Raw genomic sequence first — 105,559 nt, 5'->3', positions numbered from 1 at the left:
CGACAGCGCCTGACAGTGGTACGTCGGCCCCGACAGCGCCTGACAGTGGTACGTCGGCCCCGACAGCGCCTGACAGTGGTACGTCGGCCCCGACAGCGCCTGACAGTAGCACATCGACCCCGTCTCTGATGGTCTTCGATGATTTCGTTTTGGATATTGCCGGATTGCCGCACAATGATCAGGCAGAACTGAGAGACGATGCCCAAATCGTCGATACGGTAGATGGTCCTGTCGTTCACCTCGACGGTCATAAGGATCAGGTAAAGATCGGGCGGCTGCAGGAGTTCGAGAATTCCGACCAGCTTGCCTTTACCGTTGAGTTCGCCCGCGATGAAGCTGATGGTGACGCACAGCGACTGGTCTGGAACAAGGGGCATGTGGGGCTGACTTTGCATAAAGATGGCTTGAAGGCGCATGTCAAGAACAACGATGGCAAGTTTCATGAAGGCTTCTACGTCCCTGATCTGGGACTGAATGACACTGAGACACACGAAATTACTTTAATGGTGGATCAGGTCGCGGACCGCTTGCAGGTTCTTGTTGACGGTCAGGTTGTGCTCGACAAAACGGATGTCGATTTCGATTTCACCGGTGGCCGGGAATGGGGTTGGGACATTGGTTTCAGCCACGGCCGTTATGCTGATGGCAACCTCAGTGCTTTTGCGATCGATGACGAAGTGCAGTTCGTCGATGATACAGCGGTGGTTGACGATACTGTCTGGCTCGGATGACCTGATCATGGCTTCTTGTCAAAACACATAGGAAAAGAAAGGATGGATTGAGATTTCTCGATCCGTCCTTTCGGTTTTAGTTGTATTGGTAATCTCGTACGACGTCCTGCATAAGAGTTTCGTTGAAATAAGAGCTTTTTGTAATGATTGTCTCAGACCAGTACAGATTTGTATTTATTCACGTCCCTAAATGTGCCGGAACGTCGGTCAGATCTGCGATCCTGCCATTCCACGACGCAGACAAGCGATTCTTAAGAACAGTCGAAGTGCACCCTGAACTGGGTCCAATCGACTTCAGGCATCTTCCTTTGCCGCTGTTACGTGATCTGGATCCTGAGGTTTTTGAGAAACTAAAAACCTATGACAGCTATGCCTTGCTGCGTGATCCGTTTCAGCGGTTTCGGTCTGCGATGTCACAACGGGCAAAGATGTATCTGGGCAAGGAATTCGCGCAGCTTGACACAACAGAACTGCGGGACGAGATCGGCCGTGTACAGGATTATCTGCTGTCTGCGCCTTTGGTGATTAAGCCGGAATTCATTCATTTCACGCGCCAGTCGGATTTTGTGGAGATTGAAGGCGAACGCATGGTGCGGAACATATTTTCGGTCGAACATCTTGATCGGTTTGCCCGAGCGATCGCTCGTCGGATTGGGGTCGACGAACTACCGATGGGACACGCCAACAAAACAACAGTGTTTCGCTACCCGCAGCTAAAACATGTGGCACAAACCGGGAGCGCTGTCGCCCGTCGGGTTCTTCCTGGAACACTACATGAAACGCTGCGACGGTCAGCGAGGAAGATGCTAATGAAATCAGGGCCTAACACCGAACAGCCGGTTTTTGCTGAGGCACAGGTTCGTAACTTTATTGCCAACTACTACGAAGCTGATATTGCGCTTTACAAAGAGGTTGTATCGGATGTGGCCGTTCACTTGAGAAGCCGCTCAAGTCCCGTCTTCTCTGATCCCCAGTAGCGCTCTGGCGGTGGCAATCTGATCCTTGTCCCAGTTCCAGCGCAGCTTCTGCACAGGAGCTGAGTCGGATTTCAGCAATTCAGCGATCTCACCATTATGTTTTCCATTTGTTACTGCATCATGCACCAGATGTGGTCCAAAACAACCGATCTGTGGGATTTCATGGTAAGCATGGCGAAAGGACCGGCTGGTCAGAAACAGATAGTCGAGCATGATATGTGGCCAGAAATAATTATGCGGTTTGACTCTGTCTTCCCAGTAGGCAAAGCTGGCTTCTTCCCAGAGTGAGATGAATTGGCCCGCCGGTTCGGAGGCAAGAAACCAGTTTGTCATTGTGCGGCGAATACCTGGCCAGATGAACCACGCGTCGTTTTTGGTCCAGGTGAAGGCAAAAAAACCCCGCTGCGCCACAACAGGAAGCCAGTTATCCAGAGGAGCAAGGCAATATGTAGTTGCATCCACCCAGACCCCCCCATACTGCCTTAGAAGCCTCAGGCGCAGCAGATCGGCATAGGACTGGACCGGCAGTTTTGATGGGTCGTGGGGCAAATCGACGATCTGAGATGCGCTTTGGGCATCCAGAACACGGATGTCCCAACCTTGGTTGCGTGCGCGCCATGAGGAGATACAGTCCTTGACGAGTTCGGGGGCGTTTTTTTCACCGCGATCCCAATATATCCAGATAGTTTTTGGGATTGAGCGGGGAGCGGAGCGTGTAAAGTGATTGGGTTTTCCGTTCAGCTTTCTGCGGGCGCGCCGCCCGATCGACGGCAGCGTCCGGGCACCTACAATCAAAATGAACAACCATGTCCAGGGCTTAACAGTGCGCATGCATACTCCACTACACCTTCAAACTTATCTTCTAATCACCACCCGATTATTGCACCAGTCATGCTTGGCATATCATCGGATTTCCAGCGCGGGCGTCACCTCATCGTGATGGGGTGGCAACAATAAGGGGTAAAATAGATCATTGTCGGATGGTATGCCTCAAGATAGCGTCACATCTGTGGCTCTATTGTAAACGGCTGTTAGAAAAGTATGATTCTGCGGAGTTGGGGTTTGAGCCCGAAGGGTAGATATTATGGCGGTCGTTTCGCAAATTTTAAAAGCCGTTTATTTTGATATTACAAAGGTTGGTAGCAGCAGTCTGAAAGAGATGCTGTGGGAGTTGGACCATGGCGAGCCCTTTAAAGGGCGCGGAGTCAAACGCGCCGTTAACAACCTGCATTGGCGGCTCGCGCGCACCAAGTTAATTCAGCCGCGCAATATTCATGAGCAGGGCGGCTATCGCACACAGATATTTTCCCAGGCCATTGTCCCCGAAGGCTATGTGACATTCACTCTGGTCCGCGACCCTGTAGCCAGAATCAAATCGGCTTGGCGGGACAAGGTGCATCGCAATCAGTTCCGGTGGCGCAACGAAGAGATGGATATCGAAAACGAAGGTCTACCGTTGGATCCGTCGTTTGGCGAGTTCATTGATCATTTCTATGAGTACCGCGCGGTCAGCCGCCCGGTGCGTATACATACGACGCCCTATGCGTGGCACCTGGGGGACGACATTCATCTGTTCGATCATGTGTTCCGGTTGGAAGCGGTGGAAGAGATGAACGCGTTTCTGAGCGAGCGCTTGGGAAAACCGCTTCCGATTCATCATGTAAACAAATCCGAGCCAGGCCAGCGAGATGGTAAGCTGACACACCGACAGATTGATGCTTTGTTGAACATCACTCAGGCGGATTATGATCTCCTTGGGGGCATGTATGACATCAAGGCTGCAGAGGAGCGCCTCGCCGCCTGACAATTCAGGGATAAACGAGGAACAGTGATACAATGACGCTTGCAGTGCGATCCAATACCAAAGCCGTGGGGGCCGCGAGCGCAGCATCGCCCAATCAGTTTTTGATTATTCTTCTGATTTTCTCACTTGTGATGCCATTTTTCTTTTTCCTGGGTGGCCTGCGGTTGAGCATGTACCGGCTCTATCTGATGGCAATGGCGATTCCCATGGTGGTCCGCTGGCTTAACGGATCTGCGGGGAACGTACGTCTCCCGGATATTCTAGTGATTATGGCTAGTCTTTGGATGACGGGTTCGCTGGTGAAAAATCACGGGCTGGCGGCCCAGTGGCAATTCGCCGGCATCCTGATGTTGGAAACATTGATTCCTTATCTTACGGCGCGCGTGCTGGTTAGGGATTTCGCGTCTTTCCGGGTCTTTGTGCGGTGGTACTTCGCGATCATACTGTTGATGCTACCCTTTGCGCTTATTGAAAACCAGACTGGAGATCCTGTCCTGATGGAGCTTTTTCGTGGGGTGCTAAACGTCTATCGCAATGTCGCGCAGGAGCCCCGACTGGGGTTGGAGCGCGCTCAGGTGACCATGCAGCACCCGATCCTGTTTGGAGTGTTCTGCGCCCCTGCCTTTGCCCTGTCTTGGTATGTCATCACCCCGCAGGGATCTCTCTTCAAAAAAGCAAGACGCCCGTTTGTTGTCGGCGTTGCGGTTTTCAGTTCACTCTCTTCAGGTGCGTTCCTAAGCATTCTGCTTCAATCTTTCCTGATTGCCTGGGACGAGGCATTGAAAACCGTCAAAAACCGCTGGAAAATCTTTGCGCTTGTCTTTGGCTCACTTTATCTCGTGCTGGAACTCGCGTCGAACCGGAATGCCTTTCAAATCATTGCTAGTGAGTTGACCTTTTCCGCTGGATCTGCCTGGAACCGAATTAATATTTTCAGAAATGCCATTGATGATATTTTCAGGAACCCTGTATTTGGCCTTGGTCTTAAAGATTGGACGCGCCCCGGTTGGCTGAGATCAAGCGTTGACAATTTCTGGCTGCTCATTGCATTGCGCTATGGCATCCCAACCTGGGTTTTATTGACATTGTCCACACTGATTGTTTGCTGGAAAGCAGTGACTGCTCCTTTGACGAACGAAGTTGCATTGGCTCGGCGCGGATATCTAATTGCTTTCATCGGTATGAGCATCTCGGCGTTTACCGTCCATCTATGGGACGCTACATATTGTATATTTATGTTTCTTTTGGGGGCTGGGGTATGGTTTTCAGATTCGGCCTGTACACAGAACGATGCTGAGGAAAACGGCCCGCATCAGACGAAAAAGAGGGTAGTCAGGTATACAAGATTTGCCGACTGCCCTGCTGGAACACAATCCTGAAACCGTGGGTTGATTTAACCGGTCACCATCCATCGTCGCCTAGTCATTCCAATCATGCGGCGCAACTTCTGTGGTCGGGACATCCGCCCGTCCAGAATCGCCTGCATGTCGTTCTGGGTCATATCGCCACGAAGGGATGTGCGTGGCCTAAGGAAAGCCTGATGCCGGAACAATCCCCTGTCGCTGGACCATGCTGCAGTATATCCGGCTGCCCGCAAGGCTCGCAGAACCCGCGCGTCGTACCTGCCAAAGGGTATGCTGGCCTCGGTGACCTGATATCCGCAGATATCTTCGAGTCGGGCGCGCGAATCCCTTAGTTCCTTTTCAAGATCGGTATCGCTGAGGCCGGGCCAGGCGACATGGCTGATCCCATGACTGCCGATCTTCATGCCGACATCCAACAGGGCGCGTAAATGCGGTGCGTCCAATGAGCCCGCCTGCCCGATTCGCCCGGTCAATACAAAAAAACGCGCCTGCAGTCCAAGTGCCGCCAGCGCGGGCAGGGCGATATCATGATCCGACAGATTGCTGTCGTCGAAAGTGATTGTAAATCCTTCCGGATGAGGCATCGCTGCGATCTGGTCGACGACGTACCGGAACTGGTCGGCTGACAGCCAATAGGGCGCCTCACCGGGTTCTAGATCGCGTTCAGGTGCCCCGATGCCGTGAAAGTTGATGCTGATCAAGCCTGTCATTCACGTACTTTCTTTAACTGCGCATAAGCTGCTTCGGCGGCGCTAATCAGGGCAGACTTCACGCCGGGTGGGCGGAATTCATATGGGCCTGCGGCCATAAGATCACTTCCGCCGGTACGCAGCTTGAATTGTGCGACGGTGGGATTGCTGTTCGGATCCACTCCGTTCAGATCGTACCACTTCAGGCCTAGTTCACGGCAGCGTAGTATAGTCTGCCACATCAGGAAATGACCTGCATTGGGACGCCGACCCGCCTGCGAGGTGGCGCCAAAGATATAGACGGCACGGCGTCCCGTACGTCCAATAGTCATCGCGGCGACGTCAGTACCGTCCTTCTGTGCAAACAGAACCTCATGGGGAAAATCGGACCCTTTAAGTGTATAATAGAATTCAGGGGGAATATCCGTCTGAAAGCCCTTGATCGATTGAACTTCTTGATAGAGCGCCTGAAACCGGTCAGCGGCTTTGGCAATTGGCACAATATCGAGCGTAAGACCGGCTTTTAAGGATTTTCGCAGGCTGTTTCGCCACTTGCCATGCAAACCGCGCATCAGGGTGTCTTCGTCCTGAGCACAGTCGATAATAACGGTTCGGTGGGCGGCAGAGCGATCTGTTGGCTGAAAACCCGCCTTCTGCGCCACATCGTCTAGTTTTGCAGGGTCATGGGCCGCTGTGGCAGGCAGGCGCAAACGTAGAACATGACCAGTTTCCTGCGCGTAATTGCTCAGCGTGGTAAAGACCGCGCGTTGCAATTCCGGTGCGGGAGCCACGCCGTCTATAGGTACCATCATCGGCCCGGCGGCAATCCACGCGATCCCCCGATTCAGCAACGGCAGCCGTTTGATCCTCAGGCATGCTGCGGCAACCGGGGTGTTCTGTGTGTCAAGCACGCTGATAAATTCGGCAGCGGCGCTGATCCGCTTGGCCGCAGCTTGTGCATAGGCGAGGGACTGTTCATAGGTCAAATCATCGAACGCGGTGCAGAGTTCGGTCCAGTCTTCGGGCGCAACTCTGCGTAGGGAGAGTATGCAATCCGTCATCAGGATTTGGCCGCTTGTGAACGAGGTTGCAGCATCTGTTCTAGAAGGGTCTCTTCCTTGTCGGCGAGGGGCCTTGATGCCCGAAGGGTAAAGTGTTCGGGGACGGGGGGGCGAGGGTATGCCGACACCGGAACACTATGCGAATTCAGGAATAGGGCCACGTCGGAAAGAACCTGTGCCGGGTTGGCGCATAGGGCCTCGTAACCGACTTGGAAATGCCGCTCACTCCCGATACGGGCGCAATCGCGTTGGATGTCCCGGGCTACGCCGGTCACTTGCCTGCAGGCGCGTTCGATATCGGTATCGCCACCGGCATTTGACGGGCGGACCGACCACCAATCCTTGTGATCCCGCGTAGGCCCTTTGTTGCGCCGCTGCGCTCGTATGATAGACCGAGCGGTGTCACTTGCGTCACGGCGTACTTCAAGAAACAAACAGCCGGGGAACAGCGCATCAAGCAGTCGCACGCGATTGGAATGCATCACGTTCTTGTTGATGAAGGGCGCATGCGCCAGCGCTGCCATTCCGGCCAGCGTGGCCCGGATCTCTTCGGCGGGCAGCGTGGGCAGCATATGCTCATCCGTCCAAGGGCCATCTTCAAGCCACCGCTGCCAGATCCATCCGCCTTCATTCGGCGCGGCCCAGCCCGAAATATGGCCGTAATCGCTTTGATAGGCGGGTTTGTGTGGGGCAATCAATCGCCCGCCCAAGCGGGTCGCGGCCAAGGGCGTCTTATAGAACCGGTGTGCCAAATTCGAAAAATAAGCAAAATCGAACCGGGTTACCATAAGTTCATAAAACAGTGAGGTTCCTGAGCGTGGCGCCCCCAGTATGAATACGTGGGGCCATTGGGCCTTTTGTTGTTGGGCAAGCATTCTGGTCTCTAATGGGGCGAGGGCCGTATGGACTGTTCCGCGCAGGACCGCTTTGGCAAGGGTTTTCATAGCGCCATATCCGGGTTGGGTTGCGGGGGCGTCTGTCCACGCGGCGGCCTGAACACGGCACCGAGCAGAAAGGAAGAACGCGCCCGCCAGGCCTTGGCGTTTTTGTGCCCGGGTCTTATCAGACCAATCGGTAGAAACCAGACGGCTCGTAGCAAATCACCAAAAGCCATCAGCACGGTTGCGATCCAGGCAACTAGGGGCCCGCGTGTGAAGCGCAGAAAGAGAATGTGGCCTTTGGCGATTTCGACGGCCTTCCACGGAGCCACCTTTCCGGTGGATACGGCTCCGTAATGCATGAGCCTGATTTCAGGGTTATAGCGAATTTTCAGGCCGACCTGCCTGATCCGCCAGCACCATTCCGATTCCTCGCTGTACATGAAAAACCGGTCATCCATCATACCTACCTCGTCGATGACATGTCTGGGAACCATCATGAAACACCCTGCAACGGTATCGACATCCTTTACGGCATTGCGCGCGAGCGAAGCATAGCGTTGATCTCCGAAAAGCCGGGTTTTACGGATGATGCGATTGGGGATCAGTGCGTTCCAGAAAACGTTGCTGAGGGAGACCTGGCGAAACAGCGTGGGTTGTTGCTTGCCATTTTCCAGCAAGACATGCCCGGATAGAACGCCAACTTCGGGATGGGCATCCATATAGGCGACGGCGCGTTCCAATGTTCCGTCGTAAACCTGCGCATCGGGGTTGAAAACCAGAACATAGCGGCCCTGTGACCGCCGGATGCCAACATTGTTACCCCAAGCATACCCACCATTCTGACCGGTTGCCAGAACGCTTACTTGCGGAAATGTCGCGCGCAGCGCCGCTACGCTGTCGTCACTTGAAGCGTTGTCGACCACGATGATTTCTAGCCGCAGGTCTCCATGATGGTCCAGCAGCGATTGTATCGCCTCGGAGGTCACATCGCGGGTGTTGTAGTTCACGATGATGACGCTCAGATCAAGTGGATACCCCGCCTCCGAGTCGTCCCGCTTGATTTCAGGCATATCTTCAACGGTGTAATCCACAGGTGTAAACTTCAACGATTCATGGTCGTGCATTGAATTATGTCTGCTCATATGTGTTGGCGGCGCAGTTTTCTAATTAAAGAGAACATCAGGGTTTCAAAACCATCCGGTCGGCCAGCCACGACCCATAGAGCGATATGGCTCGTCGTGTAGACAATGACTCCAACAAGGACTTTTGTTGAGACAATGATCAGAAGGCGGGGAACATGTACGCCAGATCGTAATGCGAAATCAGTGGCTAGAACTGCTGCCGCCATGATAGCGCAGGCCAGAAAGCTGCGCCAGCCTACAGTCAGTGGTTCGAAGAAACCGCCGTTGCCAAAGCGTTGGGCTATGATCAGAGTCGCAATCAATGCCGCTAGGTTGGCTAATCCGGTCGAGACCAACGCGCCGGTGAAGCCGTATTGCACACCGATCCACATCAAGATGCAGACGACGACCAGCAAGATCGAGTTTCTTATAAACAGGATGGAGGTTGAACCTTCAATGTAGACTGCAGAGCGGACATTAGCTTGCAGCCCGTTTAGTGCGTATAGGGGGGCTAATATCCAGACTACCTGAGCAGAGGCGATCCATTTGTACCCCAACGCGAACAAGATCACATCTTCGGCGACCAGTGCAAATCCGACGCTGACCGGTAGCAAAATGGCCAGAAAACCGGCATTGATCTTACGGAACCCTTCTCTGCTTTGGCCGGTGTTTCGGGACAAATCGGCAAGCCCCGGATACATGACCCGCAAAAGCGGCGTGAACATTTGATGCGTGACGACATTGACTACCCGGGTTCCCACCCGAAACAGACCAGCATCAGCCAGGCCCAGTGTGCCGCCGATGATAAGCTGCGGTGCATTGGTGGACAGAAACTGAGCAAATTGGGCTCCGCTTGACCAAGATGAAAACGAAAGACTGTCGCGCCATCGTGAAAGCGAAAACCTGGGCACCATGGGCGCAATAAAATACGTGCAAACTCCACGCGCAACCTGACCTGCAAAGCTTGCGACGACAACTGCCCAGTAATCTCGCCACAGCCAGGCTAAAATGATGGCTGAAACTGCATAGACAATGCGGCTCACAGTTTCTTCAATAGCAACGTAACCGAACCGCAGACCGCGTTCGAACAGCAAAAAACGGGGGCTTCTGATTGCAATGACCAGTGAAAGTGCTGAAAGGACCGGCATTAATTCTGTTAGGGTCGGAATATCAAAAAATGCGACAAGAGGCTGAAGCGCCCAGAACAGTGCTGCGGCGACAAGTCCAAAGATGATCTGGAACGAGAACACCGTATCCAGGTGTTCAGAAGTCACATTTTCAAGCCGAATGAGAACCATTCCAATCTGGCGCTGAAACATTTCCAACAAGGCTGTGGCGATTAGAAAATATGCTATGACACCAAAATCTTCGGGCGTCAGAAGGCGTGCTGTGACAGCAAGCGTAACGACTCCCAATCCTTGGCGAAACAGCCCGGACGCAAGTAATGTCGCGGCCCCAACTGCTAGTGCAGAGCGGCGGGAGAGAGCACTGGGGGTTGGGTCAGAACGAGGGACTTGTTGCACGTACACAAAATTTCCGTTTGTTGGATAAAAACCTAGTTTTCACATCAATGTTTCCCTCACAGCCTCTGCCAAGCTTGTCTCATGAACTGCAAAATCCCAAATCTGGCCATCTGTCGAACTGACTGATAGTCAAATCAAGAAAGGGTTCTGTATATCGAGTTCTCATATTTTCTTATTCAGAGTTAGAAGGTTGCGTAATGTTTTTACGAACGTCCTTGATGCGTGTCAGAAATTTGCATCACATTTCAAGGTGAATTTTCATCAGTTTCTCAGATTGGACTCTGACTATGCAAGGGTGCCAGATATATGGTGCCAGATATTTCTTTTTGGCGGCAATAAAAACGGCAGCCGCCAGTCATTAAGCGGTAAGACAGTATGAAGATTGCAATTTTCGGGTTGGGATATGTGGGGTTTACGGCGACGTGTTGCCTGACCCGCGAGGGGCACGAGGTGATCGGCATCGATGTGAATGCCGACAAGGTCTCCGAAATCAACGCCGGGCAGCCTCCGATCAAGGAACCGAAGGTGGCCGAGCTGCTGACCGAAGCGTTGGCAAAGAGCCTGATTCGTGCCTCGGTTGAAATGCCGGACCTGTCGGATGTGGATCTGGCCATTGTCTGTGTCGGTACGCCCAGTTCCACCGACGGCTCGCATAACATGAGTTTTGTGGCCGAGGTGACGCGCCAGATTGCTGAAACCGTATCACCGGACCGGGCGCGGCCTCTGACAGTGGCCTATCGCTCGACCTTTCGGCCTGGCACTGTACGGCAACTGATCGAACCGATCTTCCAAAGCTATCTGGGGGACCGGACGGCGCAGGCGGTTGAGATCGTCTATAACCCGGAATTCCTGCGTGAGGCTTCGGCGGTAGACGATTTCTTCAACCCGCCCAAGATCGTTGTGGGCACGGTCGATGGCAACCGATCGGCGGTGATGGACAAGATGCACGAGGGGCTGGATGCGCCGGTGTTCTATACCGCTTTTGAAGAGGCCGAGATCACCAAATTCGTCGACAACACCTGGCACGCGACCAAGGTGGCCTTCGCCAATGAGATCGGCCGCATCTGTCACAGCATGGGCGTATCCGCCAAAACCATGCACGAGATTTTCGTCTCGGATACCAAGCTGAACATCTCACCCTATTACACGCGTCCGGGGGGCGCGTTCGGGGGATCCTGCCTGCCCAAGGATGTGCGCGCATTGCAGCATATCGCCGGCGAGGTGGGGGCCCATACCCATCTGATCGACAGCCTGTTGCAGACCAATCAGGCGCACAAGACCTATCAGGCGCAGGACATCATGGCGCGGTTGCCTGATGGCGGCCGGGTACTGATGGCGGGGCTGGCCTTCAAGGCGGGAACCGACGATCTGCGCGAAAGCCCCAATGTCGATATCGCCCGGCGCTTGCTGCAGGCAGGGTATCAGCTGTCGGTCTATGATCCGGCGATCCGCCCGGCTGATCTGCGGGGTCAAAACCTGGGCTATACCTTTACCCATCTGCCTACAGTGGGCAGCCTGCTGGTGGATCGCGCCACGGCCGAGGCCGGGCCCTGGGACCTGGTGATCGGATCGAATCGGATCGTGAACGAGCTGAACCTGGGCGATGCTGAGGTGGTAAGAACCTATGAATATGACTAGCCCCGCCCCCGCCGTTCAGCCGATCTCGTTCGAGGAACTGCGCCAGAGCCAGCCCCTGAAAGGGCTGAAGGTTCTAATCGTGGTGGAAAACCTGCCTGTGCCTTTCGATCGCCGTGTGTGGATGGAGGCGCGTACGCTGGCCGCCGCAGGCGCGCTGGTTTCAGTTATCTGTCCCACCGGCAAGGGGCACGAGGAGCGTGTCTGGGAAGATGAAGGCATCAAGGTCTATCGCCACCCGCTGCCATTGGATGCCAGCGGTGCGCTGGGGTATCTGCTGGAATATGGCGCGGCGCTGTTCTGGGAAAGCTGGCTGGCGCTGAAGATCAAGTTCACCCGCGGTTTTCATGTCATCCATGGCTGCAACCCGCCCGATCTGATCTTTCTGGTGGCGCTGCCGTTCAAGCTGTTTGGCGTGCGCTATCTGTTTGATCACCACGATATCAACCCCGAGCTTTACGAGGCCAAGTTCGACAAGCGCGGCTTTTTCTGGAAGCTGATGAAGACGTTTGAGCGGCTGACTTTCGCCTCGGCGCGGGTGTCGATTGCCACCAATGAAAGCTATCGCAAGATCGCCATCGAACGCGGCGGTATGGCGCCCGAAGATGTGTTTATCGTCCGGTCCGGCCCTGATCTGAGCCGGTTGCAGCACCTGCCCCCGAACCCGGCATGGCGCAACGGGCGGAAATACATGGTGGGCTATGTCGGCGTCATGGGTGATCAGGAAGGCATCGACCTGCTGCTGGAATCCGTGGCGCATCTGGTGCAGGTTCAAGGGCGCGAAGACATCCAGTTCTGCCTTGTGGGCGGGGGCCCCAGCCTTGAGAAGCTGCAACAGCAATCCGCCGATATGGGCCTGTCGGACTATGTCACCTTCACTGGCCGCGCGCCGGATCAGGATCTGTTCGAGATTCTGTCGACCGCGGATGTCTGCGTGAACCCGGATCGGGTGAACGAGATGAACGACAAATCCACCATGAACAAGATCCTCGAATACATGGCATTTGAGAAGCCCATCGTTCAGTTCAACGTGACCGAAGGGCGGTTCTCGGCGCAGGAGGCCTCGCTTTACGCCAAGGCCAATGATCCGGTGGACATGGCTGACAAGATCACCGAACTGCTGGCCGATGATGAACGCCGCGCCGTCATGGGCCGTTATGGCCGAGCCCGGGTCGAGGCGGAAATGGCTTGGCCCCATCAGGTGCCTGCGCTGATTGCGGCTTATAAGCGGATATGGAAGGGCTAAGACTCTAAAAGTCGCTTGCTGGCGGCCCCTTCGTTTAGGTGCTGTTACCTAAGCTCAGACTTTCAGCAACTCGGCTTTTCCAATCGAGCTTGATGACTATGACTTGATGATTATGACAGGATAAGGTGGTTGTGTTACAAAGCAATTCAGCCATGGATTGATTGCGGGGGCTTTCTGGTGTCGTTTTGTTCGTCTGTCCTGGGGCGCACCGCAGCCCTTATCGATTGAAATCAAGGTAAACCTAAAGCCTGATTTTACCTGAGGTCAAAACGGCACGAAGCGAGGCAAGCGATTCAGGCTTGGCTCCATGAACCGCTGCAGCCTTGCATCCGCATCCGCTTCGGTTTCACCGGGCAGGATCGGGGTCACAAAGCGGACCAAGGCGCCATCGGTGCGGCCCTTGGTGAAACCGTCCTGGATAACGCTCAACTTGGCACGGAAGTCATTGACCATACGCTTTCCGCGCTGTTCGAACCAGTAATAGACCAGCTGCTTTGAAAGCTCCCTCTGGATCACCGCACGGTTGACGGTGAAGTTGCCGTAGGGGGTGTTGCCGGGGTTGATCTCATAAGGTTCTAGGCTGAAGATTTCCCAGCCGCCGACCGGCAGGCAAACCTCGGGTGAATGGATGCCGTCGCCATCGGTCTGCTTGTTGTAGAAGGCCACGAACATGTTCACGAAATCGCCCGACTCGCTATCGATATAAGTGGCGTTGAGATAGTCGCTGGCACCCAGCGTCCGTTCGACATTAGGATCAAGGCTGGTGGTCGAACCTGACCAGTCGCCCAACTGGCGCGGATAGAGAACAAAGGGATCCCGCTCGATTGGCTTTACCTCCGAGGCGGGCCGCAGGGTCCACGCGGTAGAAACAGCCAATGTCAAAAGTGCTGCGATGGCCAGCGCGACTGATGCGCGGATACCAAAGATACGCAGTGCGACGGTGCCCAGCCCCTGTGTGTCCAGATCGATTGTCTCGGCAAAAGGCTGCGGGTTTGGGGCCAGACGCTGCAACCCGATTGCCATCAGGAACAGAATGGCCACGCAAAGCAGGAAGATGATCCAGCCTTCGAAGAAATGCATGAAGCCTTCGGCATGTTCGATGCCGTGGTGGTTGACCAGAACTCCGATCACACCGATGCGGATCGAGTTCATCAGCACGGTTAGCGGAGCTGCTGAAACCAGCAGAACCACCTTGTGCCAGATCGGGCCACGGTAAAGTAGGGCAAAGAGGTACGAGAAGCTGAGGATCGGGAACAGATAACGCAGCCCCGAGCAGGCCTCGGCCACCTGCAGTTTGTAGACCCCCAGATCGATGACATTGCCTTCGATAAAGACCGAGACACCGGCCAGTTGCACGAACCACACGCCCAGTTCGGAGGAAATCCATTGCAGGAAGATCGTGAGCTTCCAATAGACGAACTGCGGCAGGGGCAGCATGAACACCAGATGCAGTACGGGCAGCTGATGATATTTGCCCCGCTGCCAGCCGAATACGGTTAGCATGACGCCACCGGTCCAGATGATCATGGCATAGGTGACGATATCAGGGATGCGCGCCAGATTTCCCAGAATGGCGATGATCAGGGCCGCGGCGATCACCGCTACACCCGGCCAGCGATCACGCACAACCGGATTGGGCGGCGGCATGTCCCTGAGTTCACGCAGGAACAGATACAGTGAAATGATGGGGATCAGCGGACCATGGCTGTATTCCGGTGTGCTCCAGGCAGCTCCCAGCGACACGATCCCGATCCAGAAGACGGGCACCGACCCAAGCAACAACAGGGCAAACCAGAACAGCCCTGCGGTGTTTATGACCGGCAGGCCGCCTCGGGCCGCTTCAATGATATTGTCGCGGCCGTTTTTCGAATCGAAACGATGCATCACTTCCCATCATGCATAATAAAACACGTCCCGAAATCATGGTGACCCAAGCTCCCGTGATTTTGATCCGAGGGCGATACAATACGTAGTGGTTGGAGTGTTTGTTGACGGTGTGAACCCGGCCAAAGAAAATCAGGGTTTGAGGGTGAACCTCCGCCCAAGCGTCAGGAAGACCGCGTCTGAGGTCGCCTTAAAGCCGTTCTGATCATCCATCTCGTACTGATAGCCTACGTTGAGCGCCCAATCCTTTGTGATCGCGCGCGTATAAGAGGCGTTGAATGTGCCGCGCTGTCTTGGATTTGATGAACCCGTCCCTTCGTCTTCCTGGTCGATGAAATTGACGCTAAAAGACAGGCCGGATACCGGGTTGATGAAATAATCATACGTCAGGAAAGCTAGGGTTTGACGGGTTTCCCTACTTTGTGTACTGGTTCCGACCCGCCGTTGAATCGTCGCGCCGATCCGAGAACTGGCCAACTGATAGCTGTAGTCGATCTGACCAATCGGCGTCACCTCGTCAAAAGGTCCCCGAGTGAAGCCGACATTGAAGCCGAACAACCCGCTGGAGCGTTGGAAAGTTCGACCGACCGTGGCGTTAATTCTGGCGCCGTTCACACCGAATATCTGGTCAAACAGAATATCGGCGGTTCCGTCCGGCAGCGTCTTGCTCCATGCAAAACTCCAAACGTAGTCTTCTGTTACATTATTTGTATTGTTCGCACGCTGTGTGTCGTCAACCTGGCTGTAACCGATGTTCGCACTGAGGGTGGTGATGGGGGAAATGTTATACGTCACACCCGTTGATACGACAGTTGTTTGCCGATCAGTCTGGACGTTGTCATCAGCCACGAAATCCCGGTAATTGACACTCAGGTTGCCCAGCAGAACCGGAGAAAACCGAAATAGAACCGCAGCGGTATAATTGTCGGACCGATTGTCGAACAGGTTCGGATCGATTGTGTTCGTATAGCTGCGTTCACGGTGATTATAAGTGAAGCGGAATCCCAAAGGACCGGTCAGGCCGGTTTCCCAGTCTAGATTACCGCGCGTATTGACCTGATCACCTATGGTGCCAATCACGTCCGAGGCGTCGATGACGCCATCCAGGTTCGTGTCCGTCAGCGAACGATTGAAGGCAAGATCTCTCTCTCGGTATTCAGCTAGCAAACCAAGCCGGCTGTTTGCGCGTATACGCTGATAGTCCAGCCGTGCGAGCGGATCCGAGAAGCTGGATTCCGTTCCGATAATCGGTTCATTAGCGATTCGGTATAGCCCTGACAGGTCGAATCTCAGCGTCGAATCCGTTGTCTGCTTCAGAATCCCGAGGGCAAGTGTGTTTTCCCACCAGGTGGTCGCCCCCAGCGACGGGTCGGTCAGACGCAGGTTGTCGTCATGTCTGAGCGAGGTCAGGTAGTCCAGTGTCACAGTCAGGCCGGTTCCGGTTCCGGTCGGTTGACCTGTCAATGGTTGGCCGACCTGCCGCGCCGGGTTTCTCAGCGCCTGCTGCGAAATAAGCTGCTGGCTGGGCGATTGCTGTACAAGCGTTGATGAGACCGGTGCCTGTTGCACGGTCGTTTGCTGGGTCTGCTGTGTTGTCGTTTGCGTTGTTGAGGTTTGCTGCCCAACAACTGGCATAACTGAAATTATTAAAGCAGCCCCACCCCCCAGAACGGTGGACAGCCTGAATTTCGATTTCCCCACCTGTATCAGCCCCTATTCGAACAAGCGGCGTGATGGCACGACCACAACATCTCCGGTTCTGAGCACTGTATTGCCTTGGATGCCACCGCCCGATCCATTGTAGTTATAGATATATTTGTTCACCACGCCTGTTTTACTGTCAGCTCTGCGCAATTCGATGCGCTTGCGAGCCGCGAAATTGGTCAGGCCTCCAGCCTGAGCCAAAACCTGAAGAATGGTCGTACCTTCGGTCGCCAGAAACTTTCCGGGTATGTTGACTTCACCCATGATGAAAACATCAATGGTTGGGCCGGTTGCGCCCACCCCACCCAGAAGAGGAGGGGGTGCCAGCGATGCGACCGAGATAAAGACGGTTGGCGGCGTGTTGAAATTCGAGGACAACGCCGATGCGAGAGAAGAGCTGAGCCCATTGGTCGATCGACCAGCGGCCCGAAGCGAGCCAGCAAGCGGGAAATTTATGGAACCATCCGGTAGCACCAGAACTGTCCGGTTCAAGGTGGGGTCTTCAAGCACTTCAACCTGAAGCGCATCGCCTGGCTTAATCTGGTACGAGCTTTGCGCCCATGCCCCGGTCGCCACAATCATGGCGATAATGAAAGCGATCAATGGTCCTATAACTGTCCGCATATACAAATCTCTCACTTTTTTCTGTTTATGCCTCTTCCCGCAGCCTCAAACAATCCGCAGTGAGTCCAGCGGTTGTGAGATGCGGCAGAAATGCAGCGCTCTTTCCCGGGGTGTTATTGCCCCGGATTGTCGGCAACGCTCGCACGTTCAATTTCCTCCTCCAGTGAGGGTGAAACATCCAGCGGGATGCCTGTCGCCTGAGCGGCCCGGTATGCCCGCACGGCGTCTTCTCTCCGGCCAACGGCATCATACGCTTTGCCCAGATGGTAAAGCACCAAGGGATGGTCAGGTATCGCGCGGGCGGCAGGTTCGAGATAGGCCACCGCTTCTTCATAATTTCCCAGCCGGTATGCCAGCCAACCGTAGGTGTCCTGGAACGCAGGTTCGCGAGTGCCGCGGAGGCGCTGCGCCAAAACCTGAGCGCGCTGCAGGCTTTCCTGATCGTCGCGATGTGTCGTCAGCAGGCTTGCCAGATTGTTGGCGACAATCAGAGACTGATTGCTGAGCGGGTAAAGGATTTCATAAACCGAAATGGCCCGATCCAGATCGCCAGCGCCTTCATGAACCGCCGCCTGCAGCATCAGAAGATTGGGATTTTCGGGTTGTGCGGCCAGCGCTTCGATCAGGATATTCTGGGCTGCTTCGGGGGTGCCGTGTTCGGTTTCAAGCGCATGCAGCGCAATCCACGCTCTGGTGATATCCGGACGTTCTATGAGAACGGCGCGATAAAGCTGCGCGGCCTCGTCATATTCTCTATTTCCGGTCAGGGCATAGGCCTTGATCAGACGGATCGGTAACGACTTGGGATCTTCTTCAAGCAATTGATCAAGGCGGGCAAACGCTTCGGTTGTTTTTCCCTGCACCAGCATCAGGCGGATCAGGGCGATATCGGCGGGCAGTCCGAATTCGGGATCTTCGGCCAACTCCTTCAAGAACACCGCCAGGTCGTCCGTCTGTTGCTGAGCCGCTAGCCTCTGGGCCTTGAGCTCATTTGCCAGGCGCCGTGCTTCGGGGGTGCCGAGCTCGCTGATCGAGCGCTGTACCGTCTCCAGACGATCCCAATCCTGTGTTACCAAGTAAATCTCACCCAGCAGGAAAAGCAGCTCTGGCTGATCCATGTCCTGACGCAGGGCATCGACCAGAACGCGTTCGGCGATTTCCAGATCGCCATCCGCGATCAGAAACTGTACATAGCGAAGCGTCTCTTCCGGCGCATTCCGGGAGACCTCGGTCGCCAGTGCCAACATTTCACCCATCAGCTCTCGGTTCCCGTTGCGTTCATGAGCCTGCGCCAGCAGTGTCATCAGTTGCGGGTCACGAGGAGCCTGACCAAGAGCTTCGCGCAAAAGCACAATGGCGTCGCCAATATTGTCTTCATCGATCAGCCAGGACGACTTGAACTTGAGCGCATCCACCTGGGTGGGGTCCTCGGAAAGGACCTTTTCGATCAGGGTCCGGGCTTCCTCGGGCTGGCCGACCTGGAACAGAATCCGAGCAAACTCTATCTCGTTCTCACGGGTCTGTTCGGTCCGTTCTGTACCCTTGAGCAGATCCCGCATGTCAGCAATGGCGGCCTCTTCATCGCCCGAGCGGAATTTCAACGTTGCGCGCAAGGTCTTGAACCGCGAGGCATTGGGGCCATCCTGCGCGATGATCCCGTCCAGTTCGGCAATCGCGGATTCGGTGTCGCGGTGTTCATTCAGAAAAGCGATCAGCCTCTGGGCTGGCATGTGATTTTCAGCTTGCGCCTCTACCTCGGCGCGCAGCATCCGTTCCGCGGCGTCCAGGTTGTTCTGATCGATATAATGCTGAATCAGCACCTGCTCGATTCCCTGATCATCGGGGAAGACCTGCGCCATCTGCTTGAGCAATACTTCGATTTCAGCGGGCTGATCCAGTTCCTGAAACGCCTGCAGCCGGGTCGAGTAGAGATTTGGCTGTTCCGGTGCAAATTTCAGGGCCGCGCCTGTCTCTTCCAGCACTCCATGCCAGTCACGTTCCCGGATAAGGTAGTCGATCAGGACCTGGCGCGCCGTAAGGAGATCAGGGTGGGCGCCCAGCATCTCACGGGCTGTGTGTACGGCAAACTCCAGTTGGATGGCGTCGCCGTTCCTGACCGCGTCCGTATAGGCCAGCGTATTGTTGATGGATTTGATCTCGACATCATCTGGTGCCAGTGCGGCAGCCGCAGCACCGTGACGCCGCACACCATCCCAGTTGCTTGTCTCTAGCGCGATTTCGGCCAGACTGCGTTGCCCTTCGAGGTTGTCGGGATATTGTTCTATCAGTCGCAGATATTGACCATAGGCGAGAGACAGATTGCCCCGCTCTCGTTCCAGCTGCGCAAAGGTCAGGCGCGCTTCCTTGTGCTGACCGTTGAGCTTGAATACATTTTTGAATTCGACAAGCGCACGTTCGACATCACCTTGTTCCAGATGTGCCAACCCCGCCCGGAAATGAGCTTCTGCCCGCTCCTCAGCGGTATCGCAGGCGCTCAGAAGCAGAGATAGGCTTAGAAAGACAATCGCCAGACGATTGCCGATCGGAAAGCGGGATTTGCTTAATACGGTCATGACTCAGATTTCCGAAGACGAAAGATACTGGGTTCTGCTCGACTACATTCGGGGACAGCCCCCGGTGTCAACAGCCTGTGCCGCGCAGAACGACTGAAACCGTTCGCATCAGGATCGAAAGATCGGAGGAAAAAGACATGTCTTTCCAATATTCGGCGTCGTGTTGGGCCCGTTCGGCAAACGAGGAATTGTTGCGCTTGGAAACCTGCCATTGCCCCGTGATGCCGGGAAGCATCGAGTAATACAGTTCACCGGGATACAAGTCCTGCTGGTTCACCATCATCGGGCGGGGGCCGATCATGGACATCTCACCCACAAGAACGTTCCAGAACTGCGGCAACTCATCCATCGAGGTTTTGCGCAGGAAAGTACCGAATTTGATGATGCGTGGGTCATTGCGCAGTTTCTGGTTTCGGTTCCACTCTTCACGCGCTTCGGGATTGGCATCCAGATATTTCTGGAGCACCGCATCAGCGTCATGCACCATTGTGCGGATTTTCAGCATTTTGAAAATCTTGCCGTTCTTGCCAACTCGCTCCTGTCGGTAAAACGGCGTCACGCCCTGAAAGGTCAGAAATACGGCCAAAAGCGCAACCACCGGAACGACGAAAGGTGCTGCAAGCAATGTAAACGCAATATCAACAATGCGCTTTCCGACACCCCTGTAGAACCCAGAATATTGCACTGAGGTTGGCATAACAGAGATGCTAGAGTAGCCCGCGCCAGCGTCGGCCACGTCTTTTGAATGACTTGTCACTATTTAAACCCCCAACACACACAAATACTCACGAACCACTTACCAAACTCAGGAACAGAACACGCTCGACCTCAACTACATATAGTAAAATTCTTGTATTATTATATCACTTCGACCCTGCGCTTACTCACTCGCGAGGCCACTTTCCCGTAACCAAGTGTTAACAAATTCAGTCTGGCTTGCAAAACATTAATACTGACACGCACATCTCAGAACCACTGAATACGAGCGTTTTCTGACGGTATCGCGAAACTTTGCCCGACTGATCTGTTGAAAGTTCATGAATTATCGTTTCCCACCCGATGACAATGGATGAAGTTTTGTGCTTTTGAATCTGAATCTGGTCTCTCCGAGGCCTTTTTGCTCTGTGCTCAGGCCAGATTGCTGCGCCCCTTCGCTGGGCCTTTTTCTAAAGGTGTAGATGGAAACAATTTCTGGAAATACTTCTGATTGAGGGGGAGGGCAGGTCAATTCACCGCGTGCGCAGTTTAGTGGTGCCTGCTATCTTGATTTTGTGGCAAAGTCGTACCCAAGTACTTTTTGTTTATGTGATGTGTTCTTTAATGTGAAGGATTTCTGGTGGTTCAGAGTATGAGTTCGGATAATCTCCAGGGGGCCGGTGCAAGGTTTGACAAGGCGGAAGGTAACCGAGGTGCAATGGCGTCCAGTGACGGGTTTTATCTAGATTATTTCGGGCTCAACCGGCGGCCCTTCACACTGCTGCCAGATCCTGGATTTATGTACTGGTCACCGCTGCACAAGCGCGGCTATTCGGTGTTGCAATTCGGCATAATGAGCTGCGCACCAATCACAGTGCTGACGGGTGAGATCGGGGCTGGGAAAACAACCCTGGTACAGCACCTTCTCAGTGAAATGGAAGATTCGATCACCGTTGGGCTGATCTCGAATGCGCAAGGCGGCCGGGGAGAGCTGTTACAATGGGTCCTGCATGCTTTAGGCCTGCCAATCGACAACGACGCCCCCTATGTACAGCTGTTCCGGGAACTACAGGATTTCCTGGTCGCGGAATATGCAGAAGGGCGGCGCGTGGTTCTGATCTTCGACGAAGCGCAGAACCTGACTGTCGAAGGTTTGGAAGAAATCCGCATGCTGACCAATATCAATGCAAACACGGATGAGCTGATCCAGCTTGTTCTGGTTGGCCAGCCTGAATTGCGCGACATGGTTCTGGATCCTAAAATGCGCCAGCTAACGCAGCGTGTGGCCGCAAGTTTTCACCTGGAGCGGATGGATGAGGAGTCGGTTGAAGCCTATATTGGGCACAGGATGAAAACGGCTGGCGGTTCGGGCGGCGAGTTTTCAAAAGAAGCCTGCGAGCTGATCTTTCAGCAGACCCGCGGTGTTCCTCGCCTGGTAAATCAGTTTTGCGATTTCGCCCTGCTTTACGCTTGGACCAATGAGGCGGAAAGGGTCGATGAGGGAGTTGTAAATCAAGTGGTCGATGACGGCGTGTTCTTTGGAGGAAATTCACTCGAGAAGGAGCTGATAGTCTGACATGAGCCCTGTTCGTTATTACTTCTCCATTTTTCTGAGACGGTTTCAGTATTTCCTTGTTGTGGCGACGATTGTCTCCGCGCTGTCGATTACTGTCGCGATGATCCTGCCACCATCCTATGTTTCGCAGATGCGACTGATCGTTGAATCTCCACAGATTCCGGGCAGTCTGGCCGCCAGTACCGTTACGACACCGGCATTTGAACAACTGCAGATCGTCGAGCAACGGCTGCTGACGCGCCCTGTTCTTCTGGACATTTCTCGAAAGTTCGCAGTGCTGCCAAATCAGGAAGAAGCCAGCCCTGACGAGATCATCAATGAGTTGCGTGCCAAAACAAATGTGCGCATCTCAGCCGGTCGCAATCAGGCGAACCTGATGACCATCACATTTGAAGGCAGAACCGGGCAAATAGCAGCCGGGGTGCTGAATGAATACCTGACGGAAATTCAGAAGCTTGATGTTACCTATCGCAAGGAACGAGCTTCAGACACGCTGGAATTCTTTGAACAGGAGGTTGAGCGTCTGAGCGATGAGCTTGACAAGCGCAGCGCGCGGATTCTTGAGTTCCAGCAGGAGAATTCCGGCGCTTTGCCTTCCAGTCTACAGTTCCGGATGGCACAGCAGGGGTCGTTGCAGGCCAACCTTCAGCAAACGGATCAACAGATTTTCTCGCTCCGCGATCAGCGTGAAAAACTTCTAGATATCTATAGTACGACCGGCCAGATCACCACCGCCGTACAACAGCCTCAGACACAGGCGCAGCAGCAGCTCAGTCAATTGCGCAACCAGTTGGACAATCAGCTGGGAATCTATTCTGAAACCAGCCCGCAGATTAAGATACTGCGGGCCCGGATAAGCCGTCTGGAAGAAGTTGTCGCAAATGAACAGGCCACCAATGCTGCGCCATCTGGCCAACAGACGGGTAATTCGACACTCGATCTTCAACTGGCCCAGCTTGATTCACAAATAGCTGCACTTGAATCCCAACGGACTATAACTGAGGAAAGCCTTGAAAAAGTAACCCTGACAATTGATCAGACACCGGCAAACGCAATCACGCTGGCGGAACTGCAGCGTGATCACAGCAACATCCAGGCTCAGTATAACACTGCAGTCAGCCGCTTGGCATCGGCCTCTACCGGCGAGCGCATTGAAGTCACCTCGCAGGGGCAGCGTATTTCGGTGATCGAACATCCCTCCGTGCCAAGTTCGCCAACCAGACCCGACCGCCTGATGATTGCAGGCGGCGGGACGTTTTTTGGCATTGCGTTGGGGTTGGGGCTGGTTGTCTTGCTGGAGTTGTTGAACAAAGCTGCGCGCCGGCCGGAAGACTTGATTAATAAGCTGGACGTTTGGCCAATCGCCACCATCCCTTATGCGCGCTCCAAGGGCGAAGTGATGATGCAGCGGGTGACTTGGGTGAGCATCGTTATCGCGATTCTAGTAGGCGTGTCCGCAGGGGTTTGGGCAGTGCATACTTATTATCTGCCGTTGGATTTGATTACTGAGAGAGTAATCGACAAACTGGAGGTATATTGGTGATTTCTGTCCTCGTTAAGTTAGGGAAACTGTAATGGAACGTCTTCAGCAGGCGATTCAGAAAGCCCGTGAGGCGCGCGACAGTCGCCAACCACAACCTCTGCCGTTGACTGACGAGCAGCGCCATGTTCCTGAGGCGAATGCTGATGAGGATATCTGGCTGTCGGTGCCAGAGATCAAAATCGAGGCGCGCCTCATATCCCACAACCGCCTGATGTCATATCGTGGCGGACCAAATGCAACGCCCTATGACATGCTGCGGACCAAGATGTTACAGCAGATCCAGTCCAACGGCTGGCGCCGTGTCGCCATCACGTCACCTTACAGCGGTTGCGGCAAGAGTACGACGGCAGCAAATCTGGCCTTTAGCCTGGGACGGCAGGAAGATCTGCGGACGATAGTGATAGATTTCGACATGCGACGCCGGGGGCTGGCCGAGATTCTGAAACAATCCGGCAATTACAGCATGGCGGACGTCATTCAGGGGAACGTGCCTTTTCACGAGCACGCTCTGCGCCATGGGGAAAATGTGATTTTCGGCCTGAACTACACGCCGACACGCAACCCAGCGGAAATTTTGCAAAGCAAACGGATGATCGAGGCGCTGGAGCAGATCGAGGCCGAATACAAACCTGATATCATGCTGTTCGATACACCGCCGCTGATGGCGAGCGATGACAGTCACGGGTTCCTGAGAAATGTCGATTGTGCCCTGCTTCTGGCAGCCGCAGAAGAGACCAGCATCGATCACATCGATGTTGCCGAGCAGCAGTTGGCAGAGCTGACAAAGGTCATGGGTATCGTGCTGAACAAATGCCGTTATATCAGTGGGGCATTCGGCAATGAGTACGGCAGCTACTGACGCGGTCATTATTCCCCACTACAACGATCTGCCCCGGCTGGAGAGATGCCTTCAGGCCCTCAGAGAGAATGATCTGACAGGGACGGAAGTTGTTGTTGTCGATAATGCATCCCCCGTTTCACTGGACGGTATACAGCAGGCCTTTCCCAAGGTGCGTTTTGTGGTGGAACCGCAAAAAGGGGCGGCGCATGCCCGCAATCGCGGGGTGGCGGAAACCACCGCATCGCGGCTGTTCTTCATCGATGCGGATTGTGTTCCCGCGCCGGACTGGCTGACAGTCGGGCGCCGGATTGCCGACCGGGCCGATCTGATTGGCGGGCGGGTCGATGTCTTTGACGAAACCCCTCCCCCACGCAATGGCGCCGAGGCGTTCGAGGCGGTGTTTGCCTTCAACTTTCGCCGCTATATCGAGGTGCAGGGGTTTTCCGGCGCGGGCAACCTGCTGACCCGGCGTGATGTGTTCGATGCAATCGGCGGGTTCATCAATGGTGTGTCGGAAGACCGGGAATGGACCATGCGCGCCGTCGCCCGCGGCTATAGCCTGATTTACGAAGACACGTTTCAGGTCAGCCATCCATCGCGGCAGGATTGGCCTGCCCTCAGAGCGAAATGGCGACGCACGACACAAGAGGCCTATCAGTTGAACGGAACGGGGGCCGCCGCACGCCTGCGATGGGCGATCCGTGGGCTGGCCATGCCCGCCAGCGCGATCGTGCATATCCCGAAAGTCCTGTCCAGCGACAAGCTGGCCTCAGCCGGTGAGGTTTTGCGGGCGGTATCCACACTGTTCCGACTCAGATGTCAGCGGATGCTCTGGATGCTGCGTCAGGCCGTTGGCGGCAATATCTGAACAGACCAAAGGAAAAGGGACCGCAGAGCGGTCCCTTCCCATATCCGTCAGATTTATACGCTTTGCTCAGGCTGTCTTGCGACGGCGTGTCAGCGCCAGACCACCCAGCGCGGTCAGCAGCAGCAGGCCACCAGCCGGCAGCGGAACTGCAGCCACGTCAAAGTCAAACGTAATCGGACCACCATTTGCCGACTGTGAATCAGCCCAGCTGAACACCAAGTTCTGGCTCAAAGAATTCGGTGCTACGCTGCTGAAGAGCGTGCTAAGCGTTGTCTGAACACCGCCAAGAATTGATGTTGACGCCAGAACGTTGGCAGGATTGGCCGCGTCGATCCAGCTCATCGTCAGACCAGTGAACGTGCCCAGCACGTTGACTGTAACAGATGCGTTCGCGATCGCTTTAAGCGGATCAATCGGTGATGTGAAGTTCACCGAATACATGCCGGGGCCACCATTGGTGCCGACAGTGCCGATAAAGAGGTTATCGGACGTAATGTCATAGCTGTTGCCAGGCGAAACCACGGTCAGCGCGCTGGCTGATCCTGTCATCACTACGGCAGCGAAAAGCCCCGCAGCCATCATTTTCAAAGATTTAAGCATCAAATTCCCACCCTCGACCTTTACACAGACAATCACACGCATCTATTGCGTGGAACCTAACTCCTGAAATATTTACCTTATCTTCATCTGATTGCGAAGGCTTTTTTGAAAAAATGCGGCATTTCTGGGGCATTAGGGCGCTGCACGTAACATAATGCGACCATAACCTCATGTTTGTTTCCCCTATGTGAACGAATCCGAAGCGAAACTGGCATTTGCGAGGCGTGGCCCATGCGCGCATCCGCTGTTTTCCAAGGCCATTTTAGGCACCGAACACCTGTATGCTTCTGGAATCAGGGGAAACAATTCCCGCTTGATGTGCGGATTGTCCGCCGTCAAAACTCCCGCAGACCTCCACAATTTGCACCCGGCGGGAAAAAAACACCGAAGCAGGGGGGCGGCTATATTTCTCCTTCGACGCTTGGGAAGATTCGTGTAGCGTTGAACTGATATTGTACCAAGTTCAGGCATGCATTCTCGATCGGAATTTTCGCTGAGCCGTTTGTTTATTCAGTGCCTGCCTATTAGCGAGGAGATGATGCGAATGGGTGTTGAGCCAGAGATGGTGAAAGTGACCGGGGACGCTGATGAACGCGCCTGATTTTGATCCCAATGACATGCATCTCGACGCCAAACGGATTTTGGTGACCGGAGGGGCCGGGTTTCTGGGCTCGCATCTTTGCGCGACCCTGCTGGAGCGCGGGTACGAGGTTTTATGTGTCGACAACTTCTTTACCGGGCGGCGCGGGAACCTGCGTCATCTTCTGAGCAACCCCCGGTTCGAAGTCATGCGCCATGACGTGACCTTTCCGCTCTATGTCGAGGTGGACGAGATTTACAATCTGGCCTGTCCCGCCTCGCCCTTCCACTACCAGCACGATCCGGTGCAGACGACCAAGACAGCCGTTCATGGTGCGATCAACATGCTGGGGCTGGCCAAGCGAGTGGGTGCGCGCATCCTGCAGGCGTCGACCTCTGAGGTGTATGGCGACCCGCAAATCCATCCGCAGACCGAGGATTACGTGGGCCATGTCAATCCGATCGGGCCGCGCTCATGTTATGATGAAGGCAAGCGCTGCGCCGAGACGCTGTTCTTTGATTATCACCGGCAGCACAGCCTGCCGATCAAGGTGGCGCGGATTTTCAACACATACGGACCGAACATGCATCCCGATGACGGGCGCGTGGTGTCCAACTTCATCATGCAGGCCCTGGCCGGTGAGCCGATCACCATCTACGGCGATGGCAGCCAGACGCGGTCGTTCTGTTTCGTCTCGGATCTGATCGACGGATTGATCCATCTGATGGAGTCGCCAAACGATGTGACCGGGCCGATCAATCTGGGCAACCCGGTCGAACTGAGCATCAGGGAACTGGCTGAATCCGTGATCCGCCTGACCGGTTCGAAATCGGAACTGGTGTTCCGCCCGCTGCCGCAGGACGATCCGATCCAGCGTCAGCCGGACATCACCCGGGCCCGCGAGCAGTTGGGCTGGACCCCCAGGGTGCCGCTGGAAGAGGGGCTGAAGGCGACCATCACCTATTTTGAGCGAACCGCCATGGCGGTGAAGAACGTATAGGGCGGTAATGACTGCACAGGATGTCTCAGACAGATCGTCCCGACGGCTTTGGGCTTTTGTCCTGTTGGCCGCGACGGTGATCGGCTGTCTGGCAGTTCTGGCGATCAACCGGGGGCCGCTCTATTACTTTGATACCGGGAGCTATTTTCAGCAGGGCGATGCGGCGCTGTCCTTGATTTTGCCCGAGCGGGAACAGGATGGTGAGGAGGTCGGAGCAGGCAATGCGGGGGCCGAAGGGTCCGGCAAAAAAGACCAAACAACCGGTGGGTCCCGCTCGATGGTCTATGCGCTGCTGGTTGCCGCATTCTGGCGCGCCGATGCATTGGGCGGGGTTGCGGGCGTCCATCTGGCGATGCTGCTGCTTGCGGTCTGGTTGGCCATGCGGGTGCTGCAACGTACCGCGCAGACAGGGCGCAGCACGCTTCAACTGGTGAGCATTCCACTGTTGGCCGCCTCGACGACCGCGCTGCCTTTCTATGTCGCCTATGTCATGCCGGACATTTTCACATCGGTGATGCTGATCCTGATTGCGGCGGTTGTTGTCGCGGGCCGTTACATGCATCCGCTGGAATGGCTGGGGGCGCTGGCGCTGGCCGGCTTTGCCATTGTGCTGCACCCTTCACATCTGGGGATTGCCGTGCTGATGGTGCCCTTTGCCGTACTGGCGGCCCTGCTACGCCTTGGGCAGGGGCGCTGGCTTGCGGCAGCGTTTGTCACGGGGCTGGTCGTTCTGGCCATTGCCGAGCGCAAGGCGTTCGAATTCGCGGCCGAAACCGTCACCAAAAAAGAGGTGCTTTACACCCCTCATATCACTGCGCGTCTGATTGTGGATGGTCCCGGACTGGCCTATCTCAACGATGTGTGCCCCCGGGACGATCTGGCGACCTGCGCCCTGCACGAGGCGCTGTCCTGGTCCGATGACCCTTACCGCCTTACCGCCACCCATATCATTTTCGAACGCTCTGAAAACCTTGGATCCTTCCGGTTGATGCCGATCGAGGATCAGCAGGCCGTGGCCGCCGAACAGCGTGCTTTCTTTCTGCAGGTTCTGGCGGCGCGTCCCTTTGGTACGATCCTGGCCCTTGGCGGCAATGCGGCAGAGCAGTTGGGTATGAACAGCATCAAGATGACCATTCCGAACGAGGCTGTCATCAATAATGCAAAATCGCTTTCGGGGCTGCCCGAGGCGCAGCTGGCGGTTCTCGACAATGTCGTTCTGACCCGTGATCAGCCCTGGCTGGGACCGGTCAATTCCATCCACGCAGTGATCTATCTGATTTCAGCGATTGTCGTGCTCGTATTGCTGCTGTGGCCCGGAAGGGTGGCGCCGTCGCTGAGATTGTTTGCGCTGTTCCTTCTGATCGGAATAGCGGTCAACGCGCTGGTCTGTGGCGGTGTTTCCCAACCCGCAGACCGCTATGGTGCGCGTGTGATGTGGCTGCTTCCTTTTACAGCCGCCTTTCTTTTTCTAGTTCAGCGGTCAGGACCGCCGCGCGCCACTGCCGGAGAAACCCCGTGACTTCAGATAAATCCCTTTCCATCAGCGTGGTCATGCCCGCCTATAATGCCGAGCACCTGCTGCCCCGCGTCCTGCCCCCCCTGATCGAGATGCTGAACACCGGTCAGGTGCAGGAGGTTCTGGTGGTGGATGACCAGTCCCCCGACGGCACCGCCGCACTGGCGCGCGAAATGGGGGCAAGCGTTCTGACCACGCCGGTCAATGGCGGGCCGGGGGCGGCGCGCAATCTGGCTGCCGAACATGCCACGGGTGACATTCTGTGGTTCGTCGATTCCGATGTCATCGCCTGGCCGGACGGGGCCGAACATATCCGCAGCGCGATGTCCGAAGACAATGTCGGGGCGGTGTTTGGCTCGTATGACGATGCGCCGGACGGGCAGGCCTGGTTTTCGCGCTACAAGAACCTGCTGCACCGCTATCACCATCAGCGCGCGCAGCGCGAGGCCCGCACCTTTTGGGCCGGCTGCGGCGCAATCCGCCGCGATGTGTTCAACGAGGTCGGCGGATTTGATGTGAAAACCTACGAGGTCCCCTCGATCGAGGATATCGAACTGGGCTACCGGATCGCGGGAACCGGGCGGCGCATTCTTGTCGAGCCCCGGCTGCAGGGCAAGCACCTGAAAGTCTGGACCATGCGCAACAGCCTGAGCACCGATATCTTCTGCCGCGCCCTACCCTGGTCGCGGCTGATGATTTCACGCGAGGGGCTGACCGATGATCTGAACACCTCGATGGCTGAACGCATCCGGGCCGCGCTGGCCGGGCTGTTGCTGCTGTCGCTTCTGGCCCTGCCGTTCTGGCCGGGGACCTGGCCCCTGCCCCTGCTGGTGCTGGCGGCGGCTTTTGTCGCCAACCTGGATCTGGTTCGTGCCATGGCCGGGCATGGCGGGCCGTGGTTTGCGTTCAAATGCCTGCTCTACCATCAGGTCTATTACGTCTATTCCGCCACCGTCTATGTCTGGTGCCTGTTCGAATATCACGTCTTGGGGCAAAAGCAGAAACTGCGCGTCACGCGAAACTGACAGATCGCGTGACATGGCTGATTAAACGGGCCGGGATCAGAACTGCTTGGCGGGCAGCTGCTCGAACGGCAGTTTTTCGATCTGGTCGAAACGCGGGTTGCTTTCGTGCACATAGAACGTGTCGTAAAGCGAATTGCGCACGAAATGATACCCGTTGGCAAACAGCAACTCGTTAAGCTCGGGCGTCGGGCGTTCGATTGTCATCGCTAGGAAGCGGTACTTATCGAACGGGAAATCGCGCAAAATCCGCGTCTCCGACCCTTCGACATCCAGGCTGAAATAGTCGATATCCTTTGGCGCGTCATAGCGGTCGAACACCTCATCCAGAGGCACAGCTTCTACAGTGACAACCTTGCCCTTCTCGCGGAACTTGGCCAGTTTCGCGGCGCGGCGCTCGGTCATGTTGTCGGCCTCATCCACCAGCAGGCTGCTGCGCTGACCGTCGATCATGAATTCCAGCTGGCCGGGTTCGGGGTCGACGGCCAGCGGGACTGGCGTGGCCGAACGATGATGCCAGTTGATGATCTTGTTGTAATTGACCGGATTGGGCTCGATCAGCAACCCGGTCCAGCCATAATGCTTTTCCAGGGCAAAGGTGTTGGAATCGGAAAACCCGTCCGCAGCACCCAGTTCGACAAAAAATCCGTTGCGCTTGCCGTTATAGACTTCGTTGATCACCCACATGTCCTGCCCACGGTCCGAGACCTGCTTGGGCGTGTAACCAAGATTGTTCATGGCAAATCGGCGGCTGAAATTCCGGGTGCTGACCACACCGATATATGCGAAATAGGCTGGCTTCTGGAGGAGTGGATAGGTTTCAACCAGCTTGGTGAGATTCTGCTTCATAAAGTTCTCCACTTAACCGCCCGCTTTTGGCTTTTCGGGCAAAAACATTGTTGCACAGACATCGGCTACCTTAACCCCGCAATTTTCGCGATATCCCACACCGGGTACAGCGTTTCGCGCGTTCCATGTCCGAAAATTGTGTCAAATGGCACGTGATAGACACGCGCAATGCTGATCGGAACGTCGGTGTTCCCAAGGTCGCTTTCGTAAGCGGCCCGATCACGCACCACCAGGATCCGATCTTCGACCACTTCGCCGATCATGACCTCTCCGTTTTGTAGAGGTTCGGATGCGGCACGGATGAAATAGTCCGCGACGGTGTTGTCCGGTGCAGGCATTCCGGCATGCACATAAACCGAAAGCCCACCGGCCATATAGCGGCTTTCAAGCTCGGCCTGTGTCCAGATCGGCGGGAAGGCTTCACCGAGCAGCGCCTGCACGACGCGTATCTCGTCCAGATCAGGGAACGGGGCGGTCTCGGTTTCAATGGCAATGCGATACCCCAAGTCCCGCGTCAGGGTAAACGGGCGCAGCGTTTCCGGCCAGCTGATCCAGGCGCTGACCGCCACCCCGGCCAGAGCACAGACCAGCGCCGGTGCAGGCGCAGCCTGAACCGGGCGCAGCCGCCAGAAAATGATCAGCGGAATGACTGCGGCGGGTGCGAAATGATGCGGAAGGATGCGATAGGCTTGAACATAGAAAAACAGAACATAGGCGATAACGGTCAGGGTCAGGGTTTTGGACAGCTTGTCCTGCCAGCGCCACGCCAGCAATGCGAGACCGGGCAATATTCCGCAGGGCAGCAGCCAGAACAGGAACCGTCCGGTGTCAAAGATCGTGACAAACCGTAGGCGGCGCAGGATGCTGCCCGTGTTGAACTCACTGGACACACTTGTCAGCCCCCACGACCGCAGCACCATTTCAAGCAGCGATGCCAGGATCACGACGCCAACGGCGATCACTCCTCCGGCGATCACCTGCCGGAACGGCAAGGGCCGAGTCAGCAGGAAATAGGAAATCAGGAAGAAACCAATCAGCAGAATACCGTTCGGCGCGGTCATCAACGCCAACGTGGACACACCCGCCATCCAGCCAAATCTCCGCTCGGTAAAGAACAGGATATAGCCCAGCACCCCCAGCAGAATCATCGGCTCGCGGGTCATGGGCAGGGCGATATCAGCAAAATACGGATTGTAGGACGGGTTGAACGCCATCACGAAGGAAAACAGCAACAGCGCAGCCCCAAGCCCGAGAACAGAGCGTGCATCTGTACGCCCGTCCGGAGTGCGTACAAAACCCAGCATGACCCCAAACAGGATCGAAAGACCGGGCAGATAGGCCAGGCGAATGGAAACTTCGTAAGGCCCGAAGAACCGCATAAACCCGGTTTGCAGGAAGGTCTCCGTCACCATCTTCGGGGTCGGATAGCCACCGATCGCCCCGGACTCCGGTGGCCAGAACGGCAGGCCACGGGTTATGAACAGCATCGCGTTCAGGAAACTGTGTGCGCCGTCATCATTCAGCGCCTCCCAATAGAACTTGGGCGACATCAGGATCAGTACCGCCAGTGGCAGCAGGATCATACCGGCGACATCCCATCCCCTACCCTGGAAGATATCCGGATTGGATCGGGCAGAGATCAGGCCAATGCCGGGCAGGCAGAGCAGAACGCTCAGAAAGGTGAAGGCCGCCCCGGTCATGGGAATGCCGCTGATGGCCTGCACCGCAGCCGCGGCGGCCGGCACACCAAACAGGGAAAACGTGAATCCCTTGAGCAGCCAGTGTTCGAAACGATCCCTGGGTGTTGCAATTCCCAATGCCAAAAGCAGGCCCGGTGCAACAAACAACGCTGATGCCGACATAACCGCCAACGGCACCCAGATATACAAAAACAGCACTTCACTTGCGATGAAGTAGGGCGAGGCACCATCTGCCAGCGCCGATTTTGCCGCCAGTATCGCCGCAACATCCTGACCAGCCAGCACAATGCCAGTCAGTACAATCAGGATTATTGAAAGCCGCAATACCATCACGTCATATACAAACTCATCAAAATACAGCAGTCGCCAATCGTACAGTAAAAACCATGTTGTTTTCCTGCTGAATGTAGGCTTCTTCAATCAACCGATTTACTGATACCATGTAATTCTCGCTAGGTTACGTGTTTTGTGCCAGCCGGATGGATTGCAGGCACGATGCGGTATCAATACAGAAAATCTGTTTTCATTGGCGGAATTGAGGAAACAAATAACCTGCGTCCGTTTCATGTGCATTTCAGACCATCCGGTAGGCATGGCCAGCTCAAGTCACTCTGAACCCGCAAGTGCGCAGCCCCGGGAGCTGAAGGTCAGGGATCAGAGTGCAGTGCTTTTGCGGAATGCCTTCTTATCAGCCGACTTCTCCTTGGTGTCGGCTTCGAACTCCTCGTGATAGGACCGTTCGACATTCACATCCCACACATCATGGTTCTCACCCATGATATTGCGGGCAGCATACATCGCCGACAGCATCGAGTGATCCTGATTGTTATAGCGGTGCAGACCATTGCGACCGACAGTCTGGAAGTTCTCGAGCGTCTTCAGCCAGCCGCTGACCGTGTCCAGTGCATCCTTGTACTCGCTGTCATAGACTGGATAAGCCTTGGGCTGTCGGATAACCGCACAATCAATAACATCACCGGCCTTGGCCAAACCGAGTTTTTCAAGCTCTTCACTGGCAAGATGCTTGAGATCCTCGTCAGCAGATGACCACAACCCGTCACCTTTCTGGCAGAAATACTCCATCCCGATCGACGCGGTGTTCTGATCGGGCAGCATTTCCTTGGACCAGGCCCGGAAATTCTGGATACGACCAACCTTCACCTTGGGGCTGTGGATGTAGATCCAGTTGTCCGGGAACGGGTCAGCATGATCCAGAATCAGGGTCACGATCAGGAAATCGCGATACCGCAGGCGGTCTGCCGCCTCGACAACCTCGGGCGGCGGCGGCGGATCAAAAGCGTGGATCAGATCGCGCACCGCCATGGAATTGATGAACTCCGTGCCTTCCACCCTCTCAATGTGTTTTTCGCCGTCTTCCGTCCAGTGACGTACATCAATCGAGGTGACCCGGTTGTCCTCGCGGTTCACCTTGATCACTTCGGAACGGGTTTCGACCGACCCGCCCTTTTCCTTGATCAGATCCTGGGTCTTTTCCCACATCATACCAGGCCCGAGGCGGGGATATTGGAATTCCTCAATCAGGCTGGCCGTGTCATTTGCGCCCGAAATCGCGTTCCAGACTGCTTTGGGCAAAGACAGGTTCTTGATCCGCTGCGCAGCCCAGTCCGCCCGGATTTCCGAGGGCGGGATACCCCAGACCTTCTTGGTGTAGCTGTGGAAGAAATGCATATAGAGCCGCCCGCCAAAGCGGTTGATTACCCATTCTTCAAAGGTATCTTCCTGCGGCTTGGGCCGCAGCTTCCATTTGATGAAGCTGCCGATGATCTTATAGGTCTCATAAGGGCCGATATTGCCCAAAGCGTTGAAGATACGCAGCGGATAATCATAAAATTTGTTACGGTAGAAGATGCGGCTCAGGCGTTGCACGGTGATAAAGTCATCGCCCATCACCTCGTGCCACATATCCTCGACTTCCTGCACCTTGGTGAAAAACCGGTGCCCGCCAATGTCGAAGCGGTAGCCTTTATGCGTTTCGGTTCGCGAAATGCCCCCCACCATATCCGAGGCCTCAAAAACCCGGGGAACATGCGTATCACTCAGCTTCTGGAGTTCGTAGGCGGCTGTCAGACCCGCTGGCCCACCCCCTATAACTACGACTGGAACAATATTTTTTGGCAAATCACTAACATCCATACAAAAACCCTTATCTCACGGTACAAGAGGTTATTGTCGATTCACAACAAATTCCTAATGGCCCCTCAAAAGGAATGCCTGCCCGCCATTTCTGTTTCCCTGTGCAGGGCGAAATGGAAGCATGGGTAAGCGGGCACTGACAGCGCCCGAACCCAAAGACCCGGACCGCCTGGAAGCCTCGATCACCTTTCCTGAAAACGGGTGTCCGGCTTGCAGGGAACACAATCGCGGGCACCTTCCAGGCAGCGGATGAGGCTTTCAACGTATTGAATAGTAAAACAGTTATTCATCCTGAAAACCACCTTTCCACGTTTCGAAATCACCATTGTCAAACTCGAAACGCTGCTGCGACGGGCACCATGTCTCTGACCCACCGCGCCATCCATTCGCACCGCAGAATGTGTTACGATCTGCCCATAGCTCTGACGCGGGAGGGCGCATCAACAATACCCCCTCATCCATCATATTGTGCATACGCGGGTACCATAGCACCCGGAAATCGGATGCATCATGACTCGAAGCCTTGTGAATCTTGACATGGGCGAACCGCTCCCGTCCTACTGCTTGCGAGTGTTTGTAGGATCAAGTCACGTCGGGTCCGGGTTCAGGACCTGAAAATTGGTGGCTGGCTTCGTTGTTAACGAGGGAGCAATTTTATGAAGTGCGTTATTCTGGCCGGTGGTTTAGGCACCCGGCTCAGCGAAGAAACCGTCAGGATACCGAAACCCATGGTCGAGATCGGGGGAAAACCGATCATCTGGCATATCATGAAAATCTATGCCACCCACGGCATCACCGATTTCATCGTCTGCCTTGGCTACAAGGGTTACGTTATCAAGGAATACTTCGCGAATTTCTTTCTGCACAGCTCGGACGTCACGATCGATCTGGCCAATGGTGGGCTTGAGATTGCAAACAGTAAATCGGAACCGTGGCGCGTGACGCTGGTCGATACCGGCGAAGACAGCCAGACCGGGGGACGGCTGCGTCGTGTCATGCATCTGCTCAAGGATGAAGAGGCCTTTTGCATGACCTATGGCGACGGGGTCGGGAATGTCGATGTCAGCGCGCTGGTTGCGTTCCACAAAAGCCATGGCAAGCGCGCCACACTCACCGCAGTCGTGCCACCAGGACGTTTCGGCGCGTTGGAACTGGCCAGCGATCAGATCGAGCGTTTCGCCGAAAAGCCGGGCGGTGATGGCGGCTTTATCAATGGCGGGTTCTTCGTGCTGCATCCTTCGGTCGGTGATCTACTGGACGATGACGGCGCGATCTGGGAACGCGCCCCGCTTGAAACACTGGCCGCAGACGGCGATCTGATGGCGTTTCGCCATAAAGGTTTCTGGCAGCCGATGGATACGCTCCGCGACCGCCGTCAGCTTGAAGCGCGCTGGCAGGAAGGCAATGCTCCATGGAAGGTCTGGGAATGACGCTGGGTTCCGCTCCGAAAATTATCCTGCTTGGCAATCTGGGCTATATTGGCCCGGTCGTGGCTGCGACCTTGCGGAAATCCTATCCCAACGCCAATCTGATCGGCCTTGATCCCGGGTTTTTCTCGGACAGGTTGACCACGCATGATGCGTGGCCCGAACGGGTTCTGAACCAACAGATCATCGCGGATATTCGCGACATCGATGCGTCGCTGTTTCAAGGGGCTGATGCGGTTGTTGCGCTGGCGGCCATTTCGAACGATCCGATGGGCGCGCGGTTCGAAACCGTCACCACGGAAATCAATCAGGACGCCATCGTCCACGCTGCACATCTGGCCGCCGAGGCCAGAGTATCGCGCTTTGTCTTCGCCTCTAGCTGTTCGGTCTATGGCTTTGCCGAGGGCGACGCACGATCGGAGGATGCGCCCCTGAATCCGTTGACGGCCTATGCCCGCAGCAAAATCGGGACCGAGCGCGCGCTGGAGGCCATGGACACGCCTGGGATGCTGCGTACCGCGCTGCGTTTTGCCACCGCCTGTGGGCCGTCGCCCCGGTTGCGGCTTGATCTAGTGCTGAATGACTTTGCCGCCTGCGCCACCACCGCAGGCAAGATCACCGTGCTGAGCGACGGTAGCCCGTGGCGGCCGCTGATCGATGTGCGCGACATGGCGCGGGCCATCGACTGGGCGATCACCCGGACCGAAGATGCCGGTGGCCAGTGGCTGGCGGTCAATGCCGGGTCGGATGTGTGGAATTATCAGATCCGCGATCTGGCGCAGGCCGTGGCCGAGGCGGTCCCCGGGGCCAGTTATTCGATCAATCCCGACGCCTCACCCGACAACCGTTCGTACAAGGTCGACTTTTCGCTCTACAAACAACTGGCACCCGAACATCAACCGGTGCAGACACTTGAAGGCACCATCCGGGATCTGTTGCAATTGCTGAACGATATCAACTTTGGCGATGTCGATTTCAGATCGTCACCGCTGATGCGGCTGAAGGCACTCGAAGAGCATATCCGCAATGGTACGCTGAGCGAGGATCTGCGCTGGAGGATGCCGCAATGACACACCCCGCTTGCCGGAGCTGTGGTGCAGCCCTGACCCAGACGCTGGTCGATCTGGGGCTTTCACCGCTGGCCAATTCCTATGTCCCGCCCGAGCGCGCAGGCACCGCCTGTCCGCGCTACCCGCTGCATGCATGGGTCTGTAACAATTGCCATCTGGTGCAGGTCGAAGATGCCGTGCCGGCGGACGAGATCTTCAATGCCGATTACGCCTATTTCTCCAGCTATTCGGATAGCTGGCTGGCCCACGCCAACGCTTATGTCGAGAAGATGGTCGACCGGTTTGATCTGGGACCGGATGATCTGGTGATCGAGATCGCCTCGAATGACGGATATCTGCTGCAGTATTTCGTCGAAAAAGGCATCCCGGTTCTGGGGGTCGAACCTTCAGGCAGCGTGGCGGCAGCGGCCGAAGAAAAAGGTGTGCGCACGCTGGTCGATTACTTCGGTGAAACGCTGGCCCAGAAGGTGGCCGAGACCGAGAAACCTCCGGCGCTGATTGCTTCGGCCAATGTGCTGGCGCATGTGCCTGACATCAACGATTTCGTTGCGGGCATCGCCACTCTGCTTTCGGGTGATGCGGTTTATACGGTCGAGTTTCCGCACCTTCTGAACCTGATCAAGGAAGTCCAGTTCGACACGATCTATCACGAACATTACTCCTATCTGTCACTGCTGGCGGTCGAGGCAATCTTTGCCAAGGCGGGCCTGCGTGTGTTTGACGTTGAAGAGCTTCCGACCCATGGTGGATCACTGCGGGTGTTCGCCTGTCTTGAAGGGGCCAGCTACCCCGAAGGTTCTGGTGTGGCCAAGGTGCGCACCGATGAGGCGGCCGCTCGGTTCGATCGCCCGGAAGGCTATATGAATTTCACCGGGCAGGTTGAGGCGCTGCGCGACGGGCTGCTTGCCTTCCTGCGCGAGGCCAAAGCCCGGGGTGACACCATCGCCGCCTATGGTGCCGCCGCCAAGGGCAACACGCTGTTGAATTATGCCGGGATCGGCCCCAATCTGATCTCTTACTGCGTTGATCGCAACCCGGCCAAACAGAACACGCTACTGCCCGGCAGCCACATCCCCGTGCACGGGGTCGAAGCGCTACGCGAGACGCCGCCGGATTACGTGTTGATCCTGCCCTGGAACATCCGGGACGAGGTCACGGATCAACTGTCCGACCTGAAGGCGCACGGTACCCGGTTCGTGACCGCCGTGCCGGAGGTCAGGATCAGCTGATGGCACGGGTTCTGCTGACCGGCGCAACGGGATTGATCGGACGCGCGACAATCCCGGCTCTGACAGAGGCGGGCCATGAGGTGGTGACGCTGGGACGCAACCCGACAAGCGACATCACCTGCGATCTGCTGGACCCCAGTGCCACCACAACAGCCCTTGAAGCGACCCGCGCCAGCCATCTGGTTCATCTGGCCTGGCATGACGGCCCGCGCGACCGCTGGACTTCTGCGGCCAATCTGGACTGGATGGCCGCTACGCTGCATCTGGTGCGGGAATTCGCCCGAACAGGCGGCCAACGCGCGGTCTGCGCCGGAAGCTGCGCCGAATATGACTGGTCATTGCCGGACCTGACCGAAGCAACGCCTTTGCGGCCACGCACCTTGTATGGCGCGGCCAAGGCCGGAACCGGTCTGGCGCTGTGTGCAGGACAGGGTTCGCTTGGCCTTTCACTGGCTTGGGCCCGTATCTTTTTTGTTTATGGATCGGGCGAACCGCCGGGGCGGTTGTTCGGCGACCTGATTTCGAATCTCAAAGCGGGTCAACCCGTAGATTGTACCGATGGCCTGCAGGAGCGCGACTTCCTGCATGTAGATGATCTGGCACGCGCTCTGTTACAACTGCTGGAAACGAATGTGACGGGCGCGGTCAATGTCGCCAGCGGCACCGCAATCCCGGTTCGGGAACTCATTGAAGAGGTTGCGAAACAAATGCATCACCCCGACCTGATCCGACTGGGTGCGATCACGCGCGCAACAGACGATCCTGCCCGGCTGGCAGCAGATGTGGGCCGGTTGCGGCATGAGGCCGGCTTTGTGCCGCAACATGACATCACCTCGGGCGTGGCCGATATTCTCAGATCCGAAGGGGGGCAGACGTGAAGAAACTGCTTGTCCCCCGCAAGAAATCCTTCATGCGCTTCGCTATGGTCGGAGTATTGAACACGGCGTTCGGCTATGCGCTCTTCACCATTCTCAATCTGTCTGGCCTACCCCCGCAAGTCGCGCTGGTGATCTCGTTTTCCGGTGGCGTTCTGTGGAATTTTATGACCCATGCGCGCCTTGTGTTCGATACCAAGGGCTTGGGTCGGTTGCCATTTTATATCCTGTCCTATCTGGTGGTTTATGCATTCAATGCCCTGTCTCTGGAGGGTCTGCTGGCCATGGGATTTCAACCAATCATTGCGCAGGGGATGATCGTCCTTCCGGCCGCCATCCTGGCCTTCATCCTGATTTCCCGGGTGCTGACAGATCGCTTTCCATGGCAACAGGAGATGTAAAAAATGCCCGGATATTATATTCTGGCTTAAAAGCCATTGAAGACCGAACTGACCATGGAGTCTGAAATTTGACATAAGAACTGTACCGCGAGGATAGTTAACTAATGCGTCTTTACCTTGCCGATCTCGGCCACAACCTCGTTACCGCCACATCGGACACCTATCCGCTGGGTGTCGGGAATCTTGCGACCTTCGCACAAGCTTATGCGAAAAGCCCAACGCCGATTGATGTTGCGATCTTCCGTGACCCCCAAGAGCTCAAAACCGCAATCGACACAGCTCCGCCCGATGTGATCGGCTTTTCCAGCTATTCCTGGAACCACCATCTGGCCCTGTCATTTGCCGACTATGTGAAAACGGTCAATCCCGACAGTCTGACCTTGATGGGCGGCCCCAACTTTCCACTGACCGAAGACGAGCAGGACAGCTGGATCCGGACGATGCCACAGATCGACATGCATGTGCGCGGCCCCACCTATGAGGGTGAGCGCGCCTTTCTGAGCACGTTGCAGCGTTTCATCGATGTCGGCGCCCGCCGCGAAGGCATGTGGGAAGAGGCAGTCGATGGCGCGCTTTACGTCCACCCTCAAAGCGGTGAAATCCTGCGCGGGGGCGAACCGCCCCGCATCCGCGATCTGGACGAAATCCCGTCACCCTATCTGGCCGGGTTGATGGACAAGTTTTTTGACACCGGCCTGTTTGCACTGATGCAACTGGCACGCGGCTGTCCGTTCACCTGTGCGTTCTGCAATTCGGCGGTCAAATCGAATTCGAAAGTCTTCCGCCATTCGTTTGAACGCACCAAGGCCGATCTGGATTACATCGTGGCCCGCATCAACCACGCCAGCCCGCTGTGTTTTGCCGACGACAATTTCGGCATGTACGTGCAGGATGAAGAAGTGGCCGATTATCTGGGCCATCTGATGGACCGGTACGACTGGCCCAAATACATCCGCACAACCACGGGCAAGAACCGCGGCGACCGGATTATCAAGGTGATGCGCAAGGCCAAGGGCCGGTTGCCGATGACCTCGTCGGTTCAGTCTCTGAATCCGGAAGTTCTGAAGAACATCAAACGCGACAATATCAGCCTGGACACCTATACCGAGGTGCAACAGGAGCTGCATTCAAAGGGTATGCAATCCTATGGCGAACTGATCCTGTGCATGCCCGGTGAAACCAGGGAATCCTTCATGGATGCCGTCGATCAGCTGATCGAAACCGGCGTCAGCCGGGTGGCTGCGCACCAGTTGATGCTGCTGCATGGCGCACCGCTGGCCAATCCCGACAGCCGCGAGAAGTTCGGTTTCAAAACGCTCCATCGCGTGGTTGCCCGATGCCTGGGCCAATATACCGGTCCAACTGTGGTCGAGACCGAAGAAATGGTGGTCCAGTCCGAGAATTTCTCGTTCCAGGATTATCTGGACACCCGTGTTTTCCATCTGCTGCTGACGACCTTCTATTACGAAGACAATTTCGAAGAAGCCTTCCGGCTGGCGCGGTCCCGCGGGATCCGGCCCTTCCTGATCGTCAAACACATGCAGGAGATCCTCGATCAGGCCCCACAGCCCTTCCGGGATGCGGTCGCCAGTTATCTGGAGGAAAACCAGCAGGAGCTGTTCGAAACCCGCGCTGATTGCGCGGCCTGGGCGCAGGAAAATTATGATGACCTGATCAGCGGTGAACTGGGGGGCAATCTGCTCAGCAAGTACTCGATGATTGGTCGGTTCATCGTGCTGGACGAAGCACTTGATTTCCTGAAGCGGGCCGTCAGCGACCTTCTGGACAAGGACGACCACGAAGCACACGAGATGCTCGACACGATCATCAATTACTACAGCGCTGTGATGTTGCATGTGCCATTCTCGGAAACTCTGGAACACGAACCGGTCTGGAGTTCGTCCTTCGATGTCGAAGCCTGGCGGAATTCGGGATATGAAGGCGTGCTGCAGGATTACCAGTTCGACACGCCTCGCAAGTTCCAGACCCAGGTCGATCAAAGGGTGAAAACCACCCTGCTCACCCGAATCGAGACCTTTGGCGAACATGCCTCGGGGCTTGGAAGGTTTACACGAACGATGTTTGCCAAGGATTTCCGGCGCAACTTCGTGCGGAGTGAAAACCAGCATGCGGCCGAATAGGCCCACGGACCTATTCGCTATCCCCCAGATAGACAACCTCGCGCCCGGGGAAGGCTGCGATGATGGCTGCATTCTGCTCGGGACCCAGATCGCGCAGGAAAATCGGCTTGCCCTCGGGCAGGAACGGGTCGTTGAGATAAAGCGCAGATCCGATATTGCCATTTGTCGAGACAAAGACCAGAGCATTGCCCAGTTCTGCGGCTTGCGCCTGACGCCTGGTGTCGCCGGTAAAACCACCGTATCCATCGTATTTCGAAACCCCACGCCATGAGGTGAAGCTGGCGACCGAGACTGCGCAAAGCAGCAGGACAATACAGTGCAGGCGACCATGATATTGTTCCGGCAGCCGGTCTTTCACCGCCTCGATCCCAGCCGCTGAAAGAACCAGAACCGGCAAAAGTGCCGTATGCCAATAACGTGGTCCCAGATAGAAGGTGCCGGTAAACCAATAGAAGAACAGCACACCCACAAGGGCCACAAAGATCACCAGCATGGCCCGGTCGAAACCAGTCAGGCGCTTGCGCCAGATGAAGACAATCCAGATCGGGACTAGCGACCCGAAGGTCCAGCCCAGAAGTTCAAGGTTGAGCGAGGCAATCCCGTTGACCAGGTTCAGCAGACCCTCGGCCGGGCTGTGACCAACCCAGATATCCAGCGCGCCCCAGCTTTTGGCAGGTGGTCCCACATTGTGGCCGAAGCCGAACGCATTTTTCGTGTCGGGCCAGAACCGGCTCAGGTAATCGGATTGCGGGGTCAGCAGCATATCGCCGGTGGTCCCATAATTGAGCAGTAAAAAGACGGACCCCGACACGACACCGCCCACGGCGCAGGCCAGCACCTGCCCAATCCCCCCGGGCAGGCGGCGCAGCAACCACAAACCAGTCAGCCCGCCGACAATCAATCCGTCCAGTGGTCTGGTCACAAAACCCCACCCCAACGCAAGCCCGGCAATAAACGCCAGCAGGATCGCCCGCCGCGCCGCGCCTTCTCCGGCCCGGATCAGGCACCACCAGGCCAGAAGCAACACGACCAGCATCACGGAATGCGTCATCAGCGTGGCCCCGACAGCCAGCACCCAGGGCGACGTCGCCATCAACAACGCGACCAGATCCGCGCGTTCCCTGCTGACGGTCCGACGAACAATGTCATGGGCCAGCCAGACCGATATCCCGGTCAGGATCGGATTGATCACCCAGGGTGCCCCGATCAAAACTCCAAGGCTCAGAACAATGGCCCAGCCTTGTGCCGGGACACTGATCCATTTGCCCTCATGCACTTCGAGAAGATAATATTCCAGTGCGGGTTGCGCTGCTTCGGGCGGGACCGGAGCCCAGAGCGTACCAGCCGCAAAGGTCCGTGCCTGAAAGAGATAGGCCAGTTCATCCTCGACATGGGGAACACGATCGAACGCCGTCCAGGCAAGGACGGCACTGGCCACCGCCGCAAAAACCGCCAGAGCGGACACCGGGATACGCGGTATGCGATCGGGACCTGCCACGGCGAACATGGCGACGATCGAGGCCATCTGAACAAGAGATAATGCACCGCCGACACCGATCTGCAGTCCGAAGGCCATGTAATAGCCATAGGCCACATAAGGTGTTGCGGACAGGCAGAAAACCGCGACAAGAACCATCAGAAGAAACAGGCGGACAATCCCCGCCCTGGCGAAAAGACCCCTGACAGCTTCCCGGCCTGCAGGACGCATCAGAACAACACCCGTCAGAACCGCCTGGGCGGCCAGTATCATCAGCATAATCAGGTTTTCAGGCGGGTCGGCGGAAATCTCAAGCCGCGGAAACCAGAGCGGTTGAGTCAACCACAACCGGGCGGAACTCCCCAGCAGAACCAGAGCGGCCAACGCCCCGAACCAAGATAATCCGCGCGCCCAGAAGACCCCGATCAGAACCGCTGCAGCCGCGGCCATAACCGTAAACCACACGCGCAACTCGGCCAGCGTGGCATTGGTGACGGGCGCATCCGCGGCCCAGCCAGGACCTGCACATGCGCAGAGCACAAGAGCAAGGCAGCGCCATTGCCACCGGTTTGTCTGTGCGATCATGCCAGATGCTCTTCTCTGGCCAGAGCCGGGTCCCGAGCGGGACCTTCGATATTGATACGTTCCTGCTCGGTCACAATAGGCCCGCCGCGCACCTGATTATGGATCGAGGTGATGTATTCCCCCAGCATCCCGATGAACAGCATCTGAATGCCCGACAGGAAGAACAGGGATACGATGATGGTCGTCGTCCCGCGCGGTGCCTGATCAGGATTGACGAAAAACAGCACCACAGAGATGAGCGAGAACAGGATACAGGCAATCGCAATCACCAGCCCGCTGATCGTGCAGAACCGCATCGGGGCCCGCGTGAAAGAGAAGATCGCATTCAACGCCTGATCGATCAACGCCATCAGGCTGTGCTTTGACAGCCCCTTTGCACGGGCTTTCCAGACATAGGGTTTGATGATCCGGCGGAAACCGCAGCTTGCGATGATACCACGGATGTAGGGATAGTGATCCTTATGCGCCAGAACCGCCTTCAGAACCTTGCGGTCGATCAGCTGGAACTCTCCGACCGACGGTTCCAGCCAGACATCCGACAGACCATTGACGATCCGGTAGAAAATGCCCCGCGCATTGCGCATCACGAACCCTTCTTCGCGGGTGCTGCGGGCACCGGCCACCACGTCATAACCGTTTTCCCAAAGCTCGACGAATTCCGGGATCAACTCGGGCGGGTCCTGCAGGTCAACCGGCAGCATGACGACGATCCCGTCGCCAGTCGCATAGCGCAATCCGTTGAAGGTTGACCGAAACACCCCAAAATTTCGGGCGTTGACCACAACCTTCACATCCTGATCCTGTGCGGCAATCTCGCGCAGGATGTCCACGGTTCGGTCCGAAGAGGCATTATCGATGAAAATATGCTCGCGCCTGTAGCCCGGCAGTTCCTTGTCGAAAATCGCCTTCACGGTCTCATAACAATTCGCCACGTTGTCTTCTTCGTTGAAGCATGGCGAAACAATGGAAATTGTTTTCATAGCTTTATTTAACATCAAACAGCACCGCTTACCCCACCAATATCCGGGTATACTCATATCATCCCGCGAAGTTCGGGATTCGCACAACACTTAACCTGCAGGAATATCATGAAATAACGTGCACTCACGCCAACATGGAAAGCCAAATCCGCCTTTCTTGCAAAACAATGCCGTATCGCCATTGTTTGCTTTACATTTACTCCGTTTATTGTGCTCCAGAATTGTTAACCAAGAGCTATTCAGATGAACCGCAAAATCCGTAACTCACTCTTTAAGCTCCACACTTGGCTGGGGCTGCATCTGTCTCTGTTTTTTCTGTTCATGTTTCTGACCGGTACGCTGCTTGTTGCCGCGATAGAAATTGAAAAGATCGGTCGCCCGAACATCTGGACCATGATGGCCAAAGAAGATCGCACCGCCAGTTTTGGCATGATCTATGATGGTATCAAAGAGGCTCATCCAGAGAGCAGTATTTCTTTGGTGATAAAACGCCAGACTCCATGGTTTGTGGATCACACTCTTGGTCGCACGGGATGGGGCGAAAAGGTGGGGTTCTGGACAGATCCTGTGACCGGCGCAGTTGTAGAGGAAACACGATCTCTGGGATTTCGTTCGATTATGCGCGACCTGCATGACACGTTCCTGACAGAACAGCGAATTATCTTCATGTTGATATGCGCCACATCGGTCGTACTGCTGTTTCAGATCATCAGCGGCCTCATCACCTATCGGCGCTTCTGGAGAGGGTTCTTCCGCTGGCCCAACGGTTCGGGGGGGGTGCGTTCCTGGGCCGGTGGAGCACACCGGTTGACAGCGGTCTGGACAGCGCCGCTTCTGATCCTGATTTCCGTAACCAGCTTCTATTTTCTGCTGGGTAGTCTGGGCTTTGACGGCACACGCCCGAAACCCGAAGCGCCAACCCCACGCGAAGCGACACTACCTGCCAATTTCGATTCGGCCCTCATCGCTCAGGCTGAAGCGCGTGCCCGGGCTGCCTTGCCTGGCCTTGAGCCACTCCTCATGTTCGTGCCCGAAAAGAAAACTGACAGCCTTGGTTTCTCAGGACCAGTAGACGGATATTCGGGTTTCTTTGGTCCCGGAAGTGTGTCCATCGATCCGGTAACCCTTGAGGTTCTGGGCGCCTTCACACCACATGACGTCAAGGGTTTTACCTATTGGAAACCTTTGATGAACATGCTGCATTTTGGAACTTGGGGCGGTGCGCTCTCGATGACGCTTTGGATCGTACTCGGGCTAATCGCCACCGGCCTTGCCTATACCGGAGCCTTGATTTTTGCTACCCGCTTGGCCCCCGATACCGCGCATCGTGGTTCAGTCCGGCGCATATGGCACGGCCTGGGATGGACCCGATGGGCCTATGTGTTGTTACTCGCGGGTATTTTGTTCACTGCCTTTTATCGCTTTGGCCCGAATTCTTATGACAAGACTAGAGCGTTTCCAACCGACGCGCCTGGCGCGGTTGCTCGGTTGATTATGCGCGCGCCACTCAGGCGTGACGCTCCTCTCGATATCGAGTTACTAATTGGCGAGCCAGATGTTCAATCTGCAGTGATCGAAGTTAACGGCGAGGCACCACCAACAGTTGATTTTTTGCAGTATGATGACAAGGCTAGGGCCTATTTTCAGCTCAATCCCGCTGCAACGGAAAACAACATTGTTGCTCACTTGCAAAAATCTGACGGCGGGGAGAAAACCGTCAATTTCCGCCTCGGTGCACCAATTTGGTAGCTGCGCGCTCTGCCCAACAAACAATATGGGCGGCGCATCATTCTGCATTATCCCTTGGTTTCTTGCGGATCGATCTCAGGGCCTGTTTCCTCTCGCATGCGCACCATTGCGATCAGCAGACGCAACCTGCCGCGCAAAAGCAAAACAGCAAACAGGCAATAAACAATAATCCCGGTCACAGTACCGGACAGAAGGATCAAAATCTGAGATATACCTTCCATTTGCCACACTGCGCCAAGCACCGCCGCGGCCATTCCTACGGATAGCAAAAACGGTGCAAGATGCTGTTGCGCCAAGGTCAGGCCGGGCAGCCCCGCAATATGCCCCAGATTGGCAAATTTGAACGGCCAGATCAGTAAAAAGACTGCCACAAAACCGGCTGTGACGACCGGCAGCCCATAGGGGGCCAGTGCCATAATCACTGCTACCGCCAGCGCCACCTCAATCCAGGACAGAACTGCCAGGCGACCAGCCTGCCCCGCCGCCAGACAGAAGGTCTGCTGCACCTTTTCGGCGCACAGATACATGCCAAACACCGACATCAGGCTCAGGACCGGAGCCGCCGGAGCCCATTTCTGGCCGAATAGCAGCACCAGCGCCGGTTCCGACAGAACCGCCAGCCCGGCAAAGGCCGGAAAAGCCAGAAACCCGGTCAGGCGCATGACATCCATCAGCAAATCCGCCGCCTGACCACCATCGCGCGCTGCGGCACCAAAAGCGGGCTGCGCCACGGTACGCATCGGTGTGATCATGAGAAACGCGGCCGTCTCGATCACACGCCAGGCAATTGCGTAATATCCCGCCTGCACCGGCCCCAGCATCGCGCCGATGATCACCGCAGGTGACTGCACCGCAGCCAGTTCGGCCGCGCGCAGGCCCAGAATCCGATGACCAAAATGCAGGATTGAGCGCATGTGATCGCGCGACACGTCAAAGGCCGGGCGCCAAGAGACCGCCCCCCAGGCCATCACGATGTTGGTGGCCGTCATCGCCAGCCGCTGGCCGACCAGGCTCCAGACCCCGTATCCGGCCAGCGCCATGGTTATGCCCACGACCCCGCCGACCGCCGCGCCGAGCGCGGCCCGGATGGCCAGAACACGAAACTTCATTTCCCGACGAAGGATCGCCACCGGCACCGCTGTCAGTGAAATCATCAGCACCGTGGGGGACAATCCGATCAACAATTCGCGCGCAACCGGCTCATTGTAGAAATCCGAGACCGGTCCCGCGCCCAGATACAACACGATCGTCAACACGCCTCCCAGCAGCGCCAACAGCCAGAAAACCGAGTTCAACCGCTCTGACGACAGCGCATCACGGGTCAGCAGAATGTCGGAAATCGTTTCGCGTACCAGGAATTCGGAAAACAGCACAAAGGCTGCAACCATCGCCAGAAGACCAAAGGCCTCTACCCCTAAAATGCGGGCAAGAATGGCAAAAATGACAAAATTGAATGCCTGCTCGACCCAGATACCAGCCGACATCCAGGCAACTCCGCTGCTGAAACTCTGCCGCCCTGACACCCGTTTCCTTCCTGTTGCCCGAACCCCGCCAAGTGCCGATGGGTACATGGCTCAAACACTCACACCTGCTGCGCACAGTATACGTAATTACAAACTTGACGCCTTAACGGTCGAATTTGGTCAAATTTATTGTCTATGTTCAGTCTGTACGTGTTCGAATACTATACGCAATACAGGGAATTATGCCCCTCACGTTCCATGCGCCACGCAAATCTTGCAGCGGGATCCGGGACAGGGATTATTGAGTGAATAAAAGGTTTTCATTTTCATGAACAAAGTCGCAGAGCCGATGGAGACGAACAGCACCACATCCGAAGAGCTGATCGCATCGGAAACCGCCGGCATGAGCCTGAGCGTGGTCATCCCCGCGTTCAACGAAGAAAACGCCGTGCGCCACACGGTCGAGGATGTGCGCAGCCATCTCGAACCGCTGAACATCCCCTACGAGATCATCGTGGTGGACGATGCCAGCCAGGACAACACCCGCGCCGAAGCCGAGGCCAGCGGCGCAACCGTCACCTTCAACGACGTCAATTCCGGCTATGGCGCCAGCCTCAAGCGCGGTGTTCGGATGGCGCAGTATGAATATGTCGCCATTCTGGATGCCGACAGCACTTATCCCGCACGCTATCTGCCCGGAATGCTGGCCATGTGCCGCGATCAGGACATGGTCGTGGGCGACCGGGGCGCGGCAATGAAGAACGTGCCGCTGCTGCGCAAACCAGCCAAGAAATTCCTGTTCGCCTTTGCGTCGTTCCTGGCTGAGCGCAAGATCAACGATCTGAACTCGGGCCTGCGCGTGTTCCGCAAATCCGAGCTGATCCCGTTCCTGCCGCTGCTGCCACAGAACTTTTCGTTCACCACCACGATCACGCTGTGCATGACCTCGAACGGCAAGCGGATGATCTATACGCCGATTGAATACGGCAAGCGGGTGGGCAAATCGAAGATCAAGCCGATCGACTTTCTGAACTTCATCATTCTGATCCTGCGCATCAGCACGCTGTTCAACCCGCTGCGGGTGTTCATTCCGCTGGGGCTGGCGTTTTTCACTTTGGGAACGGTGAAGTTCATTGTCGACATGTTCTACTGGAACCTCAGCGAGACGGCGGTGTTCTCGTTCCTGGCGGCGATCATGATCTGGTCGCTGGGGCTGATCGCCGACATGATCTCGCGGCTGCATCTCAGACCCTGACATGAGCGGCAAACGGCTTTCCGATCCAAGTCAACGGCGCTGGCTAATCCGATTGGCCGGGTCGGTGCTGATACTGGCGATCCTGTTCTGGATTCTGCCTGCTGAGGCGATTTTGGCAGCGCTGAAAGCCATCCCGATCTGGGTTTTTGCCTGCGTGCTGGTCCTGTTCCTGCTGGCCCATGTGGCTGCGGCACTGAAATGGTGGCTGCTGCTGGGGCGCGGGTTTTCCGCCTCGCTGGCCATCCGGGCGCATTTTGCCGGGCTGGCTGCCAACCTGTGCCTGCCCGGTGCAATTGGCGGCGATACGGTGCGAGCCGGTCTGGCGCAGGCCGCGATGAAAGACGGCGCGCAGGTTGTTGCGGGCGCAACCGTCGACCGACTGATCGACATGGTGGCGCTGCTGACCCTGTCTTGTCTGGGTCTGGTTCTGACATGGGAAAGTGCTGCGGGCGGGCATATGATCTGGCCGGTGGCGCTGATCCTGTTGGCCGCGCTGGCGGGTATGGTCGCATTACCGCGCCTGCTGCCCTTGCCCTGGCGCTATATCCCGTCCCTGCCCGGAAAGGGATTTGCCCATCGTCTGGCCGATGCACTGGCCGGAATGGGGCGCAAACCCGGCACGCTGGCAATCGCGTTCATCGCATCAGTGCTGATCCAGCTGTTGCTGGTCCTGCTGGCCTGGTGGCTGGCCATCGCGGCGGGCGTTGATGTGGCTGCGGGGCCGTGGATCTTCGCCTGGCCGCTGGCCAAGATCATTGCGGTTCTGCCGGTATCTTTGAACGGGCTTGGCCTGCGCGAGGCCACATTGGCCGGTTTTCTGGCCCCCTTCGGCGCCAGCGCCCCGGCTGTCGTGGCCGCCGGGCTGGTCTGGCAGGTTGTGTTGTTTACGGCGGGCGGGTTTGGCGCGCTGGTTCTGACCATGTCCGGAATGCGGTTCAGCGCCCCGGCAAATTCCCAAAAGGAAGAGTGCAAGTGACGGATGTTTCCCGACCCAACGGCGACAACAAGCCTGAAATCATCATACTGGGGGCTGGCCCCGCCGGTTTGGCCGCGGCCCATGCGCTGACTGGACAGGCGAAAGTGACCGTGATCGAGCGCGCGGCCATCGCGGGTGGCAATTCGGCCTCGTTCCCGGTCGAAGGCGTGATTTGCGATTATGGCTCGCACCGGTTTCATCCGGCGGCCGAGCCTGAAGTTCTGACCGATGTGAAAGCCCTGCTGGGGGACGATCTGCTGCTGCGCCCGCGCCATGGGCGTATTCGGCTGGGCGGCAAGTGGATTCACTTTCCGCTGAAACTGACCGATGCGCTGATGCGCCTGCCCAAACCCTTTGCCGCGTCGCTGATCGGGGACATGGTGCTGAAACCCTTCCGTAAGAAAAGCACGGGCCCCGAGACATTCTCGACCGTGCTCTATGACGGACTGGGCCCGACGATTTCGGACAATTTCTATTTTCCTTACGTGCGCAAGCTTTGGGGTCTGGACCCGGACAAGCTGGCAGTAAAACTGGCCGAACGCCGGGTCGGCAGCGGATCTGTCGGCAAGATCCTGATGAAGATGCTGCGCCTGTTGCCGGGGCTGCGCAGCGAAACGGGGGGGCGGTTCTTTTATCCGCGCAAGGGGTTCGGGCAAATCTCGGATGCGATGCGGAACAGTGCGGAAAGCAACGGGGCCACCTTCCTGTTCAACACCGAGATCACCGGGATTGACCGGGAGGATGACCGCATCACCGGCCTGACGATCCGCGAGGGCGACAGCGAACGGCACCTGACCGGCGATCTGATCCTGTCGACCATCCCGCTGACCGGGCTGACGCGCCTGATCAGCGACCCTCCGGCGGAGGTGGTTGAGGCTGCTCGTGCGATCCGCTTTCGGGGCATGATCTTGCTGTATCTGGTTCTGGAAACCGACCAGTTCACCGAGTTCGATGCGCATTACTTCCCGGAACTGTCGATCCCGATCAGTCGGATGTCGGAGCCCAAGAACTATAACGCAACTGGCGCGCCAAAAGGCGTCACCGTTCTGTGCGCCGAACTGCCCTGCGATCCGGATGAAAAATGGTGGTCCATGTCCGATGAAGAGTTGGGGCAGGAATTCACCAAATGGCTGAGCCAGCTGGGCCTTCCCGTCACGGTCCCGGTGCGCCGCTGCGAAACCCGGCGGCTGAGCCATGCCTATCCGGTTTACGATGTGGGCTATGAAGAGAGGTTCGATACGGTGGATCAGTGGCTCTCAGATATGGACGGATTGCTCGTATTTGGACGACAGGGTTTGTTTGCTCATGATAATACGCACCACGCCTTTGCCATGGCTTATGGCGCGGCGGATTGTATCGACGGCAAGGGCCATGTCGACCGCGCGAAGTGGAACAAATACCGCGAGGTTTTTGCCACCCATGTGGTGGAAGACTGATCCATGCCAGCCTGGCAGGCCGATATCCTGATGTATCATTCAATCTCGGATGCGCCGGGACCGACCTCAATCGCGCCCGAGGTGTTCAAGGCCCAGATGCAGGCGCTTGCGGACTCGGGCTTACCGGTGGTGACGCCAGATGCGCTGGCCAACCCGCCTGCCCCCCGCGTGGTCATTATCAGCTTCGATGATGGGTTTGAAGATTTTGCCGATACCGCCTGGCCGATCCTGCGCGATCATAATTTTACCCCGATCATCTATCTTCCCTCAGGTCGGATGGGCGGCAGCGACAGCTGGGCCGGGGGCAACATCCCCACCCGCCCCCTGATGGGATGGGATCGGGTCGAAGCACTGGCTGATGAAGGGGTGTGTTTCGGGGCGCATAGTATCAGCCATCCAGACCTCACCACGCTGGAACCTGAGTCACTTGAGGATGAGATAACCGGCCCCGGTCAGGACATTGCCGCCCGGCTGGATCGGCCCATTCGCCATTTCGCCCCCCCTTATGGGGCATCGAATCCGACCATACGCGCGCGGATTGCCCGACATTACGACACATCGGTCGGCACAAGGCTGGGCGTGGCAAAAGAGGGCGATGATATGCACGATCTCCCGCGGCTCGAGATGTTCTATTTCTCTGACATCACCCGCTGGCAGGCGCATCTTGCAGGGCGCGGTGGACTCTACTTGGCAGCGCGTAAAGTGATGCGCGGCGTGCGGGCGGCCATTCGGAGGAAGCCTTGGTGAGCAAACCTTTTTTATCCGCGCCTATAGCCGGAGGCGTGGGACAGATTGTACACTCCGGCGCAGTGGCTCTGAACAAGTGACAGGTATATAGATATGCACATTTTGGTGACCGGCGGGGCTGGGTTTATCGGCTCTCATCTGACGGAAAGACTGATCGGGGATGGCCATACCGTCACAGCTCTCGACGACCTGTCGACAGGGCTCATGTCCAATCTGACCAGCGTTGCGGATCACCCGGGGTTCACCTTCGTCAAAGGCAGTATCCTGGATCGCCAGCTGGTCGCCGATCTGGTTGGACCCGCGGATGTGGTGTTCCATCTGGCGGCGGCTGTTGGGGTCAAGCTGATCATGGATGAACCCAGCCGGTCGATTCTGACCAATGTTGCGGGCACGGAAAACGTTCTGGATGCCGCGCTGGTGGACAAGACACATACTTTCATCGCCTCCAGTTCCGAGGTCTATGGCAAAAGCACCAATTTCCCCTTTCAGGAAGAAGGCGACCTGACCATCGGCGCCACCCGCAACCTGCGCTGGTCTTATGCCTGCGCCAAGACGCTGGACGAGTTTCTGGCACTGGCCCATGCGCGGGAATCCGACCTGCCTGTCACGGTTTTGCGGTTCTTCAACACCACCGGCCCGCGTCAGACCGGGCGCTATGGGATGGTGCTGCCGAACTTCGTCAAATCCGCGCTGGAAGGCGCGCCGCTGATGGTGCACGGCACTGGCGAGCAATCGCGCTGCTTCGGTCATGTGGCCGATGTGGTCGAGGCCATGTGTCGCCTGATGACCCTGCCCGAGGCGCGTGGTGACGTGTTCAATGTCGGCACCGATCAGGAGGTCACGATCCGCGAACTGGCTGAACAGGTCATCCGGGCCACCGGCTCCAGTTCGAAAATCCAATGCGTGCCGTATGACACGGTCTATCCCGAAGGGTTCGAGGACATGCAGCGCCGCCTGCCCGATGTCTCGAAACTGCAGCGCGTCACCGGGTTCCGTCCGATGCGGACGCTGCAGCAGATCATCGATGACATCGTGGTCGAGATGACCCGCCCGGTTCCCGCATGAGGGCGCATCTGTTGGCACGGTCGGGCCGCACCCCGTGACCGATCTTGTCATCGGATCTGGGCCAGCAGGCGTATCGGTGGCCATTGCCCTTCTGAACCGTGGCCGTCAGGTTTTGATGATTGACGGAGGCCAAAGACTTGAAGCCCCCGCGCAGGACCGCCGCGACCGGCTGGCGGCTTCGGATCCTGAGGGCTGGTCTGCGGACGATATTCGGACCTGGCAGGCCCCTCAGTTCGACACGCCGCCCGGACAGGTGCGCCGGTTCGGGTCCGACTTTGCCATGGTCCCAGGTGCAGAAACACTGGTTGCGCCGGATCAGATCGGATTGCGCGCCTCACATGCGGCGGGGGGCTTGTCCAACCTTTGGGGGTCGGCGGTTCTGCCCAACCGGGATGCAGATATCACCGACTGGCCGCTGAGCGCGCAGGATCTGGGCCCGCATTACCGGGCGGTTGCCAAATTTCTACCGGTTAGCGGGCGAGAAGATGCATTGCAGGCCCTGTTCCCCACCTTTCCGATGCGGAACCGTGTTCCGTTGACCCCATCGCCTCAGGCCGAGCGCATTCTGCACCGTCTGGAACAACACCAAAGCAGCCTTGCGGGATTAGGGGCCTCTGCCGGAATGGCGCGGCTGGCTATCAATCAGGGCTGCCGCTATTGCGGCCAGTGCCTGCATGGCTGCCCCTGGGGGTATATTTATTCGGCCAAACAAACGCTTGAGGACCTGCGCAGCCACACGGCGTTTTGCCACCGCAGTGGCCTCGCCCATGGCTTTGAGGAGCAGGCCGATCATGTCACGGTCCGGCTGGCCGGCGGCGAAAGCCTGAAGGCTGATCGTGTTTTTGTCGCCGCAGGCGTTCTGGAAACGGCACGCCTGCTGCTACTGTCCTCTGCAGCTCCCGCTGCCCGTCTGCAATTACGAGACAGCCAACATTTCTTCCTGCCCAGCCTGCACCGCTGGCGCGTTCCACGCCGCCCTGATCAAATCCCCTATCACACTCTGCCACAGATTTTCATCGAACTGGATGACCCCGATCTCTCACCCCATCTTGTGCATAGTCAGATCTACACCTGGAATGAGTTTTACGCCCAGGATCTGATCCGCAGCTATGGCGCAAAGTTGCCCGGCTCTGCCCCTATATGGCACATGCTGGCCCGACGGCTGATTGTTGCGCAGGCGTTTCTGCATTCCGACCACTCCGCCCGCATTGATCTAACCCTGGCCCCCGACGGGCGGCTTGTATCCACAGTCAGACCCAATAACGCAACCGAGCAGGTCATGGCGCGGGCTACATCCCGGCTAGCGCAGGTGCTGAAGCTGACCGGGCTGATGCCGCTCAACTTTGCCCGCCGTCCCGGCGATGTAGGGTCAAGCTTTCATGTCGGCGGCTCGGTGCCCATGGCCAAAACGCCCCGCACCGGACAGTCGGATATTCTGGGTCGGCCCAAAGGGCTGTCGCGGGTGCACCTTGTCGATGCCTCAAGCTTGCCCAGCATTCCGGCCACAACCATCACCTTCTCGGTCATGGCCAATGCCCACCGGATTGGAACGTTGGCCCCCTGACGCCTAACCAACTAGCCTAGTCCAATTCCCGAACGAGGCGAATGGCATGCCCATAGCCACGGTTGTAGTGATGTGGCCCAACACGGAAAGCCGATCGGTTCTGCCAGGCCGGGGAAGCCGGACCACCTCCACGAACTGTCCGAAATTCGCACGCATCCTGCACATAAGGAGAGCCGTCGGTTTTCACGGGATCGTGATAAGCTTCGTGGCAATCCTCGACCCACTCAAATCCGTTGCCATGCATATCATAGAGCCCAAAATCATTGGGTGGATGCTGACCGACGGGTCCAGGCTTGCGCTCAGACCATATAGAAGAACAGTTGACACAGATCGCGTTGTTCTTGCCAATGTCGTTGCCCCATGGGAACCGCGTTACCGAGCCGGCCCGGGCGGCGTATTCCCATTCGGCATCCGTTGGCAAACGATAGGTGTACCCGGTCTTCGCGCTCAGATAAGCGGCATATGCTTTTGCGTCACTCCACTCGACCTCGGTCATAGGCTGATCGTCGCGATAGCTCGCTCCCCAGTCGGGAAAAAACGAAGCACGCCCGGTTATTGATGACCATTCCGGGTCTTCCTGAGCCTGCCGCCACTGCCCATACGTAATCTCATAGCGAGAATAGGCCAACGGACGTGAAATGTGCACCAGACGCCTCGGACCCTCGCGGTTAACCAGCTTCAACTGAGTCCGAAGGGGCGTGTGACTAAACAGATGTGCATGGCGGCCCTTTTCAAAAATTGGGGAACCCAGCAGGAAATAGCCCTTTGGAACCTCAATCATTTCTGGGCAGTATATGCAGTCGCGAAAGACTCGGCCGGGTGTAACCATCTGAAAACCAGGCTGATGCAATGGAAGAAATTGAGATGTTATAAAAAGTGCGGTTCGTTGCAGCGTTGAAAGATCTGGTTCAGGCAACTGGTCCTGATCCGTGGTTGCGCGTATGGTGGTTTCAAGATCGCGCAGCGCGGTGTTGGCAACAACGATCATTAAGATGGCCCCAGCCAGCAGCGCAAGGACCACCAAAAATCCCGACAACATAATCCCGAACAACCGCAACACCCATCGGGCAATTCGCCCAAAAAAAGAACCTTTCTCGGGACCGGTCGAAATTCTATTAAGTGCCATTGGAAATCCCTTCCTGATTGTCCCGAAGGCTAGCAGGTATTTGATTTACGAATCCGATCTCAAACGCCCCAGCCTCCAGCGCCCTGGCCAGCGCGCGGTCACCCTTGCCATGCGCCGCGCGGGCCAGGGCGGCACCGTATGCCTCGAGCACCGGGGTTTCGTGCCAGATATTCAGAAATGCGTTGCGCGCGGCCATGCCCTGCCTCGCGCGTCGGTTGGGCTGAAGTTGAAGGTCGCGCATGGCCGCGATCAAATCATCCTCGGCCTCAAACAGATCTCCGCCCCCTGCCCTCTCGACGATCTCGGGGAACGGGCCCAGCCGCCGGGCAATCACCGGCGTACCCAGCCGGAAGCTTTCGATCAGGATGATGCCGAATGTTTCGTAACAGACCGAGGGTACGATCAACCCCAGCGCTCCGCGATAATAGGCGTTCAACTCGTCAGGCGTCTTGCGACCCAGGAATTGTATCCGGTCATTGCCTGCCCCCTGTGCCTTCAGCTCATCTGCGTAATCGCCATCACCCAGGATCAGCAGATCTGCATCCGGGTAACGATCAAAGGCCGGAAAGACATCCTGCAGCCCTTTGATCTTTTCCAATCGCCCGACAAACAGGAAATAGGGGCGGTCATGTGCTGCCGGTTCCGGCAAGGCGCTCTGATCGAGATCGGGCAGGAAATAGGGCAGCACCTGCATCTCCTGCCGCAGGCCAAACTCGCGATGTTTGGCGCGGCTGAACTCGCTTTTGGCGATGATCAGATTCATATGATCCATCGCCCGGTCCAGCGCGCCGGTATAACGCCACAACTGCGGCGGGCGTTTGTAATTCAGCACACAACGCAGGCACTGGCGATCCTCGCACAACTCGCGCCCATGCCGCCACAGAACATGGGTCGGACAGACCAGCCAGTGTTCATGCGCCTCATAAACCTTCAGCCCTTCGCCCATCGGCAACAGGCCGGGTCCGCCGATCAGGGATGTGTTGTTGTGCCAGATGATATCCGGCTCCCGCTCGGTCAGAATCTCGCGGATGCGGGCGGCGTGCACAACCGGGCGGCCAAGCTGCTGGGTCAGCAGGTTCGACATCATGCCATTGCGGCTGCGCAGCCCGATCCGCCGCACCCCGTCGGGCGCCCCTTCGGGCTGGGGTTTCCCGCCCAGGATCAGATAGCTGTCCTCGTCATGCACCACCGTCACGTCATGTCCGCGCGCCACAAGCGCCCGCGCCATGCGCTGAATGCCAATGGCATCACCGCCGAAAGAGTATGGCGGGTAAAATGTTGTGAACATCAGAATACGTAATGACTGCATACGAATTGCACCGGATTACTAATAACTGTCCGATATGAAACACGATCCCCGCAACAATCGAAAGACACAAGCCACGCGGTTGCCCGGTTTCAGACCGGTGTTGCGGGCTTGCTGCAGATAAAAGCAAGCTGCGGTGGTCCGTCATCATGACATGGGCAAATACTCTGAGCGTGGTATGATCGCCGGGTTGTTTATAGATTTGGCCCTGACCCACATACGATGCAGATCACCCCTTGCTCCAATCCCCTTCATGTCGTCGAAATGGGCTCTCAGTTTGGCATGGGCGGCATCACCCGGCATATCCTTGGGCTGAGCGACTGGCTGGAGGCCAGAAACCATCGCATCACGCTGGCAGGCACCGCCGATATCTGGGCGGGCCCGGACCGGGGGGCAAGGTTCCTAGACCTGCCCACCCGCTATGTCGCGGGCGAAGGCGGCAACATCGTCAACCGGTTGCGCCATACGGTCGGCGCTGCCTGGCGGCTGCGGCGCTGGTTGGCGGAGAATCCGGTCGATTTGATCCATTGCCACGAATCTGCGCCTGCGCTGGTTGCCAATCTGGCCTGCACCGGACGACCCATCCCGGTTGCCGTCACCTATCACGGATCGGAACCCGAGCGGATTGCCGCCTTTGGTCGGATTGCCGCCAAATGTGATCTGGTGATCACGCCAAGTCATCGCTCGGCCGAAGATCTGGCAACAATCGGCAATGTGCCGAAGGACAAGCTGAAGGTCATCGGTTTGGGCGTGTCCCCTCCGCCCAAGGACAGCGTGGAAGATATTGCCAAACTACGGGCCAAACTGCTTGGAGATGGCGAGCGGGTGATCCTGACACTGGCGCGTCTGCAACCACAAAAAGGGATCGACATTCTGATCGACTGCGTCGCTCGGATGAAAGAAACCCATCCGGGTTACCGATTTGTCGTTGCGGGTGATGGGCCAGATGAGGCGCAACTGCACGCTCTGGCGCAAGAGAAAGGGCTTGGCAAACATCTGCAGTTCATCGGCCGGACAGATAAACCGATCCGCCATCTGCGCGCCGCTGACCTGTTCCTGCTGACGTCGCGGTGGGAGGCATTACCCTTCACCATCGCCGAGGCATTTCAGGCCGGAACGCCTGCCGTGGCAACCGCTTGTTCCGGCGTGGTTGAACTGATCGATGACAGCGTTGGCGCGGTGGTGCCTATCGGCAATATCGATGCCATCTGTACGGCTGTGGCGGATGTCCTATCGGATGAAGGCCACAGGAAAACTCTTGCGGAAAACGCGTTGACACGCAGCCACGAGGACCGGTTCGATCCGGATTGGGTGCATCGCCAGTTTGAAAAATCCTATTACGATCTGGCGGGACGGTCGCAGGGCTGACGCCCATTCGCGCGTCAGCCCTGCGTACGGTCTGCGGTGACTTTCTCGGCGATCCGCGCGCCAGCACGGGCGGACAGGGCCATGATGGTCAGGCCGGGGTTCTGGAACGGATTGGTCGGGAAGGACGCCGAGTCCGTGACATGGACATTGGGGCAGTCATAGACCTCCAGATCCCCGTTCAGCACATGCCGGGCCGGATCATTACCCATGCACGCGCCTCCGGTTTCGTGGATGGATGATCCCGGCTGCAAGGCCCCGTCGGGGGTATAGACCAGCGGCCCGGCCATTTTATAGGCCAGTTTCGATATAAGGCTTTCACGCCCCAGCAGATCATCGGGCAAGCCAAAGGTCTGTGACACGTCCTGCAACGCGTCTTTCATGTCCTGCACCATCGCGCGTTCATTGTCGGAATGGCGCAGCGTGACCTTTGGCGCGGGAATGCCCCAGGCGTCGCGTTTGTTGGGGTCAAGCTCCACTCGGTTTTCCGCACGTGGCAAAACCTCTCCGATCGCCATGAAGAACCACCCAGGCTCGATCCGACCGACGGAGCCCAACAGAGAATAGCTGCGCAGGAACCCACAACCCTCACGGCCCCCACGGTTACGGAAACCAGGGATATAGATGCCAGACTGAGCGCCGAAATCATAAGGATCATGGTCCGACCCCAGACCTTCGATTTCAGGCAGGGTGCCCGCCCGAAAGACCATCAGGTGATCCGATAGGTAGCGCCCCAGATTACCCGATGAATTACCCAGCCCCCGCTCATGCCGTGGCCCGTGAGAGTTCAGCAGAAGCCGTGCGGATTCAATGGTCGAGGCGCAAACTGCAACCACCCGGGCCGTAACGGTGTGTTCCTGTCCGCTGGCCGTGTCGATGTATTGGACACCCGTCGCCAGACCTGTTTGCGCATCGGTCACGATCCTGGATACCAGCGCACCGCTACGCAATTCGAAATTCCCGCTCGCCTGCGCTGCAGTCAGGGGCAAAGGTGTTCGCGAGTGCACATGGCGGATGATCCGGCAGGTGGTGGCTGGGCGATCCGGCCATTTCTGCGCTAGCTCAGCCATGACCCGGCGCTCGGCTTTGGTCAGGGGGTGCGGTGCGTCGTAGATACCATCGGGCAGATTTTCGATCTGCGCCGCTTCTCCCGCGACGCCCAGGAATTGTTCGACCCGGCCATACCAGGGATCGAGATCAGCATAGGAAATCGGCCAACTGTCTCCGAACCCGTCCTGTTCGGCAGCCTTAAATTCCTGATCTGACAGGCGCAACGCATTGCGCCCCCACAGATGCAGCCGCCCGCCGACTTGTCGGGACCGGAACCAGTTGAAATGGCCCCCCGACGGCGTGGAGTAAGGGTTCTGTCGATCATTGACGAACAGATGCTTGGTCAGGGGCGTGAACGACATGCAGCGCGCCTGCACATGTTGGCCGCGCAGGATCGCCATGACACGGCTGAGGATGCTGACACGGGACCCACCGGCGCGGTCGCTGTCGGGGAAGTCATCCTTGGGGTCCAGCGCGCGCCCGGCCTCCAGCATCAATGTCCGGCAGCCACGCTCGCTTGTTTCCTTCGCAACCCATCCCCCGGCAGCGCCGGAGCCAATGACGATGACGTCGTATTCTGGTTCGGGTGCCTGCATCGTTCAGGGCCTGCGCGTGATGTAGCCCCAGACCTCGCCACAGGTCCAGGCGATGGTCAGGATGATGATATAAGGCAGCGCGGTCAGGTATCGCAAAAACCGCCCCTTGCCCGCCTGTGTCACACCGTGGCGCACCCAAAGAACCGGTGGGATCAGCGGGCTAGACAGGATATAGGCCAGTCGTTTCGGACCACTCATATGCATCGCCCGGATATGGCCGAACAGGCGACCCCAGTGAAACCGTTCCGGTAAAAGCTGGCTCAACCGGGCCGGCGGGCGGACATGGTCGACAACCAATTCATTGGACAGCAACAGCTCTTCGCCCTGTTCGATCAGAAACCAGTGAACGACCGGCTCGCGAAAGCGCTCTTTCCACAGATGGCGGGTCGCCTCCAACGCCTTCCGGCTATAGGTCACGTTCACGTCCGAGACCCATTCCACCGGGCCGCTGTCAAACGGCAGCCCGTAGCGGCCGAAATCGGTCACATAGAACGCCCAGTTGAGCAGCGAGACAGGCTCTTTGCAGTCGATGGCCCCGCCAATGACATTCTTGCCGGTTTCCGCATGCAGGCGCATGACGGTGCGGGCCCAGTCGGGATGCGGATGCCCACGATCTTCGAGGATTGCGATCACGTCGCCGGTGGCGGCGGCCAACCCTGCCGCGCGCCTGCGGTCAAACAACTCATGCTGGCCCGCCTCGGATGTAATGGGGCGGGCAGGTGTGATCGGCCCGAGGTCCAGAAAATTCACATCCGGGAACTCCGCCGCGCAATCAGCGGCACCCGAAACGCTCGCGTCATATGGTACGATGATTTCCAGCAGTAGTGGGTCTTCGAATGCGGCGACCGACACTAGAAAGTCGCGCAGATAAGAGCCGCCATCGACAATTGTAACAACAATGGAAAGCGTTGGATGATCTGTCACCGCATGCTCCTGCAACTGGAAAAATCCTGCCTCTTCAAGGCAAATACTGACAAGGCCCGGTCGGGGTGCCAAGCGCCATCTGGAAACCGGTCAGAGGTCATGTGGCCATGTCCCCCAGCGCCTTGAGCGTCACAGGCTGGCCGGATGCACTGCTTTCGCGCACCGCATCCGCAACCTCGATCGCCCGTAGGGCGGCATGGCCATCGGCAATACGCAAACCCGCTTTTCCCGCGCAAAGGCCAACAAAATTCTGCAGCTCATCAGCAAAAGATAGCAGCGCCGTGGTTTTCCAAGATTTCAGCTTTTCCCGCAGCATGATTCCGGGATAGCGGCGATGCTGGCGGGTGGGCTTGCTGCCCGGGCGATCCATGGTGATCAACAATGTCTCCATCGGCGCATAGGCACCGCGCACCATACCTTTGCTGCCATAGACCTCGATCTGGCTTTTGTAACCTTTCCAATCCGTCCAGGTCGCCTGATAGATCGCCGGGATGCCCTCGGGGCTTTTGAAGATAGCCATTGCATTGTCTTCCGAGCCCGGCTCGTTCCAGACCTTTTCGGTGGCAACCCCGTAAACGCTGGTGATTTCACCCAGCATATGGCGGGCCATGTCGATCATGTGAATCCCCACATCCCACAGGGCGCCACCGCCCGAAATGTCGGATTTGTATTCCCAGTCATGCACGAATTTCGTCAGGCCCTCATGTCCGCCATAGATCCGCACATGGTCGACCTCTCCGATCTGGCCCGACCCGATGACGTCTTTCACATATGAGAAGGCCGGATAATAGCGCATGTTGAACCCGCCGCCCAAAGCCCTGCCCGCCGCCCGGGCTGCGGCAACAATCCTGCGACTGGCTTCGGCCGTGTTGGCCAGCGGCTTTTCCGAAAGGACATGCAGCCCCCGGTCAAAGGCGGCCATGCACAAAGGTTCACGCACATGCGCCGGTGTCGAGATAACAACCGCATCCATGCCGACATCAAAAAACCTGTCCGCATCGGTAAAGGCCGGCGCACCATTGGCCACGGCTTCGGCCCGGTGCATGTCCATATCCATAACTGCGGCAAGCGTGGTGTCGGGGTTGTCGATAATGGTCTGCACGCGCATCTGCCCGATCTTGCCGGCTGCGCCGATCACACCGATCCTCATAAAATTCCTCACTCAAAAACCTTGGGGTGTTACACCCCCGACATCTATAACAACAGATCATCTGTTAGCGGAGTAGCATGCACAACCACCCTGCGCTAGGCTCCTGAGGCGCAACGATTTCATGCCTTGATTTGAATTGAAGAAGGATTCGCAACAGTGAACTTCACAAGCTTGGAAAAACTGCAGGGGCAGACGGTATTTGTCACCGGCGCAACGGGATTCCTTGGAGCGCGTCTGGTTCCGGCCCTTTTAGAAAACGGGGTGCGGGTCACAGCCCTGTTGCGCAGCCGTCATGGCGCGAACGATCTGGAGGCGAAAGGCGTCACCGTTGTCACCGCAGCCCTTGGCGACCGGCCCGCGGTAACAAAGGCCCTGCGCGGTCACGACATACTGGTCCATCTGGCCTATGACGTGCGCGCCACGTCCGAAAAGAACCTGTCGGATTTCACCGCGCTTATTAGCGCGGCACAGGATGCTGGCATCGGGCGAATCGTCCATACCAGCTCTATCGTGGTTTATGACGTCTGGCCCAACGAAGGTCTGGATGAAACCAGCCCCATGCAACGCCCCGGCGGCAGCCCTTACCGGCAGGCCAAGATTGAGATGGAGAAACAGCTGATGGCCGGGCGGATCCCGGCAGCCATCCTGCAACCGACCTTGATTTACGGGCCTGGCAGCGCACTGTGGACCGATCAGCTGACGGAAAACCTTGCCGCCGGAACACAGATCCTGCCGCAGCCCGAAGGCCTGTGTAATGCCGTGTTCGTCGACGATGTGGTGCAGGCCATCCTCAGGGCGGCGGCGCTGGAAGATCTGGGCCAGGAACGCTTTGTCATCTCGGGGCCTGAACCGGTGGCTTGGTCCGACCTGTTGTCGGGCTATTCCCGGATCATCGGCAAGGGCGAACTGCGGTTTGAGCCTTATCAGGCTCTCTCGGACCGATTGGGCCCCGAGCCCGATCACGACGCGAACCCCGAGACGCTTTCGGTTGCGGCCCGGATCAGCGCGCTTGGCCGGACCCTGCTAGGGCACGAGCGGTTCGAGGCGCTAGTACGCACCATCAAACGGCGCGCGCCCTCGGGCGATGGCGCGGCCTATCCCGACCGGCATCTGCTGGACCTTTTTGCTGCCAAGGGCGGGTGCAGCATCACTCATGCGCAAGACCGGCTGGGCTATCAGCCCGACTATCCGCTTGAAAAAGGTCTGGCAGGGACAGCAGATTATCTGCGGGGCCGATTTGGCTGAGCCATCCCCTTCATTTGAAACGCAACCGTACCGCCCGGATTTCAGGGCCGCTATCAAGGCAAAACCATGCTGCATATCGGTGTAGACGCCAGTTCCTGGGAAAACGAACGTGGCTTTGGAAGGTTCACCCGCAATCTGATCCCTGCGCTGGCTGCCCGGCAATCGGGGTTCCGCTACACGCTGCTGTTCGATCAGGAACCGAAGCGCCCCGTGCCGGAAGGTGTCGATATCCGGATCGCTAGGTCTGAAAGGTCGATGTCCGAGGCCTCCTCTGGCGCTTCGGCACGCGGCGGGGCGGATCTGATGACCATGGCCAGATCCGCGCGGCAGATGGACTGCGATCTGTTCTTCTACCCGGCGGTCTATTCCTATTTCCCGCAACTGACCAGGCGACCGTCGGTCGTGTGTTTTCACGACACTATTCCCGAACGCTTTCCCGATCTGATCTTTCCCAAAAATTTGAACTTCCGCCTGTGGCAGGCGAAATGCTGGCTGGCCAGGAAACAGGCCACGCGGATCATGACGATCTCGCAGGCGTCCGCCGATGATCTGGAACGCATCCTGCGCATTCCCGCCGCGCGCACCGACATCATCACCGAAGGGGCCGAGCCGGTCTTTCGGCAAATCCACGACACACAGTTTCTGGCCCAAGCGCGTCAGGCATATGGCGTTCCGCCCAATGTCCCTTTGCTCGTCTATGTGGGCGGGTTCAACCGGCACAAGAACGTGCTGCGCCTGATCGAAGCGATGCCGGCCATTCTGGGCCATGTGCCAAATGCACGTCTGGCCATTGTCGGACGCACCACTGGCGCGCGGTTCTGGGACAATATCGAAGACCTAAAGGCCAGCGCAGCCGCCGATGCGGCCCGGTCCGAAAGCATCGTATTCACCGGTGAAATCGACGACCCGGATCTGGCCGCCCTGCTCAATACCGCCGATGCGCTGGTGTTCCCTTCGCTGTGGGAAGGGTTCGGCCTGCCCGCGCTTGAGGCGATGTCCTGCGGCACCCCGGTTCTGTCCTCGGATCGCGGCAGCCTGCCCGAAGTGGTGGGCGATGGAGGGCTGTATTTCGACCCCCTGTCCAGCCAAGCACTGGCGGATCAGGCCATCCGGTTGCTGACCGAACCCGGCCTTCAAAACGACTTGTCGCAAAAGGCGCTGGCACAGGCCGCAAACTTCAGCTGGGACAAAGGCGCAGAATTAGCGGAAGAGTCTTTCCGACGTGCACTGCGCTCGAAATAATAAAAATATCGCCCCGATTCACTTTCCCCAGAAACTCTCAACAATTCCTTCTATGGCTGAAAATTAAGGCCACTTTGGAAACACAGTGCCGCACTCACGAACCGGGCTGACAAATCTATTGGATTCGCTCTCGTTCCGCCCTATCCGTGGAAAGGGCCGGAATTCCCGAAGGCTTTGCCGCGAATTGATTTCAGTCTGACTTTGTACGACCAGGATAGATTATGAACTGTGAAACCTCACATCATCAGTCCCTCAGACAGCGTATTGCGGCGCGCGATGCGCGGGTTGCCGTGGTGGGGCTGGGCTATGTCGGCCTGCCGCTGGCGCTGACGGCCTATGACGAAGGGTTCGACACCACTGGCGTTGACCTCAACCCCGACCGGGTGGCGCGGATCAATCAGGGTGATCAGGTCATCTCGTACCTGGCACAGGACCGGATCGCGCAGGCGGTGGCCAGCGGCAAGTTCCGCGCCACGCAGGACGCTGCCGCGCTGGCCGAGGCCGATATCGTGCTCGTCTGCGTACCAACCCCGCTGACCGATGCACAGGATCCGGACATGCGCTTTGTCGAGGCGGCGGCCCAGACCATCGCGCAGCATTTGCGCCCCGGTCAGATGGTAGTGTTGGAAAGCAGCGTCTGGCCCGGCGCCACGACCACGCTGGTTCAGCCGATCCTCGAGGCGGGCGGTCTGCGCGCAGGCAGTGATTTCTTCCTGGCGTTTTCGCCCGAGCGCGAAGACCCCGGCAATGACAAATTCGACACACACAGCATTCCCAAGGTGGTCGGTGCCGACGATCCGCTGTCGCGGCAACTGGTCGAGGATTTCTATCGCGCCATCGTCACCAGCGCCGTGCCGGTCAGCTCGGCCGCCACGGCCGAGGCGGTGAAACTGGTCGAAAACAGCTTTCGCACCGTCAATATTGCGCTGGTCAACGAATTGAAGACCGCGCTCGAAGCAATGGACGTGGACGTCTGGGAAGTGATCGAGGCCGCGGCAACCAAGCCGTTTGGCTTCATGCCTTTCTATCCTGGTCCCGGAATTGGTGGGGCCTGCATCCCGGTGTCTCCGGCCTATCTGGCCTGGCGCGCCGCGGATGCAGGATCTGATACGCCGCTGATCAACCTGGCCCGTTCCAGCAATGACGCGGTGCCAGAGACGCTGGCGGCACGGATGGCGGCAGAGCTGGCCGCGCGCCACGGGTCCGCGCTGGCGGAAACCGGGCAGCCCCTGACCGGGCAGCGCATCCTGCTGATGGGCATCGCCTATAAGCGCGATGTCGAGGATACCCGCCGCAGCCCGGCGCTGGTGCTGCTGGACGAGCTGGAGAAGCTGGGGGCCGAGGTCGAGTATCATGACCCCTATTTCCCCCGCCTGCCCGAAGGCGGCGAATACCCGCAGCTGGCGGGGCGGACCTCGCAGCCACTGACGGCGGACAACCTGAAACGGTATGCCGCCGTGGCCGTAATCACCGACCATAGCGCGCCGGATTACGATCTGGTTGCGCGCGAGGCGGCGCTGGTCTTCGACACGCGCAACGTTTTTGAAAAAGCCGGGATCAAGGTGGCGGGCGGGCGTTTGGTCAAGATGTGACCCTCCGGGGTCATCCATCAAACCTTTGATCATTCAATGGCCAAAGCGCACGCTCGTCTGCCATTTCATCCAAATGATCGCGGATTGACAGTGCGGTGCCATAGGCGGACCTTTGCACATTTTCAGGGGTCGTGGACGTTCTATATTGCTGTCACAAAAGTTTTAAGGAACTATCTGCTCAGACATATTCATGTCTCAATAAATTATAAGCAGTGTTGCGCGAGTAGTGGAGCAAAGCTCCATCAGGTAAAAATAACCAAATTTTAACCTTTAGTGGTCCAAAGTTTTGCCATGATTTCATCGCGGAATCATTTTGGGTATCTGCCCAATGGCATAGCTGCACCTGCTCGGGGACTAGCCAGACCAAGACCATAGCTGGAGGACTTGGAGAACATGATCGGAGTTATCGGAATAGCCATTCTTGTCGGCCTGTGCGCCGCTGGAGTTGCTTTGTTCTCCGGTGCGTCCATTCTTATGGCACTGGGCAGCTACATCCTCTTTGGCTGGCTCTTCATCATTGCGGCTCTCATCGTTGTTGTCGCTGTCAAAGCCGTGAAGGCACGCGGGCAAAAACAAAAACCCGCCTATTCCAGCTAAGCGCCTAGTCCCGCCCGGCGACCCGCTTGGCCACATAGCCTAGAAACGCCCGTTGCGGGTTTCTGATCTGTGGGCGGCCCGACGCGGCCCAATAGGCCAACCAATCCGCCTCCAGCGCATAGACATCGCGGCCCGGTGCCATTGCTCGGGCTTCTTCCAGAGCACCTGACGGCAGGACTGGTTTGTCCGGCCCCTCGACCACCTGATCGCGGCGCGAGAAGCGGATCAGGTCGCCAGGCTCTTCGGTCATCTCGTAATCGGGCAGGTGATCGGCTGCGATCATGTCGCGGATCATCTTGCGGAACACCCGCCGGGGTGAAGCCGAGCCCGATTTCTTCAGCAGCACCTCGACCGAGATCCGCCATTCGGGCTGGCGGCCGCAATGTTTGCGCGCCAACTCATAGATGCGCCGTTCCAGCGGTTTGCGCAGGCGGAAGTAATCGCGGCTGAGGGTCAGGACCGATTTTGCCAGCACCGCGCGAAACAGCCAGTCCGACAGTTTCACACTGACGCTGACCATCCGGCCCGCCCGGGTGTGCCGCACGATTTCCCAGCTTTCGATCAGGCCAAACCCGGTGGTGGTTTCCTTCTCACCCGTGACAATGTTGGTGGTTATCCTTGTGCCGGCCAGCCGCTCGAACGCTTCGCGCAGACGCTTGTAGCCATCACCGCTGGTTTCACGGTTGGTGGCCACCATCAGATCATGCGCTGTCAGATGCAGCACCCGGCTGACCGTCCGGCCCGCATTGATCGCCGCCATCAGCTGGCTGATGCAAAAGATCAGGATGTCCTTGTCATGGATCGTCGCCAGCCCCCGCACCGAAGGCGTCACCGTGATCTCAACCCCGTTATGTTCGTAATTGAGGATCCGACGATCCGGCCGGGTCGAGAGCGAAAACATCGGATGCTCCATCGAGCCCATATCTGTCTTGGGCAGCGCATCGAAGATATCGCATACAAAAAAATCGCCCGTTGGGTGCCGGTCAGGCAACAACGCCCCCGACCCGCTCATACTGCCCTGCCCATATGTCCTGCCCGAATCTTTGTTCGTGGTTTTATTGACGCTCACCGTAGAGTTATCCACAGGAGGCGTAAAGCCGCCGGAACGTGGGATCAGAGTCACTGCAACGTGGGATCAGAGTCACCCTATCGTGGGATCAGATTCAGCATTAAGTTCAAAAGTGACTAAAAGCTCTTTTTTTTCTTATACTTACACAGAACTGATTTCCACCGTAACTAATAAGATAACAGAATTCTAACTGGATATTTTTTCACCTCACGCCCAAAACACACCGTTCAAAGGAATTTTACCCCTTATTTTTGCTTAGAAAATTCGGTTTTATGCTCGCAATGCTTCCATATGCTTCATTTTGTGGTATATTGATCAAAACATAGCACATGGGCAGATTTTCAATGCGAGCAGCACCGTCCGAAGGGCTTCCTCCCTATTTCAATATTGATCCTGACCTGGCCTATGCAGAGCTGGGTGAGCCAACCGGAACCGATGAATTTTCGCAGATTGCTGATGCCTGCGCCCGAGGGCGGGCAGATCTGGCGAACCGGGGTCTGGAAGAAGGTGGGCAGAAAATGCTGCGCCTGTTTTCAACCTGGGAGATCACCAAATATCTGATCCCTGTTGCACCGGCCCATTTTCGACGGGTGTTGAAGGGTAACCCGGATTTGCCACAAGGACAGTCCGAGACGGAAGGCGGGGCCAAGTGGTTCACGCTGGATGAGGTTCTGCGGCTGCGCACACACTTTGCCTCGGAAGGATCCAAAGCAAAAGAATACCGCCCTTACCGGCCTGAAGGGTTGCCAGCCAAGATTGTCTCGGTGGCCAATTTCAAGGGCGGCGTTGGCAAGACCTCGACCTGCGCGCATCTTGCCATGTCCGCCGCTTTGGATGGCTACAAGGTGCTGGTCATTGATCTGGACAGCCAGGGCTCGATGACGTCGATCTTCGGCGGCAAGGTCAGCGATGAATGGCAGACGGTGTTCCCCCTGCTGGCTCGTCATTACGCCACCCATCTGCGCCGCGACAATCAGGGGCGGCTTGACCGGGGTGAAGCGCCGCATCCGATCGACGACACCCTGTCCGAGGCGCTGAAAACCCGCAGCAGCGATCTGATCCAGACCACACATTGGCCGAATATCGATCTGATTGGCGCTCAGCTGAACCTCTATTGGGCTGAATTCCAGATCCCGGTCTGGCGGATGCAGGGCCGCAGCTGGAAGCTGTGGGATGCGCTGACCGACACGCTGGACGAGGATGGGGTGCTGGGCGAATATGACATCATCTTTATCGATACCCCCCCTGCCCTCGGCTATCTGACGATCAATGGGCTGGCGGCTTCGGATATTCTGCTGGTGCCCATGGGGGCATCGTTTCTGGAGTTTGACTCCACCGGTCGGTTCTTCGACATGCTTCATTCCACCTTCCAGTCCATCGAGGACGGAGAGAACATGGCTGCCCGCGCTCTGGGACGGCCCGAGATGGCCTTTCAATGGGATGCGGTGCGCACGGTTATCACCCGCTATGACGGCAGCCAGCAGGCCGAGTTGGCCGGACTGATGCAGGCCTATCTGGGCCGCACCCTGTCGCCGCATTGGCAGGGATACACGGCGCTGATCGGACAGGCCGGAGAACAGGTCAACGGCATCTACGAGGCGGATTACCGCGATTTCAACCGCGAGACCTATGTGCGCGGGCGGGAAACCTTTGATGCCACCTATGCTTCGTTCAAGAAGCTGCTGATCGGCGTCTGGCGGGGTGAAGAGCGGACCCAGCAGGCCGAAGAGGCGGGGACACCGGAATTGTCGCTCTGAGCGCGATGTTTCGCGCGCGAAACACGTCTGCCGTGCCTCGAAACAGAGTCTGACCCGCGCCGAAGAAGGAGAAAGTAATGGCAAAACGCAAACGACTGACCCCAGCCCGGCCGGATTATCTGGAAGACAATCGCCCTGCCCCCGGTCTGACATCCATGTTCCCTGCAGAGACACCCCGCGCCGCGCCGCCGGTTGCACAGGTGGCCGGGGCCACGGCGGCCCAGGCTGCGCTAGAGGAGTTGTCCGGAGAATTGCGTGCCGCGCGGGCCGAAGGTCGCCTGGTGCAGGATCTGCCGCTGGATGCCATCGAAGAAACCTATCTGGTGCGCGACCGGATGGCGGCTGATGACGTGGATATGGAGGCGCTGAAGGAAAGCCTGAAGGCACGCGGGCAGCAAACACCGATCGAGGTCGTGGAATTGACCGAAGGGCGGTATGGCCTGATCTCGGGCTGGCGGCGCATGACTGCGCTGCGGGCGCTGGTGCAGGAGACGGGTGAGGCGCGCTTTGCAACCGTTCGCGCGTTCCTCAGGCAGCCGCAGAGCGCCTCGGACGCGTATGTGGCCATGGTCGAGGAAAACGAAATCCGTGTCGGGCTGAGCTACTACGAACGCGCCCGGATCGTGGCGCGGGCCGCCGAGCAGGGGGTTTATCCGGACGAGGCCGCTGCCTTGCGCGGACTGTTCGCATCAGCCAGCCGGGCCAAGCGATCCAAGATCGGATCGTTCGTTACGATCTATCATGCGCTGGATGACCATCTGCGCTTTGCCTCAGCCATCCCCGAGCGGCTGGGCCTGTCGATTGCGAAGATCGTGAAGGATGAGCCGAAGGCGGTATCTGCGCTTATTAAAACGCTGGGTAAAGTTGGGGACAAGACATGGGAAGCAGAGTTATCCGCCCTGACACAGGCGGTGAGTAGCGCCAGTTCAGATCGCGGGAATTCAGCGGTATCAGAGTCTGATACTCCCCCTAAAGAGACAATCGGAAACATTCAGTTGAAGCAGAACCGGAACGGAACTCAGATCACTCTTTCCGGCCGTGGGATGTCTGAAGCGTTCCTTGCGGACCTGCGGGCTTGGCTGCAGTCCCGCGACGGCTAATGTTTCGCGCGCGAAACACGGCTCAGGGTATAGTCTGAGCCACGGCTGCTTCCCACTCCGTTCCATTGAAGCGTTCGACGATGACAGCCTGATACTCGAACCTGCCAAGACGCTGCGCATAGTGGCATCGCCCGTCGATCGGAATGCCCGGATCCTCAAGCGTGAAGATAGCCATCTTTTCCCGGCCATCACCATTTTCCAGTCGAAAGCGCGTGGCGGCGCCTGCAAGCGGCAGAACCTCGCAGGCGGGGCGTTGCCAGACAAGCATGTCTTCGGTTCGGCACAGCGCTTCATCATGGCCGACATCAATACAATCGGCCTGCTCTTTCAGGCCGGATGAAGATTCTAGGCAGACGTGAACGGTGTGGCCGTCGAAAAAGACAGCGCCTGGTTCCGGAAAGGCAGGGCACGGTATGGGGCTGTCAGCGACGAAGGCAGGCTCCATCGGGCGGCCATAGAGCTCGGTGAAGATACCCGGCACGGGGTTGTTACGGTGAAAGACGGTCCACCCCAGAAGGCCACCCCAACTGAGTTCGGGATAGTCCAGCCCGCCCGAGATGCGAAAGTTTGTGCCGTCAAAACCTGGGGTCTCTGAGACCTGTTCAAAGATTGCGTGCGCGGTTGCGGTGTCGCGCCGCCCGGTTTCCACTTGGTCCATCCAGACCATAAGACTCAGCGTTACTGAGACAGCCACGAGACCTGCGGCACCGCCTTTGAGCAGTGTACCAATGACAGAGCCGCGTTGCCACCAGCTGCATAACTGGCTCGAACAGACCAAAACAGAGAACATCGCGAAGGGCAGATAGGCCACCACGCGTCCTGGCATCCACAGGCTTGTATATGCAAACCATGCGATCACCGGCAGAATGAAGAGACCCGCAAAGGCGCCAAATGCCACCCGCACCGCAGGGACAAGACCAGCTGTCCACAAGACGCGGAGCGCCGCCCATCCGGATGCCAGCAGAGTCATTGCCAGAGTGGCTGCGTAAATCAGTCGGATAATCCAGGGAGTGTGTTGCAACCCACCTGAGTGCAATCGTTTCCAGAAGGATGGCAATGCCGCCAGTTTTTGCAGGATCTGGTCTGAGCCTGGTTGGCTAAAACGGGTGACTTCTCCGGTATGGGAACTCAGGCTGACAGCGATCCGCCACTCCAGCAGATAGACAAGAATGGCACAAACAGACCCAATCAAGGCCACGAGGACAGCCCGCGTAACGATTTTCAGGGGAAACTTGTCGTACCGCATGATCTGAAGTGCGATGAACAGGGCGCCGAATGGGGCAAAAGGCTGATAGACCGCGCAGGAAAAAGCCAGCATTTGTGTGGCGAGAAGGGCGCGGGCAAACCAGCCCAGACCGATTGGTCGTTCGGCAAGATACCAGAAGATGCGGTACGCCTGCAGAGACAGTGCGAGTGCCAGAGGAAACGCGAAGACGTGCGACGAGAAATTCAGCGCATCGATCATGTAGAGGTGGCAAATGCTGAGGCTGAAAATCACGGTCGCAGCGAGTGGAGCTTGGGGCTCATCGATGACGGTGCGTGCAAGGACCCATGAAATCCAGAACAGGCAGGCAAAGGCGAGGGGAGCCTGAATGGGGGTCAGGAACCGCTCTCCCATGACAAAGACATAAAGCGCTTCCATTGCCCACCTGCCTTCTTCGGTGGTCCAGTTTAGAGGCATACCACCTGTGGGTGCCCCCTGAAGTTGTCGCCAGTCATCGGGATTGTACCCGTCCAGCAGCACCCCTGGCAGTGTGGCAATACAGAAGACAACCGCGCTTATCACCAGGGACTGCAAGACGGTCAGATTGAAATTCTTGAACACTGAAATACTCCGAACCCACTCAATCAATTCGCAGCCTATTGGCAGGACATGCGCTTGAGAAGCTTTGGTTTCCTAAGACCCTTTTTGCTGTATGAATCTTGCGATATTTCCAGTTCTGTTTCGATCACGCGATTAGGGGGAGTAGGCCGGGCTTGTTTCTCTGCGAAACCCCAAAAAGTCCTGACACGCATCAGGTATTGCACACGCCTTTTTGGAGGCTCATCGGTTAGATGCCCCGGTAAAAGCTACAACGCTCACCCCAATAGATCAGTCGCCGGGTTATCCGCGATGTCCACATCGTCGTAATATTTTTGCGCCTGGGCCATCGAGCGGTGCAGGGACAGGCGCATGGCGGCCTGGATCGGGGCACCGTCCAAAGCGGCCTGAGTCAGAAACCCCGAGCGCAATCCATGCGGCGAAGCGAAGCCCTCGGGTAAACCTGCAAGCCTCAGTCGGTGTTTGACGATCTGATAGATCGCATCCGGCGAGAGGCGGCGGCTCAGCACGTGGTCGGCCTTGGAGATCGGACGGAACAGGGGGCCATCGCTGATCTGTCCAACCTCGATCCAGTGCACCAGCGCCTGCGCGGCGCGGCCCTTCAATACCAGCCGTGGGGTTTCGCCTTTGGCCGTGGTCTTGGTCTCCAGCAATGACAGCCAGATGAGGCCTTTGTCGAACTCTTTCAGCGACACATCCTCGCACATCAGTCCGGTGATCTCGGAGCGTCGGCGTCCGCCCGAGGCCCAGCCCAGCATCAGCAAAGCCCGGTCGCGGCAGTCCCGACGGCTCCCGCGGCAGGTGGCCAGCAGCTGTTCGAGCACGTCGCGGGTGATCGGGTGTTGCGATTTTGGGGCAGGAGGCCGGGCGGCGGCGCGACGGGCTTTGGCCCGGGCCTGCTTCACCTGTGGGGCGTCAAACGGGCTGGTCAGGTTCTTCATCCTGTGAAACGCCAGCCAGGAGGCGATGCGGCGGTCCAGCGTCGACGGCGCCGGGCAGGCGAGGGACTTGCGCAGCCCCTGAGCAATTAGCGCTTCTGCGGTTTCGCGCGCCACATCCGTTTCTGGTGCGTCATTCAGATCGCGCGCGTGATCGAGAATGAAGGCCAGCGCAGTGGCCTCGGATTCCGGCCAGTCCAGCGCTGTCCCGAAGCGCGACGATTTCCAGGCAGTGACATAGAGCAGGTCGCGCTCATAAGCGCGCAGCGTATTGGCAGGCGTGCCGCGGACATAGAGGTCGGTGAGCGCCTCCTGATCCGCCTGAGATAGGGCAAGCGAGGGACCGGGGAGATAGAGGGCAGGGGGCTTCATGAGGGCATTCTGCGCGCTTTTCCCCGCAAAATCAAATACTCCTGATAAGCGATACTTATCAGATGTGATTGAAGAATTAGAAAATGGCAAATGTAATGATCAAAAATCTAAAATAATGCGAGCAAACCAAAGAAAGGTTTGATCTAAAAGCAATCTGACGTTCTGCCCAGGTCTTGAAAACCTGGAAGAGCGCGTGGAAGTGGGAGAGAAATGGCGCGGCGGTCCTGAGTAGAAGCCAAGTCGCGTACATGATCCGCAGGCTCAGTTCGAAGGTGATCTTGGCCGTATCGCCAAGTTGCGGAATTGGCCGTGTGATTTGTCGTTGCAGCGTGATCTCTTCGGTCAACTGAAACCTCGCAACAGAACCTGCGTTTATCAGTTTATTGCCGAAAACTGATCCCACGATAAAAGAACCATCTTGAAAAACTGCTGTTAAGTTGAGAGTAGAAACCTCTATTTACTGGCAAAGGTTGTTTGATCGTGTCCATCACTCCTGTTCTTCTCTGCGGCGGTTCCGGCACTCGTCTTTGGCCGCTGTCTCGGAAATCCTATCCAAAGCAGTTTGCCGCCATTGCCGGGGAAGAGACCCTGTTTCAGGCCTCGGCCAGACGTCTGTCCGGCGAGGGTTATGCCGCGCCCGTGGTGGTGACCGGGTCTGATTTCCGGTTTATCGTGACCGAACAGCTGCAGGCAGCGGGCATCGATCCAGGTGCGATTCTGATTGAGCCCGAAGGGCGCAATACCGCGCCCGCGGTTCTGGCTGCAGCCTTGCATGTGGCTGCGTCCGACCCTGAGGCCTTGCTGCTGGTCGCACCGTCCGATCATGTTGTGCCAGATGCAGACGCGTTCCGCGCCGCTGTGGTTGCGGGCGTGTCAGCGGCCCAGGCCGGGCAATTGGTGACCTTTGGAATTACACCGGACCGGCCTGAGACCGGCTATGGGTATCTCAAGCTGGCGGCGGCACCTGAAGGCAGCACACCCGTCAAGCTCGACAGCTTTGTCGAGAAACCCGATGTAGATACTGCCACGGCGATGGTGGCCGATGGCAAACATCTGTGGAATGGCGGTATCTTCCTGTTCCGGGCCAGCGATATCATCGCCGCCTTTGAAGCTCACGCGCCAGCGCTGATGACCCCGGTCAAGGCAGCTTGCGAAGCGGCCAAGGCCGATCTGGGTTTCCTGCGGCTGGACCCTGAGGCCTGGAGGCAGGCCGAGGATATCTCGATCGACTATGCCGTGATGGAAAAAGCTGACAACCTGAGCGTCGTGCCGTTTTCCGCCGGCTGGTCTGACTTGGGGGATTGGGACTCGGTCTGGCGTGAGGCGGGTCCGGATGAAAACGGGGTTGTGGCGACAGGCAGCGTTACGGCAATCGAGTGCAGTGACACGCTTTTGCGTTCAGAGGCAGACAATCTGCAAGTGGTGGGCATCGGCCTGAAGGACGTCATCACTGTGGCAATGCCTGATGCGGTTCTGGTAGCGGATAAATCCCGCGCGCAGGACGTGAAGAAGGCCGTCGAAGCGCTCAAGGCCAAAGGCGCAAACCAGGCCACCATATTTCCAAAAGATTTCCGCCCGTGGGGCTGGTTTGAAAGTCTGGTCGTCGGCGGGCGCTTTCAGGTCAAACGCATCCATGTCCACCCCGGCGCGGCACTGTCCCTGCAAAGCCATCACCACCGCTCCGAACACTGGATCGTGGTCGAGGGGACTGCGAAGGTCACGGTCGATGATGACGTTAAACTGGTTACCGAAAATCAGTCTGTATACATCCCGCTTGGTGCCGTGCACCGCATGGAAAACCCCGGAAAAGTGCCCATGGTGCTGATCGAAGTGCAAACCGGAAGCTATCTGGGCGAGGATGACATCATCCGTTATGAGGATGTCTACGCACGCGGATAAGATCGGGGCTGCGTCTCGCCCCTCATCGGGTCGAAAACAGCGCGACCCGATCAGAGAGGGGCTGGCAGTTTGCCACTGGGAGATTTCGATATGTCCGACATGCAGGCTGGGCAAGACAGGCGCACGTTCTTTTTCGATATATCAAGTTTGATCGGCTATGTGAGCAAGATCGACCGGTATTCCGGAATTCAGCGGGTCGTCGTGACGATGATCGTTGAGATGTCCAGGCTTGTGGATGCCGACCGGTTGTACCTGTCCTGGAGAGACAGGAAATCGGGACGCTATCTGTGTTTGCCATTCTCAGAGATCGGAGCTGAAGCATTCGCCTCGCCTGAAAGCATGCGCCGGATCTTTCGCCCGTCCGTGGCCCGGCGTGACAACCTGCCCCCTTTGAAAAAATACCGCACCAAACCGGTGAAGTATTATCTTCAGCGGACCTGGCTGGATGTGGCGGCCCGTTTGGGGCATGATCGGCGTTTCCATAAATACAATATGTCCGCCAGGATGTGGCGCGACGCGCGAAAGGGCCGCAAGCAGGTAAAACAGCAGACCCTCAGCCCGGTGGAGTTCTCATCGCGCGCGCACGCAGGTGATCACTTGGTGCTGCTTGACAGCGCATGGTTCTCGGAACAGATCGACATTTTTCTGCAAGCCCGCAAGGCAGAGCTTGTGGTTCATTCCATGGTCTATGACCTGATCCCCATTGTCGCCCCGCACACGTGTGACGGAATGGGTCCGGCCAATTTCTATCAGTGGCTCATGCGATCTCAGGAATACACGGACCATTATCTGGCAATTTCACAGGCAACCCTCAGAGATCTGAAGGATTTCTTTTCCGCCCATGATGTCGATGCCCCTGCCACCGTAGTGCCACTGGCACAGGCCGCCTTGCCATCGGGGGCAGATATGGGCCCGCAGGAGCAGGTGGTTGGGCCTCTGTCGGCAAATATTGCCACCGCAGCCTATCCGGGATTACGGGAATTGATCACATTGGATGACAGCTTGCGCCATGTTGTTGCCAGCCCCTTTGTCCTGTGTGTTGGAACCATAGAGGCGCGCAAGAATGTCTGGCGCATTGCCCTGGCCTGGAAGGCCTTGCTGGATCAAGGATATGTGGATCTGCCCAAGCTTGTCTTTGCCGGGCGTCGTGGCTGGTTGCGGCAGGACTTTGAAGACCTGTTGGCAGCCACCGGGAATATCTACGGTTATGTCCGGGTTATTGATGGTCCCTCTGACGAAGAGCTCGACATGCTTTACAGCCATTGCCAGTTCTCCATCATGGCCAGCCTGTATGAAGGCTGGGGATTGCCGGTGGGGGAGGCGCTGGCTTATGGCAAGACGGCTGTGGTCGCGAACAATTCTTCGCTGCCCGAAGTTGGAGAGGACCTGGTGGAATATTGCGATGCGACCCAGGTTTCCAGCATCGCAGAAGCGGCCAAGCGTCTGCTGGATGCCGATCATCGTGCTGCGCTTGAGGCTAAAATCGCCGCGGCCAATCTGCGCGACTGGGCCGATGTGGCCCGCGATCTGCACACTGCCGTCACCACCGCAGTCCAGATCGAGCAACAGGAAAAAACCGGCTGAACCTGTCCTGGTTCAGCCAGCAGCCTTCACTGCGCAAGGTGGGTCAGAGCCGTTCCAGCACGCGTTGCAGATCATCCGCGACGCTGCTCCATGTACGCAAGGTCGGATGTGCCGCGGTGATGCGGTTGCGCAGGTCGGAGGCAAAGGCGGTATCTTCCTGCAGGCGGCGTATATGCGCGGCCAGCTCTTCGGGGCTGTCGGGGTCGAAGTAGAGCCCCAAATCACCGCACACTTCGCGCAGTACAGGAGCCGTGGAGCAGATTGCAGGTGTTCCAAACCAGAGCGCTTCGCCTGCGGGCAATCCCCAGCCTTCCATCCGGGTGGCCATCACGACCGCAAGCGCATTGCGATACAGCGCCACCAGATCCTCTTGTGCCGGGCTGTCGATAAGGACGATCTTGTCGCGGATGGCCGCCATATCATCTGACGCCAGGTGTTTCTGAGTGGTTTTGCGCATGGCTCCGGCAATGACCAGGGTCGGCACTGTTGCACCCTGAGCTTGCAGAATCTGAAGCGCTCCGAACGAGGCTTCGAGGTTTTTCCGACCCATCGTGGCGCCGACCGTCAGGATGTAGGGTGCGGGCGGCAGTGTCAGGGTCGCTTCGCGATCCCCTTCTGCACATTCATGAACAAGCGGGATCGATGTGACCACCGGCGGAACAGGGGGCAGAACACCCTGTTCTGAGAAGGACAGCAATTCGGATTTGGTGAATTCTGATATGGTCATGATCTCGGTGGAGTTTGAAATCACGATCCGGTTGTCATCCAGGAATTTGCCTGGGAAATAAGCTGATTTATGTCCGAACTGAGAGTGAAGCGGGATCATGTCATATAGCAGCGGTACCAAACGCGGGCGCACACCGTGCCGCTCCAGTGAATCAATTGCATCCGTCATCAACTTGGGTCTGGCGGCAGAGACCAGGGTTTTGCCGGACATGTCCAAACGCGGCAGTGTCAATCCGGACTTCGCCCACATCTTCTTGTTGCGCCGTTGGAGAAGCGGATTCACCGCACGCGTTGCCAGCTTGGTCAGAAACGTTTTGCGTCTGTAGGCCGGGCGAATGCGTATTTCCTGAATGCCCAAGGGAACGTTCAGATCGACGGTCCCATCCTCGCGAAGTTCGGGAAACACTTCCAAAAACCCATCATGGGCATAGGAGAAAATACCATACCGCACCGGGGCCTTGCGCTGCACAAGCTGTAGGCCGAGTTCATGCACAACACGCATAATCCCGTAAAACCGCAGCTTGCCGGTGGAGGCGCTGAAAACCTCGGTGAGATCAAAGACAATTTCAGACATCTGACTGGCGTTACTCCGCGGCTTCATCTTTGGTGCATTGGTGTTCAAACAGTCGCCGATCTTACCATCAGCGCCCCTTGACGAAAGCGCAGGCCAATATCCGAAGATTTCCTGGTTTGGTAAGGGATCACTCTGTGGCGCGGCAGCTTTCGATAAGGTGTTTGGTGATATGCGGTGACATTCCGATTGTCTGCCTTGGGCAGAAAGCAGACCTGAATGTATCTGTACATTCCCTGAACCGCAAAAAACGCAATGATGATACCCGCTGCTGTGGAGATCATGCCGATCATCGTAACAATCGAAATTCTATCGAGCTTCTGTTGTTCTACGGCCATCAAGGTTCAGTCTGATTGGGGTTGTTCTACCCGGTCAATGAAGGAGCGATGCCTGAAAGGGCCATTAGTGTCAAGCCGAGCCCCGGACCCGTTTGAGACACCAGCCTTATCGATACGCTATCTTGCGGTCCCAAAAGGCTGTGTGGGCTTGCAAGAACACATTGGTTAATCGGCAAACTTACGCCGACAAGCGGTAGACGCATTAGGTTTGATCAGCTAAAGCCCGGCATAACAAAAGAGGGCTTAGAATGACCAAAACCGCAATTGTTACAGGTATTACCGGGCAAGATGGAGCCTATCTGGCAGAGCTTCTTCTTGAAAAGGGATATAAAGTTGTCGGCACGTTCCGCCGGGTGGTTTCCACCAATTTCTGGCGTATTGATGATTTGGGCATCCGTTCACATCCCAACCTGTCACTGGAAGAACTTGACCTGACCGATATGGGCGCAATGATCCGTCTGATTCAGAAGACGGAGCCCCATGAAGTTTACAACCTTGCGGCACAGAGTTTTGTAGGGATTTCGTTCGATCAGCCCGCTACGACATCCCAGATCACTGGCATTGGGGCGCTGCATTGGCTTGAAGCAATCCGAATTGTGAATCCTAAAATTCGTTTCTATCAGGCGTCCACATCAGAGATGTTCGGCAAGGTTCAGGAAATCCCTCAACGGGAAGAAACACCTTTCTGGCCACGCAGCCCTTATGGCGTAGCCAAGCTTTATGCCCATTGGATGACCATAAACTATCGCGAAAGCTACGATATTTTTGGCACATCCGGGATCCTGTTCAATCACGAAAGCCCGCTCAGAGGGTTGGAGTTCGTGACGCGGAAAATCACCGATGGTGTGGCCAAGATCAAACTGGGGCAGCTTGATTGCCTGGAGCTTGGTAACCTGGACGCCAAGCGTGATTGGGGATTTGCGAAGGATTACGTGGACGGGATGTGGCGTATGCTGCAGGCAGACACACCGGATACGTTTGTTCTGGCAACCGGGCGAACGGAAACTGTACGCGATTTTGTCACGATGGCGTTCAAGGGCGCAGGCATTGGTCTGCGGTTTGAAGGACAGGGGGAAGATGAAGTGGCAATTGATGCCGAGTCAAACCGTATTCTGGTGCGCATCAATCCTAAATACTATCGCCCCGCCGAGGTCGAACTGCTGATTGGTGACGCAAGCAAGGCCAAGGAAGTTCTGGGCTGGGAGGCCACGACCTCTCTTGAAGATCTCTGTCAGATGATGGTCGCAGCTGATCTGGCGCGCAACGAACGGGGCGTTTCGTTCTGATGTCAGGGGGCCGCGTCTTGATCACTGGCCGTTACGGGTTCACCGGGCGGTATGTGGCTGCTGAACTGGAGGCAGCGGGATGGGAGGTCTGGGGCACCGGCATGACGGTGCCTCCTGCGCCGGACCCGACCTATCTGCAGGCGGATCTTTCGGACAGCGCGGCAATTGAACAGGTTGTAGATACGGTAAAACCCGATGCGGTGATCCATCTGGCTGCGATTGCATTTGTCGCGCATGGAGCAGCTGAGGACTTCTACAAGGTAAATGTGATTGGAACCCGGGTTTTGCTGGAGGCGTTGGCTCAGGCCGGCGTGGGCCAGTCCGGGGTCATTTTGGCAAGCAGCGCCAATATTTATGGCAACTCGAAACATGCGCCGATTGCGGAAACAACCTCTCCGGCGCCCGTGAACGATTACGCGGTTTCGAAACTGGCCATGGAATACATGGCTCAGCTGTTTACGGATCGTTTGCCGATCGTGATTGCGCGGCCCTTTAACTACACCGGGCGCGGGCAGAATGCCCAATTCCTTGTACCTAAAATCGTGGCCCATTTCCGGCAGCGCGCCCCGCAGATCGAACTGGGTAACCTTGATGTTGCCCGGGACTTTTCCGACGTTCGCGATGTGGCGCATGCTTATCGGGCATTGCTGCGTCCGGATTTGCGCGGACGGCAGGTCAATATCTGCTCCGGAGTGGCGACCCCTTTGCAGCACATTGTGGACATGTGCAGCGACATTACCGGGCACAGCCTGAACGTGACCGTGAACCCCCAGTTTGTGCGCGCCAATGAGGTGAAGGAATTGATGGGGGATGTCACATTGTACCGCAGCCTCACTCAGGCCGAGCCGAATTACAGTCTACAGGAAACACTTAAGTGGATGTTGTCGTAAGCACTTGAAATAAAATGTTTTTCTGCAATGCTGGGGAAAGACGAGCACTTAACTTATAGTTGATGTTTAGGTTGCTTCGCAATCTGGGCATCTGTACGAAAGCAAAAATTCCAAAATCGAGTATGGGACATTCCGTGGCTACTTCTACAAAAGACATTTTGCAGCGTTTGGCTGGTCGGGCCCATCGGGGCGGGGCATTTAATTCGGACGTATTGATTGCAATTTCCGAAGTCCTGCCAAGTGGCGACATCAAAACGCTTGAGACCGGTTGTGGAAAATCAACCATTATGTTCTCAAACCTGGCTGCCAAGCACGTTGTATTTGCGTATGATGACAGGGATATGCCGGACAGTTCGGTTGGTTTGGTGCAGAAGGACCCGGAATTCAAAGCGGATCGCACTGAGTTTGTTTATGGCCCAACGCAGCAGACATTGCTTGTCCACCAGTTTGCGGATGACGATATGTTTGACGTCATCCTTATTGACGGGCCGCATGGTTACCCCTTCCCGGATCTTGAATACGCCATTCTTTATGAACGCCTCAAGCCAGGCGGAATTCTCATTATCGATGACGTCCACATTCCGTCGATCGGCAACATGTATGATCTTCTGCGTGAAGATCGCATGTATGAGGAAATTGGTGTTTTTGCCACAACAGGGCTTCTGAAGCGGACCGAAGTGGAAGGTGTCCCGGCGGACGGTGATCATTGGTTTGAACAGAGCTATAACTACGCCCGCTTCCCGCTTGGGATGGAAAAATACAATATTGACCGGACGCTGACGCCGGATGGGCGTATCGATCTGACGAATGGCGCGCATCTGTCTCAGTACGTGATCAAGTCCATCGAAAGTGCCGCTACCGAAAAGGCCGCGCGAACGATTGATATCGGCGCATCTCTGGAAGTGTTTGTGCCCGAAAGCGTCGGTACATCGCTGACGATCGAACTGGAATACAAGTCCATTTACGCCGACGCCGCCAAAGATGCGGTTTTGATGATTGGCAGCCATCGTGAGCCACTGCCCTACAGCAAGCGGTGGTCAAAGATCAAAACGGTTGTTCCGCGTCCCGAAGGTGGCCGTTTGATTGCGACGATCCTTCATCCACATGCCATTCCAGAACATGACCGGGACCCGGTAGCAACGCGCTATGAGTTCCGGCGCTTGGGGTCATTTGTTCGGGCCTTTAAGGTCACGGGGTCAAAGAAGGGCACGCAGCCTGTTGCCACACCGATGCCGGATACACAAAGCGCAGTGGTGCAAGAGACTTCCCACTCGGAAGATTTCAAAGTCGCTTTGGTCGAAATCGGCAAAGACTATCCCTATCAAGTTGCCGACAAGGCCGAGATCATACCACGACCGGTAGGGGCTTTGGGTGAAGCTGTCACACGCGTTCAGCGGCTTTTACAGCGCAAGCTTTATTGGTCAGTCGCCGAGCTTCTTGCATTTGATGGCACGGAATTCGCCGATGCGATTGCCTATGCCTTGCAGGGGCGGGAGGCCACCGAGGCAGAGAGCCACGCGTTGGATCGCGACAATAGCGCCCCTGTTCGCCTTCGGATGATCCTTGAGCTTGACAATGCAAACCGCAAATCAGGAAATCCCGCTCGTGTGATGGGGATAAGAAAATTGCGCAACCTTTGGCGGTTGGAGCGCCTGTGTACACGCAACAATATCAAGCCCCTCAAAAAGCTGTTTGCGAGCCAGGTGCGCAAGGAAGCACGACGTATACACCATCAACAAATCTCGCAGATTTCAACGATCCAGTATGTCCATGCTGTCCTTGACAGAATGGACATGGATGCCGGACGGGTCAAAACTTTATGAAACGCATTGTTATCGCAAATTTCTATTCCACGTGGCCGGCTGTCGGTGGTGGGCAAAGACGTATATTTTACCTTGCACGCGAGCTTTCCAAACAGTTCGACGTCGAACTCATTGTTCCGGACAGGAATGGGCGCAATGAGACGGTTGTTTTTGGCCCGAACCTGCGCGAGATACGGGTTGCTGTCGAAGGACGGTTCCGTGAGCTCGAGATCAAGTTGGATGCCGAAGTCCAAATGGCAGCTGATGTCGCTTATGCTCTGCATTGGGATGAATGCGCCCTGTACAATGAAGTTCTTGCCAAGCGGCTGGCTGTATCGGACGCATGTGTAACAGCACACCCTTATTCGATTTATGCGCTTCTGCAGGCGCGGGGCGACACGGGCATCCCGATTGTCTTTGACTCTCAGAATGTTGAGCTTCAGCAGAAATCCTCTGTCCTTGAACGCTTTCCACATCTGTTGGAAGCTGTTCGGGATGTGGAGGAAACGGCGCTGTTGAAGTCGCAACATGCGATTGCCTGTACACCCAACGACGCAACCACTTTCGCGAAGGAATACGGTGTAGACGCCGACCAGATAACGATCATCGAAAACGGTGTGGACGCGCTTGGGGTGCCCCATGTGCCGGAAGATGCGTTGACCCAGATACGCACGCGTTTGGGTTTGAAAGATCAGCTGACAGCGGTCTTCGGTGGTTCTTTCCATCATCCGAATTTCTCGGCTGCCGACCGCATCCTCGATTTTGCAAAACAGATCCCGGACATGCAATTCATTGTGCTGGGTGGGGTGTGCAACTACGGCCCGTTGAGAGACACGACTCTGGAAAACGTCATTCGTTTGGGAGAGGTTGATGAAACCACCAAATGGATGGCATTCCGTGTTGCGGATATTGGCCTCAACCCAATGGATCTTGGGTCAGGTTCCAACATCAAGATGTTCGAGTATGCAGCCGCTGAGCTGGCTGTGGTCTCTTCACCGTTTGGTGCCCGCGGCCTGGGTCTGAAGGAAGAAAGCGAGTTTATCGTTTGCGCGTTGGACGAGATGCGAGAGACGCTCAGCGCCTTGACGATCGAGGATCGCGCAAGACTTGCGGACATAGGTGTTGCAGCCCGTCAGAGTGTCACCAGAACCGCCGATTGGTCAGTGATCGGCAAAAGATATAGTGCGTGTTTTTCGGCTTTGACCAGCTGAGGCAACCGTAGCCCTGCGGTTTGCTGCGTGTAGATTAGCGGGCAAGACAAAAAAAGACGTCATGATGGCAAACATCATGTCTGGAACAAGGATGGCTCGATGAGTGGCGATACTGGCCCGACGATGAAAGCAAGTGGCGCCATTTCGGAAAGCGTTCAGAGCTGCCTGGAATACTATTTGCAGAGGCATTTTCCAGCGGGCCGAGCGTTGAAATCTGCGGCCTTTGGGGACAACCCGTTTGCGCAATGCATGCAAGCCTCTTCCAAGTATTACGCTTTTGACTGGGATCGCGTTCACGACTCTCCAAACCGCGTTCTCAGATCGAAAAGTATCAATATCCTCTACATAGGCGGACCGTATCGCCTTCTGGATACGACACGCGCGATCAAACAGGCGCTTGAGTGTTTGTCCGACACCGGGGTTCTGGTTTTGCCGTGCTTGAATGTTCCGGCGAATTACCTGTGTTTTCAGTTCTTAAAAGACCATCCGCAGTTCCACTTGCACTTCACGATGGAAAACACGGCATTCTTTGGATTCCATCGTTTGCCGTCATTGGGGGAAACCGGATGGTGGTCCGAAGCCTACAATGTCGGGCATTTCCCGGCCTTTGATTATCGTGCCTATTCGATCCGCCCCAAACTGCCGGTTCGCTTTGCATATGACGGGTATCTGAGCCAGTGCGGTCCAGAGTTTCAAACGGGTTTCATGACCCGATCCGGCCGGGTTATTTCGCACGGTTATAGGTCACAGATGGCCTTCTCTCTTGAGGCACCTTCCACCAGACAAGTGGAGGTGAGCATTGAGCTGCGCGCGTTGGATCCTGCAAGCAGGCCAGATGCGGGCCTTGTTCTGCGCGTGGCCGATGCGGACCCCGTTTCGGTTGATCTAAGTGCGGCAGCGCCTGCCCGTCAGACGATAAGTGCGGCATTGCCGGATGATAACGTCCTGCCAATTGTCTTTGAGCACAGTGGGCTTGTCGTTGGATCGGGCGTGAGCGAGCCGGAGATTGATCTTCCGGATGTGAGTCTTCCGAATATCGAACTTTTGTCGGTAGCGATCACGGAATGTGGCGAACCCTCGATCCCTGTAACGCTGTCGCAACATCAGGGCAGTGTGCGAACGTTTGACCATGCCGGGCAGACTTTTCGGTTCTTCGTGGACAATCCGCATGACAGCATACAGGCGCATCACTGTGCCGGGGAATTCTACGAAATCGAAGAACTGGAACTGATTGGCGCACATGTTCCGGCAAACGCCCGAATACTCGATATCGGCGCAAATATCGGGAACCATGCGGTCTATTTCGAGAAAATCCTGAAGGCGCAGAAAGTCACGGCGATTGAACTGCAGCAACGCGTTATTTCGGTTTTGCGCCTGAATGTTGCGCTGAACGAACTGAAGACCGTTGATTTGTCAAATCTGGGTATTGGATTTGGTGCATCGTCGCATTCTGCACGCATCCAGATCTCGCAAGCCTTCAACGTAGCAGGGGCGCATTTCGACCCGGACCCGGTGGGCGGGTTTGAAATTCGAAAAGGCGATGACGTTGTTGCGAACGAGGATTTCGACTTCATCAAGATCGATGTCGAAGGTATGGAGTGCGAAGTCATCGAAGGCCTTTCCCAAACCATTGCCAGATGCAAGCCAATGCTGTTCGTAGAAGTATGGAACGAAAATCTGGACAGGTTCCATGCCCTGCTTGCCGATCTGGGATATGAAGTCGGCGCAGAATTCCGGCGCTACGATGTTGCAACCAACCTTCTGATGAAAGCACGCACCTATGAATGATAAAGCAGGTACATCGTGCCGTCTGTGTGGTGGGGCGACCGACTACACTTTCTCAAAGACAATTCTGCGGCGTTATGACGTTCGTTATTATACCTGCCAGGAGTGTGGCAGTCAGCAGACAGACTATCCCTTCTGGCTGGACGAAGCTTACGCAATTCCGGGCCTGACGATAGATGTTGGCGCAGCGCCCCGGTGCATCAAGAACTGGTTGGCCGCGAAGGTCTTTCTGGACCTGCTTGAAATCCCTTTGACCGCAAAAGGTATGGATTTCGGAGCAGGCCCGGGACTGTTTGCCAGCTTGATGAGGAGCGTCGGACGGGATTTTCAAACCTTCGATGCGTTTGCTCAGCCGCTCTTTTCCAGCTACTCCGCGCTTGAGAATATCGATGATGCCTCACCGGACGTCATCACGGCGTTCGAGGTGTTCGAACACCTTCCCGATCCGAAGGTCACATTGGATGACTTGCTGTCCAGGGGCGCACCGATTGTCATTTTTACAACCTGGCCTGTTGATGAGCAGCCGGAAGACTGGCTCTATTATCTGCCGGATTGCGGCCAGCACGTCTTCTTCTATTCGGTGAAAGGGCTTGAAAATATCGGGCGTGCGCACGGCTATGAGATGATCGTGTCGCAGTATTTCTACGTCTTCTATGCGCCTGACAAACTGTCGGCGGAACAAGTTGAAAATGTTGGAAACTTCTCGGTCAATTCGATTGAAATGCTGGAATCCCAAGTCCAGGAAATCCTGCTTAGTGTGATTATGGGGAACGAGTATCTGGACAAAGATTTCAACGCAGCAATGGACCGTTTTGGCGCAGAGCTTCTGCCGCAACCTTCCTAGCCTTGAGGACGTATATCTAGCGCTGAAGGATGCGCTCAATTCTTGTGGGGTTGAGACACATTTCATTTATTGCGCCCGAGATCCAATTAAGTCGCTTAGATCAAACTTTCAGATGCCGTGGGCTGGAAATGAAGGTCCGGAAAATTTCGCTTCTCAATATTCTCAACAAACACAACGCAGCGTTAGTGCCATGGAGCATATCCCGAGAAGTGAGTTTACTGTTTGGACTACGCCGAATTCAAAAGGGGATAGAAGTGACTATGCGAGTTTAGTGGGTGAACCTTTGCTGTCCTGGTTAGGAAAGATAGATTCTAACCCGATATACTCTGATGAATGGCCAAAGGAACGTCGGCGAAACCGCGAGATTGTGGACGAGTTTGCGAACTCAGAGATTGTTCAAAGGTATCGCAACGAATTCGACCTGCGGTAATCGCATTTGGCTTGCTCCTTTGAAGGGGTGAGCCAACCCTACTTTAAAACGAGGGACGCTTTTGGGGTAGATCAATCGCTTCATCTTCAAATGCTGGATGTGGCGTCCTGAGCTGGACACTGCGTGCGCGTCAATCCAAACTAAAAGTTCGTGATATAACCTCTAAACTTTCGGAACCGAAACAGTGGCTCACGGAACGTTAAGCGCAGAAGGCTTCACTTCTGCTCCAGTCCAAGCGCCGCACGCGCGTTCGCAACAACCTGCATTCTGTCTCCAAACCGTTCTTCACCTGCGTTGCTGAAGTGGTCGCCATCTGACCAGAAAAGCGCATCGCAGGATAAGAAGTCCTCTGGGAAAGACAAACTGAGCAAGCTATGCTGTGATAGAAACTCCACCGGTGACTCTGAAAGAGTTTCGGCGATCGTAGCTTCGAGATTAAAAAAAACCTCTTTCGTTCCAGGGCGAAGCGCATAAGGGAATTCACATCCCGCCTTCCGAATATAAGCCGACTGAATATGTGGCTCGATCCGGGGGGATAGCCAGACTGTCGGAATATGGGATGCGATGTGTTCCAGATAGTCCTTTACGGCCTGAACATAACCCATGTGGGGTTCGAAACGGGGTACGGGTTCATTTGGCGACAACCTTTCGAACATACGCCTTCCGCCTAAATCAAACCCAAACCCGTGCAACAGATAAAACCCGGCCTGCTCAAAGACGGCGAATTCAAAGACATTTGGGTGATCTTCAATGAACTCGGCAAGTTCTATGTAGGCGCAACCGGGCAAAAGCGTATGCGGGCGACAGCCGCCTGAGACAACTCCGATTATGAAGGGCTCATTGGCCTGTGATGTGGTTATAACTGCACCATAAAGATCAATTGCGTGACTGTCGCCCAGAACGAGAATTCCGGGGCCATACTTCTGTGCGCAGTCGATGACACGCTGGCGCACGGTCTCATCAACCATGCGGACGTCGAAGACGCAGTCGCCATTGTCAAAGCGCGACAACGCATTGGTGAGTTGTTCATTATACACTTGCTCGATCATCGTAAGCATGTGTTTTTCTGCTTCAGGCATGCGTGCGAGATATGCGTTGCGCCAGCCCTTCGTCATCTGCCCCCAGACGCCGAATGCCACAAACAACAATGAGACTGTAACTGCTAGGGTGAAAACCGGCCTCCGGGAAATTGAGCGGGGTCCTGAAGTGCGGCGAAAGGGCGTTTCAACATAACGCCAACTCAGGTACGCGACTACGAATGTCAAAAAGATTAGGTAGACGAGAACGGTTGGAGATGGCGCCCAAGGTGTCCAGAGGCGGGCGAAGGCAAAGAGTGGCTGGTGCCAAAGATAGGCGCTGTAGCTGATGAGGCCGAGGCCGACGAATACGGGCTTGGCTAACAGTTTGCCCGTTATTGTCGTCGGTCCGGCAAACAGGATCACAAGGGCTGTGCCACCGACCGGGAGCAGGGCATAGATCGATGGAAATGGCGTTGTTTCACCAAAGCCGAAAATGGATACCCCGATCATCAAGACGCCCAATGCGGCCAACACGTCGTAGTCGGCGATACCACGCCGCAAGATCATGGCGCAGAACGATCCGGCCAACAGCTCCCAGGCACGCGTCGGTGCAAGAAAGAATGTGGCGCTTGGTGCATTTCGCCAACCCCATTCGCACAGCGCAAGGCTGAGCAGGGCTAAAAGCACCAAAATGGGAACAAGCAGCTTTTTCCTAAAGGTCCACAACAATAGAAGGAGCAGCGGGAACACGATGTAAAACTGCTCTTCGACCGCGAGACTCCAAGTATGAAGGAGCGGTTTTTCTTCCGCGGCGAGATCGAAATAGCCACTTTCGACCCAGAACAAAACATTTGAAGCAAAAAAGCCGACGGCCGCGACACTCTGCGCAAAATTCTTCGCTTCTGTCGGATCCATTAAGAGAAGCGCCACCGGAATGCAGGCGGCAACCATAACCGCAAGGGCAGGCAAAATGCGCCGAGCACGGCGCTCATAGAACTGCAGAAGAGAAAACGTACCGGCTTCAAGTTCTTTTAGAAGAATTGAGGTAATCAAATAGCCCGAAATTACGAAAAAGACATCGACGCCTACAAAACCGCCTTTGAAGAGTGAAAAACCAGCGTGAAAAAAAACAACTGGCACCACCGCGATCGCACGTAATCCATCTACTTCGGGGCGGTAATTCATTTCTTCGGAAACTTTAAACTGATTGCTGGTGGCGAGGAGTCAGAAAGAATATATATAAAGAGTAGATGAACGTGACCTGTCGGAAGTTGTCATACCACGTTCACGTTCGTAGCGACACAAGAAATTCACATCGTCTGATTGTGCCCGAGGGCGCGCCTTTACCTTCAGAACCCCATGCAGTTTAGCATCCGCTTTTAGCGATGGCTTCTAGGGCTTTTTCTCCAAGAGATCGTGATACATAGCGTGACCATCCCAAGTGGTAAGCTTCTCCGTTCTCTGCTCTGTTGACAAATGTCGCCACCATTTCACCGGCGCCATCGAGCACAAAAATGCGGCCACGGTTTGCTTCTTCGAAAATCAAGTGCCCGGACGGTGTGAAATCCTGCAAACCTTCGGAAACGGTTGCGGCTCCCACGCTTTCCAGCGCTTCTCGAAACGGGCTTTCCACTGAGTCCGTCTTGAAATCGTAGATCAAGGTTTCACTGGCACCTTCCACACGTGCACCAAGCCCACGATCGTAGGCGTTGTTGTTGAATACAGCGATCCGGTGATCGTCGAGGATGTCAACATCGTGCTGTGACAACCACGGCCCCGCCTTTGACCATAAGATTTCTCGGGTTGATGGGCGATAAAGTACGACAAGTGACGGAGTTCGAAGACTCAAAAACAGGTCGCCCTTTTGCCAGTGTGGCCCGCTGGTTAGTACGGGCTCAATGTCGTTCAAGTGCATTGGGTCGTTGTAGAAATGAGCGGCAGAAAACAGCAGATGGCGCAAACCATTCTGGACCAAAATCTCATCCAACACCTCTTCAAAAACCACGTCGCCTTCGGAGTTCACCCGCACCAAAGTGTCGCGGGCAAAATTTGGTGACAGATTTTCGGGCCATTCGTCTAGTTTATAGCTTGGAATCCAGAAACCGCCTTCACCGTCCGAACTTGTCGAATGATGAAACAGATATTCACTCAGCGACCACTGGATGTTGCCGCAAGGTGACAACATAAATAACGGCGCATTATGGTTTTTGACCAGAAGATGACCGTCTTCGGTCAAGTAGGGGTGAATATAGCGAAAATAGGCATTGTTCCAGTTTTCGTAGCGTGCAACCCCATCAAATTCCGGAAGCCGATCAACCGTAGCCAAAAGTGTTTCAGGTTCCGGCGACCAGGTTCGGTGAACTTCTCCGGTTTCAAGGGACATTAATTCGATTACGTGCTGTGTTTGATCACCGTCATACCGGCTCAGCAGCAAATACCCGGTTAGTCCACCAGAACCGGGAGGCTGTTTCCAAGACCACCCATCGGGCAAATCGGCATCAGCCGAAAGGCGAAGAAAGGGCATCATTTTGGTGTCCGGCTGCCCGAATTTCTTGATGGCTTGGCGCGTGTTTTCGGGTATTTCGGCAAGCGTCAGCGCTGTCTCTCCTATCGCTCCGAAATGAGCACTGCCGAGTTCTTTTCTGCTCCGCTCTTCATCGAGAACGATAGCGCCAAACACAAGCATGCAAAGAAAGCCCGCGACCAGAACCAGCCCCAGAAACCAGATTTCGACCTCTTTAAAAAACAACCGCTCTATCACAGGTTTCATCCTCGGGCTGTTTGGCTTGCGGATACAAAGAGTGTTTTTATGTGGAATTGGTGCCTTTCTACCACAAAATCACCCCGTCCAAAAGCGGAATGGCATTGACTTTAACACCCGCCAATCAAACGATCGGCTCGTTCCTTAATAGCTTTAGCTCGAGTGGCGCATTGATGAAGGCTGATATCCCTGAAGTTAAAGAGATTTACAGCCCGATATGCTTTGGGGAGCCAAGTTTGAATGGAGCCATCCGGTTGGCAGCCCAGTTAGGTTTCTCATCGGTGCGAGTAAGGGTCGGCAACGCTGGTTTTTTAACAATCCTAAAGAAGTGGCCGCAAGGTCAGGGATCGGAAGGCGTTACCCATATAAAGTGCGCCTGCACTGGCATTTTGTTTCATTGTACGGCCTGGGTTCGAAGCGTTTCTGCACGACGGTCGACGGACAGTCGCGGCGAACCCTTATATATTTGGTTTTGATTGGTACCTTGTATCGAGGCAAATGTGACCGGAGACGCCACTATGACCCAACCTTCCTCAGCGATTGGCCGTCATGATTTGGCCGTGCTTCTGCTCATCTTGCTCTTTGCCGCAGTGCTCAGAACTGCCGGGTTAAACGCTCCGTTATGGTATGACGAAATCTGGACTGTCGATACACATGTGAGTCTGCCCTGGGGCGAGATGATGGGCGAATATTCAATGAACCATCATTATTTTTTCAGCATGAAAGCCAAGCTGTTTTCCCAGATTTTTGGAGAGGAAGCCTGGGCCTATCGCTTTCCAGCAGTGCTGTTTGGCGTCGGCACCGTTGGGACGACCTGGTGGCTGGCCAAAGGTTTAGCTGGAGCTCGGGTTGCTCATATATCGGCCTTACTAGTAGCGCTTTCTTACCATCAGGTCTGGTTTTCACAGAATGCTCGCGGATACACTGAACTGGCGTTTTGGAGTATGCTGGGCCTCATCCTCTTTTTACGGGGTGTGCAGCGCCCGGTTATTGTCACGTGGGTCACTTTCGGACTGACGGCGGCGGCGGCGGTCTTTACCCATCTGACCGGTGCGTTTTTCTTTGTCGCTTTGGGGTTTGTTTGGCTGCTGTCTCTCGCGACCGGGTTCGGTCGGGGTACTCTGACCCGGGCATGGGTGGTGCAGCCGCTAATTGGTGTGACCATCGCGGTGGTTCTTATCCTGTTGGCGTATCTGCCAGTTCTGCCCAGCCTCGTGGACACCATGAGCGAGGTTTCGGTGACTTCTGCTGTTGATCCTATGCAGGAATATCAAAACCCGCTCTGGACTATTATCGAGGGCTTGCGGACGGCCGTTGGAAATACAGTGCCGCTGACTCTGATCGTTGCTATTGGTGGGCTGGTGGCTATTGCGTTTGGCGCGGTAGGCGCACATGCGACACAACCGCTATTTTTCCCGTCCATCGTGGCGCATGTCGTGGTAACGCTGATCATCCTTTTGTCGCTTGAGATGCGAATCTGGCCGCGGTTTTTCTTCGTTGATATTGCGCCTGTCATCCTTCTTGTTGTGGTTGGTTGTGGGGTTGGCGCGCGTGTCGTGGCCGGGACGCTCAGGCGTCCCGGTTTCGAGCAACCATTGTTTGCCATTGGTGTGCTGGCGATAACTGCTCTGTCCGTGGTGCTGGTACAGCGAAACTACGTGGCCCCCAAGCAGGATCTGGCCGGGGCGTTTGCGCTGGTTGAGAACACACGAGGCCCGTCCGAGCGGGTCTATGCCATCAATCCAGGGGGTCCGATCTTTGAAAACCATTTTAACGCAGACTGGACGACTATCGGCGACTCCACACATTACAGAAAGGCGATGTCTCAGCCCGGACCTGTAGCGCTGGTCGTTCTGTTCCCCAATCGGATGTTTCGCACCATCCCGGAGCTGGCCCGCGATGCCGAAGGGAGGCTGGATTTCGTACACGGTTTTGCCGGAACACTCGGGGATGGCGACGTGTTGGTCTATCGGCGCAAGTAAGTGGTACCTGGGGATTCAGACTGCCCCCCTGTCATGGCATCCTGCTTCTTCGTTGCTATTAAGATATGAACATGTTGCTTTAAAGTGGGATTAGAGGAACAATTTCTTGAATGTGTATTTTTAGCGTAAATGTCTATGAGATTCTCCAAGAGTCGCTCTTGCTGAACTAAAATTTGGGTGGTTTCTGGCTAAGTGAGATAGGGGTGTCGCATAGTATGAAGCGTTTTTTTGAAGAGTTACCCGGGCGCCTGTTTTGGTCTTGCCTGATTTTCACCGTTTTGTTCGGTGCCGTGTTGTACGGCATCTTCGCGCAGAGAAAACACTGGCCGCCTGTCCCGCAACTGCAAACTGCGTATAATATTCTATTCATCGAGAAAACACTAACCAGTGCGGCTGAGCAGAAGCACCTTCAACCGTCCCGGGGACAAGGCGAAGGCGTTACAGTCAACAAAAAGACCGAGAGTTCTGACACGATACTTATGCTTGGTTTTTTTGACAGCGAGAATCAGGCGCGGCTGGTTGATCGCAACGGTGATATCATCCGGAAATGGTCGCTGAATTACCACGAACATTTTCCGGATGCCGAGACACGGCCATGCAAAACGTTGACACCGTTATTGACGGATGTGCATGGCGCCATGCTGACCCCGCAAGGAGATTTAATCTTCAATTATGAGTATTGCGGGACGGTCAAGCTGGATCAGTGCAGCAACATAATCTGGACGATCAAAGAGAAAACGCATCATTCGCTGATCGAAGCGGAAGGTGGGGGATATCTGCTTCTTAGCCGCGATGAATGGGAGGCAGCGGACGAACCGGAACGCTTCCCGCCCTTTTCTACCCCAGCTACCAATCAGCTTATTTCCGAGGACCTTATCCTGAGGGTCGACGAACATGGAAAAATCCTAGAGCGGCTCTCGATCCCAGAAATCATTTTCGATAGCGGCTTATCCGCCTTGCTGACGGCTTCTGGGCAGACGTTCAAATCGTCTAAAGTTGCACGGGGAGAGCTTGTTCATGCGAACAAGATCGCCGAGCTACCGACCGCACTGGCCGGAAAATTTCCCCTGTTCACTCGTGGGGATTGGGCGATTTCGATGCGCGGTCTGAACCTGATCGTAGTGGTGGATTCCAAAACGAAATCTGTGAAATGGCATCAGACAGGCCCTTGGATACGCCAGCACGATCCGGAGTTTCGCCCGGATGGTAAGATATCCGTCTTCAATAATAACGCCTATCTGACGTCTTATGATGAACTAGAAAAGACGCGGCTGAGTGCTCCTCGCGACACCAACATCATGCTGATTGACCCTGTCAGCCGCGAAACGGAAATTGCGTATGGCAGCAGACCCGGCCAAGAGATGCTGTCGATTGTTCGCGGCCAGCATGAAATTTTGAGTGACGGTGGTATGCTGATCACAGAATTTGACGCTGGACGGGTGTTGGAGGTGACTGCGGAAGGCGATATCGTGTGGGAATATGTCAATCGTTTCGACGACGATTTTGTTGGGGAAATAACCAACTCAAAATTATACTCAGTTGAATTTTTCCAAACGAAATGGGGAGAGTGTGAGTCATGAATTGGTTTTTAAAACATCACGCTGGGTGCCGTACGACCATGCTATTTCGATATCTCGGGATGCTGTTTCTTACTCTGCCGAGTCCGGCTTTTGCTTATATAGGTCCTGGAGCGGGCTTGGGAGCGATTGCCGTTACGATTGCCGTTCTCTTGGGCGTTCTCTTTCTTATTGTCGGGCTTGTGTGGTTTCCGCTCAAACGGCTGATCAAAAAACGGAAAGAGAGCGCCGAACAGGATAACGAACTAGATCCGTCGCAATGATAATAATTCTTGCTGTTTCATTGCTTGCCGTAGGCGGGTTCGCGTTTGTTCTTTGGCGCACGAATATTTTTGAGACTGCAAACGATGTTGTAATCACCAGCATGACAGGTGTGACGTCTTTGATGGACAGCCAACTTTCTGATCACGCTAAAGAACAGGCGGTACGGCGCGCCGGACTAAAGTTGATTGTTGGAGGTTTCAACATTGCCTGGCGTGTCGTCTTAGCGTTGGCAGCTGCGGGCTTGCCTATTTTTTTGGCTGAGTACTTTGGGGTGACGACCAGCAGTGCAGTTTTTGATGTCATGCTGCGGCTTGATTACATTGTTATTGTTTCGATTGTTGCCATTGCGGCGGTGAAGACCACTCAGTGGCTTCGCCCCGTCGCGGCAGCGCATGAGCCCGATAACACGCTGTATTCCCCTGTTGAGCAATTCGTTCATAGTATGGCGTTTTCTGGCCCTGCAGTTCTGAAAGCAGCTGCGTGGGCCGAAGAAAAAATGCCCTCCCAATCTCATGCCGAAGAAGTCACGCGGCCTGTTTTTGTAACGTCGCTGGCCCGCGGTGGTACCACAGCGGTTCTGAATGCGCTGCATGATGCGCCTGAAATCGCAACACATATATACCGGGACATGCCTTTTCTGACGGCCCCCCTTCTTTGGAACCGGCTGGCCGGTGGACAGCGAAGAGGGGTGCGTCGTCGCCAGCGCGCGCATGGGGATGGTCTTGAGATTGATTTGGACAGCCCGGAGGCTTTTGAAGAAGTCATCTGGAAAATATTCTGGCCGCAACACTATCAAGCTTCTTCAATCCCACTCTGGACGGCAGAAAACATTAACCTCGAAGCGGACCAGTTCCTCCGTCGACACATGTCCAAAATCGTCCGCGCGCGGTCTGTTCAGGCCGGTCCGGGGGTGCCGCGCAAAACTCGCTATTGCTCGAAGAACAACGCCAATATCGCCCGGATTCCCTATCTGTTGAATGCCTTTCCGGATTGCAGGATCGTTGTGCCGGTCCGGCGCCCGGAAAGCCATGCTCATTCTCTTCTGCGGCAGCACAGGAATTTCTGCACACAACAATCAGAAGATACCTTCATCGCACGTTATATGGCGGATATCGGCCATTATGAGTTTGGCAAGATTCACAAACCCTTTCTGTTTTCGGGATTTGAGCCTGAACGGTACAGCCCGGATACGATCGATTACTGGCTTGATTACTGGACTCATGCGTTTCGACATGTACTCAGGCATAGGGATAAGTGCACCATTCTTCTTCAAGACAATCTGCGGTCGTCTCCGGGTAGGACGATGACAGCGCTATATCATGCTCTTGACCTTGAACCGGGCGAGCAAGATTTCGGGCGCTATTTCCACTCAAAACAGGATTTGGCTGAGACGAAAGTATTCGCCCAAAGCAAGTTTAGCGATGCGCTGGACGTGTATGACGAGCTGGAGAAATGCGCTCTCAGCTATTCTTGATTGTGGTCTGCTGGGCGAACCCGACGTCGCTGGATTTTGGCTGCCTGAGAAACCACCTCTGAAACCCTGACGCGATAGCTGACCGGTGACGGCCCTTTTACGGTTTTATTGTTCACAGGAGGGTATGGTGTCAAAGTAATCAGGCGGAATGTGAACGGCCGTCGTGATGATAGAATTATGTTTGTCGGTCAGGATATTAGATATTTCGCGAACCAGTTCGCCATCTACCGTCACCTCAATGACCCTGCCCTCCATCGGCGACGCAATCAGCCAGTTTCCATTCGGCAACCGTTCCTGCTGTCCCATGATATGACTGTCGAAAACCAGTTCAGTCCCACCAAACTTGTCTCGTACTTTGCCGGTGGTCATGTCCATTTCAATAATAGAAGACCGACGGCGTTCGGTGTTGTTCGAGTATACCGTAATCGTGCCGTCGGGATGGAAATCCGCATCATGCTGATGCTCCCATGGACCAGCCTGAAACCACTTAAGACGTTTTGTCTCGCGATCAACAACCCCGACAAGGTCGATAGACCTATGTGACATTATAAGATCGCCTGCAGAGAACTTAGGGAAGGCGTCGGCCCATGCTGCAGGTAGAACTTCCACATCATTGGGGTGAATGATGTCGGGGACTTCATCTACACCAGCGTCCCAACGCCATTTGAAACCGTGCGGAATGCGAAAGGCCAGTTGTGCGTCGGGGTCAGACAGAATGACGTCTTTTGCCAAGTCGATGCTCTCAAGTGTTTCACCGGTTTCCTCATCGATCCGGGTCATCTGTTGGTCGTGGCCACCATCCCAGAATTTGGATGTCCAGGTCCAGAACCCGCCAAGGTCAGGATCTTCAGTCAGTGAATGGTGAAACACCATATCTGTGCGCCGCCAGACGATGCCTCCGCAGGCGTCAAACCTTGCCATGCCCATGTTGTCATCGAAATTGGCAAGGATCGAACCATCAGGAAGAGGGCGAATGGCATGAACGAACTCGCCTTCGTTTCCACCATCGAGAACCTTGGAATGATCGATCTTCCACGTGTGCAGCACGTTGCCTTTGGTATCAATGAGGTCAGTAATATAGCCTAGGTCGGGATTTGCGATCCTATTGATCAACACAAATCCGGGTGCGATTTTGTCGGGCCGGTGGGCGACGTATGCATCCGATGGCATTCGATCCGGGCGGTGGAGATAAGTTCCGTCAGGGACGACATATCCGGTGGACCTCCATGATTTGAAGGCTTCCCGGGATTGATTGAGGATTTTCCAGGGTACCCACTCCTTGTGGGTCGTCCACATGCCCACAGCGAATGAAAAGATGGCAATGAGTAAGATCGCTGAGATGTATGAAACAATACGCATTCGCAAAACCTGACTTTAAATAGCCTCTGTACTTGTCCTCTGCTGTTTGGGCCAAGTCAACGCGGGAGTCCCGGCGTGATGAAATTGTTTCGAAGAGCCGCACTCTTTGGGTCGAGTATATCAAATTGTTCGCAATATGAAGCTCTTTTTAGTGGTGCGGAAACCGGCGTTATCAACCGTGTGCGCGTTACATGCCCTGTGAAGAATTTGGGGCGGTATCGAACCATAGGAAGCATCCATGTGCTTACTTGTTTTCATCGAATCTCAGACCAAGGCTGCTTTCAACGACGTACAGTGGTCGCTTTCGGGCTTCTTCATAAAGGCGTCCCAAATATTCTCCGATTACGCCAAGTACGACCAGTTGGAGGCCACCAATGAGCAGAACAGCAACCATCAATGAGGCATAGCCGGGCACATCCACTCCATGGGCCAGGGTGCGCATGATCAGAAAGAGGCCATAAACGATCGCCCCCAATGCCGTCAGCATCCCGACATAGCCTGCTACTCGTAAAGGAGCCGTGCTAAATCCGGTGATGCCGTCCAATGCGAAGTTCCAAAGGCGCCAATAATTGAACTTGGTCTGCCCGGCTGCGCGCTCTGGCCGGTCGTAAGTGATTTCGGTATGTCGAAACCCGACCCAAGCAAAAAGACCTTTCATAAAGCGGTTCTGTTCGCGTAACTGAACGATAGCGCGCACCACGCGCTGATCCATAAGACGAAAATCACCAGTATTGGCCGGGATAGGTACACCTGAAAGTCGGTTAATCACTTGATAGAACTTGGTCGCCGACCAACGCTTCATCGCGGTGTCGGTGTCGCGGCGGCGGCGGACAGCGTAAACAACATCAAACCCTTCACGCCATTTCTTGAGGAACGCCTCAATCAGCTCGGGCGGGTCCTGTAAATCCGCGTCTATAGGGACAACAGCCTTTCCGGAGGCGACATCGAGTCCAGCTGTCATTGCAATTTCTTTACCGAAGTTACGCGAGAAATTCAGAACCTTGATGCGATCATCACGCGCGTGTGCTTCCGTCAAAAGCCCCGCTGTTCCATCCGTGCTACCGTCATTCACACAGATGATTTCATAGCTTTCCTCCAAATGTTCGAGGATACGACGCAAACGATCAAACAAGACCGGCAGGACGTCTTCTTCATTGAACACCGGTACGACGAGGCTGAGTGTTGGAACGTCCTGATCCGTAACGTTTGCCTGAGGCGAAGATGTGGGGGTGTTCTTATTCGGCAGCTCCATGGCGAGTGTCTTTTCTGTTGGGTCTGGCTTACGTGATCATGGTTTTATAACAGGCTCAAAGAGTTCTGTGTCGGACCGCGAATTTTCAATTGTCAGTGTCTGCTTACAATCACAAGTTTGCAGCAATTGGCCGTCGATTCCATTACTGTCTTCTCTATCAATCCACTGTAGCTGGTGACGTGGCACGGCAGGCACTTTTTACAACCTTTCTGGGGGCGCTGCTCATTGTCTGGGTTCTGTTTCAGTGGTCTACCGGCGATGTAGTTTTGGTCTGCTCTTCGGTTATGGTCGTCGTTTTTCTGATGAGTTAAGTTCAGCTTATGACGATCGAAATCCTTGGCGAATACATTGACAGGCTGTATTTACAGAGCAAACGCCGCCCCGCTTTGTCGTGGAGTGCGTCATTTCAGGTCCAGAAGGATTATTGTGAGATCCATTGATTTAAGAAGCATTGTGGCCTTTGGAATTGTTGGCGTTCTTGCCACGATCACCCACGCCACGGTTGCAATTGCACTGATAGAAATAGGGTTTCTGCATCCGTTTTCGGCCAATGCATTTGGTTTCGGGGCTGGATTTCTTGTGTCCTATTTCGGGCACCACCGTTTCAGCTTTCAGTCCGGGGCGGATCACCGGCAGGCCATGCCACGGTTTCTGACGATTGCGGGGTTTGGTCTGTTTTTCAATCAGGCGATTGTCTACGCCTTTGTCAATTTGGCCGGACTCAGCTATTTTCTGGCCCTCGCGGTGATCATAGCGACAGTTCCGGCGATCACCTACCTAGCATCCCGTCGGTGGGCTTTTGCTACATAGCGCTCAAAAGTGTGGAGTCTGCATTCATCTGACTGATCATACTGCGTGACGCATTTCGGGAAACACCTGAGACAGAGATGTGGGGGTATTCATGTTCTGCTGCGGCATGTCCAGGGCGTTTTATGTCTAGTTAGGTATCAGCGATAATGGTTGTGTCCTGGGCTCAAAGAGTTCCGCGCTGGCCCGTAATTTTTCGATTTTTAGTGTCGGCTTATAGTCACTAAGCAGTTCACGTCGAACGTCGAATATTTTGGGTTTTCCTTCAAAAGGCCATGTGACCAGCCAGACGCGGGCATTGGGGTGGGCTCGCAAGGCCGCCTCATGTTCTGATACCACAAAATTAGTGTCGTTGATGTAATAGAACAGTGGTGTATCAACCCAGTCGCGTGTCTGACGCATAAACACAAGGTCATCAGGGCGCATTTCAGGCAGCATCGCCTGCGCAATTCCCTGGTAATCGTTCGGAGCGCCGGGTTTTTGGGCGGCATAAGGTACACTGAGCGCAAACACGGTGACGCATGTCCCTATTGACACCAGCTTGAGGGGCGGGCGTCGGAATATGTAGACGGCACCCGCTGCACAGAGGATTAGATAGTAGGGTATGAAGAGTAAAAAGGCCCGGTTGGCCAGAACATATATCTCGTAGGATGTCACAAAAAGGATCAGCGGCGAAACTACTGCAAGAAGCCACAAAAGCAAGGTTCTTTCTTGTGGGTAGTGCAGGGTCTTCGATGGCAATCTGGGGATCAGCGCGCGCCAAGTCGTGCCTATCAAAGGAATAAGGAGAGCCAAAAAGGGAAAAACGGATATTGCCATCAGCACTTCGGTCCGGCGGTGTGCGATTGAGGCAAGCCAAAGCATGAAACAGGCTGAACAGGCGGCAGTAAAACCCAAAACCCAAAAAGGGACGTTTCGCTCTACGCTTACGATCGGCGCTTCGCGCTTTGGTGCTTTCAGACTGGCTGCCAGCAGCAGCAGAGAAAAGGCGAAAAGAAGCCAGATCCAGACCGGCTCAACCTGCAGCATCGGAATGGCGCGGTGATCTTTTGCAAAAAGGAACCCGAAGGAGAAATACTCAATCAGAAAATCAGGTTCCGGATCGCGGGTTGCGGCTTTGCGCGCGCGGTAGGCCACATGGGTCAGCGCTGGAGCGGTCAGTATGAAGGCGAGAGCCTGAATCTGAAACAGTCGAGGCCCCCGTCTTAGATTAATCCAATGTGAAAGTTGCCCCGCTTCCTTCTCGGGTCGGGGCAAAATAAGTATTGTCCAGAACAGGTGAATCAAGATTAACGGCCAGAAGAACTCGACTGTCAGAATTCCGGCCAGGATCGAAGCGAGATAAGCTATCTCGATTTTGGGTCTTGGTTTGCGTGTCCTTACAAGGGATATCAAAAGCCAGGTTGCCAAGAGCGACAGGAAGGCGCCTGCGGCATACATGCGAGCCAGCTGGCTCCAGTAGATATGGAAGCCATGGAGTGCCAGCAATAACGCGGCCAGACATGCCACGGTTGATCCGAATACACTTCGCGCGATCAGGAAAACCAGCGGGATAGAGCCCAGGGCAAACAGGACACCCGGAAACCGTAGCGCGAGATGAGAGGTTCCGAACGTTTTGGTCCATCCCAACATGGCCACATACCACCCCATGGGGTGCGGCTCGTCATGAAAGTGCCACCAGATCGTTTCCGTAAGCCCAAGCCGTGGGGGTGGTTCAGAGATGCCGGGAACAAGAGGGATACCGGGAACGTAGATTTCCGGATGAGAAAGACTGCGGGATTCAATTCCCCATAACCGTAAAATAATCGTCAGTATAATTATGAACGCCAGCGCAATGAAGACGATCAAGTTTCGATGCTCACGTCTAATTGGGAAAACACTATTTTTTTCGACTGTACTCATGATGCCCGTCTGGAAAAATGTGGGATAGTTGGTCACAAGATCGAAGATGTTTGAACAATTTTATGATAAGTATTGCGTATTTAAAGATATTTTTAGCAAGGGCACATTTGAAGACATTCGACTGCATTCATGAGCTGTCCTGTCCGAACTGCACATAGGCAGGGATATCATTTTGGCTTTGCCGGAGATTGACTTGAATAATCTGGCATCTGGTTATCCACTCTTCAAATCGACATAGACGGTACACTGTTCAAAACTACAACTTATTTGCGGGTTGGATATTTATTTACCAATGACGAACCGGCATTGAGACGGTCAATTTCACTACCGGGGCGCACGCCATATTCATGAAAACCGTTCGCCTGTCCGGTTGCGTAGTAGATAAATTCACGGTCGTAATACCCCGGAGCCGAAGGAGACTGGTCCTGAATGATGACGTTGTTGAGCACCACCCAATCCTTTTGGTTTTTATATCCGATGATGCCCCCGACGGCGTTTTGTTCGATCACCACATATGTGGACCCTGAGACATTGATACGGGGAACTGTGACATTTCCCGTTTTGGCTCGGCGAACCCGGATGACCGAATTTTTGCGGATCGAGAGATTGTCTATTCCATGAACGGAAATCCCGTGTGTCTGAGCATTGTAGATGACGTTGTTTTCGATCAGTACGTTCTGGTGGCGTAACATCGGATTGCTCAGGTCCTTCTTGTCACCGCCCATCCAGATCGTCTGCGTATAATCCCCTGCGCCCATATCAAGGATATTGTTCCGGATGGTTATCTCTGTGCTACGCCGGTTAGAGCTGCGCATGATTTGTATCATGTCAGCATGATCTTTGTTACCCTTCGGCCTACGGAAATTGTGCATGTGATTGGCTTCGATCAACAGCCCGTCAATCGTGCCGAGGCCAATGCCGTCCGAGCGGATATTATAGAAATTGTTGCCGCGAATTTTGAGGTCGACAACACTGTCCCCGGTCAAACCTTTCCACCAGGAGCGGAATACCGAGCTTTGGATGGTGATTTTGGCGCTGTCCCGGATACGCAGCCCGCGCCCATGCCCAACTCCTGATCGATCACCGCCATCGAACACCGAATTGGAAATGGTTATGCCCCGGCTATTCAGAATACTGAAGCGATTGGTCGTGTCCTTATCGCCTTTTGAATAAGCATAGTCGAAATACAACCCGTCTAATGTGAGATTCCCGGATTTGTTCAGGCGCAAGTCGGTAAAGCAGGCTGGTGATATAGAGTTCGCTGAGCTGATTGTGACAGGGTTCTTGAAAGCCTTTTTGATTTTCAGAGCGCCGTAGTTTCCGCCTTCTAGAATGAGCGTTTCACCGCCCTTAGCATTTTTGATCGCTTTGGAAAGTTCAGAGGCATTGCGAATGGTCTGTCCGCTTTCCGTACCGGAGGCATTTGTTGTGATCTTCCCGCCGGTGCAGGCTGGTGCGGCAAATGACAGCGTTGAAAGGGCCAATAGAAATATACAGCCACATGCCAGTATCCTGATAGAGCTGTATCCGTTCCTCATAAGAAGCCTACCACTAGTTACACCCATCGCAACGAAAGGCTACGGGTATGGATGAGTCGAGTCCACAGAGCCGTGTTGCGCGGGTTGCTGAAGGCATCGGCGGGGTAATTGCGCGAGTTTACGCAGCGGCATCGGGCAATTCGTTGCCTATTCCCAGCAGAGATACGCGAGGACACGCCGGAATAGCGGCATTTCTGTGTCCATTGTTGCGACTTGGGAATCAATTTGGCAAATCAGTACGCACCGCTAAGGGAAGTGGAACAATTCCCGGTATCGAGTATCGAGTTCACTCGGAAATGAAGGCAAATAGGGCAGTATTGTCCTAAAGCAGGCAACAATTTCCAAACATAGCCATATTCCGGCCAATCTGTCGCCTTCGTGCGGCTGTTCCATCCTTCCTGGATGAGCGGGAAATTGTGCGCTGTCACTCACAGCGCCTATGAAACAGAAGGTGAGATATGTCGACGACTATCACGGTGACCTCTGCGGCAGAGCTGAACCAAGCTTTGTCACAGGCGACAGGTGGGGAAACCATTCTCCTTGCATCAGGCGATTACGGATCGCTCAGACTCAGTAACACGCAATTTGCTTCAAACGTGAAAATCAAGTCTGCTGATCCGAATGTGATGGCGAGTTTTTCCGAAGTGAAGCTTCAAAATGTTTCGAACATTTCGTTTGACGAAATCAAGTTCGATTACACCTACAGTTCAGGAAATTCGAATTCCACGAACAAGTTCCTGATTGAGAACAGCAGCAACATCAGCATTGACAATTCGGTCTTTGACGGCGATTTCGCCAGTGGCACCGGCACAAGCGCCGATGGCACAGGTTTCGGAAAAGGTCTTGTAATCCGGGGATCAACCGGTGTCGACGTGACCAACACCGAATTTCATTCCTGGTGGAAGGCGTTGGGGGCATCCAAGTCGAGCGATATCAACTTTGTTGGAAACAACATCCATACGATCCGCTCTGACGGTATTTCGCTCGGAGAAGTTCAGAATGTTCTGATCGAGAATAATTATATTCACGATTTCGGCGGTGCCGCGGGGTCCGGTGACCACCGCGACATGATCCAGATCCAGCGCTCCAGCGGAACTGGTAGCAGTGATATCACCATTCGCAACAACATTCTTGACATGGGGGCCGGCGACCTGACCCAGAGTATCTGGGCAGGTAGTGACAAGGCCAGTTACTCTGATCCGGCGGGCTGGCACTATAATATCGTCATCGAAGACAATGTTATCTACAATGCCCAGGCTAACGGTGTCGGCATGTACATGACCGATGGTTTGACAATCAACAACAACACGCTGGTTGCGGTGCCTTCGTCTCAGACCGGTGGCGTTGCCATTCCAAAGATCCTCGCGTCGGGTTCCAAGAATGTGACGATCGAATACAATGCGGCATCCGCTATCATAGGAGATAATGGACAGCCGGACTGGAACGTTCAGAACAACGTCTATATCCAGAATACGGATCCAAATGCTCCCGGCTATTACGACACGCAGTTCGTCTATCACGCAACCGCTGCGGCGGATGGATATAACCAATATGGCGTCGCTCCTGGCAGTACGCTGGATAACATGCTTGCAGGGTCGAGCTTGGTTGATCTGTTTCCACTTGACTACGACAGCTGGGTTGGAAGTTCCAGCACCACAGTGGTTAACCCCGGTGGTTCGGGAACAAACAACACGGGCACGACCTCACCTGACAGTGGTTCATCGACCCCGACAGCGCCTGACAGTGGTACGTCGGCCCCGACAGCGCCTGACAGTGGTACGTCGGCCCCGACAGCGCCTGACAGT

The 105,559-nt window shown here is 55.9% G+C and carries 83 protein-coding genes; 47 read left to right on the top strand and 36 right to left on the bottom strand.

Translation table 11 applies throughout. The features are described 5' to 3' along the window. Positions 1 to 731: hypothetical protein (locus tag AC2FJZ_RS15270; protein WP_496778683.1), on the top strand; the 731-nt coding region annotated here is incomplete at its 5' end. A gap of 143 nt (positions 732 to 874) precedes the next feature. Next, a complete protein-coding gene (locus AC2FJZ_RS15265) occupies positions 875 to 1,708 on the top strand; it encodes a sulfotransferase family 2 domain-containing protein (RefSeq protein WP_496778681.1) in 834 nt (277 codons plus the stop codon). Here AC2FJZ_RS15265 and AC2FJZ_RS15260 read toward each other — a convergent pair. Next, positions 1,679 to 2,539: a capsular polysaccharide synthesis protein gene (locus AC2FJZ_RS15260; RefSeq protein WP_496778679.1), complete on the bottom strand. Its 861-nt coding sequence runs from the start codon at positions 2,537 to 2,539 to the stop codon at positions 1,679 to 1,681. The genes AC2FJZ_RS15265 and AC2FJZ_RS15260 overlap by 30 nt on opposite strands. 253 nt (positions 2,540 to 2,792) lie before the next feature. On the opposite strand from AC2FJZ_RS15260, the gene AC2FJZ_RS15255 reads away from it, so the two are divergent. Both AC2FJZ_RS15255 and AC2FJZ_RS15250 read left to right on the top strand, forming a co-directional pair. Further along, positions 2,793 to 3,512: a sulfotransferase family 2 domain-containing protein gene (locus AC2FJZ_RS15255; RefSeq protein ID WP_496778678.1), complete on the top strand. Its 720-nt coding sequence runs from the start codon at positions 2,793 to 2,795 to the stop codon at positions 3,510 to 3,512. Between the two features lie 32 nt (positions 3,513 to 3,544). Further along, positions 3,545 to 4,891, top strand: a complete 1,347-nt coding sequence (locus AC2FJZ_RS15250) for an O-antigen ligase family protein (protein WP_496778676.1) — start codon at positions 3,545 to 3,547, stop codon at positions 4,889 to 4,891. A 14-nt stretch (positions 4,892 to 4,905) separates the two neighbouring features. On the opposite strand, the gene AC2FJZ_RS15245 is transcribed toward AC2FJZ_RS15250, so the two are convergent. Genes AC2FJZ_RS15245 through AC2FJZ_RS15225 form a run of 5 tightly spaced genes read right to left on the bottom strand, consistent with a single transcriptional unit; the run spans position 4,906 to position 10,151 of the window. Continuing rightward, positions 4,906 to 5,586, bottom strand: a complete 681-nt coding sequence (locus AC2FJZ_RS15245) for a polysaccharide deacetylase family protein (protein ID WP_496778674.1) — start codon at positions 5,584 to 5,586, stop codon at positions 4,906 to 4,908. Further along, positions 5,583 to 6,626, bottom strand: a complete 1,044-nt coding sequence (locus AC2FJZ_RS15240; RefSeq protein WP_496778672.1) for a lipid II:glycine glycyltransferase FemX — start codon at positions 6,624 to 6,626, stop codon at positions 5,583 to 5,585. Before AC2FJZ_RS15240 ends, AC2FJZ_RS15245 begins: the two co-directional genes overlap by 4 nt. Then, positions 6,626 to 7,570 carry a sulfotransferase gene (locus AC2FJZ_RS15235; protein WP_496778670.1) on the bottom strand — a complete coding sequence of 315 codons (945 nt, stop codon included), beginning with the start codon at positions 7,568 to 7,570 and terminating at the stop codon, positions 6,626 to 6,628. The genes AC2FJZ_RS15240 and AC2FJZ_RS15235 overlap by 1 nt, the downstream gene beginning before the upstream one ends. Then, a complete protein-coding gene (locus tag AC2FJZ_RS15230) occupies positions 7,567 to 8,631 on the bottom strand; it encodes a glycosyltransferase family 2 protein (protein ID WP_496778668.1) in 1,065 nt (354 codons plus the stop codon). Before AC2FJZ_RS15230 ends, AC2FJZ_RS15235 begins: the two co-directional genes overlap by 4 nt. Before the next feature lie 14 nt (positions 8,632 to 8,645). Next, positions 8,646 to 10,151: an oligosaccharide flippase family protein gene (locus tag AC2FJZ_RS15225; RefSeq protein ID WP_496778666.1), complete on the bottom strand. Its 1,506-nt coding sequence runs from the start codon at positions 10,149 to 10,151 to the stop codon at positions 8,646 to 8,648. A gap of 375 nt (positions 10,152 to 10,526) precedes the next feature. Here AC2FJZ_RS15225 and AC2FJZ_RS15220 point away from each other — a divergent pair, with 375 nt between their 5' ends. Then, complete coding sequence (locus AC2FJZ_RS15220; RefSeq protein WP_496778665.1) at positions 10,527 to 11,789, top strand: nucleotide sugar dehydrogenase; 1,263 nt, start codon at positions 10,527 to 10,529, stop codon at positions 11,787 to 11,789. After that, complete coding sequence (locus AC2FJZ_RS15215; protein WP_496778663.1) at positions 11,782 to 13,032, top strand: glycosyltransferase family 4 protein; 1,251 nt, start codon at positions 11,782 to 11,784, stop codon at positions 13,030 to 13,032. The genes AC2FJZ_RS15220 and AC2FJZ_RS15215 overlap by 8 nt, the downstream gene beginning before the upstream one ends. A 264-nt stretch (positions 13,033 to 13,296) precedes the next feature. Here AC2FJZ_RS15215 and xrtD read toward each other — a convergent pair whose 3' ends face one another. From xrtD to AC2FJZ_RS15190, 5 genes are all read right to left on the bottom strand, one after another. After that, positions 13,297 to 14,916 (bottom strand): VPLPA-CTERM-specific exosortase XrtD, encoded by a 1,620-nt coding sequence (gene xrtD, locus AC2FJZ_RS15210; RefSeq protein WP_496778661.1) that lies wholly within the window; start codon positions 14,914 to 14,916, stop codon positions 13,297 to 13,299. Positions 14,917 to 15,048: 132 nt separating this feature from the next. Beyond that, positions 15,049 to 16,485: a hypothetical protein gene (locus tag AC2FJZ_RS15205; protein WP_496778659.1), complete on the bottom strand. Its 1,437-nt coding sequence runs from the start codon at positions 16,483 to 16,485 to the stop codon at positions 15,049 to 15,051. Positions 16,486 to 16,629: 144 nt separating this feature from the next. Further along, entirely contained in the window at positions 16,630 to 17,244 is a 615-nt protein-coding gene (locus AC2FJZ_RS15200; RefSeq protein WP_496778657.1) for a polysaccharide biosynthesis/export family protein, read from the bottom strand. A gap of 113 nt (positions 17,245 to 17,357) precedes the next feature. Next, positions 17,358 to 19,817, bottom strand: a complete 2,460-nt coding sequence (locus AC2FJZ_RS15195) for a tetratricopeptide repeat protein (RefSeq protein ID WP_496778655.1) — start codon at positions 19,815 to 19,817, stop codon at positions 17,358 to 17,360. A 67-nt stretch (positions 19,818 to 19,884) separates the two neighbouring features. Next, positions 19,885 to 20,574, bottom strand: coding sequence for a sugar transferase (locus AC2FJZ_RS15190; RefSeq protein WP_496778653.1), 690 nt, complete (start codon positions 20,572 to 20,574; stop codon positions 19,885 to 19,887). A gap of 591 nt (positions 20,575 to 21,165) precedes the next feature. On the opposite strand from AC2FJZ_RS15190, the gene AC2FJZ_RS15185 reads away from it, so the two are divergent. Genes AC2FJZ_RS15185 through AC2FJZ_RS15170 form a run of 4 tightly spaced genes read left to right on the top strand, consistent with a single transcriptional unit; the run spans position 21,166 to position 25,341 of the window. After that, positions 21,166 to 22,089 carry an ExeA family protein gene (locus AC2FJZ_RS15185; RefSeq protein ID WP_496778651.1) on the top strand — a complete coding sequence of 308 codons (924 nt, stop codon included), beginning with the start codon at positions 21,166 to 21,168 and terminating at the stop codon, positions 22,087 to 22,089. A gap of 1 nt (position 22,090) precedes the next feature. After that, entirely contained in the window at positions 22,091 to 23,632 is a 1,542-nt protein-coding gene (locus AC2FJZ_RS15180; RefSeq protein WP_496778649.1) for a GumC family protein, read from the top strand. A gap of 31 nt (positions 23,633 to 23,663) precedes the next feature. After that, complete coding sequence (locus AC2FJZ_RS15175; RefSeq protein WP_496778647.1) at positions 23,664 to 24,491, top strand: CpsD/CapB family tyrosine-protein kinase; 828 nt, start codon at positions 23,664 to 23,666, stop codon at positions 24,489 to 24,491. Beyond that, positions 24,472 to 25,341: a glycosyltransferase family 2 protein gene (locus AC2FJZ_RS15170; protein ID WP_496778645.1), complete on the top strand. Its 870-nt coding sequence runs from the start codon at positions 24,472 to 24,474 to the stop codon at positions 25,339 to 25,341. Before AC2FJZ_RS15175 ends, AC2FJZ_RS15170 begins: the two co-directional genes overlap by 20 nt. A gap of 66 nt (positions 25,342 to 25,407) precedes the next feature. Here the strand turns inward: AC2FJZ_RS15170 and AC2FJZ_RS15165 are convergent, their stop codons facing one another. Continuing rightward, positions 25,408 to 25,941, bottom strand: a complete 534-nt coding sequence (locus AC2FJZ_RS15165) for a VPLPA-CTERM sorting domain-containing protein (protein ID WP_496778643.1) — start codon at positions 25,939 to 25,941, stop codon at positions 25,408 to 25,410. Between the two features lie 617 nt (positions 25,942 to 26,558). Here AC2FJZ_RS15165 and AC2FJZ_RS15160 point away from each other — a divergent pair. From AC2FJZ_RS15160 to AC2FJZ_RS15150, 3 genes are read left to right on the top strand one after another with little or no spacing between them, the layout of a single operon-like run. Beyond that, a complete protein-coding gene (locus AC2FJZ_RS15160) occupies positions 26,559 to 27,521 on the top strand; it encodes a UDP-glucuronic acid decarboxylase family protein (protein ID WP_496778685.1) in 963 nt (320 codons plus the stop codon). A 7-nt stretch (positions 27,522 to 27,528) separates the two neighbouring features. After that, the gene (locus tag AC2FJZ_RS15155) at positions 27,529 to 29,040 is read left to right on the top strand and encodes a hypothetical protein (protein ID WP_496778641.1); all 1,512 of its coding nucleotides are present in this window, start codon (positions 27,529 to 27,531) and stop codon (positions 29,038 to 29,040) included. Next, the gene (locus tag AC2FJZ_RS15150) at positions 29,037 to 30,062 is read left to right on the top strand and encodes a glycosyltransferase family 2 protein (protein ID WP_496778639.1); all 1,026 of its coding nucleotides are present in this window, start codon (positions 29,037 to 29,039) and stop codon (positions 30,060 to 30,062) included. Before AC2FJZ_RS15155 ends, AC2FJZ_RS15150 begins: the two co-directional genes overlap by 4 nt. A 36-nt stretch (positions 30,063 to 30,098) precedes the next feature. Here AC2FJZ_RS15150 and AC2FJZ_RS15145 read toward each other — a convergent pair whose 3' ends face one another. The 4 genes from AC2FJZ_RS15145 to AC2FJZ_RS15130 all read right to left on the bottom strand — a co-directional run bounded on the left by AC2FJZ_RS15145 (position 30,099) and on the right by AC2FJZ_RS15130 (position 35,203). Beyond that, positions 30,099 to 30,908 carry an FkbM family methyltransferase gene (locus AC2FJZ_RS15145; RefSeq protein ID WP_496778637.1) on the bottom strand — a complete coding sequence of 270 codons (810 nt, stop codon included), beginning with the start codon at positions 30,906 to 30,908 and terminating at the stop codon, positions 30,099 to 30,101. A gap of 65 nt (positions 30,909 to 30,973) precedes the next feature. Then, positions 30,974 to 32,932: a hypothetical protein gene (locus AC2FJZ_RS15140; RefSeq protein ID WP_496778635.1), complete on the bottom strand. Its 1,959-nt coding sequence runs from the start codon at positions 32,930 to 32,932 to the stop codon at positions 30,974 to 30,976. A gap of 330 nt (positions 32,933 to 33,262) precedes the next feature. After that, positions 33,263 to 34,747, bottom strand: a complete 1,485-nt coding sequence (locus AC2FJZ_RS15135; RefSeq protein WP_496778634.1) for an NAD(P)/FAD-dependent oxidoreductase — start codon at positions 34,745 to 34,747, stop codon at positions 33,263 to 33,265. 297 nt (positions 34,748 to 35,044) lie between these two features. After that, positions 35,045 to 35,203, bottom strand: a complete 159-nt coding sequence (locus tag AC2FJZ_RS15130; RefSeq protein WP_496778632.1) for a hypothetical protein — start codon at positions 35,201 to 35,203, stop codon at positions 35,045 to 35,047. A gap of 215 nt (positions 35,204 to 35,418) precedes the next feature. Here AC2FJZ_RS15130 and rfbF point away from each other — a divergent pair, with 215 nt between their 5' ends. The 6 genes from rfbF to AC2FJZ_RS15100 all read left to right on the top strand — a co-directional run bounded on the left by rfbF (position 35,419) and on the right by AC2FJZ_RS15100 (position 41,905). Beyond that, positions 35,419 to 36,192, top strand: coding sequence for a glucose-1-phosphate cytidylyltransferase (gene rfbF, locus AC2FJZ_RS15125; protein WP_496778630.1), 774 nt, complete (start codon positions 35,419 to 35,421; stop codon positions 36,190 to 36,192). Beyond that, positions 36,174 to 37,259, top strand: a complete 1,086-nt coding sequence (locus tag AC2FJZ_RS15120) for an NAD-dependent epimerase/dehydratase family protein (protein WP_496778628.1) — start codon at positions 36,174 to 36,176, stop codon at positions 37,257 to 37,259. Before rfbF ends, AC2FJZ_RS15120 begins: the two co-directional genes overlap by 19 nt. Continuing rightward, on the top strand, positions 37,256 to 38,488 hold the full coding sequence (locus tag AC2FJZ_RS15115; protein ID WP_496778626.1) for a methyltransferase domain-containing protein: 1,233 nt from the start codon (positions 37,256 to 37,258) through the stop codon (positions 38,486 to 38,488). Before AC2FJZ_RS15120 ends, AC2FJZ_RS15115 begins: the two co-directional genes overlap by 4 nt. Beyond that, positions 38,488 to 39,366, top strand: coding sequence for an NAD-dependent epimerase/dehydratase family protein (locus AC2FJZ_RS15110; protein ID WP_496778624.1), 879 nt, complete (start codon positions 38,488 to 38,490; stop codon positions 39,364 to 39,366). The genes AC2FJZ_RS15115 and AC2FJZ_RS15110 overlap by 1 nt, the downstream gene beginning before the upstream one ends. Beyond that, complete coding sequence (locus AC2FJZ_RS15105; RefSeq protein WP_496778622.1) at positions 39,363 to 39,764, top strand: GtrA family protein; 402 nt, start codon at positions 39,363 to 39,365, stop codon at positions 39,762 to 39,764. The genes AC2FJZ_RS15110 and AC2FJZ_RS15105 overlap by 4 nt, the downstream gene beginning before the upstream one ends. Before the next feature lie 104 nt (positions 39,765 to 39,868). Further along, entirely contained in the window at positions 39,869 to 41,905 is a 2,037-nt protein-coding gene (locus tag AC2FJZ_RS15100) for a B12-binding domain-containing radical SAM protein (RefSeq protein WP_496778620.1), read from the top strand. A 10-nt stretch (positions 41,906 to 41,915) separates the two neighbouring features. Here the strand turns inward: AC2FJZ_RS15100 and AC2FJZ_RS15095 are convergent, their stop codons facing one another. Together AC2FJZ_RS15095 and AC2FJZ_RS15090 are read right to left on the bottom strand one after the other, a co-directional pair. Then, positions 41,916 to 43,967, bottom strand: a complete 2,052-nt coding sequence (locus AC2FJZ_RS15095; protein ID WP_496778618.1) for an ArnT family glycosyltransferase — start codon at positions 43,965 to 43,967, stop codon at positions 41,916 to 41,918. Then, on the bottom strand, positions 43,964 to 44,947 hold the full coding sequence (locus AC2FJZ_RS15090; protein WP_496778616.1) for a glycosyltransferase: 984 nt from the start codon (positions 44,945 to 44,947) through the stop codon (positions 43,964 to 43,966). Before AC2FJZ_RS15090 ends, AC2FJZ_RS15095 begins: the two co-directional genes overlap by 4 nt. A 243-nt stretch (positions 44,948 to 45,190) precedes the next feature. Between AC2FJZ_RS15090 and AC2FJZ_RS15085 the strand changes: the two genes are divergently transcribed. Continuing rightward, positions 45,191 to 46,696: a PepSY-associated TM helix domain-containing protein gene (locus tag AC2FJZ_RS15085; RefSeq protein ID WP_496778614.1), complete on the top strand. Its 1,506-nt coding sequence runs from the start codon at positions 45,191 to 45,193 to the stop codon at positions 46,694 to 46,696. A 47-nt stretch (positions 46,697 to 46,743) separates the two neighbouring features. On the opposite strand, the gene AC2FJZ_RS15080 is transcribed toward AC2FJZ_RS15085, so the two are convergent. Next, a complete protein-coding gene (locus AC2FJZ_RS15080; protein WP_496778612.1) occupies positions 46,744 to 48,180 on the bottom strand; it encodes a lipopolysaccharide biosynthesis protein in 1,437 nt (478 codons plus the stop codon). A 307-nt stretch (positions 48,181 to 48,487) separates the two neighbouring features. Here AC2FJZ_RS15080 and AC2FJZ_RS15075 point away from each other — a divergent pair, with 307 nt between their 5' ends. From AC2FJZ_RS15075 to AC2FJZ_RS15050, 6 genes are all read left to right on the top strand, one after another. Further along, positions 48,488 to 49,414 (top strand): glycosyltransferase family 2 protein, encoded by a 927-nt coding sequence (locus tag AC2FJZ_RS15075; protein WP_496778610.1) that lies wholly within the window; start codon positions 48,488 to 48,490, stop codon positions 49,412 to 49,414. Between the two features lies 1 nt (position 49,415). Beyond that, positions 49,416 to 50,390, top strand: coding sequence for a lysylphosphatidylglycerol synthase transmembrane domain-containing protein (locus tag AC2FJZ_RS15070; RefSeq protein ID WP_496778608.1), 975 nt, complete (start codon positions 49,416 to 49,418; stop codon positions 50,388 to 50,390). Next, positions 50,387 to 51,826 (top strand): protoporphyrinogen/coproporphyrinogen oxidase, encoded by a 1,440-nt coding sequence (locus AC2FJZ_RS15065; protein WP_496778606.1) that lies wholly within the window; start codon positions 50,387 to 50,389, stop codon positions 51,824 to 51,826. Before AC2FJZ_RS15070 ends, AC2FJZ_RS15065 begins: the two co-directional genes overlap by 4 nt. A gap of 3 nt (positions 51,827 to 51,829) precedes the next feature. Further along, on the top strand, positions 51,830 to 52,573 hold the full coding sequence (locus AC2FJZ_RS15060) for a polysaccharide deacetylase family protein (protein WP_496778604.1): 744 nt from the start codon (positions 51,830 to 51,832) through the stop codon (positions 52,571 to 52,573). Between the two features lie 93 nt (positions 52,574 to 52,666). Further along, complete coding sequence (locus tag AC2FJZ_RS15055) at positions 52,667 to 53,638, top strand: NAD-dependent epimerase/dehydratase family protein (protein ID WP_496778602.1); 972 nt, start codon at positions 52,667 to 52,669, stop codon at positions 53,636 to 53,638. Between the two features lie 34 nt (positions 53,639 to 53,672). Then, complete coding sequence (locus AC2FJZ_RS15050) at positions 53,673 to 55,202, top strand: GMC oxidoreductase (protein ID WP_496778600.1); 1,530 nt, start codon at positions 53,673 to 53,675, stop codon at positions 55,200 to 55,202. 16 nt (positions 55,203 to 55,218) lie between these two features. On the opposite strand, the gene AC2FJZ_RS15045 is transcribed toward AC2FJZ_RS15050, so the two are convergent. Next, positions 55,219 to 56,328 (bottom strand): formylglycine-generating enzyme family protein, encoded by a 1,110-nt coding sequence (locus AC2FJZ_RS15045; RefSeq protein WP_496778598.1) that lies wholly within the window; start codon positions 56,326 to 56,328, stop codon positions 55,219 to 55,221. Beyond that, positions 56,318 to 57,637, bottom strand: coding sequence for a glycosyltransferase (locus tag AC2FJZ_RS15040; RefSeq protein ID WP_496778596.1), 1,320 nt, complete (start codon positions 57,635 to 57,637; stop codon positions 56,318 to 56,320). Before AC2FJZ_RS15040 ends, AC2FJZ_RS15045 begins: the two co-directional genes overlap by 11 nt. Before the next feature lie 219 nt (positions 57,638 to 57,856). Between AC2FJZ_RS15040 and AC2FJZ_RS15035 the strand changes: the two genes are divergently transcribed. Further along, positions 57,857 to 59,002: a glycosyltransferase family 4 protein gene (locus tag AC2FJZ_RS15035; protein WP_496778594.1), complete on the top strand. Its 1,146-nt coding sequence runs from the start codon at positions 57,857 to 57,859 to the stop codon at positions 59,000 to 59,002. A gap of 14 nt (positions 59,003 to 59,016) precedes the next feature. Here the strand turns inward: AC2FJZ_RS15035 and AC2FJZ_RS15030 are convergent, their stop codons facing one another. From AC2FJZ_RS15030 to AC2FJZ_RS15020, 3 genes are all read right to left on the bottom strand, one after another. Beyond that, the gene (locus tag AC2FJZ_RS15030) at positions 59,017 to 60,645 is read right to left on the bottom strand and encodes a GMC oxidoreductase (RefSeq protein WP_496778592.1); all 1,629 of its coding nucleotides are present in this window, start codon (positions 60,643 to 60,645) and stop codon (positions 59,017 to 59,019) included. Between the two features lie 3 nt (positions 60,646 to 60,648). Then, on the bottom strand, positions 60,649 to 61,569 hold the full coding sequence (locus tag AC2FJZ_RS15025; RefSeq protein WP_496778590.1) for a glycosyltransferase: 921 nt from the start codon (positions 61,567 to 61,569) through the stop codon (positions 60,649 to 60,651). Positions 61,570 to 61,666: 97 nt separating this feature from the next. Next, positions 61,667 to 62,719: a Gfo/Idh/MocA family protein gene (locus AC2FJZ_RS15020; RefSeq protein WP_496778588.1), complete on the bottom strand. Its 1,053-nt coding sequence runs from the start codon at positions 62,717 to 62,719 to the stop codon at positions 61,667 to 61,669. 156 nt (positions 62,720 to 62,875) lie between these two features. Here AC2FJZ_RS15020 and AC2FJZ_RS15015 point away from each other — a divergent pair, with 156 nt between their 5' ends. From AC2FJZ_RS15015 to AC2FJZ_RS15000, 4 genes are all read left to right on the top strand, one after another. Then, entirely contained in the window at positions 62,876 to 63,964 is a 1,089-nt protein-coding gene (locus tag AC2FJZ_RS15015; protein WP_496778586.1) for an NAD-dependent epimerase/dehydratase family protein, read from the top strand. A 66-nt stretch (positions 63,965 to 64,030) separates the two neighbouring features. Further along, positions 64,031 to 65,206: a glycosyltransferase family 4 protein gene (locus AC2FJZ_RS15010; protein ID WP_496778584.1), complete on the top strand. Its 1,176-nt coding sequence runs from the start codon at positions 64,031 to 64,033 to the stop codon at positions 65,204 to 65,206. A gap of 221 nt (positions 65,207 to 65,427) precedes the next feature. Continuing rightward, entirely contained in the window at positions 65,428 to 66,798 is a 1,371-nt protein-coding gene (locus AC2FJZ_RS15005) for a nucleotide sugar dehydrogenase (protein ID WP_496778582.1), read from the top strand. 393 nt (positions 66,799 to 67,191) lie between these two features. After that, positions 67,192 to 67,395, top strand: a complete 204-nt coding sequence (locus tag AC2FJZ_RS15000; protein WP_496778580.1) for a hypothetical protein — start codon at positions 67,192 to 67,194, stop codon at positions 67,393 to 67,395. 4 nt (positions 67,396 to 67,399) lie between these two features. On the opposite strand, the gene AC2FJZ_RS14995 is transcribed toward AC2FJZ_RS15000, so the two are convergent. Then, complete coding sequence (locus tag AC2FJZ_RS14995) at positions 67,400 to 68,407, bottom strand: replication initiator protein A (protein WP_496778578.1); 1,008 nt, start codon at positions 68,405 to 68,407, stop codon at positions 67,400 to 67,402. 401 nt (positions 68,408 to 68,808) lie between these two features. Here AC2FJZ_RS14995 and AC2FJZ_RS14990 point away from each other — a divergent pair, with 401 nt between their 5' ends. Beyond that, positions 68,809 to 70,221: an AAA family ATPase gene (locus tag AC2FJZ_RS14990; protein ID WP_496778576.1), complete on the top strand. Its 1,413-nt coding sequence runs from the start codon at positions 68,809 to 68,811 to the stop codon at positions 70,219 to 70,221. Between the two features lie 77 nt (positions 70,222 to 70,298). Continuing rightward, complete coding sequence (locus AC2FJZ_RS14985; RefSeq protein WP_496778574.1) at positions 70,299 to 71,321, top strand: ParB/RepB/Spo0J family partition protein; 1,023 nt, start codon at positions 70,299 to 70,301, stop codon at positions 71,319 to 71,321. Positions 71,322 to 71,343: 22 nt separating this feature from the next. Here AC2FJZ_RS14985 and AC2FJZ_RS14980 read toward each other — a convergent pair whose 3' ends face one another. The 3 genes from AC2FJZ_RS14980 to AC2FJZ_RS14970 all read right to left on the bottom strand — a co-directional run bounded on the left by AC2FJZ_RS14980 (position 71,344) and on the right by AC2FJZ_RS14970 (position 74,799). Next, positions 71,344 to 73,146: a hypothetical protein gene (locus AC2FJZ_RS14980; protein ID WP_496778572.1), complete on the bottom strand. Its 1,803-nt coding sequence runs from the start codon at positions 73,144 to 73,146 to the stop codon at positions 71,344 to 71,346. A gap of 254 nt (positions 73,147 to 73,400) precedes the next feature. Further along, a complete protein-coding gene (locus tag AC2FJZ_RS14975; protein ID WP_496778570.1) occupies positions 73,401 to 74,453 on the bottom strand; it encodes a tyrosine-type recombinase/integrase in 1,053 nt (350 codons plus the stop codon). Positions 74,454 to 74,529: 76 nt separating this feature from the next. Then, positions 74,530 to 74,799, bottom strand: a complete 270-nt coding sequence (locus AC2FJZ_RS14970) for a hypothetical protein (protein WP_496778568.1) — start codon at positions 74,797 to 74,799, stop codon at positions 74,530 to 74,532. 134 nt (positions 74,800 to 74,933) lie between these two features. Between AC2FJZ_RS14970 and AC2FJZ_RS14965 the strand changes: the two genes are divergently transcribed. Beyond that, entirely contained in the window at positions 74,934 to 76,352 is a 1,419-nt protein-coding gene (locus AC2FJZ_RS14965; protein WP_496778566.1) for a mannose-1-phosphate guanylyltransferase/mannose-6-phosphate isomerase, read from the top strand. 90 nt (positions 76,353 to 76,442) lie between these two features. Next, the gene (locus AC2FJZ_RS14960; protein ID WP_496778564.1) at positions 76,443 to 77,936 is read left to right on the top strand and encodes a glycosyltransferase family 4 protein; all 1,494 of its coding nucleotides are present in this window, start codon (positions 76,443 to 76,445) and stop codon (positions 77,934 to 77,936) included. Positions 77,937 to 77,979: 43 nt separating this feature from the next. Here the strand turns inward: AC2FJZ_RS14960 and AC2FJZ_RS14955 are convergent, their stop codons facing one another. Beyond that, complete coding sequence (locus tag AC2FJZ_RS14955; RefSeq protein ID WP_496778562.1) at positions 77,980 to 79,236, bottom strand: glycosyltransferase; 1,257 nt, start codon at positions 79,234 to 79,236, stop codon at positions 77,980 to 77,982. 44 nt (positions 79,237 to 79,280) lie between these two features. Further along, complete coding sequence (locus AC2FJZ_RS14950; protein ID WP_496778560.1) at positions 79,281 to 79,571, bottom strand: hypothetical protein; 291 nt, start codon at positions 79,569 to 79,571, stop codon at positions 79,281 to 79,283. A 248-nt stretch (positions 79,572 to 79,819) separates the two neighbouring features. On the opposite strand from AC2FJZ_RS14950, the gene gmd reads away from it, so the two are divergent. The 6 genes from gmd (at position 79,820) to AC2FJZ_RS14920 (ending at position 87,389) form a co-directional block, all read left to right on the top strand. Further along, entirely contained in the window at positions 79,820 to 80,857 is a 1,038-nt protein-coding gene (gmd, locus tag AC2FJZ_RS14945; protein ID WP_496778558.1) for a GDP-mannose 4,6-dehydratase, read from the top strand. 17 nt (positions 80,858 to 80,874) lie between these two features. After that, on the top strand, positions 80,875 to 81,747 hold the full coding sequence (locus AC2FJZ_RS14940; protein WP_496778556.1) for a GDP-mannose 4,6-dehydratase: 873 nt from the start codon (positions 80,875 to 80,877) through the stop codon (positions 81,745 to 81,747). 134 nt (positions 81,748 to 81,881) lie between these two features. Next, positions 81,882 to 83,570, top strand: coding sequence for a class I SAM-dependent methyltransferase (locus AC2FJZ_RS14935; protein ID WP_496778554.1), 1,689 nt, complete (start codon positions 81,882 to 81,884; stop codon positions 83,568 to 83,570). Beyond that, positions 83,567 to 84,760 (top strand): glycosyltransferase family 4 protein, encoded by a 1,194-nt coding sequence (locus AC2FJZ_RS14930; protein ID WP_496778552.1) that lies wholly within the window; start codon positions 83,567 to 83,569, stop codon positions 84,758 to 84,760. Before AC2FJZ_RS14935 ends, AC2FJZ_RS14930 begins: the two co-directional genes overlap by 4 nt. A gap of 99 nt (positions 84,761 to 84,859) precedes the next feature. Further along, entirely contained in the window at positions 84,860 to 86,548 is a 1,689-nt protein-coding gene (locus tag AC2FJZ_RS14925; protein ID WP_496778550.1) for an FkbM family methyltransferase, read from the top strand. Continuing rightward, positions 86,541 to 87,389 (top strand): class I SAM-dependent methyltransferase, encoded by an 849-nt coding sequence (locus AC2FJZ_RS14920; RefSeq protein ID WP_496778548.1) that lies wholly within the window; start codon positions 86,541 to 86,543, stop codon positions 87,387 to 87,389. Before AC2FJZ_RS14925 ends, AC2FJZ_RS14920 begins: the two co-directional genes overlap by 8 nt. 645 nt (positions 87,390 to 88,034) lie before the next feature. Here AC2FJZ_RS14920 and AC2FJZ_RS14915 read toward each other — a convergent pair. Together AC2FJZ_RS14915 and AC2FJZ_RS14910 are read right to left on the bottom strand one after the other, a co-directional pair. Further along, positions 88,035 to 90,023 carry an acyltransferase family protein gene (locus AC2FJZ_RS14915; protein ID WP_496778546.1) on the bottom strand — a complete coding sequence of 663 codons (1,989 nt, stop codon included), beginning with the start codon at positions 90,021 to 90,023 and terminating at the stop codon, positions 88,035 to 88,037. Positions 90,024 to 90,204: 181 nt separating this feature from the next. Beyond that, complete coding sequence (locus AC2FJZ_RS14910; protein WP_496778544.1) at positions 90,205 to 91,524, bottom strand: arylsulfotransferase family protein; 1,320 nt, start codon at positions 91,522 to 91,524, stop codon at positions 90,205 to 90,207. 593 nt (positions 91,525 to 92,117) lie between these two features. On the opposite strand from AC2FJZ_RS14910, the gene AC2FJZ_RS14905 reads away from it, so the two are divergent. The 4 genes from AC2FJZ_RS14905 (at position 92,118) to AC2FJZ_RS14890 (ending at position 96,896) form a co-directional block, all read left to right on the top strand. Next, positions 92,118 to 93,581 (top strand): glycosyltransferase family 39 protein, encoded by a 1,464-nt coding sequence (locus AC2FJZ_RS14905; RefSeq protein WP_496778542.1) that lies wholly within the window; start codon positions 92,118 to 92,120, stop codon positions 93,579 to 93,581. A 215-nt stretch (positions 93,582 to 93,796) separates the two neighbouring features. Then, positions 93,797 to 95,161 carry an arylsulfotransferase family protein gene (locus AC2FJZ_RS14900; protein WP_496778540.1) on the top strand — a complete coding sequence of 455 codons (1,365 nt, stop codon included), beginning with the start codon at positions 93,797 to 93,799 and terminating at the stop codon, positions 95,159 to 95,161. Next, positions 95,158 to 95,421 carry a hypothetical protein gene (locus tag AC2FJZ_RS14895; RefSeq protein ID WP_496778538.1) on the top strand — a complete coding sequence of 88 codons (264 nt, stop codon included), beginning with the start codon at positions 95,158 to 95,160 and terminating at the stop codon, positions 95,419 to 95,421. The genes AC2FJZ_RS14900 and AC2FJZ_RS14895 overlap by 4 nt, the downstream gene beginning before the upstream one ends. Before the next feature lie 122 nt (positions 95,422 to 95,543). Further along, positions 95,544 to 96,896 (top strand): sulfotransferase, encoded by a 1,353-nt coding sequence (locus tag AC2FJZ_RS14890; protein ID WP_496778536.1) that lies wholly within the window; start codon positions 95,544 to 95,546, stop codon positions 96,894 to 96,896. Between the two features lie 105 nt (positions 96,897 to 97,001). Here the strand turns inward: AC2FJZ_RS14890 and AC2FJZ_RS14885 are convergent, their stop codons facing one another. Both AC2FJZ_RS14885 and AC2FJZ_RS14880 read right to left on the bottom strand, forming a co-directional pair. Continuing rightward, complete coding sequence (locus AC2FJZ_RS14885; protein ID WP_496778534.1) at positions 97,002 to 98,066, bottom strand: arylsulfotransferase family protein; 1,065 nt, start codon at positions 98,064 to 98,066, stop codon at positions 97,002 to 97,004. A 433-nt stretch (positions 98,067 to 98,499) separates the two neighbouring features. Continuing rightward, positions 98,500 to 99,507 carry a glycosyltransferase family 2 protein gene (locus AC2FJZ_RS14880; protein ID WP_496778532.1) on the bottom strand — a complete coding sequence of 336 codons (1,008 nt, stop codon included), beginning with the start codon at positions 99,505 to 99,507 and terminating at the stop codon, positions 98,500 to 98,502. A 426-nt stretch (positions 99,508 to 99,933) separates the two neighbouring features. On the opposite strand from AC2FJZ_RS14880, the gene AC2FJZ_RS14875 reads away from it, so the two are divergent. After that, positions 99,934 to 100,317 (top strand): GtrA family protein, encoded by a 384-nt coding sequence (locus AC2FJZ_RS14875; protein WP_496778530.1) that lies wholly within the window; start codon positions 99,934 to 99,936, stop codon positions 100,315 to 100,317. Between the two features lie 126 nt (positions 100,318 to 100,443). On the opposite strand, the gene AC2FJZ_RS14870 is transcribed toward AC2FJZ_RS14875, so the two are convergent. Beyond that, positions 100,444 to 102,216 (bottom strand): glycosyltransferase family 39 protein, encoded by a 1,773-nt coding sequence (locus AC2FJZ_RS14870; RefSeq protein ID WP_496778529.1) that lies wholly within the window; start codon positions 102,214 to 102,216, stop codon positions 100,444 to 100,446. Between the two features lie 263 nt (positions 102,217 to 102,479). Continuing rightward, a complete protein-coding gene (locus AC2FJZ_RS14865; RefSeq protein ID WP_496778528.1) occupies positions 102,480 to 103,781 on the bottom strand; it encodes a right-handed parallel beta-helix repeat-containing protein in 1,302 nt (433 codons plus the stop codon). Positions 103,782 to 104,212: 431 nt separating this feature from the next. Here AC2FJZ_RS14865 and AC2FJZ_RS14860 point away from each other — a divergent pair. After that, positions 104,213 to 105,559: right-handed parallel beta-helix repeat-containing protein (locus AC2FJZ_RS14860; RefSeq protein ID WP_496778527.1), on the top strand; the 1,347-nt coding region annotated here is incomplete at its 3' end.

The organism is Ruegeria sp. CDSA079, assembly GCF_059612245.1.
This window is presented reverse-complemented; position numbering and strand designations above follow the sequence as displayed.

Bases quoted from the DNA above. Each gene is read 5' to 3' on its own strand.
- AC2FJZ_RS15265 (WP_496778681.1), top strand. From the start codon at position 875: ATGATTGTCTCAGACCAGTACAGATTTGTATTTATTCACGTCCCTAAA.
- AC2FJZ_RS15260 (WP_496778679.1), bottom strand. From the start codon at position 2,539: ATGCGCACTGTTAAGCCCTGGACATGGTTGTTCATTTTGATTGTAGGT.
- AC2FJZ_RS15255 (WP_496778678.1), top strand. From the start codon at position 2,793: ATGGCGGTCGTTTCGCAAATTTTAAAAGCCGTTTATTTTGATATTACA.
- AC2FJZ_RS15250 (WP_496778676.1), top strand. From the start codon at position 3,545: ATGACGCTTGCAGTGCGATCCAATACCAAAGCCGTGGGGGCCGCGAGC.
- AC2FJZ_RS15245 (WP_496778674.1), bottom strand. From the start codon at position 5,586: ATGACAGGCTTGATCAGCATCAACTTTCACGGCATCGGGGCACCTGAA.
- AC2FJZ_RS15240 (WP_496778672.1), bottom strand. From the start codon at position 6,626: ATGACGGATTGCATACTCTCCCTACGCAGAGTTGCGCCCGAAGACTGG.
- AC2FJZ_RS15235 (WP_496778670.1), bottom strand. From the start codon at position 7,570: ATGAAAACCCTTGCCAAAGCGGTCCTGCGCGGAACAGTCCATACGGCC.
- AC2FJZ_RS15230 (WP_496778668.1), bottom strand. From the start codon at position 8,631: ATGCACGACCATGAATCGTTGAAGTTTACACCTGTGGATTACACCGTT.
- AC2FJZ_RS15220 (WP_496778665.1), top strand. From the start codon at position 10,527: ATGAAGATTGCAATTTTCGGGTTGGGATATGTGGGGTTTACGGCGACG.
- AC2FJZ_RS15215 (WP_496778663.1), top strand. From the start codon at position 11,782: ATGACTAGCCCCGCCCCCGCCGTTCAGCCGATCTCGTTCGAGGAACTG.
- xrtD (WP_496778661.1), bottom strand. From the start codon at position 14,916: ATGCATCGTTTCGATTCGAAAAACGGCCGCGACAATATCATTGAAGCG.
- AC2FJZ_RS15200 (WP_496778657.1), bottom strand. From the start codon at position 17,244: ATGCGGACAGTTATAGGACCATTGATCGCTTTCATTATCGCCATGATT.
- AC2FJZ_RS15195 (WP_496778655.1), bottom strand. From the start codon at position 19,817: ATGACCGTATTAAGCAAATCCCGCTTTCCGATCGGCAATCGTCTGGCG.
- AC2FJZ_RS15185 (WP_496778651.1), top strand. From the start codon at position 21,166: ATGAGTTCGGATAATCTCCAGGGGGCCGGTGCAAGGTTTGACAAGGCG.
- AC2FJZ_RS15180 (WP_496778649.1), top strand. From the start codon at position 22,091: ATGAGCCCTGTTCGTTATTACTTCTCCATTTTTCTGAGACGGTTTCAG.
- AC2FJZ_RS15175 (WP_496778647.1), top strand. From the start codon at position 23,664: ATGGAACGTCTTCAGCAGGCGATTCAGAAAGCCCGTGAGGCGCGCGAC.
- AC2FJZ_RS15170 (WP_496778645.1), top strand. From the start codon at position 24,472: ATGAGTACGGCAGCTACTGACGCGGTCATTATTCCCCACTACAACGAT.
- AC2FJZ_RS15165 (WP_496778643.1), bottom strand. From the start codon at position 25,941: ATGCTTAAATCTTTGAAAATGATGGCTGCGGGGCTTTTCGCTGCCGTA.
- AC2FJZ_RS15160 (WP_496778685.1), top strand. From the start codon at position 26,559: ATGCATCTCGACGCCAAACGGATTTTGGTGACCGGAGGGGCCGGGTTT.
- AC2FJZ_RS15155 (WP_496778641.1), top strand. From the start codon at position 27,529: ATGACTGCACAGGATGTCTCAGACAGATCGTCCCGACGGCTTTGGGCT.
- AC2FJZ_RS15145 (WP_496778637.1), bottom strand. From the start codon at position 30,908: ATGAAGCAGAATCTCACCAAGCTGGTTGAAACCTATCCACTCCTCCAG.
- AC2FJZ_RS15130 (WP_496778632.1), bottom strand. From the start codon at position 35,203: ATGCGCCCTCCCGCGTCAGAGCTATGGGCAGATCGTAACACATTCTGC.
- rfbF (WP_496778630.1), top strand. From the start codon at position 35,419: ATGAAGTGCGTTATTCTGGCCGGTGGTTTAGGCACCCGGCTCAGCGAA.
- AC2FJZ_RS15120 (WP_496778628.1), top strand. From the start codon at position 36,174: ATGGAAGGTCTGGGAATGACGCTGGGTTCCGCTCCGAAAATTATCCTG.
- AC2FJZ_RS15115 (WP_496778626.1), top strand. From the start codon at position 37,256: ATGACACACCCCGCTTGCCGGAGCTGTGGTGCAGCCCTGACCCAGACG.
- AC2FJZ_RS15110 (WP_496778624.1), top strand. From the start codon at position 38,488: ATGGCACGGGTTCTGCTGACCGGCGCAACGGGATTGATCGGACGCGCG.
- AC2FJZ_RS15100 (WP_496778620.1), top strand. From the start codon at position 39,869: ATGCGTCTTTACCTTGCCGATCTCGGCCACAACCTCGTTACCGCCACA.
- AC2FJZ_RS15095 (WP_496778618.1), bottom strand. From the start codon at position 43,967: ATGATCGCACAGACAAACCGGTGGCAATGGCGCTGCCTTGCTCTTGTG.
- AC2FJZ_RS15090 (WP_496778616.1), bottom strand. From the start codon at position 44,947: ATGAAAACAATTTCCATTGTTTCGCCATGCTTCAACGAAGAAGACAAC.
- AC2FJZ_RS15085 (WP_496778614.1), top strand. From the start codon at position 45,191: ATGAACCGCAAAATCCGTAACTCACTCTTTAAGCTCCACACTTGGCTG.
- AC2FJZ_RS15080 (WP_496778612.1), bottom strand. From the start codon at position 48,180: ATGTCGGCTGGTATCTGGGTCGAGCAGGCATTCAATTTTGTCATTTTT.
- AC2FJZ_RS15075 (WP_496778610.1), top strand. From the start codon at position 48,488: ATGAACAAAGTCGCAGAGCCGATGGAGACGAACAGCACCACATCCGAA.
- AC2FJZ_RS15070 (WP_496778608.1), top strand. From the start codon at position 49,416: ATGAGCGGCAAACGGCTTTCCGATCCAAGTCAACGGCGCTGGCTAATC.
- AC2FJZ_RS15060 (WP_496778604.1), top strand. From the start codon at position 51,830: ATGCCAGCCTGGCAGGCCGATATCCTGATGTATCATTCAATCTCGGAT.
- AC2FJZ_RS15055 (WP_496778602.1), top strand. From the start codon at position 52,667: ATGCACATTTTGGTGACCGGCGGGGCTGGGTTTATCGGCTCTCATCTG.
- AC2FJZ_RS15045 (WP_496778598.1), bottom strand. From the start codon at position 56,328: ATGGCACTTAATAGAATTTCGACCGGTCCCGAGAAAGGTTCTTTTTTT.
- AC2FJZ_RS15040 (WP_496778596.1), bottom strand. From the start codon at position 57,637: ATGCAGTCATTACGTATTCTGATGTTCACAACATTTTACCCGCCATAC.
- AC2FJZ_RS15035 (WP_496778594.1), top strand. From the start codon at position 57,857: ATGCAGATCACCCCTTGCTCCAATCCCCTTCATGTCGTCGAAATGGGC.
- AC2FJZ_RS15030 (WP_496778592.1), bottom strand. From the start codon at position 60,645: ATGCAGGCACCCGAACCAGAATACGACGTCATCGTCATTGGCTCCGGC.
- AC2FJZ_RS15020 (WP_496778588.1), bottom strand. From the start codon at position 62,719: ATGAGGATCGGTGTGATCGGCGCAGCCGGCAAGATCGGGCAGATGCGC.
- AC2FJZ_RS15010 (WP_496778584.1), top strand. From the start codon at position 64,031: ATGCTGCATATCGGTGTAGACGCCAGTTCCTGGGAAAACGAACGTGGC.
- AC2FJZ_RS15005 (WP_496778582.1), top strand. From the start codon at position 65,428: ATGAACTGTGAAACCTCACATCATCAGTCCCTCAGACAGCGTATTGCG.
- AC2FJZ_RS15000 (WP_496778580.1), top strand. From the start codon at position 67,192: ATGATCGGAGTTATCGGAATAGCCATTCTTGTCGGCCTGTGCGCCGCT.
- AC2FJZ_RS14995 (WP_496778578.1), bottom strand. From the start codon at position 68,407: ATGAGCGGGTCGGGGGCGTTGTTGCCTGACCGGCACCCAACGGGCGAT.
- AC2FJZ_RS14990 (WP_496778576.1), top strand. From the start codon at position 68,809: ATGCGAGCAGCACCGTCCGAAGGGCTTCCTCCCTATTTCAATATTGAT.
- AC2FJZ_RS14985 (WP_496778574.1), top strand. From the start codon at position 70,299: ATGGCAAAACGCAAACGACTGACCCCAGCCCGGCCGGATTATCTGGAA.
- AC2FJZ_RS14975 (WP_496778570.1), bottom strand. From the start codon at position 74,453: ATGAAGCCCCCTGCCCTCTATCTCCCCGGTCCCTCGCTTGCCCTATCT.
- AC2FJZ_RS14960 (WP_496778564.1), top strand. From the start codon at position 76,443: ATGTCCGACATGCAGGCTGGGCAAGACAGGCGCACGTTCTTTTTCGAT.
- AC2FJZ_RS14955 (WP_496778562.1), bottom strand. From the start codon at position 79,236: ATGTCTGAAATTGTCTTTGATCTCACCGAGGTTTTCAGCGCCTCCACC.
- AC2FJZ_RS14950 (WP_496778560.1), bottom strand. From the start codon at position 79,571: ATGGCCGTAGAACAACAGAAGCTCGATAGAATTTCGATTGTTACGATG.
- gmd (WP_496778558.1), top strand. From the start codon at position 79,820: ATGACCAAAACCGCAATTGTTACAGGTATTACCGGGCAAGATGGAGCC.
- AC2FJZ_RS14930 (WP_496778552.1), top strand. From the start codon at position 83,567: ATGAAACGCATTGTTATCGCAAATTTCTATTCCACGTGGCCGGCTGTC.
- AC2FJZ_RS14925 (WP_496778550.1), top strand. From the start codon at position 84,860: ATGAGTGGCGATACTGGCCCGACGATGAAAGCAAGTGGCGCCATTTCG.
- AC2FJZ_RS14920 (WP_496778548.1), top strand. From the start codon at position 86,541: ATGAATGATAAAGCAGGTACATCGTGCCGTCTGTGTGGTGGGGCGACC.
- AC2FJZ_RS14915 (WP_496778546.1), bottom strand. From the start codon at position 90,023: ATGAATTACCGCCCCGAAGTAGATGGATTACGTGCGATCGCGGTGGTG.
- AC2FJZ_RS14910 (WP_496778544.1), bottom strand. From the start codon at position 91,524: ATGCTTGTGTTTGGCGCTATCGTTCTCGATGAAGAGCGGAGCAGAAAA.
- AC2FJZ_RS14905 (WP_496778542.1), top strand. From the start codon at position 92,118: ATGACCCAACCTTCCTCAGCGATTGGCCGTCATGATTTGGCCGTGCTT.
- AC2FJZ_RS14900 (WP_496778540.1), top strand. From the start codon at position 93,797: ATGAAGCGTTTTTTTGAAGAGTTACCCGGGCGCCTGTTTTGGTCTTGC.
- AC2FJZ_RS14895 (WP_496778538.1), top strand. From the start codon at position 95,158: ATGAATTGGTTTTTAAAACATCACGCTGGGTGCCGTACGACCATGCTA.
- AC2FJZ_RS14890 (WP_496778536.1), top strand. From the start codon at position 95,544: ATGGACAGCCAACTTTCTGATCACGCTAAAGAACAGGCGGTACGGCGC.
- AC2FJZ_RS14885 (WP_496778534.1), bottom strand. From the start codon at position 98,066: ATGCCATCGGATGCATACGTCGCCCACCGGCCCGACAAAATCGCACCC.
- AC2FJZ_RS14880 (WP_496778532.1), bottom strand. From the start codon at position 99,507: ATGGAGCTGCCGAATAAGAACACCCCCACATCTTCGCCTCAGGCAAAC.
- AC2FJZ_RS14870 (WP_496778529.1), bottom strand. From the start codon at position 102,216: ATGAGTACAGTCGAAAAAAATAGTGTTTTCCCAATTAGACGTGAGCAT.
- AC2FJZ_RS14865 (WP_496778528.1), bottom strand. From the start codon at position 103,781: ATGGGTGTAACTAGTGGTAGGCTTCTTATGAGGAACGGATACAGCTCT.